General features: G+C 55.9%; 97 protein-coding genes, 1 tRNA gene, 1 other RNA gene and 2 pseudogenes (1 of these 101 running past the window's edge). 52 read left to right on the top strand and 49 right to left on the bottom strand.

What is annotated here, in order from left to right; genetic code table 11:
* From BLR97_RS19775 to BLR97_RS01960, 3 genes and pseudogenes are all read left to right on the top strand, one after another.
* Window positions 1-290 (top strand): annotated as a pseudogene (locus BLR97_RS19775) (IS3 family transposase); the annotation flags it as partial.
* A 78-nt stretch (window positions 291-368) separates the two neighbouring features.
* Window positions 369-743 carry a hypothetical protein gene (locus BLR97_RS01955; protein WP_089701960.1) on the top strand — a complete coding sequence of 125 codons (375 nt, stop codon included), beginning with the start codon at window positions 369-371 and terminating at the stop codon, window positions 741-743.
* 229 nt (window positions 744-972) lie between these two features.
* Complete coding sequence (locus tag BLR97_RS01960; RefSeq protein WP_089701962.1) at window positions 973-1,899, top strand: hypothetical protein; 927 nt, start codon at window positions 973-975, stop codon at window positions 1,897-1,899.
* Between the two features lie 84 nt (window positions 1,900-1,983).
* Here the strand turns inward: BLR97_RS01960 and BLR97_RS19520 are convergent, their stop codons facing one another.
* On the bottom strand, window positions 1,984-2,439 hold the full coding sequence (locus BLR97_RS19520) for a hypothetical protein (RefSeq protein ID WP_139172883.1): 456 nt from the start codon (window positions 2,437-2,439) through the stop codon (window positions 1,984-1,986).
* 907 nt (window positions 2,440-3,346) lie between these two features.
* Between BLR97_RS19520 and BLR97_RS01965 the strand changes: the two genes are divergently transcribed.
* Window positions 3,347-4,099 (top strand): Crp/Fnr family transcriptional regulator, encoded by a 753-nt coding sequence (locus tag BLR97_RS01965; protein ID WP_089701964.1) that lies wholly within the window; start codon window positions 3,347-3,349, stop codon window positions 4,097-4,099.
* A 181-nt stretch (window positions 4,100-4,280) separates the two neighbouring features.
* On the opposite strand, the gene BLR97_RS01970 is transcribed toward BLR97_RS01965, so the two are convergent.
* Window positions 4,281-4,814 carry an invasion associated locus B family protein gene (locus BLR97_RS01970; protein ID WP_244511124.1) on the bottom strand — a complete coding sequence of 178 codons (534 nt, stop codon included), beginning with the start codon at window positions 4,812-4,814 and terminating at the stop codon, window positions 4,281-4,283.
* Window positions 4,815-5,085: 271 nt separating this feature from the next.
* Between BLR97_RS01970 and BLR97_RS20230 the strand changes: the two genes are divergently transcribed.
* Genes BLR97_RS20230 through BLR97_RS01985 form a run of 3 tightly spaced genes read left to right on the top strand, consistent with a single transcriptional unit; the run spans window position 5,086 to window position 6,292 of the window.
* On the top strand, window positions 5,086-5,409 hold the full coding sequence (locus tag BLR97_RS20230; protein WP_479694206.1) for a M48 family metalloprotease: 324 nt from the start codon (window positions 5,086-5,088) through the stop codon (window positions 5,407-5,409).
* The gene (locus BLR97_RS01980; protein WP_089701965.1) at window positions 5,399-6,010 is read left to right on the top strand and encodes a LysE family translocator; all 612 of its coding nucleotides are present in this window, start codon (window positions 5,399-5,401) and stop codon (window positions 6,008-6,010) included. Before BLR97_RS20230 ends, BLR97_RS01980 begins: the two co-directional genes overlap by 11 nt.
* 12 nt (window positions 6,011-6,022) lie before the next feature.
* Entirely contained in the window at window positions 6,023-6,292 is a 270-nt protein-coding gene (locus BLR97_RS01985; protein ID WP_089701967.1) for a DUF2784 domain-containing protein, read from the top strand.
* A gap of 312 nt (window positions 6,293-6,604) precedes the next feature.
* Here the strand turns inward: BLR97_RS01985 and BLR97_RS01990 are convergent, their stop codons facing one another.
* Window positions 6,605-7,516: a sodium:calcium antiporter gene (locus BLR97_RS01990; protein WP_244511126.1), complete on the bottom strand. Its 912-nt coding sequence runs from the start codon at window positions 7,514-7,516 to the stop codon at window positions 6,605-6,607.
* A gap of 271 nt (window positions 7,517-7,787) precedes the next feature.
* A complete protein-coding gene (locus BLR97_RS01995; protein WP_089701969.1) occupies window positions 7,788-7,991 on the bottom strand; it encodes a BBE domain-containing protein in 204 nt (67 codons plus the stop codon).
* Between the two features lie 137 nt (window positions 7,992-8,128).
* On the opposite strand from BLR97_RS01995, the gene BLR97_RS02000 reads away from it, so the two are divergent.
* Window positions 8,129-9,682: an alpha/beta fold hydrolase gene (locus tag BLR97_RS02000; RefSeq protein WP_089701971.1), complete on the top strand. Its 1,554-nt coding sequence runs from the start codon at window positions 8,129-8,131 to the stop codon at window positions 9,680-9,682.
* 88 nt (window positions 9,683-9,770) lie between these two features.
* On the opposite strand, the pseudogene BLR97_RS20135 reads toward BLR97_RS02000, so the two are convergent.
* The 4 genes and pseudogenes from BLR97_RS20135 to BLR97_RS02015 form a co-directional block, all read right to left on the bottom strand.
* Window positions 9,771-10,007: pseudogene (locus BLR97_RS20135) on the bottom strand (IS30 family transposase); the annotation flags it as partial.
* Window positions 10,008-10,056: 49 nt separating this feature from the next.
* On the bottom strand, window positions 10,057-11,214 hold the full coding sequence (locus BLR97_RS02005) for a fumarylacetoacetate hydrolase family protein (protein ID WP_089701973.1): 1,158 nt from the start codon (window positions 11,212-11,214) through the stop codon (window positions 10,057-10,059).
* A 41-nt stretch (window positions 11,215-11,255) separates the two neighbouring features.
* Window positions 11,256-12,833: an aldehyde dehydrogenase (NADP(+)) gene (locus tag BLR97_RS02010; protein ID WP_089701975.1), complete on the bottom strand. Its 1,578-nt coding sequence runs from the start codon at window positions 12,831-12,833 to the stop codon at window positions 11,256-11,258.
* 225 nt (window positions 12,834-13,058) lie between these two features.
* The gene (locus BLR97_RS02015) at window positions 13,059-14,258 is read right to left on the bottom strand and encodes an ROK family protein (protein ID WP_089701976.1); all 1,200 of its coding nucleotides are present in this window, start codon (window positions 14,256-14,258) and stop codon (window positions 13,059-13,061) included.
* 375 nt (window positions 14,259-14,633) lie between these two features.
* Here BLR97_RS02015 and xylB point away from each other — a divergent pair, with 375 nt between their 5' ends.
* From xylB to BLR97_RS02035, 4 genes are all read left to right on the top strand, one after another.
* Window positions 14,634-15,371, top strand: a complete 738-nt coding sequence (gene xylB, locus BLR97_RS02020; protein WP_089701978.1) for a D-xylose 1-dehydrogenase — start codon at window positions 14,634-14,636, stop codon at window positions 15,369-15,371.
* Between the two features lie 58 nt (window positions 15,372-15,429).
* Complete coding sequence (locus tag BLR97_RS02025; RefSeq protein ID WP_170832967.1) at window positions 15,430-16,836, top strand: sugar porter family MFS transporter; 1,407 nt, start codon at window positions 15,430-15,432, stop codon at window positions 16,834-16,836.
* A 160-nt stretch (window positions 16,837-16,996) separates the two neighbouring features.
* Window positions 16,997-18,802: an IlvD/Edd family dehydratase gene (locus BLR97_RS02030; protein WP_089701979.1), complete on the top strand. Its 1,806-nt coding sequence runs from the start codon at window positions 16,997-16,999 to the stop codon at window positions 18,800-18,802.
* Window positions 18,803-18,825: 23 nt separating this feature from the next.
* Window positions 18,826-19,731: an SMP-30/gluconolactonase/LRE family protein gene (locus BLR97_RS02035; protein ID WP_089701981.1), complete on the top strand. Its 906-nt coding sequence runs from the start codon at window positions 18,826-18,828 to the stop codon at window positions 19,729-19,731.
* 334 nt (window positions 19,732-20,065) lie between these two features.
* On the opposite strand, the gene BLR97_RS02040 is transcribed toward BLR97_RS02035, so the two are convergent.
* Window positions 20,066-20,779 carry a Crp/Fnr family transcriptional regulator gene (locus BLR97_RS02040; RefSeq protein ID WP_089701983.1) on the bottom strand — a complete coding sequence of 238 codons (714 nt, stop codon included), beginning with the start codon at window positions 20,777-20,779 and terminating at the stop codon, window positions 20,066-20,068.
* 202 nt (window positions 20,780-20,981) lie between these two features.
* On the bottom strand, window positions 20,982-21,290 hold the full coding sequence (locus BLR97_RS02045) for a Crp/Fnr family transcriptional regulator (protein WP_244511128.1): 309 nt from the start codon (window positions 21,288-21,290) through the stop codon (window positions 20,982-20,984).
* A gap of 275 nt (window positions 21,291-21,565) precedes the next feature.
* Here BLR97_RS02045 and BLR97_RS02050 point away from each other — a divergent pair, with 275 nt between their 5' ends.
* The 3 genes from BLR97_RS02050 to BLR97_RS02060 all read left to right on the top strand — a co-directional run bounded on the left by BLR97_RS02050 (window position 21,566) and on the right by BLR97_RS02060 (window position 25,074).
* Window positions 21,566-22,651 carry a mechanosensitive ion channel family protein gene (locus BLR97_RS02050; protein ID WP_089701985.1) on the top strand — a complete coding sequence of 362 codons (1,086 nt, stop codon included), beginning with the start codon at window positions 21,566-21,568 and terminating at the stop codon, window positions 22,649-22,651.
* 455 nt (window positions 22,652-23,106) lie between these two features.
* Complete coding sequence (locus BLR97_RS02055; RefSeq protein WP_089701987.1) at window positions 23,107-24,327, top strand: GGDEF domain-containing protein; 1,221 nt, start codon at window positions 23,107-23,109, stop codon at window positions 24,325-24,327.
* Between the two features lie 120 nt (window positions 24,328-24,447).
* Complete coding sequence (locus BLR97_RS02060; protein ID WP_089701989.1) at window positions 24,448-25,074, top strand: LysE family translocator; 627 nt, start codon at window positions 24,448-24,450, stop codon at window positions 25,072-25,074.
* A gap of 207 nt (window positions 25,075-25,281) precedes the next feature.
* On the opposite strand, the gene BLR97_RS02065 is transcribed toward BLR97_RS02060, so the two are convergent.
* Window positions 25,282-27,063 (bottom strand): putative bifunctional diguanylate cyclase/phosphodiesterase, encoded by a 1,782-nt coding sequence (locus tag BLR97_RS02065; protein ID WP_244511185.1) that lies wholly within the window; start codon window positions 27,061-27,063, stop codon window positions 25,282-25,284.
* A 351-nt stretch (window positions 27,064-27,414) separates the two neighbouring features.
* Here BLR97_RS02065 and BLR97_RS02070 point away from each other — a divergent pair, with 351 nt between their 5' ends.
* The 11 genes from BLR97_RS02070 (at window position 27,415) to BLR97_RS02120 (ending at window position 36,279) form a co-directional block, all read left to right on the top strand.
* Window positions 27,415-28,209 carry a 2OG-Fe dioxygenase family protein gene (locus tag BLR97_RS02070; protein WP_089701993.1) on the top strand — a complete coding sequence of 265 codons (795 nt, stop codon included), beginning with the start codon at window positions 27,415-27,417 and terminating at the stop codon, window positions 28,207-28,209.
* Between the two features lie 145 nt (window positions 28,210-28,354).
* Window positions 28,355-28,489 carry a group II intron maturase-specific domain-containing protein gene (locus tag BLR97_RS19880; protein ID WP_244511130.1) on the top strand — a complete coding sequence of 45 codons (135 nt, stop codon included), beginning with the start codon at window positions 28,355-28,357 and terminating at the stop codon, window positions 28,487-28,489.
* 216 nt (window positions 28,490-28,705) lie between these two features.
* Window positions 28,706-29,110: a DUF2784 domain-containing protein gene (locus tag BLR97_RS02080; protein WP_089701997.1), complete on the top strand. Its 405-nt coding sequence runs from the start codon at window positions 28,706-28,708 to the stop codon at window positions 29,108-29,110.
* 66 nt (window positions 29,111-29,176) lie between these two features.
* The gene (locus BLR97_RS02085; protein WP_089701999.1) at window positions 29,177-30,547 is read left to right on the top strand and encodes a CHAD domain-containing protein; all 1,371 of its coding nucleotides are present in this window, start codon (window positions 29,177-29,179) and stop codon (window positions 30,545-30,547) included.
* Between the two features lie 434 nt (window positions 30,548-30,981).
* A complete protein-coding gene (locus BLR97_RS02090) occupies window positions 30,982-31,188 on the top strand; it encodes a ParD-like family protein (protein WP_089702001.1) in 207 nt (68 codons plus the stop codon).
* A complete protein-coding gene (gene map / locus BLR97_RS02095) occupies window positions 31,181-31,963 on the top strand; it encodes a type I methionyl aminopeptidase (protein WP_089702003.1) in 783 nt (260 codons plus the stop codon). Before BLR97_RS02090 ends, map begins: the two co-directional genes overlap by 8 nt.
* Before the next feature lie 42 nt (window positions 31,964-32,005).
* Window positions 32,006-32,596 (top strand): O-methyltransferase, encoded by a 591-nt coding sequence (locus BLR97_RS02100; RefSeq protein WP_211605031.1) that lies wholly within the window; start codon window positions 32,006-32,008, stop codon window positions 32,594-32,596.
* A gap of 128 nt (window positions 32,597-32,724) precedes the next feature.
* Window positions 32,725-34,044, top strand: a complete 1,320-nt coding sequence (locus tag BLR97_RS02105; protein WP_089702005.1) for a S8 family serine peptidase — start codon at window positions 32,725-32,727, stop codon at window positions 34,042-34,044.
* Window positions 34,045-34,082: 38 nt separating this feature from the next.
* Window positions 34,083-34,322 carry a hypothetical protein gene (locus tag BLR97_RS02110; RefSeq protein WP_089702007.1) on the top strand — a complete coding sequence of 80 codons (240 nt, stop codon included), beginning with the start codon at window positions 34,083-34,085 and terminating at the stop codon, window positions 34,320-34,322.
* 85 nt (window positions 34,323-34,407) lie between these two features.
* Window positions 34,408-35,694 carry a cation:proton antiporter gene (locus tag BLR97_RS02115; protein WP_089702009.1) on the top strand — a complete coding sequence of 429 codons (1,287 nt, stop codon included), beginning with the start codon at window positions 34,408-34,410 and terminating at the stop codon, window positions 35,692-35,694.
* 69 nt (window positions 35,695-35,763) lie between these two features.
* Entirely contained in the window at window positions 35,764-36,279 is a 516-nt protein-coding gene (locus BLR97_RS02120) for an MgtC/SapB family protein (RefSeq protein WP_089702011.1), read from the top strand.
* 98 nt (window positions 36,280-36,377) lie between these two features.
* Here the strand turns inward: BLR97_RS02120 and BLR97_RS02125 are convergent, their stop codons facing one another.
* From BLR97_RS02125 to BLR97_RS02150, 6 genes are all read right to left on the bottom strand, one after another.
* Window positions 36,378-39,647 carry a type I restriction endonuclease subunit R gene (locus BLR97_RS02125; protein ID WP_089702013.1) on the bottom strand — a complete coding sequence of 1,090 codons (3,270 nt, stop codon included), beginning with the start codon at window positions 39,645-39,647 and terminating at the stop codon, window positions 36,378-36,380.
* Window positions 39,640-40,545 (bottom strand): nucleotidyl transferase AbiEii/AbiGii toxin family protein, encoded by a 906-nt coding sequence (locus BLR97_RS02130; RefSeq protein WP_089702652.1) that lies wholly within the window; start codon window positions 40,543-40,545, stop codon window positions 39,640-39,642. Before BLR97_RS02130 ends, BLR97_RS02125 begins: the two co-directional genes overlap by 8 nt.
* Before the next feature lie 32 nt (window positions 40,546-40,577).
* Window positions 40,578-41,198 (bottom strand): type IV toxin-antitoxin system AbiEi family antitoxin domain-containing protein, encoded by a 621-nt coding sequence (locus BLR97_RS02135; protein ID WP_211605033.1) that lies wholly within the window; start codon window positions 41,196-41,198, stop codon window positions 40,578-40,580.
* Window positions 41,199-41,252: 54 nt separating this feature from the next.
* Complete coding sequence (locus BLR97_RS02140) at window positions 41,253-42,533, bottom strand: restriction endonuclease subunit S (protein WP_244511131.1); 1,281 nt, start codon at window positions 42,531-42,533, stop codon at window positions 41,253-41,255.
* Window positions 42,530-44,638, bottom strand: coding sequence for a type I restriction-modification system subunit M (locus BLR97_RS02145; protein WP_089702015.1), 2,109 nt, complete (start codon window positions 44,636-44,638; stop codon window positions 42,530-42,532). Before BLR97_RS02145 ends, BLR97_RS02140 begins: the two co-directional genes overlap by 4 nt.
* A gap of 160 nt (window positions 44,639-44,798) precedes the next feature.
* Entirely contained in the window at window positions 44,799-46,709 is a 1,911-nt protein-coding gene (locus BLR97_RS02150) for a DNA topoisomerase III (protein ID WP_089702017.1), read from the bottom strand.
* Window positions 46,710-46,882: 173 nt separating this feature from the next.
* Between BLR97_RS02150 and BLR97_RS02155 the strand changes: the two genes are divergently transcribed.
* Window positions 46,883-48,130 carry an ABC1 kinase family protein gene (locus BLR97_RS02155; protein ID WP_089702019.1) on the top strand — a complete coding sequence of 416 codons (1,248 nt, stop codon included), beginning with the start codon at window positions 46,883-46,885 and terminating at the stop codon, window positions 48,128-48,130.
* Here the strand turns inward: BLR97_RS02155 and BLR97_RS02160 are convergent.
* Complete coding sequence (locus tag BLR97_RS02160) at window positions 48,127-48,720, bottom strand: GNAT family N-acetyltransferase (protein ID WP_089702021.1); 594 nt, start codon at window positions 48,718-48,720, stop codon at window positions 48,127-48,129. The two genes, BLR97_RS02155 and BLR97_RS02160, sit on opposite strands and share 4 nt — an antisense overlap.
* A 156-nt stretch (window positions 48,721-48,876) precedes the next feature.
* On the opposite strand from BLR97_RS02160, the gene BLR97_RS02165 reads away from it, so the two are divergent.
* Window positions 48,877-50,694, top strand: coding sequence for an SEC-C domain-containing protein (locus BLR97_RS02165; protein ID WP_089702024.1), 1,818 nt, complete (start codon window positions 48,877-48,879; stop codon window positions 50,692-50,694).
* Between the two features lie 9 nt (window positions 50,695-50,703).
* On the opposite strand, the gene BLR97_RS02170 is transcribed toward BLR97_RS02165, so the two are convergent.
* Window positions 50,704-52,071: an AmpG family muropeptide MFS transporter gene (locus BLR97_RS02170; RefSeq protein WP_089702026.1), complete on the bottom strand. Its 1,368-nt coding sequence runs from the start codon at window positions 52,069-52,071 to the stop codon at window positions 50,704-50,706.
* A gap of 98 nt (window positions 52,072-52,169) precedes the next feature.
* Here BLR97_RS02170 and BLR97_RS02175 point away from each other — a divergent pair, with 98 nt between their 5' ends.
* The 10 genes from BLR97_RS02175 to BLR97_RS02220 all read left to right on the top strand — a co-directional run bounded on the left by BLR97_RS02175 (window position 52,170) and on the right by BLR97_RS02220 (window position 60,339).
* Entirely contained in the window at window positions 52,170-52,688 is a 519-nt protein-coding gene (locus tag BLR97_RS02175; RefSeq protein ID WP_089702028.1) for an FKBP-type peptidyl-prolyl cis-trans isomerase, read from the top strand.
* Between the two features lie 90 nt (window positions 52,689-52,778).
* Window positions 52,779-55,106, top strand: coding sequence for a putative monovalent cation/H+ antiporter subunit A (locus BLR97_RS02180; protein WP_089702029.1), 2,328 nt, complete (start codon window positions 52,779-52,781; stop codon window positions 55,104-55,106).
* Window positions 55,099-55,557, top strand: a complete 459-nt coding sequence (locus BLR97_RS02185) for a Na+/H+ antiporter subunit B (RefSeq protein ID WP_089702031.1) — start codon at window positions 55,099-55,101, stop codon at window positions 55,555-55,557. Before BLR97_RS02180 ends, BLR97_RS02185 begins: the two co-directional genes overlap by 8 nt.
* The gene (locus tag BLR97_RS02190; RefSeq protein ID WP_089702034.1) at window positions 55,545-55,892 is read left to right on the top strand and encodes a Na+/H+ antiporter subunit C; all 348 of its coding nucleotides are present in this window, start codon (window positions 55,545-55,547) and stop codon (window positions 55,890-55,892) included. The genes BLR97_RS02185 and BLR97_RS02190 overlap by 13 nt, the downstream gene beginning before the upstream one ends.
* The gene (locus BLR97_RS02195; RefSeq protein ID WP_089702035.1) at window positions 55,889-57,406 is read left to right on the top strand and encodes a Na+/H+ antiporter subunit D; all 1,518 of its coding nucleotides are present in this window, start codon (window positions 55,889-55,891) and stop codon (window positions 57,404-57,406) included. The genes BLR97_RS02190 and BLR97_RS02195 overlap by 4 nt, the downstream gene beginning before the upstream one ends.
* Window positions 57,403-57,876: a Na+/H+ antiporter subunit E gene (locus BLR97_RS02200; RefSeq protein ID WP_089702038.1), complete on the top strand. Its 474-nt coding sequence runs from the start codon at window positions 57,403-57,405 to the stop codon at window positions 57,874-57,876. Before BLR97_RS02195 ends, BLR97_RS02200 begins: the two co-directional genes overlap by 4 nt.
* A gap of 25 nt (window positions 57,877-57,901) precedes the next feature.
* Window positions 57,902-58,171 carry a monovalent cation/H+ antiporter complex subunit F gene (locus BLR97_RS02205; protein WP_089702040.1) on the top strand — a complete coding sequence of 90 codons (270 nt, stop codon included), beginning with the start codon at window positions 57,902-57,904 and terminating at the stop codon, window positions 58,169-58,171.
* Window positions 58,164-58,568: a monovalent cation/H(+) antiporter subunit G gene (gene mnhG, locus BLR97_RS02210; RefSeq protein ID WP_089702042.1), complete on the top strand. Its 405-nt coding sequence runs from the start codon at window positions 58,164-58,166 to the stop codon at window positions 58,566-58,568. The genes BLR97_RS02205 and mnhG overlap by 8 nt, the downstream gene beginning before the upstream one ends.
* 122 nt (window positions 58,569-58,690) lie before the next feature.
* Window positions 58,691-59,197, top strand: coding sequence for a hypothetical protein (locus BLR97_RS19885; RefSeq protein WP_244511133.1), 507 nt, complete (start codon window positions 58,691-58,693; stop codon window positions 59,195-59,197).
* On the top strand, window positions 59,194-60,339 hold the full coding sequence (locus tag BLR97_RS02220) for a GGDEF domain-containing protein (protein ID WP_244511135.1): 1,146 nt from the start codon (window positions 59,194-59,196) through the stop codon (window positions 60,337-60,339). Before BLR97_RS19885 ends, BLR97_RS02220 begins: the two co-directional genes overlap by 4 nt.
* Here the strand turns inward: BLR97_RS02220 and BLR97_RS02225 are convergent.
* From BLR97_RS02225 to BLR97_RS02250, 6 genes are all read right to left on the bottom strand, one after another.
* A complete protein-coding gene (locus tag BLR97_RS02225) occupies window positions 60,323-60,757 on the bottom strand; it encodes a group 1 truncated hemoglobin (protein ID WP_089702043.1) in 435 nt (144 codons plus the stop codon). The genes BLR97_RS02220 and BLR97_RS02225 overlap by 17 nt on opposite strands.
* A gap of 20 nt (window positions 60,758-60,777) precedes the next feature.
* Window positions 60,778-61,638, bottom strand: coding sequence for a DUF3034 family protein (locus BLR97_RS02230; RefSeq protein ID WP_089702045.1), 861 nt, complete (start codon window positions 61,636-61,638; stop codon window positions 60,778-60,780).
* A gap of 27 nt (window positions 61,639-61,665) precedes the next feature.
* A complete protein-coding gene (locus BLR97_RS02235; RefSeq protein WP_089702047.1) occupies window positions 61,666-63,993 on the bottom strand; it encodes a putative bifunctional diguanylate cyclase/phosphodiesterase in 2,328 nt (775 codons plus the stop codon).
* Window positions 63,994-64,029: 36 nt separating this feature from the next.
* Window positions 64,030-64,701 (bottom strand): carboxypeptidase regulatory-like domain-containing protein, encoded by a 672-nt coding sequence (locus BLR97_RS02240; RefSeq protein ID WP_244511136.1) that lies wholly within the window; start codon window positions 64,699-64,701, stop codon window positions 64,030-64,032.
* Window positions 64,702-64,820: 119 nt separating this feature from the next.
* Window positions 64,821-65,369, bottom strand: coding sequence for a transglycosylase SLT domain-containing protein (locus BLR97_RS02245; protein WP_089702663.1), 549 nt, complete (start codon window positions 65,367-65,369; stop codon window positions 64,821-64,823).
* Between the two features lie 40 nt (window positions 65,370-65,409).
* Window positions 65,410-67,146, bottom strand: a complete 1,737-nt coding sequence (locus tag BLR97_RS02250) for a proline--tRNA ligase (RefSeq protein ID WP_089702049.1) — start codon at window positions 67,144-67,146, stop codon at window positions 65,410-65,412.
* Window positions 67,147-67,328: 182 nt separating this feature from the next.
* On the opposite strand from BLR97_RS02250, the gene BLR97_RS02255 reads away from it, so the two are divergent.
* Window positions 67,329-67,763: a hypothetical protein gene (locus BLR97_RS02255; RefSeq protein WP_089702052.1), complete on the top strand. Its 435-nt coding sequence runs from the start codon at window positions 67,329-67,331 to the stop codon at window positions 67,761-67,763.
* 79 nt (window positions 67,764-67,842) lie between these two features.
* Here BLR97_RS02255 and BLR97_RS02260 read toward each other — a convergent pair whose 3' ends face one another.
* Window positions 67,843-69,258, bottom strand: coding sequence for an amidase (locus BLR97_RS02260; protein WP_089702054.1), 1,416 nt, complete (start codon window positions 69,256-69,258; stop codon window positions 67,843-67,845).
* Window positions 69,259-69,365: 107 nt separating this feature from the next.
* The gene (locus BLR97_RS02265) at window positions 69,366-70,166 is read right to left on the bottom strand and encodes a glycerophosphodiester phosphodiesterase family protein (RefSeq protein WP_089702055.1); all 801 of its coding nucleotides are present in this window, start codon (window positions 70,164-70,166) and stop codon (window positions 69,366-69,368) included.
* A gap of 128 nt (window positions 70,167-70,294) precedes the next feature.
* Here BLR97_RS02265 and BLR97_RS02270 point away from each other — a divergent pair, with 128 nt between their 5' ends.
* Window positions 70,295-71,272, top strand: a complete 978-nt coding sequence (locus BLR97_RS02270) for an NADPH:quinone reductase (RefSeq protein WP_089702058.1) — start codon at window positions 70,295-70,297, stop codon at window positions 71,270-71,272.
* A gap of 71 nt (window positions 71,273-71,343) precedes the next feature.
* Here BLR97_RS02270 and BLR97_RS02275 read toward each other — a convergent pair whose 3' ends face one another.
* From BLR97_RS02275 to BLR97_RS02285, 3 genes are all read right to left on the bottom strand, one after another.
* On the bottom strand, window positions 71,344-73,542 hold the full coding sequence (locus tag BLR97_RS02275) for a TRAP transporter large permease subunit (RefSeq protein WP_089702060.1): 2,199 nt from the start codon (window positions 73,540-73,542) through the stop codon (window positions 71,344-71,346).
* A 157-nt stretch (window positions 73,543-73,699) separates the two neighbouring features.
* On the bottom strand, window positions 73,700-74,875 hold the full coding sequence (gene dctP, locus BLR97_RS02280) for a TRAP transporter substrate-binding protein DctP (RefSeq protein ID WP_089702063.1): 1,176 nt from the start codon (window positions 74,873-74,875) through the stop codon (window positions 73,700-73,702).
* A 245-nt stretch (window positions 74,876-75,120) separates the two neighbouring features.
* The gene (locus tag BLR97_RS02285; protein ID WP_089702064.1) at window positions 75,121-76,017 is read right to left on the bottom strand and encodes a MurR/RpiR family transcriptional regulator; all 897 of its coding nucleotides are present in this window, start codon (window positions 76,015-76,017) and stop codon (window positions 75,121-75,123) included.
* Between the two features lie 240 nt (window positions 76,018-76,257).
* Here BLR97_RS02285 and BLR97_RS02290 point away from each other — a divergent pair, with 240 nt between their 5' ends.
* The 7 genes from BLR97_RS02290 to BLR97_RS02320 all read left to right on the top strand — a co-directional run bounded on the left by BLR97_RS02290 (window position 76,258) and on the right by BLR97_RS02320 (window position 85,387).
* Window positions 76,258-77,064, top strand: a complete 807-nt coding sequence (locus tag BLR97_RS02290) for an enoyl-CoA hydratase/isomerase family protein (protein WP_089702066.1) — start codon at window positions 76,258-76,260, stop codon at window positions 77,062-77,064.
* 58 nt (window positions 77,065-77,122) lie between these two features.
* Window positions 77,123-79,300 carry an acetate--CoA ligase family protein gene (locus tag BLR97_RS02295; RefSeq protein WP_089702068.1) on the top strand — a complete coding sequence of 726 codons (2,178 nt, stop codon included), beginning with the start codon at window positions 77,123-77,125 and terminating at the stop codon, window positions 79,298-79,300.
* Entirely contained in the window at window positions 79,297-80,100 is an 804-nt protein-coding gene (locus BLR97_RS02300; RefSeq protein WP_089702070.1) for an enoyl-CoA hydratase-related protein, read from the top strand. The genes BLR97_RS02295 and BLR97_RS02300 overlap by 4 nt, the downstream gene beginning before the upstream one ends.
* Window positions 80,101-80,259: 159 nt before the next feature.
* A complete protein-coding gene (locus BLR97_RS02305; RefSeq protein WP_089702072.1) occupies window positions 80,260-82,113 on the top strand; it encodes an SLC13 family permease in 1,854 nt (617 codons plus the stop codon).
* A gap of 120 nt (window positions 82,114-82,233) precedes the next feature.
* Window positions 82,234-82,992 carry a DeoR/GlpR family transcriptional regulator gene (locus BLR97_RS02310; protein WP_089702074.1) on the top strand — a complete coding sequence of 253 codons (759 nt, stop codon included), beginning with the start codon at window positions 82,234-82,236 and terminating at the stop codon, window positions 82,990-82,992.
* A gap of 122 nt (window positions 82,993-83,114) precedes the next feature.
* The gene (glpK, locus tag BLR97_RS02315) at window positions 83,115-84,596 is read left to right on the top strand and encodes a glycerol kinase GlpK (protein ID WP_089702076.1); all 1,482 of its coding nucleotides are present in this window, start codon (window positions 83,115-83,117) and stop codon (window positions 84,594-84,596) included.
* A gap of 566 nt (window positions 84,597-85,162) precedes the next feature.
* Entirely contained in the window at window positions 85,163-85,387 is a 225-nt protein-coding gene (locus BLR97_RS02320) for a hypothetical protein (protein WP_089702078.1), read from the top strand.
* Between the two features lie 90 nt (window positions 85,388-85,477).
* Here the strand turns inward: BLR97_RS02320 and BLR97_RS02325 are convergent, their stop codons facing one another.
* The 11 genes from BLR97_RS02325 to betI all read right to left on the bottom strand — a co-directional run bounded on the left by BLR97_RS02325 (window position 85,478) and on the right by betI (window position 100,143).
* On the bottom strand, window positions 85,478-87,127 hold the full coding sequence (locus BLR97_RS02325) for a glycerol-3-phosphate dehydrogenase/oxidase (protein WP_089702080.1): 1,650 nt from the start codon (window positions 87,125-87,127) through the stop codon (window positions 85,478-85,480).
* 208 nt (window positions 87,128-87,335) lie between these two features.
* Window positions 87,336-89,075, bottom strand: coding sequence for an ABC transporter substrate-binding protein (locus tag BLR97_RS02330; RefSeq protein WP_089702082.1), 1,740 nt, complete (start codon window positions 89,073-89,075; stop codon window positions 87,336-87,338).
* A 73-nt stretch (window positions 89,076-89,148) separates the two neighbouring features.
* Entirely contained in the window at window positions 89,149-89,421 is a 273-nt protein-coding gene (locus tag BLR97_RS02335; protein ID WP_089702083.1) for a DUF2160 domain-containing protein, read from the bottom strand.
* Between the two features lie 11 nt (window positions 89,422-89,432).
* Window positions 89,433-90,329 (bottom strand): carbohydrate ABC transporter permease, encoded by an 897-nt coding sequence (locus BLR97_RS02340; protein WP_089702086.1) that lies wholly within the window; start codon window positions 90,327-90,329, stop codon window positions 89,433-89,435.
* A 1-nt stretch (window position 90,330) separates the two neighbouring features.
* A complete protein-coding gene (locus tag BLR97_RS02345) occupies window positions 90,331-91,215 on the bottom strand; it encodes a carbohydrate ABC transporter permease (protein ID WP_089702088.1) in 885 nt (294 codons plus the stop codon).
* Window positions 91,208-92,308, bottom strand: coding sequence for an ABC transporter ATP-binding protein (locus tag BLR97_RS02350; RefSeq protein ID WP_089702090.1), 1,101 nt, complete (start codon window positions 92,306-92,308; stop codon window positions 91,208-91,210). Before BLR97_RS02350 ends, BLR97_RS02345 begins: the two co-directional genes overlap by 8 nt.
* Complete coding sequence (locus BLR97_RS02355; RefSeq protein WP_089702093.1) at window positions 92,301-93,401, bottom strand: ABC transporter ATP-binding protein; 1,101 nt, start codon at window positions 93,399-93,401, stop codon at window positions 92,301-92,303. Before BLR97_RS02355 ends, BLR97_RS02350 begins: the two co-directional genes overlap by 8 nt.
* Window positions 93,402-93,601: 200 nt before the next feature.
* Window positions 93,602-96,100, bottom strand: coding sequence for an acyl-CoA dehydrogenase (locus BLR97_RS02360; RefSeq protein WP_089702096.1), 2,499 nt, complete (start codon window positions 96,098-96,100; stop codon window positions 93,602-93,604).
* A gap of 177 nt (window positions 96,101-96,277) precedes the next feature.
* A complete protein-coding gene (gene betA / locus BLR97_RS02365) occupies window positions 96,278-97,951 on the bottom strand; it encodes a choline dehydrogenase (RefSeq protein WP_089702098.1) in 1,674 nt (557 codons plus the stop codon).
* Between the two features lie 103 nt (window positions 97,952-98,054).
* Window positions 98,055-99,524 (bottom strand): betaine-aldehyde dehydrogenase, encoded by a 1,470-nt coding sequence (gene betB / locus BLR97_RS02370; protein ID WP_089702101.1) that lies wholly within the window; start codon window positions 99,522-99,524, stop codon window positions 98,055-98,057.
* A 10-nt stretch (window positions 99,525-99,534) separates the two neighbouring features.
* The gene (gene betI / locus BLR97_RS02375) at window positions 99,535-100,143 is read right to left on the bottom strand and encodes a transcriptional regulator BetI (RefSeq protein ID WP_089702102.1); all 609 of its coding nucleotides are present in this window, start codon (window positions 100,141-100,143) and stop codon (window positions 99,535-99,537) included.
* A 201-nt stretch (window positions 100,144-100,344) separates the two neighbouring features.
* Between betI and BLR97_RS02380 the strand changes: the two genes are divergently transcribed.
* From BLR97_RS02380 to ffs, 3 genes are all read left to right on the top strand, one after another.
* The gene (locus BLR97_RS02380) at window positions 100,345-101,280 is read left to right on the top strand and encodes a choline ABC transporter substrate-binding protein (RefSeq protein ID WP_089702104.1); all 936 of its coding nucleotides are present in this window, start codon (window positions 100,345-100,347) and stop codon (window positions 101,278-101,280) included.
* Window positions 101,281-101,366: 86 nt separating this feature from the next.
* Window positions 101,367-101,443, top strand: a tRNA-Met gene (locus tag BLR97_RS02385).
* A 45-nt stretch (window positions 101,444-101,488) separates the two neighbouring features.
* Window positions 101,489-101,585: signal recognition particle sRNA small type (gene ffs, locus BLR97_RS02390), an RNA gene on the top strand.
* A 329-nt stretch (window positions 101,586-101,914) separates the two neighbouring features.
* Here ffs and BLR97_RS02395 read toward each other — a convergent pair.
* Window positions 101,915-103,084 (bottom strand): mandelate racemase/muconate lactonizing enzyme family protein, encoded by a 1,170-nt coding sequence (locus BLR97_RS02395; RefSeq protein WP_089702106.1) that lies wholly within the window; start codon window positions 103,082-103,084, stop codon window positions 101,915-101,917.
* 100 nt (window positions 103,085-103,184) lie between these two features.
* Between BLR97_RS02395 and BLR97_RS02400 the strand changes: the two genes are divergently transcribed.
* Window positions 103,185-104,018: a LysR family transcriptional regulator gene (locus tag BLR97_RS02400; protein WP_211605037.1), complete on the top strand. Its 834-nt coding sequence runs from the start codon at window positions 103,185-103,187 to the stop codon at window positions 104,016-104,018.
* 226 nt (window positions 104,019-104,244) lie between these two features.
* Here BLR97_RS02400 and BLR97_RS02405 read toward each other — a convergent pair whose 3' ends face one another.
* From BLR97_RS02405 to BLR97_RS02435, 7 genes are all read right to left on the bottom strand, one after another.
* Window positions 104,245-105,537: an MFS transporter gene (locus BLR97_RS02405; protein ID WP_089702109.1), complete on the bottom strand. Its 1,293-nt coding sequence runs from the start codon at window positions 105,535-105,537 to the stop codon at window positions 104,245-104,247.
* 29 nt (window positions 105,538-105,566) lie between these two features.
* Window positions 105,567-107,159 carry an MFS transporter gene (locus BLR97_RS02410; protein ID WP_089702111.1) on the bottom strand — a complete coding sequence of 531 codons (1,593 nt, stop codon included), beginning with the start codon at window positions 107,157-107,159 and terminating at the stop codon, window positions 105,567-105,569.
* A 235-nt stretch (window positions 107,160-107,394) separates the two neighbouring features.
* Complete coding sequence (gene narL / locus BLR97_RS02415) at window positions 107,395-108,063, bottom strand: two-component system response regulator NarL (protein ID WP_089702114.1); 669 nt, start codon at window positions 108,061-108,063, stop codon at window positions 107,395-107,397.
* Complete coding sequence (locus tag BLR97_RS02420; RefSeq protein ID WP_089702115.1) at window positions 108,060-109,937, bottom strand: histidine kinase; 1,878 nt, start codon at window positions 109,935-109,937, stop codon at window positions 108,060-108,062. Before BLR97_RS02420 ends, narL begins: the two co-directional genes overlap by 4 nt.
* 127 nt (window positions 109,938-110,064) lie before the next feature.
* A complete protein-coding gene (locus tag BLR97_RS02425) occupies window positions 110,065-110,439 on the bottom strand; it encodes a YbaN family protein (protein ID WP_089702117.1) in 375 nt (124 codons plus the stop codon).
* Between the two features lie 29 nt (window positions 110,440-110,468).
* Window positions 110,469-110,864, bottom strand: a complete 396-nt coding sequence (locus BLR97_RS02430; protein WP_089702120.1) for a SirB2 family protein — start codon at window positions 110,862-110,864, stop codon at window positions 110,469-110,471.
* Between the two features lie 46 nt (window positions 110,865-110,910).
* Entirely contained in the window at window positions 110,911-112,104 is a 1,194-nt protein-coding gene (locus BLR97_RS02435; RefSeq protein WP_089702122.1) for an NnrS family protein, read from the bottom strand.
* Between the two features lie 266 nt (window positions 112,105-112,370).
* On the opposite strand from BLR97_RS02435, the gene BLR97_RS02440 reads away from it, so the two are divergent.
* On the top strand, window positions 112,371-115,343 hold the 5' portion of the coding sequence (locus BLR97_RS02440) for a nitrate reductase subunit alpha (protein ID WP_089702124.1). Its footprint extends 798 nt past the window's final position; the window shows 2,973 of its 3,771 coding nt (coding positions 1-2,973); it begins with the start codon at window positions 112,371-112,373; its stop codon lies beyond the right edge, outside the window.

Raw genomic sequence — 115,343 nt, forward strand, 5'->3', positions numbered from 1 at the left:
CCACAAAGGGCTTTGCATCGCTGAGCGCGGTACGGGAATGGATGCTGACGTTCGAACGGGCTTACAACGAGCAGCATCTTCACAGTGGTATCCAGTATGTCACGCCGGCGGATCGGCACCGTGGGATAGACCGAGAACGTCTTGAGCACCGGAAAGCGGTTTATGAAAGGGCGAAGCGCCGACAGCCTCAACGCTGGTCGGGCCGCACTCGGAACTGGGAGGTTCCTGGTTCGGTGTCGCTCAACCCGGGAAAAGAGCAGGAAATCGAGCGTAATAAACAGGCTGCTTAAGCGCAGCCATTTGGACAACTGGGTTGAAAATCACCGTTAAGGGCCGAGGAAAGACTAACTCCATCCCCGGACGTTCAAATGAAAGATCTCCCAACTGGAGAAGACTTGCACAAGAACGAAGAAGAAATACTGGAGAAGGATGGGTATAGCTTTGCGCGGGGTGAAACCATGCCCGGTAGGCACTTAGCCAGCATACGCATACAGGTTTTAATGGATAGACTGTGTGCGCCAGAAACAACTTGGGCAGCTGTCTATTCAAGAGACATCGAGTTTATTGCACCTGACAGCTTCTTCGAGATTGGCATCGTTCCTTTGTCGCCGAGTTGCTGCCTTGTAGCCAATCAAGAAGGAGGAGAAGTCTCATCTAATAATGCAATTACAATTAATCGCAAAGCAATTGAGCAGTCGTCTAAGTATTACTTTGCACGCGACTTTTCGAAGTGTGGCATATAACGATGCAACCTAACTTTGCGCTCAAAGCATACTCCCTATATGCCGCTGCGTGGCATTCTGCTCAATGGTTAGCTCTACGTTATACTAGGGGCCTCTGAACGTCCGCTCTTGGCCGTTACCAGCAGGCATATAAAACGGTGGTTTTTTCGCCTTAAATTAAAGCATCAAGCACCTCTGCCGAAATAGGAGATAGGATAGTACACATTAAAAAAGAAAGTGGTGGTTGCTCATGAACTATTCGTGTTTCACTTCTATTCTGGTCGCATCCATTGGATCAATTGTATTGCAGGGTTGTGCGTCCCTTTCTGCACCTTATCAGCATACGAACGATGATGATCATTCGCTCGCAAGAAACATTGTCGACTCCAACTCCAGCCGGGATATCAACTTTCGTGAAGCTGAGGATGGAACCCAGGCGCCTTACTACCCGGGTGGAGGCCTAGGCACATTGCTGGCGATTGGTATGGCCGCCAATGGCGCGATCGACCCGGTTCAGGGCCTATCTCCGGCATTGAGTGCGGCCGCCAGCTATGCCACGTTCAAGCCGGACGAGAGCTCCATTGAGACAAAACCGCTCGTTTTCGGATTTTTCCCTTGGAATCAGGGGGATGGCGCGCATGCAGGTGGTCGCCAGTTCATGGCCTATCTCGATTACAGCTTGGAAAAGATGGCTGTCGAGCTGGGTGGGCGGGTTGAGCCGGTGTTTTCGACCGTGACAGGTGACCATACGCTGAACACATGGAAGTTTGTGGCACCAGAACATGGTTGCAGCGTTGACAATGCTTGTGTGGTCCGCGCGTATTTCACTGCGAACACTGCTGAGGGGCTTTACCCGGCTGAATGGGTGCTTGATCTAGCCCGGAAGGACTACGAATCTATGGCCCTAGAACTAGGTTCACCGAACTACTTTGAGCCAGAATCACCTGCGACGGCGTGGAAGCTGGTGAATAATGGGGGTAGTAATTACAGCCAGGTTCAGTTCCTTCGGGAGGACATGGAAGATGATCCATCTTTGCTCCCACTTTATAAGTCTCTGAGTAATCATCTTCCGCGCACTTTTGCGTTATATTTACCACCTGATCAGCGCCACGGGATCAACCTAGGATATCCTGTCATGCTCCATGATGGAGAAGAGCTGCTGTTTGAAGAGCCCTAGTGTTTTGGCTGCCAATTATTAATATAATTGGCAGCCGACTTGCATGTCCTGTAAGGATATGACTCCTGTGGAAATGTAGAAGGGTCAAATTTTCCAGCAAGTCCCTATTTCCATAAAGGGGGATGAGCCGCTGTGTCCTGTAACATACCCAACTTTAGAAACATTGGTGTACCGTAAACTTTCCTTGTTAAGCGTGAAGGTTTCATCAAGACTTCTTCCCCCAAATGTAATATATAAAGGGTTTGATCTTTCGGCGTTTTCCATGATGAACGTAGCTGATGGTGTTGTTGTATTATAAAGAACGTAACTTTCAACCCCATTAAACAGACGCTTCCCAATGGTGTAAGTTTTTTTGTTGGAGAAATTGGTTGGAGCCCATGACCCGTTAGAGTTTATAAATCCAGATATAGACTGTGTTTTGCAGGAATATAATGCTCCAGAAATTTCTTGCGCTTGGGAAGGAGATGTAAAATATGCTGAGGCAATAAAAATAGCTAAAACCATCTTGCTCTTTGTAGAGAACGTGTTGAATAAAATCATTTGATCATACCTTTCTTGGAAAGCATGGGGTGCTTATTATCAATTCATCGAGTGTTATTTTATATTTTTTTGTTGGCTTTAATTATCGGCATGTATTTTATTTTCTTTAGCGTTATGGTTTCGGTGGGAATGCTGTGCCGTTTGTCGCCCTGGGCGTGCGACTGCCGGCTCTGCCGGTAGGTGGGAGCGCTGTATCGGTGGCCCCCAGGGAGGGCAGGTTCTGGGAAACGAAACCCCAAGAGGGGGCCCAACCTTTGCCTAAGCCTTACTAGGGGTGTCCTCCGACCACAGCTGATTTTAGAGAGGCGATATCAGAGTTGCTTCTGCAGAGGGAAAATCTTCGATATCAATCGAGGCAAGTGAGCTGCATCGGCTAGTTGGAGGCTACCCAAAACCGTATAATCGCATGCCCATGTGCTGCGCGGCGATGCTCTCCGCGATGGAGGATAATGACCGGTTTATCCTCCAGCCGCCTAAAGGTAATGGGGCGAGTCTCAAGATCGAATACCGATTTCCTCGATCAGGATCGCAGATCCCAAATTTATGATCGTATGAGTATTTTATTAATGGCTGCTCCTGACCGCTAGCTGTCTTTCCCTAGCACCTTGCAAAAAGGCGCTCTACTCAGCGCTAGGTGAGCAATCATGTAGGGGCGATAACGACTGGGTAAATGACCTTCCAAAGGTGATACCCAGTCCGCCGATATTTTCTTTCTGTTGTACCTGTTTGTCGAAAGCCAAGCTGGCCTGGTGTCAAATGCGGCTCGAAAGACCCTTCCTGATGGCGCTCAGTAAGAATTCACGCAACTGCTTGATAATACGCATCAGCCATAACCTATGTTAAGTGGGTGATGTAGGCATATGTTTTAGAATAACGCCAAGAAATCATTTGCCTGAGAGGTAATAGCGTGGCTCTCCTCGATACAGTCGTTATGCGGGGCCTTAGTAGCCAAGGTGCGTTGTCTCCTGAAGACAAGGCGTTGTTGCTGGGACTTGAGCTTAGCCCCCGGCAAATGTCAGCCAGCGAGGTACTATGGCTGGAGAGCGCGGATGCTGATCTGTTCTGCGTGGTCAAGGAGGGCTGGGCATACTCCTATCGCAACTTGAAAAATGGTTCGAAGCAGATCCTCAAGTTCTACCTCCCCGGCGATATCATCGGCATTCGCGATTTTGGCTTCACCCGCCGACTGGCAAGTGCGGTGATGATTAATGAAGGTGTGATCTATCCGTTCTCGTATCAGCAGCTTTTTGAACTCTTTGGGCGTTCGAACCTGGCTGTCGGGATCATGGCCACAGCAATACGTCAGCAAGCGCTACTCTCCGAGCGGTTGATCTACCTCGGCAAGTATGCCGCCCACGAGCAGCTGGCACATTTCCTCTACGAAATCTATCTGCGACTTAAGCGGATTGGGGCCGTGGAAGACAATAGCTTTCTCATGCCGCTCACTCAGGAGCTGATTAGCGACGCGCTGGGGATGAGCCCGGTACACGTGAGCCGGACTTTCTCGATGCTGCGTGAAGAGGGACTCGTAATCCGAGACCGCCAGCACGTGCAGTTGCCAGACCCCGAAGCGTTGGCGCGGCTAGTCGAGTTCAATGACAGCTATATCGATGAATTCCTCCCGCCCACGTTCTCTGAACTGCTAAGAGCTACCCCATAAAGCGCCAATCGGAAAAGCGCGGGTCGCTTCTGTTGATACGGCTTGGAAACAGGAAGTCTCCGCTGCGCAGCTTAGCAAGCTGTATCCAGTCCATAACAGCGATTCGTGTCAGTTACCTGCTGACAGCGGCTGGGTAGGCTTGCCGGCCCTTGTGGGCCGGCTTTGTCGGGGAAGGCTAAGATCAGGGGGCGATGCGGGTACTGGCGTCGGTAAAGCCGATCAGCGAAATATCTAGATCCATGCGTTCACCGCGTGGATCAATCATGCTGAGGGTTGCCGTAGTGCCACTACGGAGTTGCTGCAACATCGACGGCTCAATGGGAGCGTCAGCACGGCACCCTTGCGCCTGGCAGACCTGATAGGGGAACTGAATTGGCTCACCGTCATCCACACTCAACTGCATGCCCGCGGACAGACGTACCCCCAGCGGCACGAAGAAGCTCATCACCGGGCCATCGATCTGGGGCGGGTAGTCGAGAACTACCTGCATCAAGGGCTGGTCGCTGCCAGGTTGAGTGACCAATTGCACCATCGCACAAGGAGTCGGGCTCTCGGCATTACGTTGGCAACGAACCTCCCAGTCCTGGAACGACTCGGTGGTGACATTATCACCGGAAGCTGTCCCCGGTTGTTGTTGGCTGAAGGCGCTGGGTGAAAACACCAAGATCGATAATAGCCCCATCATGCGTAGGGTTTGAGTAAGATAGTGCGGCATTGGCGTAACCTCCCGTTGGTTCGCTAATGGTGAATAATAATACCCACCATGCCTGCTTGCTCGCTTGATATCCAGCATAGAAGCCATATGTAAACCAAACGGGGCGACCCAGGGCAGACGCGGCAGTGTTGAAAGGGCAGGCCACTGTTCGACGCTTGACGCTAAGTTCTAGTAAGCTTCGTTTTACTTAGGCAGTCGTGAGGGTCTACCACCATCACGTTCGCGACTGCAGCTAGGCACGCTCCACGTCTCCTGAGCCGGGTGAAACCCGATTTCTGCTACCTCTTTTCCTTCTGGGGCTGGTGGCTTCTTTGGCGTGCACACTGGCCTGCTGCAAGTGGCGGAAACCCCCGCCCAGCTAGCGGCGGTGATGGGGCACGAGGTGGCCCATGTGCTGGCAGATCATAACAACGAGCGGCTCACTCAACCGCTGGGCATTAAAGCCGCCCTATTGGTGGTAGGCTTGCTGGGCGAAGCCGATTTTATAGGCCTTACGGTGATGGCTTATCCGGTCACACCAAAACACGATGCAGCCATCGCCTGGGCCTTGCGTGCCGTTGATGGCGAGATTCAGGAGGGAATCAATGCCGCTTGATACGTGGGTCATCTATTTCGTTAGCTGTGTGGGCTTGTCATTATCACCCGGCCCCAACGGGCTTCTGGCACTGACCCATGGCGTACTTCATGGAAGCCGTAGGGCGTTGTTTACCATTTCGGGCGGTGCGCTGGGGTTTGTCATCGTCATTGCGCTTTGCATGTTTGGCATCGGGGCGCTCATCAAATCCTCGGTTGTTTGGCTCTCGGTACTCAAGTGGGTGGGGGGTGCGTACCTCGTCTGGCTGGGTATTCAGGTATGGCGCTCCCCGCCAATGGCTACCTCGGCGCATACAGGCGGTGTGGTTGCCAGCAGTTGGTCGCTTTTTCGCCAAGGCACGCTGGCATCAATAACCAACCCCAAAGTCCTGTTGTTTTTCAGCGCCTTTTTGCCGCAATTTCTTGATCCCCAGAATAGCTTGATGCATCAGTTCGTCATCATGGCAGCGACCTTTGTGATCACTGAGTTCTTTGCCGAGTTTATACTGGCAAGCGCGGCTAGCCGTATCCGGCCTTGGCTAGAGCGTGCCGGCCGAGGGTTTAACAGGGCCTGCGGCGGTATTTTCATGGCCATTGGTGTCGCGCTTCCTATACGCGCTTGAAGCGTTGGCTATGTGGTAGGGCAAGTTTGGTTGGGCGTTGCCTGCCGTTTAACCACCTGGGAAATGGCGCTAAGGGCTGGGACGGGCGCTGCGACCTATGTGGAGTCGTTTATTCAGCATTGGCTGCAGAGTTTGCTCTATTACAGCGCCCCTGACTGGTTTTTTATAGTGGTGTATACCGTCTTTGGCGGCTTGGTGTTGGCGAGTTGGTTTGTGTGTGGTGCGGCCCTCGCCAGCACTGAGCATCGTTGGATTGTCTCATGGCAAAATCCTTTATCTTGAAATGAATGGATCTAGTGTTCTAGGACAACAACTATGAATCTTGGTTATCCCGATCCATCATAGGAATTGATAAGTGGCCACAGGTTGCGTTCAGGGCGAAGGCAGGAGCGCTCCTTATCTACAATCTGGGTACCGCCATCTGCCGATCAAATCTGTTTCGGCAATGACTCACCGGTGTGGCTTATCGTTAGCGGATTAGCACCAGTGCAACGCCAAGTGCATAAAGTAGGATAATGGCGGCGCTCTCAGTGCCGATCCGAGCAATACCCTGCTCCTGTCGCCGAATCAGCCCCATCATAAGGGCGCTGGTCATTAACAGTGACAGGCTGATCCAGATAATCGTATCCTCGGATACCGCGTGGTAGATAGAGCCCTCACGGTAGGCAATGTCAGACGTAGCAGTGAAGAGAGTATCAAATGCATTTCCACCAATAATCCCCCAACGGCCAGGGTAAGAGCGCCGCGTCGGACGGCAGCCACGGATGTCACTAGTTCGGGCAGGGAGGTGCTGGTTGCGGTCAGCAATACCCCTACGGCTGTTTGCCCCAAGCCGGTTTGAGCCGCAATGTTGGTCGCTGCAGGCTCTAAGGTCCAACCTGCCAGCCCCATGACAGACATCAACACCACGAACTCAATCACGAGCCTAGATAGGGCAGGGGTATCGGCATCATCCTCAGGAACATCGTTGCGGGTCTCTTTGGTAACAGACGGTTTCCACATCGGTGTTTGACGCGCCCCTTTCACCAGGAATATCCCATAGACATAGAGCCCGAAGAGAACAGGCGTCACCGGACTAATGCCCCAGAAAGTGAAATCGGGGAGAGATGGCGCTAAAAGAATGACGGCAAGGAGCGAAATAAGCAGGGCATTCTGCAACAAGTTCGGGGCGGAGGCGGCGGCATGTTCGAGATTCGCTCTTCTGTAAAACAGATCCGCTACCGCAAGGAAGAGAGTCTGTACCGCTATTCCCCCGAGTGCGTTACTGACGGCCAACTCGGGATGGCCTTTCCACGCTGCGGTGACCGAGAGAACGATACCGGAAAGTGATGTGGCCGCGCCTAACAGAAGAGCACCGGCTATGGCTTCGCCCAGCCCCGTTTTGTCTGCGAGCTGATCCACCACCCGCGTCAGGCGCGTCCCGGCCAGCGCAATCGTGACGGCGCAGGCAGCAAACACACCGACACTTTGCAGGAATGACCACTCATCCGGACTGAAAATAGGCATTTTCCTCCCATTTCACGCCTTTTGCGGGATATGGTGATTGTACAGCCATTGTAGTAGCGCTTCAGTGTCTGCTCCACATCGTCGAAGGCTGCTAGCGCGGCGGGCAGCAACCAGACACATATCTGCTTACATTGTCACAATGTTTGCGGCAACCTAAGCAAGTATGCTCCGGGTTACTCTGGTCAACTGCCGCACGGATTTCATCTGATCGACCTCGACCGAGTGAAAGTACAAGGCGCTGAACACTTTGGCATTATCAGGAAAGCGGCATTCAGGCTGGGAGAATATTCTGGTTGATACAAAAGAAGTTTGTCGGATCGAGCTTCTTCTTGAGCTTCACCAGTTGCTCATAGCTCGCACCATAGGTGAAGGCTACGCGTTCCGTCTCATCCCCGGTCAGGAAATTGACATAGGCGCCACCGCTGGCAAAGGGCTGTGATCGGGTAAAGAATTCACGTGCCCAGCAATGCAGCATTGTCTCTCCATCTGCTCTTGGCCGTTAGGTGTCTCCATGCAGGCTGATGAAGTCCATTTGACGCCCCCTGAACGGGTAACTAGCTTCAGTTGGTACCCCCCAGATAACAGCAAGAACAACCCCGATGGAGGCATGCAATGAATATTTCTCCTTGTCGGTATGACCAGTACCGTGGGCGGTTTCTGACAGGTGCCATTTCCCTTGCCTTGCTCACCGCGCATTCATTCGCTTATGCGCAATCCACAGATTCGGACACGATACCGCGGCTGGAGTCCACGGAGTGCGTGACCGAGGCGCTCACGGAGCTTGGCGCCGACTGCTACACCTTTCATGGTCACGAGAACTGGGATGAACCCGGCGACAACCGGATTCAGATGCCAGTGGCGGTGATCGAGCCGGAAAACGGCGAGGCGGACGATGTGCCGGTCTTCTTCTTCCCGGGCGGGCCGGGCTACTCCTCGCTGGGCTTGCGCGACTACATGGAACAGCTGCGCAAGGATATCGGCAACCGCACGCTTGTTACGATGGATCACCGTGGTTTCATTCATAGCGAGCCGGCGCTTGAGTGTCCCGATTACGCGGCTGTGTCGCCGTACCACAACATCATCCACACCCCGGCGATAGCCTCGTCGCTGGATCCGATGAAGCGCCTGGAGGCGATCACCAGCGAGGTGGAGGCGTGCTACCAGAAGCTCTCCGATGAGGGCATCGACGTCGCCCAATACAATCAATATGCCGTGGCGCGTGATGTCGACGAGATACGCCAGCTGCTGGAATACGACGTCATCGACGCCTTCGGCTCCTCGACAGGGAGCGGCACCGTGCTCTCTTTTATTCAGTACCATCCAGACAGCATTCGCGCCGCCATCCTCGGTTGGCCATGGTTCAACCACCTGCGCAACCGGGCGCCCGTGGATGAGTTCTATACCGCCAAGCAGACCTTCACTGATACGCTGGCGCTGTGTGCCGCCGAGGATGAGGCATGCCGCGAGATGCTGCCCAACTGGATGTTGGCAGTCGATAGGGCACGCCGCACCCTGGACAGCAGGCCCTACATTGTCGATGTCGGCGGCGACGACGGCGATGGCGAAACGCTGTACTTCGACGGGGCTGCCTTCCTCGACACGCTCTACCTGATGCTGCCTGGGGCCTATGCCGAACTGCCCAGCCTGCTCGCCGATATTCAGGCGGGCGACTACACGCGGTTGAGGGAGTTCTTCCTCATCGATGCATACGACCCCGAGCCTGAAGCTCCTAACTATGCACTGGGTTACTTCCTAGCCCATGTCTGCAGCGACATGGGCACGAACCGGCCAACACGGGAAGACTCGATCGCCGCGGTGCAGACCGAGCCGGCGATCCTGGGCTTCGAGCCTCCGTGGGTATGCGGCTGGTGGGGTGAAGACGGCGACTTGCCCGCTGAACACAACGATCCGCCGGTATCGGATACGCCGGCTCTGGCCATCCATGGCCAGATGGATCCCTGCTGTGGGACACGTTGGAGTGAGCATGTCCGCCAGACCATGCCCAACCTGCAGTTCGTCGAGTATCAGGGGTTAGGCCATAACCCTGTCAACGAGTGCCGCTCAACCATGATTAGTGCATTTCTCGATGATCCATACGAGCCCGTGGACGATAGTTGTAAGAATGAAGTGGCGTTGGATCCTTGGGTGATCGAGCCGCCGCAATAGTGGAGTCCGAGAGGCATTTTATTTCACGTAGACCACTGCGTTGTACGCAGAAGCAAGGCCTTCGGTCAGTGTCGCTGGTGCAACCGAAGGCCTTGGCCACTTTCCTGTGCTCGGCGAATTCCGACCCGTTAACCAAGGTGATGGTATGCATGCCCCCTCGGCGTGGTGCCAATAACCGCGTCATCGCCTGAGCCGTTCTAGTGGCGGTGATCGTTGGCAGTCGGAGCCGTTGTTTCTTGTCGCCCCAGATGAGCGCGTAGATCCACTGATGGCTCACGCAAACCCCGTTGGCATTGGCCATGAAACCACTGATTTGCTGAGGACTCTATTCGTCCATCAATTGGCCAGTGACCCAGCGAATTTAGCGACAATGATTAGCTTTTTGTCGTCAAGTGGGCATGCCACTGACGAATACCAAAAGTCCAGGGTGACAGTCGATCCGAGCGATCAACCCGGTTGACTAGCGCCCCTAGCGCTGGTGTGGCGATGGTCACTTTATCACCCAGATGATGAGTAAAGCCTTGGCCATGGCCGTCGCGGTCCAGAATCGGTGAGAACATGGTGCCAAGGAACAGCATGAAGCCATCAGGATATTGATGATGCGGGCCGATCGTCTGATGCACCAGATTTAGCGGATCACGACTGATCTGGCGCATGTCGCTTGTATCATCGAGCATGAAGCCGTCATCGGCCCCTTCGATGCGCAGCGACACCCGCGCTTCGCGTACCGTATCGAGGCTAAAGTGGTCGTCAAAGAGACGAATGAAGGGGCCGATGGAACAAGAGGCGTTGTTGTCCTTGGCCTTGCCCAGCAGCAATGCACTGCGCCCCTCGACGTCGCGCAGGTTGACATCATTACCGAGTGTCGCGCCCTTGGGCTGTCCGGCCGCGTCAACCGCCAGTACGATTTCGGGTTCAGGGTTGTTCCACTGAGAAGATGGGTGCAGTCCTACAGGACTGCCAAAGCCCACCGATGATAACGGCTGTGACTTGGTGAAAACCTCAGCATCGGGGCCAATGCCAACCTCCATGTACTGGGACCAGGCCCCCCGTGCTTGCAGCTCCTTCTTGAGTGCCATCGCTTCGTCGGAACCGGGAACGATCTGCGATAGATCACTACCGATCAATGCTTGAAGTTCCTGTCGCAACTCAGCAGCACGAGTGGCGTCACCGGCAGCCTGCTCCTCGATTACCCGTTCCATTAGGCTGACGGCGAAGGTCACGCCGCAGGCCTTGATCGCCTGGACATCGCAGGGGGCGAGCAGGTAGGGGGCACGCTGGGGATCGGCAAGTGAGTTGTCTATCAGCGTATCGACCGGCCCGAGAGACTCGCCCTCAACTTGTGAGACAAGGGCAATAGCATCATCGCGATCCAGCAGATCGGCCATGCAGGAACAGGTTGCCGTGATATCGATGACTTGCCCCTGGCGAACCACCACCAAGGCAGGGCCAGGGTTGGGTGCATCGCGCCATACCCGTCCCACCAGCAGGGCTCTATCGTGATCGTCGGGAAGAAAAGTTGTGGTGTTCAAGTGACTACCTCGAAAGCTTATCTTGTTTGATGGGTTGGCGTTCACGCCTCACGCTTACCGTCCACCAAGCGGCTTACGCCCTCGGGGTTGGCATCTTTAAGCGCTCCTGGCAACAGTGCTTCCGGTAGTGCCTGGTAGCAAACTGGACGCAGGAAGCGATGGATAGCGGCGCTGCCTACCGAGGTGGTGCGGCTATCCGACGTTGCCGGATAAGGGCCACCGTGAACCATGGCATGGCACACTTCGACACCGGTCGGCCAACCGTTAGCCAGGATACGTCCCGCCTTACGCTCGAGAGTCGGCAGCAGCGCTTTGGCCGCTTCCACGTCTCCATCATCCATTTGCAAGGTGATCGTCAACTGCCCCTCAAGATCGGCGGCGACGCGTTTCACTTCTGCTTGATCGGCGCACTCAACCACCAGTGAGCTGGCACCGAATATTTCGGCCTGAAGCGCCTCATCGGCGAGGAAGTCGGCAGCCGAGGCAACAAACAAGCCCGCACAGCACTGGTTAGCGCCTTCGCCAACCTGACCGCGCGCCACTTCGCGCACCTTAGCGTGGGAGGAGAGTGCCTCTATGCCTTGCTTATAGGCGTGATGAATGCCAGGAGAGAGCATAGTCTGGCTGGCGCTGGCTTTAACACCCTCGCCGGCGGCGTCGATAAAGGCGTTCAGTTCCTGGCCTTTGACAGCGATCACTAGCCCTGGGTTGGTACAGAACTGACCGGCCCCCATATTGAGTGAGCCCACAAAGCCTTCGGCAATCTTATCGCCACGGGCTTTAAGCGCTTCCGGGAGCAGGAATACGGGGTTGATGCTGCTCATTTCGGCGTAAACCGGGATGGGCTGCGGGCGTGCCTGGGCCGTCGCCATCAGCGCCGTGCCGCCACCGCGAGAACCGGTGAAGCCAACGGCCTGAATGCGCGGGTCGTTGACCAGCGCCTGGCCGATCTCATTGCCTGCGCCGAATAGCAGCGAGAAGACACCGTCAGCCAGGTTGCATTTAGTCACTGCGCGTTGCACGGCACGGCCCACCAGCTCAGACGTACCGGGGTGGGCGGAGTGCCCCTTGATCACCACCGGGCAACCGGCGGCGAGTGCCGAGGCGGTATCCCCACCGGCCACGGAGAATGCCAATGGGAAATTCGAAGCGCCGAACACGGCGACTGGGCCAAGGCCGATATGGCGCTGGCGAAGATCGGTGCGCGGCATGGGTGAGCGATCCGGCAGTGCCGGGTCGATGCGCACATCGAGCCACTCACCGGCGCGTACAACGGAAGCGAACAGTCGCAACTGGCCGCAAGTACGACCACGCTCGCCTTCCAGGCGTGGGCGTGGCAGGCCTGTCTCGGCCATGGCGCGCTCGATAAGTTCATCACCGATGCCTTCAATTTCAGAGGCGATGGTGTCGAGGAAGGTGGCGCGCGCTTCAAGACCGGTCTCGCGGTAGCTGGCGAAAGCTTTTTCAGCGAGCTCACAGGCACGCTCGACCTCGGCTTTGCCACCGCCTGCATAGGTCGGCTCCATCGTCTCGCCAGTGGCGGGGTTAACCGCATGAATGTCGTCTTGATTGCCGCTAACGGCTTGCTGACCGATTAATAACTTGCCTTCAAGGGACATAGTGCCTCCTGTGCTTATCAATAGAGAGTCCGGGGGCATGCCCGGGGACATTGGTTATCTATACTGAAAGACCAGGAGAGTATGTTCAAGCTGTTTACTTAGTCGTGTGCGCCAACTTTAGTCGCGCTTGGTATTTTTGTATTCGCAAGCCATTGATGAATGAGCACTGCCGTTTGGGCAATTTTGTCCAAGAGTGTTGGGTATGAAAATGTGCCTTATGGGCCGTCAGGATAGCTCAGGGCCATGTATCGCTCTGGCCAGAACCTGTGCCGCGGCACCGCGCGCCGCCACGAAAGTGCTGTCCTCGACGACGCGCAACGGCACACGTTGCGTTGTGCCTAATAAACGATGCTGGTTGGCTTCAAAATAGGTCAGTGCGGGCTCAAGAAATGTGTTGCCTAGTTGTGTAAGTGAGCCGCCCAATACAATCTCGGCAGGGTTCTGAGTGTGGTGAAGGTTCAGAAGTAGCATGCCCAGCGCTTCACCGGCTCGGCGCAATGTGAGTGTTACCTCTGGCTCCTGTAAACGTGGCTCAAGCGTCTGGATAAGGTCATCTTTCTCATCAATGCCTAAGGTGGCTCGGATGGACCAGCCGCTGACCAAGGTTTCAGCGCATCCACGGTTGCCGCAATGGCAGTAGTGCCCGCCTGGCTGCAAGATGGTATGGCCAATTTCGCCGGCCAAGCCCTGTACGCCACGCGTTAGCAACGGAGAGTGACTACCTTCGGCCAAGCCGCTGCCTATCCCCGTTCCAGCACTAACGTATAAAAGCGATTCGGGAATCTTGCCGGTGCGGAAGTAAAGCTCACCGAAGGCCGCTGATTTGGCCTCATTGTCCATCAGCCAGACACCCTTCAACTCGGGGAGGTGGGGGTGTAGCAAGTCCAAAAAGCGCACATCCTGCCAGCCTAGGTTGGGGGCTCGCCGTAGCACGGCATCGCCAGTGGCGATGGGCCCTGGTAGCGCAACACCAATGCCTAAGTTTTCACGCTGGGCTACTGCTGGGCTTCTCATTAGTTGCTGTAACAACTCGGCTAGCAGTGCAGCTGTGGATTCGGGAGTGGTGGGGACAAAAGGTTCGTGAAGCGCTTCAAGTACCTTGCCGGATGGGGCACAAGCGACAAGCCGTAGCCGATGGACTCCCACTTCAGCACCGAGAAGGTAATGACGGTCGTCGTTGAGATGCAGCGCTCTCCCTGGGCGGCCGCCACTGCTTTTCTGCAGATCACCTTCTTTGAGCCATCCTTGATTCAGCAAGGACTGAACTCCTGAGCCCACGGTGGCCTTAGTCAATTGCGCCTGGGTGGCAATGTCGGCGCGGGTTAATCCAGGAACCCGCCGCACCATTTCTAGGATAGCGCTGCGATTCAAGCGCTTGAGGAAGTTGAGGTCGCCTGCTTTCTGATGCTGGTAACTGGTTGCCATGAATTAAATGAAGCCTCTCCGACCTAGTCTGGTGCTAAACGATAATTTTATCTGGTTTCACTGGGAATTTCTGTGCTTATACCCAGGTCGCGTTGAAGAAAGGTAAACCGGTACTTCACCTTCGCCGATCCGCTGGCCCATGGGCTTCACGAGCTTCAGCCTGGCCAGACCCTAAAGCAATGCTGCCGGTTTCGCGCTCTGTTGAGTTAAACCTATGTCGTATGGATATGCCGTGGCAATGGATTGATAATCGCCACTTAGTAAACAGTACATACTAAGTAGTCCGTACTAAGTGCTGGGTTTCGATGGCCTCTCCTCGAAAGGAAGGCTCTTGCAGGACAGCGTTTTATTTTTTACAGACCATGGATATTTCTTATGGGTACAGCAATCTATCCCGGCCTTGCAGGTAAGCGTGTCGTGATCACGGGAGGAGGTTCCGGCATCGGTGCCGCCCTGGTCGAGGCGTTTGCCGAGCAAAAGGCCGACGTACATTTTCTGGATATCTGTGCAGAGGAGTCACGAACCCTGGCCGAACGACTGGGGAGTCACGTGACCTTTTATCACTGCGACCTTACCGATCTCGATGCCCTGGAGGCGACGTTCAAACGCATCGGCGCTGTCGATGTACTGGTCAACAACGCGGCTAACGATGATCGCCATACCTTAGGCGATATCACACCGAGCTATTGGGATGAGCGGATCGCCGTCAACCTGCGTCATGTCATGTTCGCCATGCAAGCGGTGGCGCCGGGCATGAAGGCGCTGGGGGGTGGGGCGGTGATTAATCTCGGGTCGATCAGCTGGCATCTCGGCCAAGAACACCTGGCGATCTATGAGACGGCTAAGGCCGGTATTGAGGGCATGACCCGGGCCATGGCTCAGGAGCTGGGTAAAGACAACATTCGCGTGAATTGTGTCATTCCTGGCAACGTCAAGACGCCTCGCCAGTCTCGATGGTACAGCCCCGCCGACGAGCAGAAGATCGTCGATGAACAGAAACTCAAAGTCCGCATTCATCCACATCACGTTGCCAGCATGGTGACGTTCCTGGCTTCCGACGCAGCTGCCGCTTGCACCGCTCACAACTACTGGGTCGATGCAGGCTGGCTGTAAATCGTCATCTTGAGATGACAATTCCACAAGATAAATACAACTTCATTGGGATTTAACCATGACGAATGATATGACTCGCAGGCGAAGCCTGTATGTGTTTGCCATTTCCTGTGTAGCCGCCATTGGTGGTTTTTTGTTCGGTTTCGACAGTGGGGTAATCAACGGCACTGTCGATGGGCTCCAGCGTGCCTTCAACTCCGAGAGTGTGGGCACCGGCTTTAATGTGGCCTCGATGTTGCTGGGTTGCGCCGTGGGTGCATTTTTTGCCGGTCGACTGGCGGATCACTTTGGTCGCCGTACGCTCTTGATTGTCGCCGCTGTCTTCTTTTTGGTCAGTGCTTGGGGATCCGGTATTGCCGGGAGCTCCCTGGAGTTTGTGATTTATCGTATTTTGGGCGGGATGGCCGTCGGTGCCGCCAGCGTGATGGCACCTGCCTACATCAGTGAGGTGGCGCCCTCAGCCTATCGCGGGCGCCTGGCGACTATTCAGCAGGTGGCCATCATCTTGGGGTTATTCGTGGCTTTCCTGAGCAACTATCTGCTGGCCAATATGGCCGGTTCATCGGTTGCGGAACTGTGGTTGGGTTTTGCTACATGGCGTTGGATGTTCTGGGTCGAACTGTTTCCAGCCGCTATCTTTCTGATTGCACTTATGTTTATTCCGGAAAGTCCTCGCTTCCTGATGACGGCAGGCAAGGAAGACAAAGCTCGGCGTGTATTAAGCAAGCTACTGTCAGATGACGAAGTTAAGACCAAGATATCCGAGATTAAGGAATCCTTGGCAGACGATCATCAACCTAGCCTGCGTGATGTCATCAATAAGCAGACAGGCAAGGTTCATGGCATCGTCTGGGTCGGCATCGGACTGGCGGTATTCCAACAGCTTGTTGGGATTAATGTGGTCTTCTACTACGGGGCTGTCTTGTGGCAATCCGTCGGGTTTTCCGAAAACGATGCACTGCTGATCAACGTCATTTCGGGCGCAGTAAGTCTTGGCGCCTTGGTGATTGCTATCTCGTTGGTTGATCGTATTGGACGCAAGCCGTTGCTATGGGTTGGGTCAACAGGTATGGCCGTGACGCTGATTGCCATGGCCTATGCCTTTTCGACCGCCAGTATGGTCGATGGATCATTGAGTTTATCTGACAACATGGGGGTGATCGCACTACTGGCGGCTAATGCCTATGTTCTATTCTTTAATGTGTCCTGGGGGCCGATCATGTGGGTCATGCTTGGAGAGATGTTCCCGAACCAGATGCGTGGTTCAGGGCTTGCCATCTCGGGTCTATTCCAGTGGGTCTCCAACTTTGCCATTACCATGAGCTTCCCGATCATGCTCGCCGCCATTGGTTTGGCGGGCGCCTACAGCATCTACGCCTTCTTTGCGGTGATATCGATCTTCTTCGTGTTGAAGGTTGTCAAGGAAACCAAAGGCAAGGAACTGGAAGAAATGTCTTACGAGTGAGACCGATGTTGAAGCACCAGTCTAAATGGCTGGTGCTTTTTGCTTTCTGATTTTCAACTAGCGGCATTGGCCGCGGCAGGTGACGCTTTTCTTGGTGGTGACTGCCAAACGTATCCCACCTGTCATCATTTTCTTGCTTCTGCTTTGGTAGGTTTCACATATGCCCGATTCATCACACACGATCACCCCCGATCAACTTCGCTCGCGGTGGTGGTTCGATAACCCTGAGAACCCTGGGACGACGGCACTGTGCATTGAGCGCTACATGAATTACGGCATCACGCTCGATGAACTCACCAGTGGCAAGCCGATCATCGGCATCTGCCAGTCGGGTTCCGACCTGACGCCTTGCAATCGTCATCACATCGAATTGGTTAAGCGAGTGAAGGATGGTATTCGCGCTGCCGGTGGGGTGCCCTTCGAGTTTCCGCTGCACCCGATTCACGAGAATGCGCGCCGACCAACGGCGGCACTCGATCGCAACCTGGCTTACCTGGGGCTGGTTGAGGTGCTTCACGGTTACCCATTGGACGGGGTGGTGCTCACGACGGGCTGCGACAAGACCACCCCGGCAAGCCTGATGGCTGCCGCGACGGTGAATATTCCAGCGATTGTGCTCTCCGGCGGCCCTATGCTTAACGGCTGGCACGGCGCCGAACGGGTGGGCTCGGGCACCGTCGTTTGGGAAATGCGCAAGCGCCTCGCCGCGGGTGACATCGACTACCCGGAATTTTTAGCGAGAATTACCGAATCGGCTCCCTCGGTGGGTCATTGCAACACCATGGGTACTGCCTCCACCATGAACTCCATGGCGGAGGCGCTGGGTATGAGTCTGCCCGGCTCGGCAATGATTCCCGCACCTTATAAGGAACGCGCGATGGTTGCCTACGATACGGGGGAGCGTATCGTCGACATGGTTTGGGAAGACCTGCGACCCAGCAGAATCCTTACTCGTGAGGCCTTCGAGAATGCCATCCGGGTGTGTTCGGCGATTGGCGGGTCGAGCAATGCGCCGATCCATATCAACGCCATCGCCCGTCATAGCGGCATTGAGCTCACCAATGATGATTGGCAAGCGTTTGGCTACGAAATCCCGTTACTTGCCAACGTGATGCCGGCAGGGGCTTATCTCAGCGAAGAGTTTCACCGTGCTGGCGGCGTGCCTGCCATCCTTCACGAGCTGCTCAACGCCGGCAAGCTCCACGGCGAGGTACTCACCGTCAATGGAAAAACGCTGGCGACTAATACACAGGGCCGCGAAACCCTCGATCCGGAAGTGATAAGGCGCTACGACAATCCTTTGGTCGAGCACGCAGGCTTTTTGAATCTCAAGGGCAACCTGTTCGACTCGGCGTTGATGAAAACGAGTGTTATCTCACAAGGCTTCCGTCAGCGCTTTCTGAGTGATCCTGATGACCTGAACGCCTTCGAAGGTTCGGTGGTGGTTTTTGACGGCTCCGAGGATTACCACGCGCGTATTGATGATCCACAGCTCGGCATTGACGAACGCACCATCCTTGTGATGCGTGGTGCGGGCCCAGTGGGTCATCCGGGCGGTGCCGAGGTGGTTAACATGCAGCCGCCTGAGGTACTGATCAAGCGTGGCATCGAGTCGCTCCCATGTCTGGGTGACGGTCGTCAGTCGGGCACGTCGGGTTCGCCCTCGATCCTTAACGCCTCACCAGAGGCCGCTACCGGTGGTGGACTGGCGTTGCTTGAGAATGGTGATTGGCTACGTGTCGATCTTGCCAAGGGTGAGGTAAGGCTTCTTATCGATGGGGCTGAGTTGGATACGCGGCGAACCCAATTGGAGCAGCAGGGTGGCTACCGCTATCCGGCTCACCAGACACCCTGGCAGGAAATCCAGCGTACCTTGGTCGAGCCTCTTGACCAGGGAATGACCTTGAAAGGGGCGGCCCGCTATCGTGACGTCGCAAGGCTAAACCCGCCCCGGGACAATCATTGATGGCCGGTAAAGGGAGTGGAGAGATGGAGAATTGCACAGTCGAAGTGGCGCTCGAACTGGACATGAGCCTGGGGGAGAGCCCTTTGTGGTCGGTGGAGCGTCAGATGCTCTACTGGGTGGATATCAACAACGGCTGCCTCTACAGCTGGCGGCCGACCAGTGACGAGAAGCCATCTGTCATCGAACTCGATGAAAAGGTGGGCTGCATCGCTCTGTGCGAGAACGGACTATTGGCGGCAACCGCTTCGGGTATTGAGCGGCTCGAATTTCCGTTGGGCAACCAGCGCGAGCGCGTTGCTGACAATCTTGAATGGCATCAGTCAGGTAATCGCTTCAACGATGGTCGTTGCGATGCGGCTGGCCGATTCTGGGTGGGCACCATAGCCGCCGATGAAGCGAGCCCCACCGCTGGGCTTTATTGCCTCGACCAGGGTGACTTTGTGTGTCGGCAATCGAGTCTCAGTATTTCAAACGGCCTAGCCTTCAGCCCGGATAAGCGCTGGCTTTATCATACGGATTCATTGACACGACAAATCCTGCGCTACCCCTTCGACGTGGAAACCGGCGCCACTGGTGAACCCGAGAACTGGGTCGATTTAGAGGCGCTGGGGCTTCCCGGCGTGCCAGACGGAGCCGCCATTGACAGTGAAGGCCACTATTGGAGTGCTCTCTATGGAGGTGGTCGTATTGTGCGCTTTTCGCCTCAAGGAGAGTTAATGGCGAATATAGAACTGCCGTGTCCTCATCCCACCATGGTGGCCTTCGGTGGCCCCGACCTTCAGTCTCTTTATATCACGACTGCCACGCAGCACCTTGATGCCGAAGGCAAGGAACGTTGGCCGGCAGCCGGCAGTCTACTGCGTACTCAGGTGCCCATTGCTGGTCTGAGAGAGCCCACAGCCATAACCGTTTTAAAGTGTTCGAGGTGACGGGAGTAAGCCGCCACGTTGGCTAAGAGTCTATCGAGTCGCTATCCGAGATAAACTCAATTTTGCATTGCTTTATTGGTCTTTTAAGTATGATGAGATATTTGGAATGAAGGACGAGGTGACCATAGACTGAGCAGGAAAAGCTATTGCCACATATACGATTAGTACAAATAAGGATGCCGATTATTTGTTGAAAATACTGGTGAATAACAATTTTTCGACTTGCTGTGACTGAAGGCGTTGCGGTCAAGGGGAGAAAATTTCTGAGTTCGAAATCAATGCTCGTGGCCTAACAAAGCCAGTCACGGCTAGAGTTGGGGCTATGATTTCTGTTTCATAATGCCGTTAACACCCTGGCATAAAGCGCGCAATCTTCCGTATAGCATTCGCAAGACGCTTCGATCAGGCCCGGCCGGTTAAGCACATCGATTTCGCCACGATGATAAACAATCAAACCACGGGTTTGCAGGGCTATTGCGGCAAGCGTAACGCCTGCCCGGCGAACGCCTAACATCATGGCGAGAAACTCATGGGTTAGGTACAGTTGATCAGAGCCAGCGCGATCTTGTGTCATCAGTAGCCAGCGGGCGAGACGCGCCTCAATCGCGTGAAAGTGATTACAAGCAGCCGTTTTCGCCATTTGGTTCATCACGACATAGACATATCCCTTCATCCGCTGATTCAGTACAGGGCACTGCTCCAGTAGCCGCTTGAAGCGGGCTGCATTGATGCGCAGAGCAGACCCTGCACCTTGAACGAGCGATAGCAGTGGGGTGTCTTCAATACCGAGCACTAATGAGGTGCCCAGCATGCCTTCTCGGCCCGCCATGGAGACTTCCAGGCGGTCATCAGTGTCGACGACGGTAATGAGTGAAATAAAGCAATCGATAGGGAAATAAACGTAGGTAATCGTATCGTCGGGCTGGAGTAGCACCTCGTTAAAAGCAAGCTCCACGGTTTCGCAGTCAGCCATCACCGCATTACGCTCAATGTCTGGTAGCGCAGCAAGTAGCTGATTGGTAGTGGGGACGTGCAATGTAGACGTCATTTGCCCTCCGGTTATAAAAACCTGGCAAACGGCACAATGAGGTAATCATCATTTCGGTGTCGGTTGCAGGCTACCGTCAGAAAACTAGCAAACGGTCGTTCTGCATGTTGCTACTGGGGTCAATCACGCGTCGGTACGATAGCGCACATAAATGGCTAATACGTTTTGCGGCTATGTTTGACACCTTGGTTTGTTGTCCATATTACGCTGCTGCCACGTGGTCATGACTGAGCAATCGGTCGTACTCTTCCTTGACGACTGCATAGCACTCACAGACACGCTCCTCAAGCCCCGCCCTGTCTGTCACCGTGATACGTCCACGTTTGTAGGATATCAAGCCGGCTTTCTGAAGCTTTCCCGCTGATGCGGTCACCCCCTCACGTCGAACGCCGAGCATATTGGCGATCAATTCCTGGGTCATGTTTACTTTATCGCCCGGTAACCGGTCCAGGCTGAGCAGCAGCCAGCGACATAGCTGCTGATCGACGCAGTGATGACGGTTACATACCACCCTGAACCCCTTCATGGCTTACTACGGCAATCTCCGTTGCCACCCTGTCAGCGCTGCGAAAGTGTGTTTGATCCAGAAACTTGTTTTGGTGGCGAGAGTAAACGAGCTGGGCGAAGCGCTAAAGCAATATCAGCCAAGGCTCTTTGGGAGACGCTAATGTCATAAGTGCGGACAGTTACAGAGATTTATCAAAGGCGCTGGGTGACTGTATGGCCTTTCCAAGCCGTATATTTTAGGTTGTTCGGGGTGGAGCCACCATCGATAAGGAAAGTGCAATGCTGAAAACTTTGGAAGCGGGTTTACAGGCTTGGATGTTGCCGGGCATTTCGGCGTTGCTTGCCGTGATAGCCAGTTACATCCTCTACCGGCTGACGCTAGCAGTGTTCCGGCATTTTTCGAAGCGGCGAACCGTCCTTCGGCTGTTTCTGGACGCGGCTGCCAAGGCGCTGGGCTTGGTCACCAGCCTGCTGGTACTCAGGGCTATGCTCAATGGCGCTCCGGATGACCTGCTGCTCTTGGACCCGGTGAAACAGGTGGTCACATTGCTACTGATTCTGTCCCTGACGTGGGCAGCGGTTCGCCTGACTTCCGTCATTGGCGACGTTATCGTGTTGCTGAATCCGGTATTGGAAGGACAGTGGAAACGGGCCCGAAAAGTAGAGACACAGACACGCTTCCTGGTTCGTTGTCTGAATGTCCTCGTTATCATCGTGGGCAGTGGTTCCGCGCTGATGACCTTCGAGTCGGTACAGAAAGTGGGCGCCAGTCTGCTGGCGTCCGCAGGTATTGGCGGCATTGTTCTGGGTTTTGCTGCACGGCCGGTACTCAGTAACCTGTTGGCGGGCATTCAGATTGCGCTCACCCAGCCGTTCCGCATTGATGATGTGCTGAACGTACAGGGCGAGTGGTGCTGGGTCGAGGAAGTGACCGCCACCTATGTTGTCCTCCGGGTGTGGGATCAGCGCCGGCTTATAGTGCCCTTGCAGTGGTTTATCGAGAGCCCTTTTCAGAACTGGTCGCGGAATACGGCGGATTTGCTGGGCACGGTCTTTATCTGGGTTGATTACACCATGCCCATCGAGCCACTGCGCCAGGAGTTCGCGCGCTTGCTGGATACGATGAAGCAGTGGGATGGCAAGGTGGCGACTGTTCAGGTTACCGACTCCAATGATCAGGCGCTACAGATTCGCTTCCTTATGAGTGCACCTAACTCTAGCCAGAACTGGGATCTGCGATGCGCTATCCGTGAGGGGCTGGTGACGTTTATACAGCAGCATTACCCCTCGCAACTGCCACGCCTTCGTGCGCGATTGGTGGATACTTCTCCGGAGTTTGAGGGCAACGCCAATCAAACTGGCTGACTTCCAAAGAGAATCGCCTGAGGTATCTGGGCTTGGACGCCGATTGCCAATCTGGCAACCGAAAAAAGCCGTAGGGCTGTCGCCGGACTTTTCCAATTCTGGCTAGATCTAAAACGGGATCAGAGTCACGAATCTCATAGGCAGGTGACTCATTGCCTCGTATATGGCCGCAGCATTGACCCGATCATTCTTGTTGCTCTTCACATAAGGCTTAACAAACAATGATGGTCGATAGTGGGGCAGGAAACGATGGCAGTGGCTAACTATCTTGACCGATTGGTAAGATATGTAATCAAGCCTCAAGCGCATTCGGCTTTTGCAATGTATTGTATGCAGAAATGAGGGGGCGTGACATGGTCACCAGCGCCGTTACCTCGGCGAACGATTCAGGTTAGCGGCGCACTCTGCTTGCAGAACAATAAAAAATTGCCGCGTTACTCAGGGAGTTTGTGGCTTTGTCATCAAAAAAAGAGCAGTACCAAGTGCATTGGTTAACGGGCCAATTTTGCGACGCTAGCCACGAGTTGATGTACCGCCGGTCTATCCAGGAAAGCATGAGGTTGGAGTACAGCTTTGCCTTGAGCGTTGCGGCGTTAGTCTTTGGCATGTTTGCGATTTCAGATTATTACTTGCTGGGCCTCACCAGTCAGTTTTATCTGCTGCTAATCATGCGCATTGTGGTGGTAAGCATTTGCCTGCTGGTGGCCTTTGGGGTTAGGCGCTGGGGAGGGCATGGTTACAGAGTCTGGTTGCACGCCTTACCGCTATGGATTTTGGCAACCGGCATTATCTTGATTGTTCCCTTGCGCCCTGACAGCCTCTCTACGCAAATCACCGCGGTGGTGGTCGCCACCATGGCATTTTACCTTCTGATCCCCAATCTGCTCACCGTGGTGACGGTTGCGAGCCTCTATTTGAATATTGGCTTTTTAGCCGTTGCCTTGCAGTTTACGGATATTGCCCCGATGGCGGCGCTGCGCATCGCACTTTTGTTGATTATGGCTAATGTAGTGGGGTTCTTCGCCTTACTGCGTTTGGAGAGTCTACAGCGCAAGCAGTTTGCGTTGCTTCATGAAGAGCGGGATCAAAATCACCAGTTGCACAAGGAAATCGCGCACCGGAAATCGCTGGAAGAGCAGCTTCGGGTGGTCGCCGAGCGGGATGCGCTGACGAATCTCAATAATCGCGGCCATTTTATGAAACTGGCCCAAGGGCTGTTGCAGCGTTCCCAATCCGACAGGGCACCGTTTAGCTTGTTTATGATCGATGTGGATCATTTCAAGCACATTAATGACACCTGGGGGCATAGCCACGGGGATAGAGTGCTGATGAGGATTGCCGAGGTCTGCGCAGCGTCGCTGCGCCCAACGGATGTCATTGGGCGTTTTGGGGGGGAAGAGTTTGTGGCGGCCCTACCAAACACCAGCCCAAGCGATGCGCAAATGGTTGCAGAACGGCTGAAAAAGAAGGTTGCTGAGCTGTCGTTAACAGAAGAGATGAGCAAGCATTGCCCTAGTGTCACCATCGGTGTGGCTGCTGTGAACACTGAAGAAGATAATCTTGAGTCCTTGATTAAGCGAGCGGATCAGATGCTTTACGTTGGCAAGCGCGGTGGCAGGAACCAAGTCGTGGTATGCCACGATGATGTGGAAGAGGGCAGATGTACAGGCTCTTAACCATTCTCGCTAGGTGATGCGCGTGTACTTAACGTCGTTCAAGAAACGTTGCTTGGGAGCACTCCAACCGTCGTGAAGCTTATGCTAACTTAGCATTAACGACTTTTGAGGGGTTGCCCTATGTCTATCGAAATTTGGTTTGCCTTTGCTCTCGCATCCGTGGCGTTGTTGGCCATCCCTGGCCCGACGATCTTGACCGTTGTCAGTTACTCCATTGCCCAGGGCAAGCGTGCCAATATCCCGCTTGTCGCTGCCGTTGCCCTGGGTGATTCAACGGCGCTGGTCTTTTCACTACTTGGCCTGGGGGCCGTTTTAGCAGCCTCGGCCTTTTGGTTCACCGTCATCAAGTGGATAGGCGGCTTGTACCTACTGTATATGGGCATAAAGCTTTTACGTGCCGGTATATCATCGGCACAGCCTGTGACGCCGACCGTTTCAGGTTCGCGCTGGAAGCTCTTCACCAATACCTACCTCGTGACGGCACTCAACCCGAAGGGCATCATCTTTTTTGTCGCCTTCTTACCGCAATTCGTCAGCCCGAATGCCGACGCCGGGCAGCAGCTCTGGATTCTTGCGGTCACGTTCGTGGTGTTGGCAACGCTCAATGCCACGCTCTATGCGGTGTTTGCCACATCAGTGCGCAAGATGCTTGCATCGCGTCGCGCGCAGCGCCGCTTTAACGTATTGGGTGGAACCTTACTCTCTTCGGCGGGTGTATGGGCGTTGCTTGCCAAGCGGCCCGCTTAATAGGCGTCCGGTGACGTTAAACCATCAGAAATTACCTGGATTGAGTATGATCAGAGATGCCGTTAAGGGGGACTTGGAAGCAATAGCGCACATTTATAAGTGCTACATTGAAAACCTGAATTCAAACATTAAGCGCATCACCTGCGGTTTTTAGCGCCCCTGAATACTCTCCCAGGAACACTTATGCCGGTGCCCGATACCCCAAGCTCAGCTCGACAGCCCTTCGTGACCAGGCACGAAACCGCCCAGCAGGCGGTCGATTTCCTTGGCAGGCATCGGACGGTAGAAGAAGAACCCCTGGATAAGGTCGCAATGCATTTCGCGAAGCAATGACAACTGTTCTGCGTTCTCGACGCCCTCGGCCACCACCTCCAATCCCAACCGATGACCGATGAAGATGGCACCCTCCATGATGGCCCTATCCTTCGGCTGTATGGGAGCGTCGTGGATGAAGGAGCGATCGATCTTCAGGGCGGTGACTGGAAAGTGCTTGAGATAGCTCAGGGAGGAATAACCGGTCCCGAAGTCGTCGATAGCAATGCGAATACCGCGATGATAGAGGCGCCACAGATCCTCGAGGACGGTCTCGTCGGCTTCGATCAGGACATTTTCGGTCAATTCGATGCCGATATCCCGCGGACCTAAGCCGTGACGTTGCAGCGTGTCCTCGAAGCTCTTGAGGGCATCGGGACGCACCAGTTGACGACCCGAGACATTGATGTCGATGCGGTGCTGATGAAATCCCTTGGCACGCCATTCCACCTGCTGGCGGCAAGCCTCTTCGATGACCCAGTCGCCCAGACGATGGATCACACCGGAACGCTCGGCCAGCGGGATAAACTCGGCAGGCGAGATCGGCGGGCCCTCGGCAGGCTCCCAGCGTATCAAGGCCTCGAGATTCTCTATTCGCCCACTGGCCGCCGAGACCTGGGGCTGGTAGTGGAGGGAGAATTCACCGTTATCCAGGGCTTCCTCGAGTCGCGCCGAGAGATAGTGTTGGCGAACCAGCTCATCATGGAGCTTCTGTTGGAAGAAACGTACAACACCCTGACCATCCAGTTTGGCACGATTCTTGGCAACATCGGCATTACGGATCAATTCGCGTGACGATTCACCATTCTCGGGAAAGAGCGCCACACCCAGGCAGGCCGTGACCTGACACTCCCGACCATCCAGGACGAAAGGTTCCCGAAAGACATTCTGGACATGACGAACGACCCGTCTGACATCGGGGGCCAAGTGGACGCCGGGGAAGGCCAGCACGAATTCATCGCTAGAGACACGGGACACCAGGTCAGTGACTCGCTGGCACTCTCTCAGTCGCCGAGTCAGCTCAATGAGCAGGCGATCGCCCTGATCATAGCCAAGGGCATCATTGATCTCGACGAAGTGATCGATGTCCAGGTAGATGGTTGCCAGGCCATTGCCCTGGCGTCGACAGGAATCCAACAGACTGTCCAGGTCGACCTCAAAGGTCTGGCGATTAGGGAGATGGGTGAGCCTGTCGAAATGGGTGGCGAATTCCAGGTCACGGTGGGCGCGCTTTTGGTCGGAAAGATCGACATCTACGCAGAACATCAAGGGTGAGTCGGTATGCTCATTGAGCATCAGATGCTGCGAAAAGACCGATACCAGCTCACCGGTTTTGTGCTTGAGCTCGAGTTCCTCGGCGGGTATCTCGACCCCTTCTTTGATCCAGGCACCATGCGCCTGGATCACCTCGTCACGCATGAAGGCAGGAATGATCAGATCTTCCAGTAACTGTCCCTGGGCTTCCTCAGCGGTATAGCCATAGAGACGAGTGCTACCCTCATTCCAGTAAATCACCCGCCGATCGCGATCATAACCCTGAACCGCCACCTTCGGCAGACTCTCCAGCAGGGCGCGGAATCGCTGCTCACTCTCCAGATATTGTCGGCGTACTAACTCGACTTCTTCCCTGCCGGCATCATGCGAATCGATGCCATCAGTTGAAGGTGTCTTTGACATCTTCAACACGAGCGCACCGGAAAACTCCCTGCGGTTCTCCTTCAGGCGTTCCGGATCTCTGTGATGGCGGGAATCGCTGGCAGTCATGGGATCCACTTAAAAAAACACTGTCAAGAGCCATCAAAATGGTAACAAAATGGGCACTTTGTTGTGATTATCCTACACCTATTTGTAGGAGATAACCTACACATACGTCATCAACGGTCTGATCCTGTTTTCAAAAAAATCACTCTTTTTTTAGTACATTTCTTTGACATATCGTTGCAAATCTTTTCATTTTCCTCCTGTTGACCGTTGTGTTTACACCGGCAACACCGGGCAATTCCGCCCAGTTAACAGGAGAATACCAACATGAAACTCGATACTCTGAAACACGGTTTCGACCCCACCTCCATGCCTGCCGATTCACTCGCCGATTATTGGAATCCGGGAGTGACCGAGGCGCTGAGGCATCAGGATTGGGCGAAAACCGATATTCGGGAGCGAATCGATCTGAGCGCCTGGCAGGGGTTTACCGCTGACCTGCCGCGCGATCCCTACGTTAACCAGCGATGGAAGCGGATGTCATGGCTCGCCCTGAATGATCAGGGAGATGTCGAGGATATGGGCCAGTGCCCCATGGCCCAGGGGGGTGCCTTCAACGACGCGGATAGCATGGCCGACCGCCTGCGTTACTATGATCCGCTGACAAGTGAATTCATGGCACGCCCGGATGTGAAGGCCTTCGTTCGCGCCTGGGCAAGGCTGTGGAATATCGGTGCGCGTGAACCCATCCTGATGCAGATCACCGGGGTTCGCGGGGAAGGCAGCATCGACCCCCTTCAGGGGCAGGGGATTCATGCCGATGGCTGCAAGGCCCTAAGCATTCTGGTCGTCAATCGGGAAAACGTGGCGGGTGCCGAAAACCACCTCTACGCAGACAAGGCTGGCACGCAACCCTTGGTCGATATCACCCTGGATCCCGGTGATATCCTTCATCTGAATGATGATCGGATATTCCACAGTGTCGACGGGATCGAACAGCTCGACAGCGAGGCACCCTTCGAGCGGTTCATCATTATCATCAATAGCCGCTTCGTGGACGACTTTCAGAACCGGATGTTGCGTCGCCACTTCCCTGAAGCGGTACTCAATGAGAGCCACTGACACTCTCGGTAAACTGAGAACCTAGCAACACCCACGCCCCCGGAACTCCGGGGGCGTCTTGGTTGTGGGGCAGGCATGGCGCGCAGCGCCTGATGCAGCGTATCTGCGAGTCCTCAAGCGTGGCAGAGGGCGCCACATCCGACGAGTGCTCGAAGAACTGGTTCAGATCCTGCGTGGCTGGGCCAGCTACTTCAGCCTCGTGGATGTGAAACATCCCTTGGAAGCACTGGACGGCTGGTCTGGCCAACGCAGCGCTCCGCATTATATCAGGATCGCCTAAAAGACCGCTCTTGGCTGCAAGTTGCCAACGGCTAATAAATTAAATCCCTGTATATAATTTCTCTTTAAACGTTCAGAAATGCGCTGGTGCTTTAGGGTTGTCGCTGCCAGCTTTCTTTTTTTCAGCAGTCGCCGGGAGCGCTACTCTCTGAACGCCCCACCAACCCTTGCTGTCGAATCCCAAGTCCACGCTCCAACTGTAGGGAGCCATTTCCCTATGCCTCCATCACTGCTGCTCCTGCTAGCCGACGCCCTCCTAATTATCCACGTGCTGTTTGTGGCCTTTGTGGTTCTTGGCCTTTTCGCCGTGTACGCAGGCTATTTTCTTGAATGGCACTGGGTGCGCAATAGAGTGTTCCGCATCGTGCATCTATGCGCCATCGGCTATGTGGTGGGGCAATCCTGGTTGGGGGCGGTCTGCCCGTTAACGACCTGGGAAATGGCATTAAGGGCTGAGGCGGGCGCCGCTACCTATGCGGGGTCGTTTATTCAGCATTGGCTGCAGAGCTTGCTCTATTACAACGCCCCTGACTGGGTCTTCATGGTGGTGTACAGCGTGTTTGGCGGCTTGGTGCTGGCGAGCTGGTTTGTGGTGCGGCCTCGTCAGCGTCAGCGCTTTTGATAATAAACCTCTGATTATGCGTGTGTACTAAACTTTGCCTAGCATAGCGTGATTAGGAGTTAACCCATGCGGCATCTTTACCTAATGCGCCACGCTAAGGCCAAACAGCCCCGTGGCGATATGACCGATCACCAACGACCGCTACGCAAGCGGGGCAAACGTCAGGCAGCGGCAATGGCGCCTGTGCTGCGGCGCTGGCAAGCGTTGGAAGGGAAGACTTACGTCAGTACGGCGGCGCGCACGCGGGAGACATTCGACGAGATCGCGGCGCAACTGCCTGACCGTACTTTGGCGAATCCGGTTCACTTCGATGAAGCCCTTTACACGTTCGATGTTGAAGCGCTATTGGCATGGCTGACAGCGTTGCCTGACGGGGCCGAGAGGGTGCTGGTTATCGGCCATAATCCGGCCCTGATTGAGTTCGCTTGCTGGCTCAATGACGAAGTGCCGCCTTCGCTGCCCACCGCTAGCGTGCTGCACTTCACTCTGCCAGATACGCCCTGGTCATCCATGAACCAGGGCTGTGCCGAGTTAGTGGGGCACCTGAGCCCGGAAGAGGCCAGCTATGCGCTTTTCAAGCGCCGGGCACCCAAGCCACCCGCCCATAAAGACGACACGGCTAGCCGTATCCATGCCATGCTCGAGCACCAGTATCGGATGATCAGGGCGTTAGAACCGGGTGTGATCGCGGGCGTAGATCCTGAGTTTCTGCATCAGTATCGGGTTAACCTGCGTCGCAGTCGGGCTGTCGGCGAATCCTTGCGTTCTGTTGTTAAGGTGCCTGGCCTGAAGAAGCAACTTAAGTGGCTCAAACATTGTGCCAGAGCCACCAGCGATCTTCGCGACCTTGACGTCTTTGTGGAGGATCTGAGCAATACCTCACCGCCACTTTCCCCTGGCACTCGCGAGGGCTTAAAACAATGGCTGCAGGGTTGCCAGCGGGAGCACCATCAAGCCCTATGCCAACAACTAAGCACGTCGGAGTATGTCGAGCAACTCCAGGGTTGGCAGCGCTTTATCGTTTCCGATGAGGTGGTAAAGGCGCTCTCCAAGTTCACGCCAAAGCGCAGCAAGGCAGTACTGGACGAGCGTATCGCCCGCCATGACGAGGATTTGGCAGCACTTGCGTTAGACGCCCCTGATACCACCTTGCATGAACTTCGCAAGGGCTTGAAGCGCATCCGCTACCTGGCCGACCTGATGCCAGAGACCCCCAAACCGTTTGTATCTGAATTGAAGCACCGCCAGCGTCTGCTCGGTGACTTTCAAGATTTGTGCACTCGCCAAGTTTGGCTGGATGCCTTCTGTGCTAGTGCCGATAACGACACACGGCAGAAGCAGGAGTGCAGTCAATGGCGCGCTGCTCTGGAAAAACCAAAACGCAACCTGCGCAAAGACGTGTTAGCGTTAGCGCCATTGGCCGAGGTTCAGACGTAGCCTTGCCGTTCCACCTGGCAGGAACACACCGCCGGCGGTTGTGACGTTCTGACACTGCGAGCTGAAGTGATCTGCACCACCAATAGTGGACACTGAGTTAAGCACTGATTGCCTGCTCATAATCTATGGCTTGCTGTCTAAGCCCCAAGTCCCCGCTCCGGCAGTAGGGAGCCATTTCCCTATGCCTCCATCACAGATGCTCCTGTTAGCCGTTTATACTCTGTTCGGCGGCTTGGTGTTGGCCAGCTGGTTCGTGGTACGGCCTAACAAGCGCGCTCGCTAATACGCCCTCCAATGCCTTGTCACTTCTCCGAGCTCAGCTCGCCGGTCGCGCTCTGCCGTGGCTGGCTTCCTCCAGCGCCTAGACAGCAATCTTGTCGCCTTATGAGATGTGATATATGGTTTATCTACGTTTCGTATACCATAGGTGATTTATGGGCATCGTTAAGATAGATGATGAGCTACACGAAGAAATTCGCAAAGCTAGCTCGGTGATGGTGCGCTCTATCAATGCGCAGGCTGAATATTGGATAAAAATAGGCATGCTCGCTGAGGCCAATCCGAGCATGACCTTCTCTGAGATTATGCGTGAGCAAATGAAGCAAGCCGAGGTCGATCTAGGGAAGGTGATCGGTGGCTGAGGTAACGCTGAAAAGTGAAGAGGAGCTGCGCGTACTGCGTGAGGCCGGACGGCTACTCGCATTGGTGTATAGCCATCTTGATAAGCTAATTGTGCCGGGTATATCCACCATGGATATCAATAATTGGGCCGAGCGCTATATCGTTGATGATTTGCAGGCTCGCCCCGCCAGCAAGGGGCAATACGATTATCCATATGTGCTGAATGCGTCAGTTAACCATGTGGTTTGTCATGGTATTCCATCGGAAAAGCAAAAGCTCAAGTCAGGCGATATCGTTAATGTCGATATTACCCTTGAGAAGGGCGGATTTATCGCCGATTCAAGCAAAATGTACCTTCTTGGCGATGTAAAACCCTATGCCAAGCGGCTGGTCGATAAAACCTACGAGGCCATGTGGCAAGGGATACAAGCGGTTAAGCCCGGCGCAACATTAGGTGATGTCGGCCACGCGATTCAGCTACATGCCGAAAAGAACGGCTACTCTGTTGTTCGTGAGTATTGCGGCCATGGGATTGGTCGAGACATGCACGAAGAGCCGCAGGTGCTGCACTATGGCAAGAAGGGCGCAGGGCTGGTATTGAAAGAAGGCATGGTGTTTACCATCGAGCCCATGATTAATCAGGGAAAGGCCAAGACTAAAACGAAGAAAGATGGATGGACGGTGGTGACCAGCGATAAGCAACTGTCCGCCCAGTGGGAGCACACCGTGGCGGTCACTTCCAGCGGTTTCGATGTGCTGACGCTTCGGGATGAAGAGCGTATCGCCGGCAGTTAACCACGATGCTTTGAAAACCGATTTGGATACCTGGGGATTAACGTGAGCGAATCATTACAGGCGTTGCTAAGTGAGTTAGAGCAATTTGGTCAGGAAAACGATGCCGCCATTACTGACCGCCCGCGCCGTATGCTGAATATCACCCGGGACACCGGGGAATTTCTGTCGGTGCTTATTAAGGCGACCAATGCGCGGCGTGTGCTTGAGATTGGCACCTCAAACGGCTATTCGACGCTGTGGCTTGCTCAGGCGGAAAGCAAGATTGGCGGGCATGTTACTACGATTGAGCAATCTGAGTTCAAGCTTGAACTAGCCGCCAACAATTTTGAACGCTCAGGTCTCGCTGAATGTATCACCCAGCTTCAAGGGGAGGCGGGTGCTCACCTGGACGGTATGCCGGATGCCAGTTTTGACCTTATCTTTCTTGATTCGAAACGCTCTGAATACGAGCAGTGGTGGCCGCGTATCCAGCGCGTTTTGAGCATGGGTGGGCTTGTCGTCGTCGATAACGCCATTTCCCACGCCGACGAAATGGCGCCTTTTATGGCGCTGGTGTCGGCAGACCCTGGTTTCAGCACCTGCACCGTACCCGTTGGAAACGGCGAGTTCTTAGCCACTCGATCTTCCCGCTAGCAGCACGCCAGGCATTTCCCGACTAGAGTGAACATGAGGTGTCACCCTGGGCTTCAGGGAAATGCTTACGCACGAAGTTCCCTGACCCTCGCTAAGCCTTTCAAGCGCCACACGCAAAGGGATCTACGATGGCTAAAAAACCTAAAGGTAATGGCAGCGACGGTCAGTTTTCTGATGCGAGCGAGTCACTCACCTCGGTTTCGTGCGGGGCCGAAAAACTCCTGCTGGCAGCACTGGAGCGTGGTGGTAGCTGCCTTGAAACAGGCCGCTTTCTCATCAGTTATCGTGATGGCATGCTTGAAGAGGGCATCAAAGCTCTGAAGGCACAGAACTTTCGGGTGGCCGATGCGCGTGACTTTGCGGATCAGGCGGTCAGCCTGGAAGACGCCGGGGATGCCGAGGCGATGGTGTTCCCTGAGCTGGGTGTCGCGCTGGTGGGGGGTGATGCGCTCACCCTGCATGGAATGAGCGTTAACGACACCATCCCCGCTGAGAGTCCGATAGAAATCATTGAGCCGGAGTATTTTGCGTTCTCGGAAAGCTCGGAGTACCTGCGCGGCTTTTTGAGGGCGGCGAGCGCCATCGCTCAGGATCTTGGTGCTGTCGGCGATATTGATGAAGAAGAAGAGGATCTTGAGGCTGACTTTCTAGGCGCTACCTGGGGATTGAGGCGATGCAAGGTGCCGCAAAGCACTGCAAGTGGGGCTGGTATCAAAGTGGCCGTGCTGGATACGGGGATGGATCTGGGGCACCCTGATTTCGAAGACCGGCCGTTCGAGACGCGGTCCTTCGTCGGGGAGCCGGTTCAGGATATCAACGGCCACGGAACACATTGTATTGGTACGGCTTGCGGGCCAAAGGTGCCTGCTGGGAGTGCCTCGCGTTACGGCATCGCTTTTGAGTCTCAGGTGTTTGCTGGAAAGGTGCTCACCAACGCAGGGAACAGCACGGGGGCGGGTGTACTCGCCGGAATGAACTGTGCCATCGCTAACCGATGCGAGATTATCTCCATGTCTCTGGGCAGTCAGAGCCCGATCCAGGCCGCCTACACCCACGCGGGTTCTGCGGCCCTGGGCAAGGGTTGCCTGATCATTGCCGCGGCGGGAAATGCGTCGCTGAGCACCGGTGCCCCGGCCAACTCGCCCACCATCATGTCTGTGGCGTCGCTGGATGCCAACCTGAAGCCTTCCCGGTTTTCAAACGTTGGCAAGATCGATATTGCAGCGCCCGGTCGCGACGTTTTTTCGTCGTGGCCTCGGCCGATTCACTACAAAACGATCAGTGGCACGAGCATGGCGGCACCCCACGTGGCGGGTTGCGCGGCGTTGTGGGCTCAGACGGACGCCTCGCTGCGAGGAATGAAACTCTGGCGACAGCTGCTGGCGTCAGCCCAGCGCCTGCCGTCTGCCGAATCCCGCGTTGGGGCGGGGCTGGTACAGGCGCCTTGAGTGAAGCGCTCATCGCCGGGTATAGAGGACTAGATTCGATGGCAACGACAGCACTATGGATCATCACGGTTTCAAGCGACCAATCGATCAATGACATCGCCACATGCCTGAGTGACGAAGGGTTGACGATCAGAGAGGTGCTTGAAGATATCGGCTGCATTACCGGGTCGGCCGATAACGTCACGGCGGAACGGCTGAAAAAGGTCGAGGGCGTCGTGGATATCGCCCCGGACATGCCGGTCGATGTGGGGCCGCCAGGCGTCGACCAGACCTGGTGAGAGCCACACCCGGCCACCATCATCTTCGTGACCGGGCGGCCCCTATGCATCACACTGCCATTCTATTCCCTTCGGATGCACACCCTTGACCACCGCCGCCTGGTTTGTATTGATCGGAATCCTGTTGATCATGATGGGATTGCGTTCCTCCTTTCTTCAACGTATGCGGCTCACACCGTCGATTGTCTATTTGGCCATTGGCGTCATCCTGGGGCCGTCGGTGTTGGGCGCCTTTCATTTCAATCCGCTCGAGCAGGCACACCTGCTGGAAGTGCTCGCCGAGATTGCGGTGTTGGTGTCGTTGTTTATCGCGGGCATGAAAATGCCGTTGCCCTTCAGATGGCGCGAATGGCGTGTTCCGGTGCGGCTTGCGTTTGTCTCCATGTCGATCAGCGTCGCCCTGACCGCCGCCTTCGGTTACTACGTGCTGGCGCTTCCGCTGGGGGCGGCGGTTGTGCTGGGCGCCATACTGGCGCCTACCGATCCGGTGCTGGCCACCGAAGTGCAGGTTCGCCACATGGGTGATAAAGACCCGCTGCGCTTCACATTGACCAGTGAAGCGGGCATGAATGATGGCAGTGCCTTTCCGTTTGTGATGCTCGGGCTTGCCATGCTCAGTGAGCCGTTCAGCGTTGAGCTGATAGAGGGCTGGCTGCTGAAGGATGTTCTGTGGTCCACGCTGGTGGCGTTGGTGGTGGGCGTGCTCATGGCGCGTTTATTGGCCCAGCTGGTGTGGAAGCAACGTTTCTTGATCAGCGAGGGCCCTTTGCTGGATGACTTCCTCGGCCTGGGCTTGATCGGTGTGGTCTATGGCATCTGCCTGCTGCTGGATGCCTGGGGCTTTCTGGCGGTGTTTGCCGCGGCCATTTCACTGCGCCAGTCGGAGCGCAAGCTGGCGAATGTTCATGCACCCGCCAAAGATGAACAGGCCACGCCTGTTGTGGCGGCCCACGACGAAAAGGCGACGTTTCAACACAGCACGCAGGTGGCAGAAGGCTCGCTGGCGTTCAAGGAGTCCCTCGAGCGGCTGTCCGAGCTGGTGCTTGTCATGCTGCTGGGAGGGATGCTGTTCCTTGATTCGTGGAGTGTGCGGGCGGTTGGCCTGGCGCTATTTCTGTTTGTTATCGTGCGCCCTATCAGCGTATTTATCGGCCTGCTTGGCTCGGGTACGCCGGTGCGGCTGCAAATGCTGGTGGGCTGGTTCGGCGTGCGTGGTATCGGCTCGATCTATTACCTGATGTTCGCAATTGTGTTCGGTCTGCCGGAAGCGCTGGCGGTGGAGTTCATCCATATTACGCTGGTGGTGATCGTGCTTTCGATCATCATCCACGGACTCTCCGTCAAGCCGATGATGTCAAAGTGGTGGCCTTAGATCGAGAAGGCCGCCTGACCATTATTGCCAGTGACCCCCTTTGGTTAGTACAGCGACAGGAACAACACAATGGAAGTGATTGGCGATATCGTTGTCTCCGAGTTTTCGGATTTTAACGATCTAAGTGAATTTGTCGTGGTGGTGCTGCGGCTGTTGATGGCGGCGCTCTTGGGTGGCCTGCTGGGGCTGGAACGCGAACAGAGCGGTAAGCCAGCGGGCATACGTACCCATATGCTGGTATGCATGGGGGCTGCGCTATTTATCTTGATTCCTGCGCAGGCGGGCATCTCCGATTCAGAGATGAGCCGCGTCATTCAGGGGGTCATTTCCGGGATCGGTTTTCTTTGTGCCGGTACCATCATCACCCGTAAAGATGAACAAGGCACATCAGGGCTGACCACGGCGGCGGGCATTTGGTTTACGGCCGCCATCGGCATCGCCGTGGGCCTGGGGCGCGAGCAGACGGCCGTCCTGTGTACGCTACTGGCCTGGGTGGTGCTTTACGTAGTGCCATTCTTCTCGCGTTCCATCAGCAGGAAAAGAGCGGAGCGTGGCGAGGACACTGACGATGATCCCGAGACTTGATGATACTTAAACGACTGCTGATAAAATTAAGACGCTCAGTTTCGGCACGAGTACTCTTTGGGTCGCTAGAGATTACTGACCTTATTGTTTCGAGAGCTTTAAGCGACCCATTTTCGTCCACTCGCCGCGAATTCAACGACCAGTTCGAACACGTTATCGCACTTCTCTTTAAACGCCACCCGGTCATAGCTCTCCGGTAAATCTTTATCGAGAACTTCTTCAATTGCTGCTTTTACTGCTCGTTGTGTTTGGCCGTCCTTCCACCAATCCTGAACCAAGACTTTGGGGTAGCCTTCAAGCAGCCGGATGATCAAATCTTTGGCTGCCAACTTGACTTTCTGCTCCTCGGCTTTGGTCAGTTTGTCTTTCTTCAAAAGATCGTAGAGTTCTAATTCTTCTTCCGTCAGCCCTTCACGAGTGTGGCGCTCTGATTCATCTGTCAAGTTACTGACGTACTTCACTAAGTCTTCATAATATGCATCTGCTGAAGAGCTACCGGCGTTGTATTGGTCGATGATTTCCTGAAGACGCTGTGCGAAATCCGTACGTGTGTGATTTTGCTCAAGCAACTGCTGCAACTTGTCTTCAATGAAGGCACGGAGCTCTGCAATCTCAATGTGCTTGTATTCTGCCTTTTTGAAATCTTCCCGGAGCTTGTCGTAGTTAATCTTGCTCAGATCCCAACCTTGGCCCTTCTGGACAATTTCGTACTCAGCCCGGTGCTCCTTGATGTTGAACGCTTCTGCGTTATCAACTACCACACTCTCATCTAACAACTCGGAAATCTTCTGGCTGATCTCGTCAATATCCGCCTTTTCCACCAAGGCATCAACCACACCACGAAGATATTGGATAGCCGCAATCCGCTGGTTATCGTGCTGTTGGAAAATCTCCGGTTTGCACGCCTCATAAAGGGCGGTCACCGTGTTCTCATAGACATTGAACTGCTTGCGCCATTCTTCATTGCTCAGCAACGTATCTGCCGCTTGATAGAAGAAGTTTATATTTTTAAAGGTATCCTGTTTCTCAAATACTGAGGTCAGCTCAATATCTCGCTCCCTGCAGAATTCCAGCGTTTGGGCAACGGCTTCATCCAGCAATTCAAAGAGCTCTGACTTTTCCTGAACCGGCTGCTCGTCGCCATCCGCTCCCTGCGCATAGTCTTTCAGTGCTTTGCGCATGTTCCGGAAAACATTGTAGTAATCGACGATTTCGCCACTTTTCTTTTCTACTAAATCACCGCTGTGGCCTTTAATTCGGTAGGATGCCACTCGGTTGGCCCGGGCAATCGTCTGCATCAGACTATGACCCTTCATGGGTTTGTCCAGATAGAGGGTTGAGACGGTAGGTGCGTCGAACCCGGTTAGCCACATGGCACACACAAACGCCAGTTGAAGGGGATGTTCCGGATCTTTAAAGTTATACTCCACATCGTGCATATGTGCATCAAGCTGATCTAGCCGCTTGATGTGAGGCTTGATATTTAGTCCCTGTTTCTCGAATTTTTCTTCGTCTGCTTTTGGGTCACTGATCACCACGGCCATTTCGACAGTTTTCATGTAATCCCGGATCTTTTTGAAGCGGGCTTTCTCCACTTCGTTGGTCGATTCTTTGATCAGTTTCAGCAGGCGCTTTTGTTCATCCTTCCAGTGCTGCTGCACTTTGTCGTACATACGCACGGCGGTGAATTTGTCCAGAGTGACCACCATACCTTTGCCGAGATAACCCCGGCGGGGGAAGTGATAAACGATATCCTTGGCGATGGTATCTAGACGATCGTTCCGTTTGATGACTTCCAGTTCGCGGGCATACTTTTTCTCCAGCTTTTCCTGCTGGGCTTCGTCCAGGTTCTCGTCTTCCAGCAATTCATAGAACTCGTCGCCCAGATCGTCGTTCTGGATGAGCACCTTCGGTACGCGTTTTTCGTAGAACAACGGCACCGTGGCGTTATCCTCCATAGCCTGCTGGAAGTTATACTCGGATACATAATCGCCGAACCAGCTATTAGTCTTGCGATCACGCCCCAGCAACGGTGTACCGGTAAAGGCCAGGAAGTGGGCACCTCTCAGGCCCGCACGCATATTCTCCGCCAAGTTCTTGTATTGGGTACGGTGGGCTTCATCCACCATCACGATGATTTCCCGATTCTCCTTTTCCGGATCGAACAGCCGAGGGTATTTGCGCCCCTTGTCGTACCTGAACTTCTGAATCAGGGTGAAAACCACCTTCTTGTTCTGCCCCAGGAACTTACGCATTTCCTCGGCATTGGCCGGTTGCGCGGCATCCTCTTTGCGAACCGTTTCAGTATTGAGAAAATTCCGATAGATCTGTCCATCCAGGTCTTGTCGATCGGTAACCACCACAAAGCTGAAGTTGCCTGTGGCCTTGCGGAAAATCTTGCGGGCATAGAAGATCATTGAAAAGCTCTTGCCTGAGCCCTGGGTATGCCAGAAGACGCCCAGTTTGCCGTCATGCTCCCGGCGGTTTTGGAACCGCTCAAAGGCGTTATTGACGCCCAAAAACTGATGGTTTTGGGCGATAATCTTGGTTTCGCCCTTATGAAACAAGATGAAGTTCTCGATATAGTCCAGCATCCGAGACGGCTCGCAAAGACCATTCACCGCTTGCTCCAGGCTGGTGGCCTGCTCGGTAATTTTCTTGCGATCTATTGCTTCATTCTCGCTTTTAACCCGGAACCAGTTGAAAAAGTGCTCCCAGCCGGCCGTGAAGCTACCCATCCGGGTTTCCAGTGCATTGGAAAGAATACAAAAAGCGTTGCAGTGAAAGAGCTGGGGGATATCGTGGCGATAGCTGCGAAGGTTATCTTCGAAAGCATTGCGGAGCTTTACGTTAGAGTTTTTCAGCTCCACAAACACCAACGGCAAGCCATTGATATAAAGAATTACGTCCGGGCGCCGGTATGCAGATTTTGGTGCTTGACCTACCGATTTAACCCATAGCTGGGAGACCGCCAACCAATGGTTCTGCTTTGGGTCATCAAAGTGAACAAGGCGAACCTTTTCGTACTGCTTAATACCTTGCTCATTATCAAACTGTACGGGGACGCCATCACGAATCAGGTCGTATAACTCACGGTTTGCAGCAATCGGCGACATGGCCGTGCGTCGATTCATCACCCGTTCAATGGCGTCATCAATGTTGCGTTCTGGAATAGTTGGGTTCAGTGCCACGCAGGCTTCTTTCAGTTGCACTGGGAGTATCACATCCCGTTTATCAGTGCGCTGGGAGCCATCGTTCAGGTTTTCCGGCTTTGCGGTATAGCAATCCAGTACATCAAAACCGTGGATATGCTGAAGGCGCTGTAATAATGCCTGTTCAAGATTATCTTCTGATATAAAGCTAGCCATCGACCTGCCGACTCCATGGTCCGGGTGGGTGCCAGAATTTCTGCACGGGGTCGGCGGCTGTTTTCTCTATCACGGGAGCAAGAAATTCCAACACCGCTGCTACAACCTCCGAAAACGCCTCCGGCACATGGGGTTGGCCAAGACGCTTACGGAAAGCCTGCCATTGTGGCTGCTTGCTGTCCACAAAAGCGGTAGAAAAAGGATTGGTTTCAGGGAGTTCCGTATGCCGGTTGGTAAAGGTTCTTGTTATTGCGCCAGCTAGGTTTGAGAGTGTGAAAGAGTGCTGCCGCGAGAGTGACCAAATATCGTAAAAGTCTTTCATGCGGCTGTTTAGTTCGCCCAACTTAATCATCGCCTGAAATTTCTCAGCAATGGATGATTCTGGTGAGTAACAAAGAATTCTGTCGGTGGGGAAGTCCAGCAAGGCAGGAAACGTCTGCCAGGAAGGCAGCGGGAAAATAATGTCGCCAAAGCCAATATCCAATTGCATGGGAATTGTGGCGTTTCCGAGCAACCCTGTAAACGTCACCCTAATCCCTTGATAGTCAGCGTCTTCGGTAATGGCTTCGGCTTTTAAAGTGTTTGAATCAAAAGATAAACCATCATCCACAACGCCCGTGGCTATCACATCGCTCACTTGGGCCAGAATAGCCTCTGGGCGATTGCTTGTTTGGCCCAGCATATCGATATCACGCGTCGGTCGAATATCCGGCCCCTGCATAACCCATAGCAGCAGGGCGCCCTTAAGGGTAAAACTGCGTTTATGAGTCGATTGGCTAAGCCGGTAAAGAAAACGCTCCATGGCGTAGTACTGCAGTAACTCCTGAAAGGGGCGTTTTTCTTCTCGGGATTTGTTCAGCAATTTCTGACGAACAGAGGCGGTGATGTTTTGGGCCACGATCATCTCCTTTCACTTTGCGTGGGCTTTCTTCACAGCTTGGCTTCCACATAAGGCGCCATGACCTTAGCGACGCGACAGATATTGGCGTATTTCATCAGCTTTCCAGGCAGGAAGGTTTTGCGGGTGCGGTAAAGCTCCAGAGCCTCCAGCACGACATCCATGCCGATGCGATTACGGAACTTGAAGCAGTCCGCCAGGGTTTTTTCCGGGTTGTAGACCAGTAGCGTGATGCCATCCACCTCGACCTGTTCAATGCCTTCGCTAAAGGCTTGCCCGGAGAATCGGTACCCGGCCACTGGTGGATAATCCAAAACCGGCAGGCGCGCATCCCGCTCCACCGCCAGATGCACCTGGTGGGGAATCTGAGTGGTAATGCCGTGCCAATCCAGCGCTGAAATGAGGCATAGCACGGCATGGGGAAAGCGGGTGGCGGCAGCCACTAGATCCGGGTTTTCAATCAGCGGCAGGTCCACTAGCCTGTACAGGCCACGGCTGAGCGGCTCGATAAGTCCTTCATCGCGGAGCTGATAGAACTGGTACCGGCTAATGCCCCGGGCTAGCGCCTCGCTCAGGCGAAGCTGTCCGCCGTGCTGACGAAACAGGGTTTGGAGTTGCGCCCGGGAGGATCGGGAGGAGCCAGAGTCAGACAAACCGTCACCACTTATTGATATCTGGTGACAGTTTGTCTGATTGCCATTGAAGGTTCAAGCCGCGGCTTCGTCCGCGCGGTCCGACTGATCGTTATGCATGGAGGGCGGGAATTCGATATCCAGGTTTTCCACGGAAAGTTTGCCGGAGATCAGGCGGGGGAGGAGCTGGTTTTTAGTTTTCTCCAAAACCTCATTTTGCCGAATAAGACCGGCTATCTGTTCGTCTATGGACTTCACCAGTTTTTCAAACGCATCAACCAGCTCATCGGGTGGCGAAAGCACCTTAAAACTCCGAAGCTCATTTTTACCAACTGCATTAAAAATCGCACCGTTCCCGATGATATCTTCATTAGTGAATGCCGTTGATAAGAGGTAGTAAAGATATGATTGACAACCACGATGGTGACGTACTGCAGCCAAGCCTCGGCCAATCACCATAGGCTCCAAAGCGAGATTCAACCGTCCAACAGGCGCTCGCACACTGAACAGCACATCGCCAGCTTTGGCCTCCCTTCCCGTGACCGAGCAATAAACCTCATGTGCAGGGAAACGCTTACCAAAAGTCCCCACACCCTGATGGAATGGCAAACCATCTCTATTCCGATTATAAAACTCAGATTTCGGTGACTGGCCCATCACGAATGTAGCGATTTGGCCCAAGCCAGATGTTTGCCAGTTAACCGGAAGCCCCTTCTCAAACTCCGCCTCCTGCCATCCCGGAAACCGGAAGCGCACAAACCACTCGCGATAGATTTCCTCGGCCATGTTTTCCAGCAGGGTGATGCGGCGTTTGTTGTTTTCGATCAGGTCGTCGTAGGCAGAGAGCAATCCCACGATCTTATTTTGAATATCCAGTGGCGGAACCGGGACGTTTATTAGTTTCACAATGTCCTGATTCAAGGAGGCCATGGTCGCCCCGAATGCACACACGGCCATCATCCAATCCTGATGAGCTTGCGTTCGGAAAAAATAAGAAATAAATTTAGGATTTATCCTGGATGAGTTGAATCTCAACCTCAGACAGTCAGAGCCCTGATACCAGCCTTCCTGTGCTTCAGTGATTAACCCATGCCTTTCTACAGCCCCTTTCCGACCGAACACAATGTCGTTATGTAGCAACCTATGGGAAGCCAACTTCTCCGCAATCCTGTCGTCAATGAACTCCAGGTTTTCTGAGCGGATATCGCCAAAGCCTACATTTCTAACATTGATTACCGGGTACCCGTGAGCAGAGTAATCACTGGCTTTTAACTGGGTGCCAAAAGGGCCGGTTTGAATTTTAGCTTCACCGGAATTGATCAATTCACCTATTTTGACTATGGGAAAATCAATCATTTGCTCTCAACCAATGTCGACAAATTTTTACTGATTAAAGAGGCGAGAGCCTCTGCATAGGAATTTAATGACGTAAGTTCATCATTCAAGTCTTCTATTCCTGTCAGAAACTCTTCCTCAGTCTTCCCATCCTCCTCAATCACAACCCCCACATACCGCCCCGGATTCAGCGAATAATCCTGTTCTTTCACTTCCTTTGGGGTCGCCAGCTTGCACAGCCCCGTCACATCTTCGTACTCGGCCTTCGGGAAGCGCTCTTGTAGCCAGTGGATATGCTGGTAGTAAGCCTCCGCACTGCGAACTTCCTTATGTAGCTCTTCCAGCGCTTCTTTCAAGCGGCGGGCGTTGCGGTCGGTGGTGGTTCGCTTACCAGCTTGTCTGGCTTCTTCGACTCTGGACTTTTCATGCTGGCGCACCACTTTGTCGAGCTGCTTGAGACCGGTATGCAGTTGCTGAAAGAAGGGGGCAAACGTTGCTCTCAGCGCATGTTGGGCGCGGTTGGCGGCTTCAATATCTCGCGCCGAATTCAATTGCAGGTTGGTCGATTGGATGTACGCCTCGCTGGCCTGCTGCAGGGGTTTTAGGCCCTGCCACTGGCTGATCAGTTCACCCACGGCCTGTTTGCCCTGAGTGTCATCCAGCACATCGAGCAGTTGCCCGCAAACAGGCTCAACCTTTTCTTGGTTGGTTTTAAGCTGTTTCATGCCGTCGAGGAAATAGCTATGCACTAGCCGGATAAACTCGGCCCGTTTGCCCTTGTGCAGTTTGCTGATAATGGCGATGTTCTGAACCTGCTCCTCACTGAATGCACGGTGGGCACGGTCGATTTGGGTGAAGATATTGCGGGCGTCAATAAACAAGATGCGGTCATCCTGCTTGTTCTTATCGAAGAACCAGAGGGTGGCAGGCAGGGTGACCGTGTAGAACATATTGGACGGTAGGGTAAGCATACCGTAGATAAGGTTGTTTTCGATCAGAGTCCGGCGAATGTCTGCCTCGCTGTGGCGGGCATCGGAGGCGGAATTAGCCATGACTAGCGCCGCCCGGCCGCTATCCGTGGTGTTCATCTTCAGGGAAGTGACGAACAGGTTGATCCACAAGTAGTTGGCGTTAGGGACAGTTTCCTTACCCTTTTCACTGGCTTTGATCTTGGTTTTCTTGCGCGGCAGGCCGTAGATGTTGAAGCGTGAATCATCTTCTACCGTGGCAAGAGGCACGTCGTCCACATTGAATGGCGGATTGGCCATCACAAAATCAAACTTGCTGAAGCCACCAAAGGGGTCTTCCGAATAACTGTTAGCTTGGCGGATCTCGCCTCGCAGGCCGTTGACTGCCAGGTTCATCTTGGCCAGCTTGACGGTATCCAAGGTCTTTTCCTGGCCGTACACATAGAGCTGGTCGTCATCGTGGGCTTCGCCTCGTTCCTCCAGATCTTTACGGCGGCGCTCTACAAACTGCTGGGACTGCACAAACATCCCGGCGGATCCGCAGGCTGGATCGTATACCGTGCCATGGTGGGGCTCGATGATTTCCACCATCAGCTTGACCACCGAGGTGGGCGTGAAAAACTCACCGCCTTTCTGGCCTTCGCTCAAGGCGAATCTACCCAGGAAAAACTCGTAGATTTTGCCGAAGATATCGCCGCTGGCATCCTGCGGTATATCTGAAAAACTCTTCAGTAGCTCACCCAGCAAACTATTGCTGGTACGGGTAAGAGCAACGTACTCGTCCTTCGGGAGAATGCCATCCAACTCGGGCTTATACTCTTCGATCGCCTCCATTGCCTGTTTGATCTTTTTGGCAATATCTTCGCTCTCCGGGAGACCAAGCAAATAGCTGTACCGCGCATGGTCCGGTAGGTAAAAACCGCATTTTTGAATCGCTATATCGGAAATCGATTTCTCACGACGGGTACCCAGGAGCGCCGCATGCTCTTTGGCAATGGCCTTTACCGCCTGTTCGTATTTGTTATCGGCAAATTTCAGAAAGATCAACCCGAGCACCGGCGTGGCGTATTCGCTCGACTTGAGATCCGAGTTGGCGCGCAAATTGTCGGCGGCGGACCAGAGGTCATCTTCAAGTTGTTTGAGTTGATCAGCATTCATGGCGTGCGTGAACTTCCTATACGGGCGATGGCAAAAGTGGGGCCTGACTCTAATAAAAAAAACAGAGGGATGACAGGCTTTATTGAAAGAAGGTCTCTTGTAAATATGTTGCGGGCGATGCTTGGCTTACGTCCTGTAGTTGCAGTAGCTACAAGCACCATCAGCGTTGTTTGGCCGGTTTGCGTTTCACATAGCGCCCGCGTTTGGTTTTAGTACTTTTGCGCTTGGCGGTTCCGCTGGCTTCTCCCTGTGCGGTCTGCAAGCTCTGCCTTAGCTTGGCCGCGTCGCTATGAGTAAGCAGGCCGCGTAAATCATCCAGTAACGCCTGCTGAAAGGCGTTCGCATTATCCTGCTGTTCGGCAATCGCGCGCAAGCGCTGCTCCCATAGCGCGGTGCGCTCCGGCGTGCTGACGGCGCTGGGCAGGGCGGCAATGAGTGCACTGCCGAGTTGCGTGGCGCGCAGGGCTTTTTGCTTGCGTACCAGGTAGCCGCGCTGTACCAGGGTTTCGATAATGCCGGCGCGGGTGGCTTCAGTGCCCAGGCCGTCGGTGTCGCGCAGGGTGCGGCGTACTTCTGGGTCATCCACGTAGCGGCCGATGTTCATCATCGCCTTGATCAGGCTGGCGTCGGTGAAGGGCTCAGGCGGGCGGGTTTCTTTCTCCTCGACGCCTGCGCCGAGCGCCTGGCAGGCTTCTCCTTGCGTCAACGGCGGCAGGGGTGGCGTCTCTTCGCGGGTGGTGAACAGCGGCTTCCAGCCGGGGTCGAGAATGCTCTGACCGCGGGCGCGGAAGGCCTCGTCCATCAGGGTGAATTCTGCCTTCACTTCAAAGGTGCGCAGCGGGCGGTAAAACTGTGCCATCACGTTGCGCACGATCAGTCGAAACACATGCCCTTCGGTGGTGGACAGCTGGCCGAAATCCGCAGGTTTGCCGCTGGGGGCAATGGCGTGGTGCGCGCCCACCTGCTTGTCGTTCCACGCCTTGGAGCGCAGGGAGAAGTCTGCCCCGTTGAGCCACTGGCGCAGGGTGTCGTCGTTCTGGCAGGCGCCGGTCAAGCTGCGCTGTGCAAGCGGGAGGTGTTCCTCGGGCAGGTAGCGGCAGTCGGAGCGCGGATAGGTAATCAGCTTGTGTTGCTCGTAAAGGCGCTGGCAAATATCCAGCACTATCTGCGCGGAAAGCCCATGGCGGCGGGCGGCGTCTACCTGCAGGGCAGAAAGCGAGTAGGGCAGCGGCGGTGCCTGGCGCTTCTCTTGTTGATCAAGCTTGGTCAACTGACCTGAAGCGCCGGGTAGCTGAGACGCCAATTCGTCCGCAGGGGTACGGTCGATCAAACGGCCTTGATCATCCAGCGGCTGATGTTCCTTGGGTGCCCACCAGGCGCGCAATTGGCCTTGGGCAACCTTTAGATCTACCCACAGCGGGTAAAACGGATGGGGCACAAAGTCGCGGATGGCGTTGTCGCGGCGCACGATCAGACCCAGCACCGGGGTTTGCACGCGGCCAACGGAAAGCACGCCATCGTGGCCTGCCTGGCGGCCGGTGAGTGTCCAGGCGCGGGTCAGGTTAATACCGTAAAGCCAATCGGCGCGGGCGCGGGCCTGAGCTGCTTGGTACAGCGGCTGAAAATCCGCGTTGGAGCGTAGGGCGGCAAGTGCTCGGCTTACCGCCGGGCGGTTAAGGTCGCTAATTAATAGCCGCTGCACCGGGCCACGGTATTTGAGGTGCTCAATCACTTCCTGCACCAGCAGTTGGCCTTCTCGATCAGGGTCGCCCGCGTGTACAACGTCCGTGGCTTGTTTGATCAGCTTACGAATCACGGCTAGCTGGCCCCGCGCTTTGGGTCGCGGCATCAGTTTCCACTGTTGGGGCACAATGGGTAGCCGATCCAGCCGCCATTGTTTATCGGCGGGGTCGTAGGCTTCCGGTGCGGCCTGTTCTAATAGGTGGCCCAAACACCAGGTTACTGTGGTGTCGCCGCAGATAATCGCGCCGTCCTGGCGTTTGGCGCTGCCGGGGAGTGCCTCGGCGATCGCCCGGGCAAGACTGGGTTTTTCGGCAATAATCAAGCGCATGCGGGCTTTGCCTGGGTCGTTAAAGGTGGGCGATATAGTACCAGACACGATGTGGGGTTGAGCATCCTGAAAGGCTATCGATTAAGTGACGCTTGAAGGTTGTGCGTATAGCTTTTGTATAAATATGATTGATTGCGTAAGCTGTCTACCAGACGCTTAACGAGGCAGTTTCCATGCGAGATCGCGGTAGAACACGACGTTTAATGGGCTTGGGCGCCCGCACCGGTGGTGCGCTGCTCAAAACGCGCTTGGGCGGGCAAGCCGACTGGCGCTCGCTAGGCGAGGCACTATTTGAAGGGCTTTCCGAGCTTAAAGGCCCAGCGATGAAGCTTGCCCAAATTATGTCCCAGTGGGACGACCTGTTGCCGGCTGATTTGGCCGAAGAGCTGGCTCGCCTGCAACGCCAGGCAGAGCCAATGCCCTGGCCGCGCATTCGCGAAGCCTTGGTGATGCAATACGGTGATGTGGAGGCCTATTTTCGTGAGATTGAAGAGCGGCCCTTTGCCAGCGCCTCGATGGGGCAGGTGCACAAGGCGGTGACCCACGAAGGCGAAACGGTGGTGTTAAAAGTACAGTACCCCGGTTTGGCTGACGTGTTGGAAAGCGACTTAAAGCAGGTGCGGCGCATGATGGGCTTGGGCCGCTGGTTCAAAGTCCCCCAGGCACGGCTGGATGCGCTGTTTGAAGAATTGGCGGCAGGGCTGCGTGACGAGTTGGACTACCGTGCCGAAGCCGAGGCGATGGCGCGCTACCGCGAGCGCTACCAGCACGATACGCGGTTGGTGATTCCCGAACCGCTGTTCGAGCTTTCCGGCCCGCACGTGCTGGCCATGCGCTATGTGGATGGCACGCCGATGCGCGAGTTGGAAAGCGCCGACGATGACACCCGCCAGAAAATCGCCGTGGCGTTGGCGGACTGGATCACCGAGGAGCTGTTTACCTACGGAGAGCTTCACGCCGACCCTCATGCGGGTAATTTCGCGGCGGATGAACAAGGACGGCTGGTGATTTACGATTTCGGCGCGGTGATCCCCGTGCCTGCAGCGCGTTTAAAAGCCATGATGCAATTGCTCAACGCGACCCTTGAACAAGAGCCGATGGCGATGGACGAGGCGCTGATGAAGATGGGCGGTCGCCAGGGGCAGGGCGCGCCGCTATCGCTTTACCGCGAATCCGCCGAGTGCGTCGCCCCGCTGTTTGCCCCCGGCGAGCAGGATTTCAGCGACGTGCGCGTTCACCGCCGCCTGCGTGAATTGACCCCCAAGGTGTGGGCCGCTATGGATCGCCTCCAGCCGCCCGCCGATACGCTGCTGCTTTCCCGCGCCTTGAACGGTCACTACTGGAACCTGGTGCGCCTCAAGGCACGGCTGGACATGCACACGCGTACCCAGCCGTTGTTGGAGTGGGCACGCAAGGTCTAGCCAAGGTTTTTCAGCCAGAACACCATCGTCTTGTGGGTTTCGTCCGCCTCGCCTATGTCTTTCCAGGCGAAGGTAGTGGCTAACTCACCGTGTCGCTGGTAGCCCTGGGCATTCCAGAAGTCATGAAGCGGTCGGTAGCCTGTTGGCTCCAGCGGGTGGCCGCTTGGCCGTTCGACGGCGCAGAAGGCGGCTATATCAAACCCTTGGTGAAGGGTGTGAGCTTCCCGCGCTGCCATAAAGCGCTTGCCAACGCCACGGCCGCGGTAGTCGTGAAGCAGTACCGATTCGCCATAATAAAACACGCGCTTGGGCGAGATGCCGTTAGCCTCAAACGGTCGGCGAAATTCGTCGACTTCATCTGCCAACGGCTGACCGGTGGCGGCCCCTACCAGCGTGTCACCATCGAATGCCAGTACGAAAAGGCTAGCGGGGTTATCCGCATAGCGACCTAAATACTCCGCTTCGTAGCTTAGATCGCCGTCGTAAAGGTAGGGGAAATCACGAAACACCCTAATGCGTAGCCGGGCGAGTGCCTGCAAATGAGGCGCTATCGCTTGTCCTTGGCAGGTGGTAATTGTCAGTTCGTTCATCGCCTCGCTCTAGCTGATTGAAACACTGCGCGGTTTGTTAACACGCTGAACCCTAGCAGTCTGTGACGATGTCGCCAATCCTCTCTGCGTACACCCTGTTGATCATGCTAAACTATGGCGCTTTTGAATACGGTCATTAATACAGTGGAGACGGCAATGCTGGCGGTATGGGTCGATCAGCTGCTGGGATTTGCCTCCGGGGCACTCTCGGCAATTAGGCAACAAGAACACTATCCCGATTTTATGACCTGGGTGCGTGCCGAGGGCGCTAGTTTTTTTAACGACGACCTCGCAACGGCTCAGGCGCTCGCTCCCATTTTGTGGTCGCAAACGCCGTTAGAACGGCTGGATTTCGACTGCGAACCGCTCGCCACACCAGGGCGCAACGAACCTTGCTGGTGCGATTCCGGTCGCAAGTTCAAGCAGTGTTGCGCGCGGGTCGAGTTTCCGACGGAAATTCCCGAGCAGATGATGTGGATGCTCTCGTTACGCGAGTGGAAGGGCGCAACGCTGAAAGCCGCACTGGATAGCCAGCGAGCACTTCCCCAGGCGTTGTTGGAAGCCGGGCTAATCGCCGCTGAAAGCGGTCAAAGTGGCCGCGCCATGCAAATTCTGGAATCGCTGTTCGACGGCAGCGATTGGACAAGGCTACCGGAGCAGGCCGAACCTGCCTTTGAAATTCTGCTGGATATTTACCAGGAGCGGGGGTTTACCCGCAAACGCGCCGACTTGCTGGATGAGGTGTTGGATCGCGGGCCGCTGTTTTTACGCGGTGTGGCGCTTGAACGACTATGTCTGATGCACCTGGATAATGACGACCTGGACAGCGCTCGGGCGGCGTTCGTTAAAGCCCAGCAGGCGCTGCCGGATTCGCCGACGCTTGCGTATATCGAAGCCATGCTGCTGCTGCACGAAGGCCACGAGCGGGAAGCCAAAGAGCGCGCTAATTTTTGGTATCGCCGCCTGGTGCGCCAGGGCGATCTTGACGACGAACAGCTAGATTTTCTCGCCGCGTTGGCCGATAACCCTGGGGCTACGTTGGCCGATCAGCTACTCAGCGCCGAGGAGGATTTGGCAACGCCGTTAATTTCGTTACAGGCGTTGCTTGCCGCGCTGCCCACTGCACCCAAGATTGATATCCATAAAGACCCAGAGACGGGCCATTTGACGTATCACACCAGTGCTCGCGAAGCGACGCTATTTGCCGCTTGGCACGAGCAGTTCCAAGTGATGGTCGATGACGATGTAGCGCTCGGCTTTCGCGGTGACCCCTGGGGCAATGCCGTCGAGTGGATGTCGGCACTTTGCTCCCACCCCGAATGGTTGGATTCGCCTCAGGTGGTTCAGGATTTAACCTTAGCCTTAACCAGCCGGTTTGGCAGCCTGCCGTGGATGGCACCCAGTCTACTGGCGCCGCTGGCCAAGCGTCTCTCGCGCTGGCTGTCTCAAGCACGGGCCGAAGGCGATGGAAGCCTGCGCTGGGATGATGCCGATAACGCCATGCTGCTGCGCATCGGATTGGCTCTGGTAGTAGGTATGGAGCGTGGGTCTCGCCAGCACTCACGGGAACTCGCCGAAGAACTCTTGGCGATTGATCAGGAAGACAGTCTGGGTCTCAAAGAGCTGGTGTTGGATCAGTTGCTTCGCGATGATCGCAACGAGGAAGCGCTGGCGCTTACCGAGCACGCCAACGACGACGGCTCATTGGAGCTGGGGCTGTTAATGGGCCGCACCTTAGCGTTCTATCGCTTGGCGCAACACGAGGCGGCAGAGCGCTCCCTCGACGAGGTCATCGCCCACAATCGGTATATTCTGGAGATGATTTGCGCCGAGAATCCGCGCCCGGTAATGCCCTACGCCGATGGGCAAGTCGACCCCGGCACGCGGGCAGAGGCCTGGCAGTACCGCACGCTAATGCGCGATCAATGGCGTACGACGCCGGGGGCGCTAGACTGGCTAGAAGCCCATCGCTAGGCCCCTAGTCTAATGGGTGTTAAATGCAGGCTTAGGAACCAGCTGGCGGTCGCGGTTGATCCATACCGCCAGCGCAATGGCCGGCAAGCCGAGCAGCGTAGCCAGGACAAAAAAGCTAGCGTAACCCTGACTGGTGACGACTAATCCGCCAAAGCCGCTCAGAAACTTACCCGGCAGTGTCATAAGCGAAGAAAACAGTGCGTACTGGGTGGCGGTGTAGGCCCGCGAGGTCAGGCTGGATAAGAAGGCGATAAACACCGCGCTGGCCAGGCCATTGGCCAAATTATCGCCGACAATGGTCACCACCAACATGGGTAATTGGTTGCCTATCAACGCCAAAACCGCGAACAGTAAATTGGTGACCATCACAATGCCGGCCCCGAAGATCAGCAGCGGCCCGATGCCGTAGCGGGCCACCAGTAAGCCGCCCAGAATCCCCCCTGTAATGCTCATCGCGATGCCAAACACATTGGTCACGTTGGCGATGGTTTCCAGCGAAAATCCCAAATCGATGTACAGCGGGTTGGCCATCGACGCCATCGCCAAATCGCTGATGCGAAACACGCCGATAAACACCAACAGCCAAAGCGCCTTGACCCCGTAGCGGGTAAAGAAGTCGGTGAATGGGCACACAATGGCGCCAATCACCCAGGCGCCTATCCGGCGGAGGGGTTTAGGTCTGCCGCGGCTGGCGCGGATAAACGCGCGGACTTTGGGCTCGTGAATTAACTGTACTGTTAACGAGGCTCGTTTGGGTTCTGGGCGGGCCAGTACCGTGAGCACGCCGACCCCAACCAATGCCGCCATGGTCAGGTAGGCTACCTGCCACGACACGGCTGAGGCGACATAAAGCGCCAATGCCCCAGCGGCAATCAGTCCTCCTCGATAACCAATAATGTACGTAGAGGCCATGGCCGCTTGTACGTCGTCCTCGGCGGACTCAATGCGAAAGGCGTCAATGGCAATGTCCTGAGTGGCTGAGCCGAAGGCGACCAGTAGTGCAAAGGCGGCTACCCAGCCTAGATTACCCACCGGGCTTAACCCCGCCAAGCCTACTAACCCGCCGGCAATCATCGCTTGGGCGAGCAGCATCCAGCCGCGCCGCTGGCCGAAATGGCGGGTGAGTACCGGCAGTGCCAGGCGGTCAACCACCGGTGCCCAGAAGAACTTGATCGAGTAGAGCATGCCGATCCAGGCGAAAAAACCAATCGCCGCGACTTCGACGCCGTCGCTACGCAGCCAGGCGGAGAGCGTCGAGAACACCAGCAAAAAGGGCAGCCCGGCAGAAAACCCTAAAAACAGCATGGTAATGACCGGGGCACGCAGGTAAATCGCCAGTGCAGCGCGCCAGCTGCGCTGGGGAGTGGGGGTGGGCATTCAGTGTGCCTCCTGGGTAAGACGGTGACAATGACCTAATGATAAGCTATGCCCACGCTTGGACACACAGGCGACAGCTTACCGGAGAGGAGTTTTATATGTCGATTTCAGCGCATCGCGTGGTGACCCTGCACTATGTCTTGAAAGACGTGTTGAGCGACGGCGGCGAGCAGGTGCTCGATGACTCCCAGGCGCGGGATAAACCGCTCGAGTATCTGCATGGCCACGACAATATCTTGCCGGGGCTTGAAAACGCCCTTGAAGGCCAGGAGGAGGGCGCTGAACTTAGCGTGACCCTCGCCCCGGCCGAGGCCTATGGCCTGTACAACGATGCGCTGGTACAAACGGTCACTCGCGCATCGTTTGGCAACGCCGAGCTTACCATCGGCAGCCGTTTTCAGACCGAAGGTGAGGCCGGGCCTCAGATTGTCACTGTACTCGACATAGACGGAGACCAGGTAACGGTGGATACCAACCATCCCCTGGCGGGGCATACGCTGCGCTATCAGGTCAGCGTGCTGACCATCCGCGAGGCGACGCGAGCGGAATTGGCCAAGGGCCATCCATTGCCCCCAGGGACTGAGCACACCAAGGTGGAAGATCGTAAGGTGCTGTAACTCCGTTGATCCGTTGACTAGCAAGCCAGCGCGGACTGGTTTACAGTTTTTATCGTGAACCTGGGTCGATAACACAGGAGATACCGCTGGATGCAACTTGCCGTATTGATGGGATTTTTGCTAGCGGCGGTAGCCCCGCTGTTGCATCACTGGTTCGGTGGGCACACGGCACGCGTCATTGCAGCGTATCCCGCCCTGGTGGCCGTCTGGTTGCTGGGCCTGGCGCCGGAGATACTGGCCGGCGAGACGCTGCTGCTGGAGTGGGCATGGGTGCCGGGGCTCGATATCAGTTTGACCTTCTTTATAGACGGGCTGTCTTGGCTGTTCGCGATGCTGATCACGGTGATCGGCGCTATGGTGCTGGTCTACGCGGGCGAGTACCTGCGCGGCCATCGCGATCTGGCACGTTTCCTGGTGATTATCACCGCCTTTATGATGTCGATGCTGGGATTGGTGCTGGCCGATAACCTGGTGACGCTGTTCGTCTTCTGGGAGCTCACCAGCATTACCTCTTACCTGCTGATCGGGTTCAACCACACCGACCCGGAAGCCAGAAAGTCGGCGTTGCAGGGGCTTTTCGTCACCGCGGGCGGGGGCCTGGCGCTGCTCGCTGGTTTCGCCATGCTGGGGGTGGCCGGCGATAGCTGGTCGCTCGTCGAGCTCAATGCTCAGGGGGAGGCACTGCGCGAGCATGCCCTCTACGCGCCGCTGCTGGTTTGTGTATTGCTCGGTGCTTTCACCAAGTCGGCCCAGTTTCCTTTCCATTTCTGGTTGCCCAACGCCATGGCGGCGCCCACGCCGGTCTCCGCCTATCTGCACTCGGCGACCATGGTCAAGGCGGGCGTTTACCTGCTGGCGCGCCTGCATCCATCGCTGGGCGGAACCGAACTTTGGGTGATCACCCTGTCGCTGGTGGGCGCTCTGACCATGGCCACTGGGGCCTTCCTGGCCATCCAGCACACCAACATCAAGAAGCTGTTGGCCTATTCTACGGTGATGGCGCTGGGCACCCTGACCATGCTGCTGGGCATCGGCACCGACGGGGCATTGACCGCCTTTGTGGTATTCCTGCTTGCCCACTCGCTCTATAAGGGCGCGCTGTTCATGGTCGCCGGCATTCTTGACCACGAGACCGGCACCAAGGATGTCACCGCCATGGGTGGCTTGCGATCACTAATGCCGCGCACTGCCGTCGTCGCCGCGGTGGCCGCGGTGTCCCTGGCCGGTCTGCCGCCGTTGCTGGGCTTCCTGGGCAAGGAGTTGATGTTCAAGGCGGTGCTTGAGGCCGAGGCCTGGCGTTGGTTGATTCTGCTGTTGGCCTTCACGGCGGCCTTCCTGACGCTGGCGGTAGCGGCCGTCGTGGTGCTGCGGCCCTTCGCCGGGAAGCGTCGCGAGACGCCCAACACACCTCACGACCCGCCCGGGGACATGCTTGTCGGGCCGGCGCTGCTGGCCGGGTTGTCGCTGATCTTCGGCCTGGCGCCGGGCTTGCTGGACGGCCTGGTATCGGTTACCGCGTCGGGCATCGGCGCCAGTGAGGTGTCGGCGCACCTGACGTTGTGGCACGGGGTTAATCTTCCGCTGATACTGTCGCTAGCGAGCCTCGCCCTAGGCATCCTGGTATTCCGCCACTGGGATGGGGTGCGCTCCGCTCTGGGGCGGCTGGAACCGCTCATGGCCCGGGGCCCGGAGGCTTGCTACGAGGGAATGATGCGCGGCCTGGTGACGGTCGCAGAGTGGCAGACGCGGATGCTGCAGAACGGCTACATCCGCAACTACCTGGTGATGACCCTGCTGGTACTGTTGGGCTTGGTGGGCCATGCGTTGTTCTTCCGGCACTCGCCGAGCTTTCCCTTCTCGCTGGATGCCTATTTCCATGAAGTGGTGACGGCGGGTCTGATGGTGGCCGGGGCGGTGACGGCCTGCGTGATGCGCTCACGTCTGGCCGCGGTGGCCGCGGTGGGCATCATGGGCTTCTCCATTGCCCTGACCTTCGTGCTGTTCAGCGCGCCTGACCTGGCCATCACTCAACTGCTGGTGGAGACCCTGACGGTGATCCTGCTGGTGCTGGTGCTATTTCGCCTGCCGCGCTTCGCCACCCTTTCCACCACAATGGAGCGCCTGCGTGACCTGGTGGTGGCCTGCCTGGTGGGCACCATGGTCACGCTACTGATGCTCTCGGTGCTGGGTGGCGAGCGGCTGCCAAGAATCTCCGACTACATGGTCGAGAACAGCCAGCCGCTGGGTCATGGCCACAATATCGTCAACGTCATCCTGGTCGACTTCCGGGCGCTGGACACCCTGGGGGAGATGTTCGTGTTGGCCCTGGCGGCCATCGGGGTTCATGCCATGATGCGCTTCCACGCCGAGGAGTACGACGCCAAGCCCTCGGCCCCGTCGGAGAGATACGATGGTTAAACCGGGCACCCTGATTCTCACCGTCGCCGCGCGGCTTCTGCTGCCGTTGCAGTTGCTGTTCTCGCTGTTTTTGTTGCTGCGCGGCCATGACGAGCCGGGCGGCGGGTTCATCGCGGGCCTGGTGGCGGCGGGGGCCTTCGCGCTTTACCTCTTCGCCTTCGGGCTGCGGGCCATGCAAGCCATGCTCAAGGTCTCGCCGCGAGACTTGATTGGCATGGGCCTGCTGCTGGGGGTGCTCTCGACGGTGCCTGCCTGGTGGGTCGGCGACCCCTTCTTCACCGCCCAGTGGTGGACTATCCCGATCATCGACTTCAAGGCCTCGACGCCGCTGATCTTCGACATCGGCGTCTACCTGGTGGTGCTGGGCTCTGTGCTCACCGCCATCAGCGCCCTGATCAAGACCGACCACGAGAACCAACCCGACCCCGAGGAGGCCACATGGAACCCTTGATGGCTGTGACCATCGGCATCCTGTTCGCCACCGCCATCTACATGATGCTGCGCCGCTCCATCGTCAAGTTGGTGATCGGCCTGATGCTGCTTTCCAACGCCGCCAACCTGTTGATCTTCGTCACCGCAGGGTTGACTCGCGGGGCGCCGCCACTGGTGCCACCCGGCATGAGTGCCCCCGAGGGGGCCGTCGCCGACCCGCTGCCTCAGGCCTTGGTGCTCACCGCCATCGTCATCGCGTTTGGCGTGCTGTCTTTCGCGGTGGTACTGGTGCGGCGTGCCTGGGAGATCGTTCGCGCCGATGACCTCGACAAGATGAAGGATACCGACACGTGATGCCCCAGATCGCGCTGCCCATCCTGATCCCGCTGTTCGCCGGGGCCGTGTCTCTGGTGTTCTGGCGTTCCAGGGGCATGCAACGCTTCGTCGCCGTGGCCGGCACCGGTAGCCTGCTGATGACGGCCTTCTGGTTGCTCGCCACAGTGAATCGCGAAGGCATCCTGGTGATGCACATGGGCGACTGGCAGGCGCCCTTCGGTATCAGCCTGGTGGCCGACCTGTTGGGTGCCATCATGGTGGTGCTCACCGGCATCATCGGTTTTGCCGTGGCGCTTTACTCCCTGGCCACCACCAGCCGAGGCCACGAGGCTTTCGGTTACTTTCCGCTGATGCATCTACTGCTGGCCGGGGTGGCCGGCGCCTTCCTCACTGGCGACATCTTCAACCTCTACGTCTGGTTCGAGGTGATGCTGGTGGCTTCCTTCGCGTTGCTGATCCTCGGCAGCGAGAAGGCGCAGATGGAAGGCGCAATCAAGTACGTGACCCTGAACCTGGTGTCTTCGGTGATTTTTCTGGTGGCCGTGGGCCTGCTTTACGGCATGGTCGGCACCCTCAATATGGCCGACATCGCCCAGCGTATCGCCACTTTGGAAGACACCGGTATGGTCGATGTCCTGGCGATGATGTTCATGGTCGCCTTCGGCATCAAGGCGGCGGCCTTCCCGCTGTTCTTCTGGCTGCCGGCCTCCTACCACACGCCGCCGGTGGCGGTGTCGGCGCTGTTCGCCGGGCTACTCACCAAGGTGGGGGTCTACGCGCTGTACCGGGTGTTCACGCTGATCTTCAACCAGAGCCCCGGCTATACCCATGAGATCCTGCTGTGGGGGGCTGGGCTGACCATGCTTTCCGGGGTGCTGGGCGCGGCGGCTCAGTACGAGTTCCGGCGCATTCTGTCATTCCACATCGTCAGCCAGATCGGCTACATGATCCTGGGCCTTGCGCTGTTCACGCCCTTGGCGATCATCGGCGGGATCTTCTACATCATGCACCACATCATCGTGAAGACGAACCTCTTCCTGGTCAGCGGCATCGTGCGTCGCCTGCGGGGAACCTACCAGCTCAAGCAGTTGGGCGGGCTGTATCGCAGCCATCCCTGGCTGGCTGTGCTGTTTCTGATCCCGGCGCTATCGCTGGCAGGGGTGCCGCCGTTGTCCGGCTTCTTCGCCAAGTTCATTGTGATCCGTGCAGGCGTTGAGGCCGAGGCCTGGGGCGTGACCTTTATCGCCTTGCTGGTCGGCTTGCTGACCCTCTATTCGATGATCAAGATTTGGGCCGAGGTGTTTTGGAAGGCCGCCCCGGAGGAAGGCGACGTTGATCCCTATCCGGCAGTGGGTCAGCGTGAGATGTGGCTGATGACCACGCCCGTGGTGGGGCTGGCGCTGTGTACCCTGTTCATTGGTCTCAACGCCGAGCCCATCTACGCCCTGGCGGAGGCCTCGGCGACCGAGCTGCTCGATCCGTCTCGCTATATCGAGGCAGTGCTGGGCGAAGGCGAGGAGGTGATGCCATGATCGGTGCCGCCTGGAACCTGTTGCTGGGGTTCGCCTGGGTGGTGCTCACCGGCGACTTCAGCGGACGCAACCTGCTCGCCGGCCTGCTGTTCGGCTACTTGGTGCTGGCGTTGATGCAGCCCCAGGTGCCGGCCCTGGCCGGCCATGCCCAGCGCCTGCCGCGGCTGATCCTGTTCATTGGTTTCTTCCTCAAGGAACTGGTGCTGGCCAACCTCAAGGTGGCGTTCGACATCATCACGCCGCCCTGGTATATGAAACCGGGTGTGATTGCGATGCCGCTCAAGGCGAGCAACGAGTTCGAGATCGCCTTCGTCGCCAACCTCATCTCGTTGACGCCGGGCACCTTGACGCTGGACGTCTCCGACGACCGCCGGGTGCTTTACATCCACGCCATGTTTCTCGATGACGAGGACGAGCTGCGCCGGGGGCTGGCCGAGCTCGAGCGCCGTGCCTTGGAGCTGTTCCATTGAGAATGTCATTGAGAGGAGGGGAGCTATGTCGACTGTCATTCTGTTGAGTCTGGCGCTCATGTGCCTGGCCTTGTGTCTATCCTTCGTACGCCTTTTCAAGGGCCCCAGCCTGCCCGACCGGGTGGTGGCCCTGGAGCTCTTTTCGTCGATCCTGGTCGGCACCATTGGCCTGATAGCCATCGCCACCGACGTAGCCAGCCTGCTGGATGTGGCCATCGTCATGGCGCTGATGGCCTTCATGGCGGCCATCGGCTTCGCGCGCTTCCTGGAACGAGGAGGGGCCCGGGATGATTGAGCTGATCAAGGGGGGGCTGATCCTGGTCGGCGCCATCTTCATGTTCCTGGCCGCCCTGGGGCTGGTGCGCATGCCCGACCTGCTGACGCGTATGCATGCCACCACCAAGGCAGCGACCCTCGGCGCTACCCTGATCATGCTGGCGGTGGCCCTGCACTTTGGCGAGGTGGCGGTGGTCGCGCGGGCTTTCGGGGTGATCCTCTTCATCATGATGACCGCGCCGGTAGCGGCCCACGTGATTGGCCGGGCAGGCTACTTTGTGGGGTCGCGGCTGTGGAGTGGCACGGTCAAGGATGAGTTAAGACCCAATTACGATCCTTTGACTCATGAGCTTAAAAGCGGTCTCGAAACCCAGGAGAACGCCAAGCGCCACCCGCGGGACACAGATCCTGACTGATCTCTATTACTACGCCTCTCTTTAATTATCCCCATTGATAAAGAGTTAGTAGGTGTTGAAAGGAAAAGTAACTTAGGGAATGGTACAGTCGGCCTATCGTCAACTATTGGGATGTTATTGCCATGGCTGCAGCCACTTCCAAGCGTTGCTTGCGCCGCTATCCCACTGCTCGCTGGGCACTAGGGGCGTTTGTATGCGCGCTGCTCCTTCCGATGGTTAGCGAGGCGCAAACACTGCGTCTTATTGATGGCGATGAGGTGCACGAAGTTGACGTTGAACAACTGCGTCAGCATTCAACCAGTCGATTCCAACTGTTTGATCCTTACCAGGGCGAAACGGTCGAAATGCAGGGCATGCCGTTTGCGGATTTTCTTGTCCGTCAGTTTGGCCGCGTTCCTCCAACGCTGCGTTTTACGGCGTGGGACGGCTACGAGGTGACGCTAGGCGGCTGGGGAAACCCCAACTGGTATTTGGTCACCAGCGAAAACGGTCAGCCGCTTAGCCTTCGCTCAAGGGGCCCGGTGCGTCTGGTCGAGCGCGATTACGGCAATCGAGATGTAACGGCTTTACGCGAGTTTAATGACTGGATATGGATGATTCGTAGTATCGAAGCCGTTGATAAGCTATGAAGCAGCCGTTTGTATCATCAAGCGATAGCTGCGCTTCATCAGCGAAGCGCAAGCGACCTGGCCGCTATGTGACATGGCTATCGCTTAGCCTGATGAGCTTTATGGCGCTGATGATTTTGATCATCTATGAAGCCCGCTGGGTGTTTCCCGAGATTCAAGCCTACTTTAGCCAGTCGGGCAATTTGACCGGCCAGCAACTGGCTACACGCTCGCGGTTGTATTTGCAGGATGCCCAGGTCCGACTTTTGGAAATGCCTAATCAGGACGCCAGTAGTGACGCGATAGTCGACATTGAGTTGGCTTACGGGCTATTCGACGTTGATATTTACCATCAGCATTACGACTGCACGTCGGCAAGTTTAAGCGTGCTGGACGAGACCGTCACCGCCCTTGAAAGCAACAGCGTGCCGCCGGTGGTGCTTGCCCGGGAATTGCTCGACCCAATTAATTGTTTAACGCGTATTGAGATGGGCCAGTTGGATCGACGCGGGGAAGCCATCAATACTTTCGCCGAGAGAACCCGCTGGCACCATCAGGTGCTGATCTACACTGGCGTGTTGATTTTCTTGCTGGGGCTGCTGTTTTGGTGGTTGCATGAGCGTCAGCTGCGCCGAGCAGAGAAGGCAACCCAGGATACGTTGCGGTGGATGAAACGCGCCATGCGGGATCCGTTAACCGACATTGGTAATCGCAGCGCCTTGCAGCAGGACGTCATGCGTCAACAGCAGCAATCACTGGGTTTAGTGATAGTGGATATCGATTTTTTTAAACAGTATAACGATGCCCTGGGGCATCCAGCGGGAGATACTTTGTTATGTCGTCTGGCGCGGGTCATTGCGGATGCCTTACCCGAAGAGGCAACGCTATACCGTTTGGGGGGCGACGAATTTGCCGCGCTAATGCCCTGTGAGAACCACGCTACGCTGCAATACTATTGCCAACAGCTTCGCAAGCGAGTGCAAGAGGCACAATTTCCTCACCTGACCCATCCGAATAACGATCAGGTGACGCTGAGTATTGGCGCTACCTGGTTCATGCCTAAACAAGCGGGTTTCCCCCAAGCCTATGAAGCCGCTGATAAAGCGCTTTATCAGGTGAAAACAGCCGGCCGGGATGACTGGCGGATTATTGCCGTCGCATAACGTCGGCATGTAACGGAGCCAGGCGTCCCAACAGCTCGTTTTGTGCCGCCAAAGGTACCCCTTCTTCCCCTAGGGCGTCGGTTAAGTATTCAACCACTCGATTGAAATGCGCATCATTGATGCCCATGTGCTGGTGGGCACGATCCATGGGCGGCCCTTTATATTGGCAAGGACCGTCGCTGATATCGCATAGCTGGGTGGCAAAGGCATCGGCGAAGTGATCGATATTGGTGTTGGCAAAAAATACGACCACGTTAGGGTCGTCAGCCACGCGGTACAGCATGTTTTCGACCACGGCTTCAATGGTGTCCATGCCGCCGAGGCGTGAGTAAAGCGATGGCTGGGTCGTATCCTGGGCCGCACAGCCCGTCAGCCAGAGTGCCATCAGCAGCGCGGCAGGGTAGCGGGGAAAGCGCATGGTGGAATCTCCTTGACCGGTCAAAAAGCCGCCTGAAGCGACACGTAAGCGCCGTCCTGCGAGGCAAGTCCGGCGATATTGCCAAGTGACAGCCAGGCGGTGGTGAGCGAAACGTGCTTGTTGAAGAAATAAGCGCTGTAAACGCTTTGCCAGTCGTCTTCTTCGGCAGCACCGAGCAGGTCGGGTTTTTGTCGGTACTCCATGCCCACCACCCATTGCGGCGTCACAAACACGCCGAGGCTACCTTCGGCAACCCATTGGCGCCCGTCGTTATCGCCGCCAAACCCCAGCAGCCCGCCCTGGTTGGCCTCGGTGTTACGCAGGGTGGCGTTAAGCAGCAGGTTGCGCCCGGCAACGGCGCCGAATACCAGCTTGCTGGCGCTCAGGTACACATCGTTACCCTGACCGTCCTGGGCGCCCAGTGCTTTGGGAATACTGTCGTCGGCCACGCGCTTGTGCTGAAAACCTGCGCTCCAGATGCCCCAAGGGTTGTATAGCACATCGCCGAACAAGCGCACCTTGCCGCCTACAATCGTTTGCTCCAGCTCGCCGCCCAGCGTGACGAGGTCAAGGGTTTGGCGCGCCACCGAGACCTCAACGCGGTCATAGAGGTTGGCGCTTGCCGCCTTCACCGTTAAACGGTAGTCGTCCAGCCAGGCGCGCGAAAGAGACGCTGTCGCGCCGAATTCTTGCTCGCTGGCGGTGCTGGTGAGCACGGCCCAGGGGGAGAGACCACCGCCTGCGGCGCCCTCAATCGCGCTGACGCCCCCGGTGCCGATAATCCGACTCCCGGCAAAGGCCGTGCCACTGATTAATAGCGCGTGGGTGATGGCCAGGGCGGCAATACCCTTGCCTAACGCTGGCGGGAAAGGGGCGAGCATACAATGTCCTTTTTATTCGTTGTGCGATTAGCGCGTAAAGGTGAATACCTCGACGGCATCTAGCCAGCTAAGCACGTCGTCGCTTGGCATGGGTTTGGCGAACCAGTAGCCCTGTAAATAGTCACAGCCGAGGCGGTTGAGTAGGGAAGCGCTCGCCGCGTTTTCGACCCCTTCGGCAACGATACTCAAGCCCAGGCTGTGGCCCATCTCGATCGTTGACCGCACGATCGTCAGATCATCTTCTTGGGTGTCGATCTTGAGCACGAAGGATTTATCGATTTTGAGCTCGTTGACCGGGAGCCGCTTGATTTGCGCCAGCGACGAATAGCCGGTGCCGTAGTCGTCAATGGCGATCGACATACCCAGGCGGCTGAGTTCATTCAGCGTTCTGGTGGCAGCCTCGATGTCCTGCATGACCGCGCTTTCGGTAACCTCCAGGCTGACTTGATCTGCTGCGAGATGGTAACGCGCTAATAACTCGGCTAGCTGCCTGGGGAGTTCGGCATCGGTGACGTCGCTGGCGGATAAGTTGACCGCTACGCTGACTCGGTGGCCTTGCTGTTGCCACTCATGGAGTTGGGCTGTGACGTGCTCAAGCATCCACTGGCTGAGCTGGCGAATATTGCCCGAGCGCTCGGCTAGGCTAATAAATTCATCCGGGGGGACAAAACCAAGCGAGGGATGCCGCCAGCGCATCAGTGCTTCGAACTGGCAAACTTGGCCGTTATGCGTGGCTATTTTGGGCTGATAGGCCATCCATAGTTCGTTATTGCTCACGGCATCACGAAGGTCGTGAATCAGCGTCAACTGGCGCAGGTGGCGTTCGTCCTGTCCCTCAACGTAACGCTGGTGGGCATCTTGATGATGACGCGCCGAGTCCAGCGCGATATCGGCGCGCCGCAGCAGTAACTGAGCGCTGTCACCGTGGTCGGGGTAGCTCACTTCTCCAACGGCCAGGGAAAGGCTTATCAATGATTTATCCAGGTCGATGGGCTGAGATAGCGCTTGGCGTGTCCGGGTATGCCAATCGAGGGGCGCATTAGGCATATCCAAGAGCAATAAAAACTCATCACTTGCCAGGCGGTAGGCGGATTGAACGGGCGGTTTAAGCCCCTGCAGGCGCTGGGCCAGCCTCACCAGTACGTGATCGCCCAGCGCATAGCCGAAGGTGTCGTTAATGCTGCGAAAGTCTTTAATTGCCAGGCGCAGCAAGGTAAACGGGTGGCGGGCTTGGATGCGCCGGTTGATGTCTTCCAGTGCGCTGATCCGGTTGGGTAGGTCGGTCAATAGGTCGTGGCGCGACTGATGGCGCAGGGTTGCCTCGCGTTGCGCAATATCGTCTTGCATTGAGCGCAGCGTATTGGCGAGCAGGCCCGTCTCGCTGCGGGGCGACTCTGAGGGTAAGGCTGTGACGTGCTCGCCCTGACCAATCCGTTTAGCGGCGTCGGCCAGCGCGACAAGCGGGCGGCTGATGCTCCGGGCACTCCAGGCGGCCAGGGCAAGCGTAAACAGTAAAATAAGTGCCACGATACCTAGCAGCTGCCATTGTAGATCGTCGTAGGCGGCCAATAATTCGTTGCGCGACAGCTGAATGAGCGCAAAGGTCTGGTTTTGTGAGTCGCGATACAGCGTGCTGGCGTAGGTTAGATAGCGATCGTCAGGGGTCATCTGGCTGGTTTGCGAGTAAGCCCCTCCCATGACGGCGTTGCCAAGCTGGCTAAGCTCCTGGGCTTCGGTTTGCAGGTATGAACTGGTGAGGTAGGTCAGTGTTTGTGGCGTTGCGTAATTGACCACGCTTATTTCAAGGCCGGTAAGCGAATGGATTTCTTCGACCACGGCGTCGTCGATCAAAAAGCCCATGCCCACCCAGCCAATCACGTTAGGTGCATAAACGGGCAACAAGACGAACTCGTAGGGCTGACCATCAGCGATCACCACGCTGACCGCAGAGCCCTGTTGGCGGGCTGTCTCAAACAAAGCGGGGAAGGGCATGGGTGTTTGCGCAGGATGGTGGCTGCTAGCCAGCAGTTGGCCGTCTAGATCACTCAGCAGCACGATATCAGCATCAGCCCGGTCGCCGTGGTTGGCTAATACCGATTGAAGCGTCACGTTATCCTGCGATGACACGGCACTTTTAAAACCAAAATCATCCGCCAGAATCGCCACGTTGTCGCGTAACTGATCGCCGCGGTTTTCGAGCAGTTGGTTGAGCACGCGGGCACCAACCTCAAGACGCTGGTTGCCTTTGGCTAGCGCGTCTTGCTGGGTGGCGTGTAAAAACGCGAGGCCGGTGGCCAGTTGTGAGACCACCACTACGGTTAACAGCACGAGCATCAGGCGGGTACGAAAGCGCATGTTCTTGTTACCGGATCCTTAGCCTGTCGCTAGGCACTAGGTGGCCTCTTGAAAACGTTGTTGTAGCGGAGATGGTTCTTGGGGTGGCTGCGGCGTTGCGTTCAATTCCAAAGGCACCGATAAGTGCTGCGACGACTCTATTTGGCCTTCCCACCAGCGCTGATGACTATCGTGAAGCCCCTTGTGCCATACTTTTACCTGATGTTGGCCGGCAGGCAGCGACGGCAGGGTAACTTGCCCAGTGCTATCGGTCAGGGCAAAGAAGGGCGCGTCGCTGACCACAATAAACGCCTGCATATGGTCGTGGATATTGCACCCCAACACCACGACACCCGCCTGATCAAACATGACCGGGGGAGGGGTTTCCTGCAGATAGAGGTTGAGGTCAAAGGTTTTGGCCGGTGAAAACGAATATACGTGATGGCGGGTAATGTCCTCATTGGGAAAAGCGACCTGGCTATTAACTGGCACCGCTAAGACATTGGGATGAAACGCCGCGTCACGTTGGGAAATACGTTTCACGGTAGTATTCGGTGAATCGGTACGCGGGAAATAGACCTCAACGACGGCATTGGATAGCGGGTGGCCATCGGCGTTAGACACGCTAATACGGGTATTACTGGCTAAAGAGTCAGCGCTGACGCCAAGCAGTGCTAGCGGCATGGCGCAGCACAATACAACCAGTATTCCACGTTTAAAAAACGCCATAGGCCACCTTTATCACTAAAGCCAGATGCTGAGGTCACCATCATGCGAGTTTATGCCAGGAAAGTCATGCGCCTTCATTAACGCTAGACTCACAGATTTGTCTTATGCGGGGATCAGGCTTATCGCCAGTGATCACGCCAAGCGTGCATTACCCGCTCAGGATACCAAGTGTCGCCTAAGCTGCCGTTATAACGCGCCAAGGCACGGGTAAAGTCGCCTTGTTCCATGGCGAGGTAGTGGGCAAGGATAGTGCAGCCGTAGCGCAGATTACGGGTTGGATCGCTTAAGTCGTCCGTCGGCAAGCCCAGTTCTTCCATCCAAAACGGCATGATCTGCATGAGACCCACGGCACCAGCCGATGACACCGCATCGGCATCAAACGCGCTTTCCACATGAATTAATGCCAGCACCACATCCGGCGGAAGACCTGCAAGCTGCGCCTCTTGATGCACCTGGGTTAACAGCGCGCGGCGCTTGTCAGGGTCTGGGATAAAGGCAGCTAACGGCGTATCCATGCGCTGTCGCCACTGGCGGGCGAGCCACTGCTGCTGGGGTGTTTGTTGTTGCTGATAGGTGTCGGCCAAGGTCTGACGCAGCGACGAAGGCAAAGACGCCGCCAACGTCACCGGACTGATGCAAAGTGCACTGACGACCAGGTAGGCCGTCAGCGCCTTGGCGATAGTGCCTTTAGCACGGCACACCCCGCTGTTATACGGCGGTAGAGGAAAGACCGGCTTTCTCACGCAAAAAATTAATAATTTGCTCGGCGGGTACCATGGTGGCGTCGCTGTCACGACGTCCCTTGTATTCCAACTCGCCGTTATCCAAACCGCGGTCGCCAATCACGAGCCGGTGCGGTACGCCCATGAGTTCGAGGTCGGCAAACTTAACGCCGGGGCGGGTGTCTCGGTCATCCAACAGCACATCAAGCCCCGCGTTGCTCAGTGCTTGGTAGAGGCGTTCAGACTCCTCCCGAACGCGCTGGGATTTATGCGCGTTCATAGGCACTAGTGCGACGTGGAAAGGCGCCAGGGCGTTAGGCCAGATAATGCCCGCGTCGTCGTGGTTCTGCTCAATGGCGGCGGCGACCACGCGGGTCACGCCAATACCGTAGCAGCCCATCCACGGGTGGCTGGTTTTGCCGTTATCGCCAAGTACCGTGGCGTTCATCGATTCAGAGTATTTTTGACCCAACTGGAAAACGTGGCCCACTTCAATGCCGCGTTTAATCGCAAGCGTGCCTTTGCCGTCGGGCGAGGGGTCACCTTCGACCACGTTGCGAAGATCCGCCACTTCCGGCAGCGCGGCGTCGCGCTCCCAGTTGATGCCGAAGTAGTGCTTGCCATCGGTATTAGCGCCTGCGCCAAAGTCGCTCATTAGTGCCACGCTGCGATCGACGATAATTGGCATGTCTAGGTTCACTGGGCCTAGCGAACCTGGGCCTGCGCCTACCGCGGCGCGAATTTCTTCTTCGGAGGCCATGGTCAGCGGGGCCGCTACTTGGGCAAGGTTTTCTGCTTTGACGTCGTTAAGCTCGTGATCGCCACGTACCAATAGCGCAATTAAACCGCCTTCCGCGGCGTGAACCATCAGCGTTTTGACGGTTTTTTCAATCGGCAGCTTGAATTGCTCAACCAACGTGGCGATGGTTTTGGCATTCGGTGTATCGACAAGGCGAAGTTCTTCGCTTGGTGCCGCGCGCTCGGTGTTGCTGCCCAGAGGGGCGGCAAGTGCCTCGGCTTTCTCGATGTTAGCGGCGTAGTCTGACTCGGTGGAGAAGACCACCGCGTCCTCGCCTGAATCGGCCAGCACCTGAAACTCATGGGAGCCGGTTCCGCCGATGTCGCCGTTGTCAGCTTCGACGGCGCGAAAGTCGAGCCCCAACCGGGTGAAGATCCGCATGTAGGCGTCATACATCAACTGGTACGAACGCTTAAGCCCAGCCTGGTCGACATCGAATGAGTAGGCGTCCTTCATGATGAATTCACGCGAGCGCATCACGCCGAAACGTGGACGGGTCTCATCGCGGAACTTGGTCTGGATCTGGTAGAAGTTGGCCGGCAACTGCTTGTAGCTGGCGATCTCCTTACGCACCAGGTCGGTGATCACTTCCTCGTGGGTGGGGCCGACGCAGTAGTCGCGGTCATGACGATCCTTGAGGCGCAGCAGCAGGTCGCCGTACTTGTCCCAGCGGCCGGACTCCTGCCACAGCTCGGCGGGTTGCACTGCCGGCATCAGTACCTCCTGGGCACCGGCGCGATCCATCTCCTCGCGTACGATGCGCTCCACCTTGCGCAGGGTCTTCAGGCCTATCGGTAGCCAGGTATAGAGCCCGGAGGTGAGGCGGCGAATCATCCCGGCGCGCAGCATCAGCTGGTGGCTGATGATCTCGGCGTCGGCCGGGGTTTCTTTTAAAGTGGCAATGAGTAGTTGGCTGGCGCGCATGGGCGATAGCATTCCTTGGTGAAGGGGACGGACCCGTTATCGTTCGTTTGGGCATTGTAAGGCCAAGCGGGTAAGGCGGCAAAATTGCGCCTTGAATAGCCGCGCTGACTTGATCGTGCGGTGTGCTAGAATCATCGCGTTTTGACCCTAGATAACATAGATTAATAACGGGGAGACCCTGCATGCAACGGACAGTCAAACGGTGGTTGAAAGGCGTTGTCATCGGCGTCACGGTTATTGCCATTAGCGGCTGCGGGACGATTTTTCATCCAGAACGCAAAGGCCAGATGAGCGGTGATATTGATCCTGCTGTCGCGGCCGCTAATGGCGTTGGATTGCTGTTCTTTATTGTGCCGGGGGTGATTGCCTACGCGGTGGATTTTTCTAATGGCACGATCTACCTGCCCAGCCGCACCAGCAGTGAGATCGAGACAAAGCCATGGGACGACAACATGGACGTTGCTGCGTTGGAAAAGCTATTGTCTGAGCAGGCAGGACAGCCGGTAACCGTGGAAAGTGAGCTATTGATGGTTGAGGAGGTCGATAGTCTAGACGAGGCGCTGGCCATGGTGCGTATGTCAGGGGTTAGGGATGTCGACCGTTTAGCGACCATGTAAGCATTGCACAATATTCAATTAAACCCGCCGTCATTGTGCGCATATCACGCAGTGACGGCGCCCCCTTTTAGCCAGATTGTTATGTGTATTGTGAGGGATTAGGTTCCGTGGGGAAGCGTGGCGGATGGGCTTCCATAAAGGCGTGGCAGGCACGTAGCACCCTAACGTCGTCGTACTTACCGCCCGCCAGCTGAAAACCTACCGGTAATCCGTTATCGGTAAATCCGCAGGGTACCGAGGCAGCGGGTTGCTGGCTTAGATTAAAAGGGTATGAGAAAGGTGCCCATTCCTCCCAATCGCGCATGCCGCTACCCGGCGGGACTTCTTGGTTCACCTCGAAGGGTAAAACGCTTACTGCAGGCGTCATGATCAGATGATACTGCTGATTGAAATGCTCAAGCTGTCTGGTGAGCAAGGCCCTTTCCGATAGCGCACGGAATAGGTCAAGTGCGCTCCATGCTTCGGCCTTTCGGGCATTGGTGGCCATTCCGGGATCCAGTTGCTCGCGCTGGGATTGATCCAATTGCTGCCATTGGTAGAGCGAGGCGGTAAACCAGATTTTACGAAAGATATCTAGCGGCGATGAGAATCCTGGGTCTATCTCGACAATCTCGGCACCCAAGGCTTCCATTTTAAGAGCCGCTTCTTTGACCCGTCTGGCGATTTGCGGGTCAACACTGGCGTAGCCTAAGTCTTTTGAGTAGGCGATGCGCAGCCCTTTGATACCTTTGTCTAAGTCGACCCCCCAGCAATCGGGCTGACCGCGAGTGGCGTAGGGGTCGCGGTAGTTATATCGCCCCATGACATTGAGCATGCTTACCGCGTCACGGACCGAGCGTGTTAACGGGCCAAGGTGCGAAAGGGTAGGCTCTTGGGCTGGCGGCCACTGGGGAGTCCAGCCAAAGGTCGGTTTGAAGCCAAATACCCCGGTAAAAGCAGCGGGGATGCGGATCGAGCCCCCCGAATCGCCGCCTTGGTGGAGCACCCCCATGTTAAGCGCGGCTGCCACCGCTGCGCCGCCGGATGAGCCCCCAGGGGTAAGTTGCGTATTCCAAGGGTTGTAGGTGGCCCCGAAAACGCGATTGTCGGTGACAGCCTTCCAGCCAAACTCAGGTGTGTTGGTTTTGCCTAGAAAAATCGCGCCTGCATCGCGAAGCATTTGGGCAGGCGGCGCGTCCGTGTCACAGGACGCTATTGGGGACGTTAATGAACCCGAGTGGCAGGGCATGCCGGCTACCTGGGTCAGATCCTTCATCGACACCGGGATGCCGTCGATAGCGCTGAGCGGTTTGCCTTGCTCCCAACGCTTTGCCGATGCTTTCGCCGCTTCTTCAGCGCCTTCCGCATCAACGTAAACATAGGCGTTGACTGCTTCGTTAAAACGGTCGATGCGAGCCAAAGCAGCACGGGTGGCGTCCAGGGGGGACGCTTGGCGCGATTCGAAAAGCCGTCTCAGGGTTTGCGCATCCATGATCCCCAGATCCGTATCGCTCATTCCACTCCCCTTGTTGATGATCGCCCTTGTTGATAATCGCATTTATCTAGCGAGATAACCCGCTGAGAGTTAATAGCTCAAGCGATCACTCTCTAAGCGTAGGCAAGCTAGCCAGGCTTGCCAAATGGATGCGATGGAAGGGACGCCGTGACAGTGGATGTCGCTAAATAACGCCGAAATAGTTCCGGTTCATCGGTGATGGCGCTGGCAGCCCCCCACGACCAAAGCGGATGGAAGGCGTTGGGATCGTTGGGCGTATAGCACAGTAGTGCATAGCCCGCCTGCCGAATGGCCGCCGCTTGGGCAGGCTTTAAACGTCCCCAATGGGCATGAATGCTGAAAGCATCGATTTCACGACCTTGGGCTTGCCAGTCTTTGGGCAGCCGGTTGAACAGCATGCCCAGCGCTAGGCGCTCCGGCTTGGCAAACGTGCGGCTATGGCGCAGCGCCAATCTATCAAAAGATGACAGCACAAGCCGTTCGGTGGGCAGTGCTTCCAGCACGATTGGCACGACACGTTCCACCAGTGCGATGGGATCATGGCCGCGACTGACTTTAAGTTCAAGGTTGACGCCCATCTCCAGTTCGTTAAGCAGCGCAAGCATGGCGTCCAGGCTGGGCATCTTTTCGCCTGCGAATGCACTACCAAACCAGCGGCCAACGTCCAACGTTTGTGACTGGGGCCAGTCCATGCGCCGCAGTTTTCCACGTCCGTCAGAGCAGCGGGCTACATCCGCGTCGTGCCAAATAACGGGGGTGCCGTCTCCCAATAGTTGCACATCGAGCTCGACCCACCGAGCGCCCGCGCGATGGGCGGCGCGCACGGCCGAAAGCGTGTTTTCCGGAGCCGCGGACGAATAACCGCGATGGGCAATTAAGGTGGGCAGCAAGATTTGTGGGTGCATCATGAACGTTCCGTTAGCCGTCGGCGATCAATATTGCCTGAGTTTATCATGCGCGTTGTGACAGCCGCGTTGCGCAGCCGTCCCGATAGCGTTAGCGTGCTAGATTCCCCTATAAAAAGGAGCTCCCCCGCATGTCTCAACGGATTCAGTTTTCTCAAACCGGTGGTTCAGAAGTGCTTGAGCTAGAGGATGTGACCCTGGATGCGCCAGCGGCTGGCGAAGTCCGCATTGCCAACCAGGCGATTGGCCTTAATTTTATCGATATCTATTTTCGTACCGGGCTTTATCCGGCTCCCTCATTGCCCTCTGGTTTGGGCACCGAAGGCGCGGGCATTGTCGATGCAGTTGGGGAGGGCGTCACCCACCTGAAAGAAGGTGACCGGGTGGCTTACGCCCAAGGCCCGCTAGGGGCTTACGCCGAGCACCATACGCTCCCCGCTGCTAAAGTCGTTAAGCTGCCGGACTTTATCGATTTTGAAACTGCCGCGGCCAGTATGCTTAAAGGGCTTACGGTGCAGTATTTGCTGCGCCAAACCTACGAGCTGAAGGGCGGTGAAACGATTTTATTCCACGCGGCAGCCGGTGGTGTCGGCTCGATTGCCTGTCAGTGGGCCAAGGCGTTAGGCGTAAAGCTGATTGGCACTGTCAGTTCACAAGAAAAAGCCGATTTAGCCATGGCCAACGGTGCCTGGGCGACCATCAACTACACCGAAGAAAATGTGGTGGAGCGCGTACGTGAGCTAACCAACGGTGAGATGTGCGATGTAGTTTACGACTCGGTGGGTAAAGATACCTGGGAGATGTCGCTGGACTGCCTGAAGCCGCGTTCCTTGATGGTCAGCTTCGGTAACGCATCCGGCCCGGTCGATGGCGTGAATATCGGCATTCTCAATAAGAAAGGTTCGCTGTTTGTTACCCGCCCAAGTTTGAATGGCTACGCGGATACCCGTGAGCGCCTCGAAATGATGTGCGAGGACTTCTTTGCCATGCTGGAAAGCGGCAAGATCCATATCGATGTGGCCAACCGCTACCCGCTTAAAGAGGTAGGCAAAGCCCAGGACGCGCTGCAACGTCGTCAGACGACCGGCTCCACAGTGTTATTGCCCTAATAGAGTACGTCCTAAACGAAAACCGCCCTCGCAAGACGAGGGCGGTAAAGGGTGCAAACAGTACTCAGTGGCTAGCCGTAGGCCAGGTTAGGCAGCCAAGTGACCAACGCCGGGAAGAGTATCACCAGCAGCAGCCCCAGCGCCTGAATGCCCAGGAAGGGGAAGGATGAGCGGAAAATCTGCGCCATGGTGATATGCGGCGGACAAACCCCCTTGATATAGAACAGCGCATAGCCAAACGGCGGACTGAGAAACGACATTTGCATATTGACCAGATAGATAACGCCGAACCACAGCGATACATCAGTCGGGTCTACGCCGGGTAACCCAAGCACGCCGTCAAAGGTCATTCCCTTGATCAGCGGAACAAAGATAGGCACCGCCAGCAGTAGGATACCCACCCAGTCGAGGAACATCCCCAACGCCACCAGTAGTACCATCATCAGCAACAGCACCGCGTAGGGGCCAAGGCCCGCGCCGGAGATTAGCTCCTGCACGAAGGTCTGACCGCCCTGCAGGATATAGAAGCCGACGAAGATGCTGGCGCCGAAGATAATCCACATCACCATCGCCGAGGCGACCAGCGTGGTCATGCAGGCCGCGTGCAGGTTGGGCCAGGTCAGACGCTTGTGCATGGCCGCGACCACCAAGGCACCAAAGGTACCGATACCCGCCGCTTCCACCGGGGTGGCGATGCCGGTGAAGATGATGCCGAGTACCAGTATTACCAGCACGATGGGCGCCAGCATGTTACGCAGTAAGCGCAGCTTTTCCTTAGTACTAACGCGGTCTTCGACCGGCATTGGCGGCGCCATTTTGATGTTTAAGGTGCCTCGCATCCAGCAGTAAAAGCCGTACATGAAGGCCAACATCAAACCGGGGATCAACGACCCGAGGTACAATTCGCCCACCGATTGCTGAGCGATGACGCCGTAGATGATCGCCAGGATGGAGGGGGGGATGAGAATGCCCAAGGTGCCGCCGGCCATGATCGAGCCGATAGCAATTTCCGGGTCATAGTTGCGCTTAAGCATTGCCGGCAGGGCGATCAGGCCCATGGTCACCACCGCCGCGCCAATCACACCAACCATGGCGGCGAGTAGCGTTGAGGCTATAATCGTGGCAATGGCCAAACCTGCTTTAAGACCGCCCATCCACTTGTAGACGACGTCGAACAGCTCTTCGATGATCCCGGCTTTTTCCAGCACCGAGGCCATGAAAATGAACAGCGGTATGGCCGAGAGTTGATAGTTGGTCATCATCGGGAAGATGCGCGACGGCATCAGGTTGAGCATGGCCTGGTCGCCGACCGTATAGAGGAATACCACCCCCAGGCCGCCGGTGACGAAAGCTAGCGGTAGGCCCGCCACCAGCACTACCATCAGCGAGCCGAACATCACCAGCGTCAGGGCTCCGATGCCGAATGAGCCAAGGCTGCCCGAGATGCTACCCGCCAGGCTCTCGTAGTCGGTGACCGCGATATTGACCATCTCGAACAATAGCCAGGCTGCGAGGAAGGCGGCGATAACCAGCATCACGCGGGCGAAGGTTCTACTACCCTCATGTAAGCGCCAATGGTAACGATATGCCTGAATATCCCGAATCAGTTGGCCGAACCCCTGCAGCAGCAATAGCAGCGCGCCAAAGAAGAGCATGAACTTCACCGGATAGAACTGGATGGCCCATTCGGTGAAGGAGGTCTCGTTGGAATAGCTGGAGCCAAAGAAGTACGCGTCGCTCACCGACTGTGAGAAGAACTTCCAGCCGGTTGCTAGTAGAGCGAGGGTGAAGATGAAGAAGAATATTGAGGTGACAATGTCCAGAGCCGCTCTGTTAAGTGGCTTGGCCCGACTGTACAGAATATCGACGCGGACATGTCCCCCTTCGCGAAGCGCATAAGCACCGGCAATCAGATACTGCATGCCGAACATCAACGTCATCGACTCATGTGCCCAGTTAGTCGGCGAGTTGAAGGCATAGCGTACAAGCACTTCGTAGGCGAAGATGAAAGGAGCAATTAGCGCCCAGTAGGCCACGTAGCGGCCGGAAAAGCCGGAAAGGCGGTCGACAATGGTTGTAAATAAATTGCCAGGTGGCTGGTAAGCGGCCTCGACCTCTTCGCCGGGGGGCACTTCGGCAATTTCCCCGCCGTCGACGGTAGCGCCACGTCGGAAGCTACGATCGACGAAAAACATTACCACCAGTGGCAAAAGCAACAACACCGACCAGTAAAGCCAATGCGGGAGAACGAATTCGATATCAAGATTCATGGACACTCCTCCGTGACACCATCGCCTCCTGGCGATGGTTCCGGATCATCAAGCCGACGGGATGCGGAACAAAAAGTGGTTACTCTAGCCAAATCGGATGTTGCGATGTCGATCGCAACATCCGCTGTTGTCGAGCAAATAAGTCAGACATTGAACATCAGGCGTTAAGCTCGTAGCCCTGAATGTCTTCGTCGGTGATCAGTCCCACTGCAGGATCCATCATGGTGTTGAGGTGCGCTCTAAACAGGCGAGCAGCGTCGGGATCCTTGTTGGCCCACTTGAACCACAGCGGGATGGCGGCATCACGGAAGCGGCTGGCATCGTTTTCGGAGAGGTGGATGATTTCTACACCTTTCTCACGGTACTTGGGCCACGCTTCGGCGTTGGCTTTTTGGATCGCCGCATAATGCTCGCGGGAATAGGCTGCTACCAGGTCGTGCATTAGATCCTGAGTCTGGGGCGACATGCGCTCAAAGACCCGGCGGTTGACAGAAATGTCCATTAAGTCAACAGCTTGGTGGAGGCAGGGCGTTGAGGGCGGCCCCATGATGATGTAGTCGGCGACCTGCCAGAAGCCTAACTCGAAGTTGACCGCGGCGCCGGTGTAATCGGCAGCATCAATGGTGCCTTTCTCGAGCGCGGGATAGACTTCGGAGCCCGGTAGCAGAGTCGTCTGCGCACCGATAGAGGCGAAGGTTTCCGCCACAATGCCCCCGGGCATGCGGATTTTAACGCCTTTAAAGTCGTCGAAACTGCGTAGCGGAATCTTAGAGTGGATCAGGTTGAGGTCGTGGTGTACGTAGCCAAGCAGCTCCTGGCCCTGCTTACGGTACAAATCCTTGGCAATGCCGAAGCCGCCATAGGCGCCAAACATCATGTCCCACTGGTGAGGGACGGAAAGGCCCATTGGATACGCGGTAAGGAACACACCGGCGGGCATTTTACCTGGCCAGTAGACGGTGAACCAGTTCTGCCCGTCGAGTACGCCGTTGCGCACCGCATCGGCAACCTCGAAAGCACCCGCTACGGCACCGGCGGGGAAGGGCTCAATGCGTACTTCGCCACCTGTCGCCTCGGCGACACCGGCAGCCCACTCCTCGAAAATACGGTAGCCCGTCGTACCCGGCTGCCAGGAAGACTGCATGCGAATACGAATGCCTTCCTGAGCCTGGACGTTGCCGATCCAAGGCGCGGCAACGGCAGCAGCAGAGCCTACCGCGGCGGTTTTAAGGAAGTTGCGTCGCGTTGACGAGGCATTCGTAATAGAGGAAGGCAGTTCAGTTGATGTAGAAATTGAAGGTTCTGCATTCACGTTTTGCTTGTTATTTGGCATGTTGGAAGCTCCAGCAGTGGTCAGTACCACAGATTATTGTTTTGTCGTCCCGTACATAAAAATTGCACCACCTTGGGTTTCCCTGTGGCACAAGTAAGGCAATGCTTAACGTAAAAGCATCACTTCACGTAAACAGAATTTAGCGAGTCCTGAGCTAAGCGCCAATTAATATTTTCAACGTTTTCCATAGTACAGCGAATGTCTAAGACCAAAATGCCTGGATTAGCGGTGGCGTACATACTTCATTAGTCGACATCGACATAAGCCCCCATCTGGCGCATGCGTTGCTCAAACTGGGACACGTTATCGACCAAAGCGTTGGGGCCGAAGGCGACACACTCCGCCAAAATTGCTTCGCTTAACGTGATGGCAGAAAGGATCGAGGGGAAAAAGTGAGGCGTCGCGTTGGCGACGGTAAAAGACAGCCTCGCGCCCGGCACTAGCGGCGAGCGCATCGTGTCGGTCACCACAATGGCGTTAACCCCGTTCGCACGGGTGACATCCAGTGCTTTAACGGTTTCGGCGCAGTAAGGCTCAAAGCCGAAGGCGACCACTAAATCGTTTTCATCGAAGCGGTCCAGCTCGGTTAAAAGTCCGCCCTCCAACCCTCTAATAAGCGTGATATTGGGCATTGCTATGCGCCCCACATAGGCAAAGTGGTAGGCGCAGGCAAACGTATCCCGAAACCCCACCACCGCGATATTGCGCGCAGCGAGTATCTGCTGGGCCGCATCGCGCACGCGTGCCTGATTATCAGCGGTAAACAGGCGACCGATATTATCGAATGCCGCATCGCCTACATCCACAAACAGTGGGTCATCGGGCTGGCTCGCCTGATGACGAAGCTGATTGGCGCGTCCAGAGAGCCGCACCGGCGGCGTCTGTACCGCCGATTGAAACACCTCGCGAAATAGTTCATAGCTTTCAAAGTCTAGCCGTTTGGCCAAGCGCACCAGGGTTGAGGGGGTAACATGTGCTGCCCCTGCTGTTTTGCGGATTGACTGAAACGCGATGTCCAAGGGGTGTTCCATGACGTAGCCCGCCGCCTGTTTTAGCTGCGGGCTTAATTCTGGGTAAAGTGCCGCAAGTCGTTGATTAACGGTGTCTAGCGGCGAGTCTGATTCATTGCTGTGACGCGTCATGCAAGGCTCCAATGCATTGAAGCGGGCAGTGTAACCTAAGTATCTAATGTCGGTACATTTGTACCTTTATATTTTAATAAAGAAACAAACGTGTTGACGGTAATATGGCGATGCCCTTAGCATTTGATTGGTACATTTGTTTCTATATAGGTTTTTTAATAAAACGAATGTGTTGAATTCGACCGATAAAGCGTAACGTTTTCAATCCTTTTTTACCCACGCGCCAGGTAGTTGATTGTTATGAGCTCGCCCATTGATTTGCCTAACTACGAAACCCTGTTAGTTACTCACCAAGAGCATGTACTGACGGTTCGCTTGAATCGTCCCGAACGGCTTAATGCCGTGGTCGAGACGCTGTATCACGAGCTTCTCGGGGTATTGGCGCTTGCCAAGCGTGAGCGGGACATTCGTGTTGTCGTGTTAACCGGGGAAGGCCGCGCTTTCTGCGTGGGTGCCGATATGAAAGCCCATGGTGGTGCTGCGCGCACGCTGTATCAGCGACGCGAATATCTGCAGTTAGGTAACGATGTAGGCGAAGCTATCACCCAGCTCAATAAACCGGTGATTGCCGCTTTGAACGGCTACGCCCTAGGCGCGGGCGCCGAGATGGCCGTGGCCTGCGATTTTATCGTAATGGCCGATGATGCTCAGATTGGCTTCCCCGAAACCAGTATTGGCACCTGCGTGGGTGGCGGCGTCTCGAAGTGGTTGCCCCAGCTTGTCGGCCTGGGGCAAGCCCGGCGTTTGCTGTACACCGGCGACAAAATAAAAGGTGCTGAAGCAACGCGGTTGGGTTTGGCGTTGGCACATTACCCGCTAGAACAACTAATGCCCGAAGCCTTAGCGCTGGCGTCGCAGTTGGCCAGCCAAGCGCCGGTATCATTGGCGATGCTCAAGCCGCTGGTCAATCGCGGTTCGCAGACCGACATGCCGAGTCAACTTCAACAAGAGCTGGATGCCGTCTTTACCTGTTCGACCACCGACGATTGGCAGGAAGGGGTCAATGCCTTTGCTGAAAAGCGCCTACCTGAGTTCAAGGGACAATAGGCTAATAGATTTTTAGCGAGATGAATTCGGCACGTTAGTCAATTTGATAGGTAAGCCCATGCAATCAATCGAAGGCCATCTTCCTTTACTCAGCCCGCTGCATGCGGTGCTTGCCCCCACCGGCATTGCGGTGGTGGGGGCCTCGGCTGACCCGACGAAGCGGGGCTACAAAGCCATGCTGGGGCTCATCAAAGGCGGCTATCGTGGTGATATTTACCCGGTTAACCCGAAAGCAGCGTCAATACTAGGCGTTAACGCTTGGCCGTCCATTACCGACATACCGGGAACTCCGGCGCTGGCGCTGATATGCACGCCAGCGGCCACGGTGCCTGGCTTAATAGCCGAATGTGGCCGCCGTGGTATTAAGGGGGCCGTTGTGTTGGCCAGCGGTTTTGCTGAAACCGGCGAGGCGGGGGCAGCGTTGGAAGCACAAATGATGAAAAACGCTCGCGCCCATGGCGTACGTATTATCGGCCCCAATACCTCTGGGGTGTTCAACCTGCATCACCACGTTAACCTGCTAGCGCTGGAAAACCTCAAACCCGGCGACATTGGCATCGTGTCTCAATCCGGCAATATGCTGCTTTCTTTGGCATTGGAGGCCCAGTATAACGGCCAGGTCGGCTTCAGCACCTACATTGGTCCCGGCAACCAGGCCGATATTGGTTTTAACGACTATCTTCGCTACCTGGGCGAGGATGAGCAAACGCGGGTTGCGACGCTCTACGTTGAAGGCTTCCGGGATGGGCGCAAGTTTCTTGACGTGGCGCGAGAGGTTACTGCCATGAAGCCCGTAGTGGTGTACAAATCAGGCTCTACCGAGCAAGGGCAGAAGGCGGCCAGTTCGCACACCGGCGCATTGGCCGGTAGCTATCAGATGACGGTCGATTTGCTACGCCAAGCCGGGGTGAGCGTGGTGCAATACTCTGATGAAATACTCCCAGTGGCAGAAGGGCTTGGCCGCTTGCAGAAGGCAGCGGGCAAACGCGTCGCGGTGATTGCGGATGGCGGCGGGCAGGCGACCATCGCCGCTGATCGGTTGGCCGAGGCGGGTTTAACGCTGGCCACGCTTGCCAGTGACACCCAGGCTAAACTTGATGCGCTGTTGCTGCCTCAAGCCTCTACTCTCAACCCGGTGGATGTGGCAGGTTCGTCGGATGCCAATCCGTCTCTCTTGGCGCAGTGCATGGCGGTAGTCGCCGATGATGCGAATGTCGATAGCGTGTTTCTGGTCGGTATGTTTGGCGGCTATAGCCTGCGCTTTGCTGAATCGCTGCTGGGCGATGAAATGCGCGGGGCTGAAGCCATGGTGGAGTTAGCCCACGCAACCCGCAAACCCCTGGTGATATACAGTCTTTACGCGCCGATTAAACCCCCGCCGCTGCGCCGCTTACACGAGGCAGGCTTACCCGTTTATGCGTCAATTGAACACGCTGTCAGAGTGCTGGCGGCACTCGGTGAACGCGGTGAATACCTGGCCAACCAGGCGGCCCAAAGAACGAAAACGCCCATGCAGCCTTCCGTAAACGGCAAAGCATTGTTCGTCAACGCCAAGGCCGAAGGGCGCGATTTGCTGGAGTTTGAAGCCAAAGCGCTGCTGGCCGAGCACGGCATTCATGTGCCCGACGAACGATTGGTGAGAAACATTGACGAGCTAGGGGCGGTGGCGGCTGAATTTGCTGATCGCCCTTTAGCCATGAAAGTGGTCTCCCAGGCGATTCTGCATAAGTCGGATGCCGGTGGGGTAAAGCTGAATCTCGTCGGCGAGGCCGCGTTACGTGAGGCCTATCAGTCGATTGTCGCCAGTTCACACGCTTATGATCCCACAGCAACGCTTGAGGGCGTTCTGGTGACCCCCATGGCGGAAAAAGGGGTTGAAGTGATCATCGGCATGCTACGCGACCCAATGTTTGGCCCGGTACTCATGTTTGGCCTAGGCGGCGTGTTTGTCGAAGTGCTGGAGGATGTGGCGTTTCGCTCGCTGCCGATCACTCGTGCCGATGCTGAGTCCATGGTGAAACAAATCAAGGCACAAAAAGTGTTGGAAGGTGTGCGTGGAGGGCAGGGGGTTGATAGGCAGGCGTTGGTATCATTGTTAATGGGGATTTCCCAGTTAGTGGACGCCTACCCAAGTATTCGCGAGCTAGACTTAAACCCGGTAATTGCCTACCCGGAAAACCATTCCCTGGGTTATGCGATTGTCGATGCCCGAATCATTGTGGAGCGTGACCAATGAGCCAAGCAGTACCAACGCTAACGGACGCCACCCTAACCCTGGAAAATCGGGTGGCCACCCTGACCCTGAACCGCCACGATGTGCGTAATGCGCTCACCGGCACGGCGCTGGTAGATGATATTGTCGCCACGGCAACCTGGATTAACCACACCAGCGACGTCTCGGTGCTGGTGATCACCGGCGCGGGCTCGGCGTTTTGTGCTGGCGGCAATGTTAAAGATATGGCCGAGCGTAGCGGTGACTTTGCCGGCGATGTAGCCGACGTGGCCGAGCGCTACCGGCGCGGGATTCAGCGCATGCCATTGGCGCTTAGCGAGCTTGAAGTGCCGATTATTGCCGCCATTAACGGCCCCGCTATCGGAGCGGGGTTTGACCTAGCCAACATGGCAGATATTCGCATCGCATCGGATCAGGCCAAGTTTGGTGAAACTTTTCTTAATCTGGGGATTATTCCCGGGGATGGCGGTGCGTGGTTTATGCAACGCCAGATAGGCTACCAGCGCGCCTTTGAACTGACGTTATCCGGCCGGGTGATTAGCGCCCAGGAAGCGCTGGCGTATGGCGTGGTGTTAGAGGTAGTGGAGCCAGACGTATTGATGGCCACGGCGATGGAACATGCCGCGCGGATCGCCGCCCAACCGCCCAAAGCCACGCGATTAACCAAACGGTTGATGAAAATGGCCCCCGATATGGAGCTAAAGGCGTTTTTGGACGTTTGCGCCGTATTTCAAGGTATGTGCCATAACGAACCCGAGCATCTTGAAGCCGTTCAACAAATGCTGGCGCGCATGAAAAAGTAACGCCACGACGTTACTGCCCCCTCACTTGGCTGCTTTCTATCGCCTGGCGCTGCCAGGCTTTTTTACGGTTATCGAGCTTCGGCACAAACGATACGCGTGTATAGTCGACGCCTAATGTTGCTTTATCGAGTCGGCGGTTCATAGGGAGGTGACGCAATAATGGCAATTGAGGGCTTGAGTCTTGCACCGAGTACCCTGGTGTTTATTGTGCTAGGGCTAACGCTAGCGGCCTTTATGTGGGGACGGTTTCGCTACGATTTGGTCGCCCTTGCGGCGCTGCTAGGCTCGGTGATGCTCGGGTTGGTGCCCGCCGATGAAGCTTTTTTAGGCTATGGGCACCCTGCGGTCATTACCGTTGCCGCGGTACTCGTGTTAAGCCGTGGTTTCGAACGCTCAGGCTTAGTCGATATCATTGCCAATCAAGTGCTTAAGGTCGGCGAGCGCTTGGTACTCCAGTTATTGGCCCTGGTGGGCACTGTCGTTGTGCTTTCCGGGGTGATGAATAACGTCGGTGCGCTGGCGCTATTGCTGCCGGTGGCCATGCGGTTAGCGCGGGAACATAATACCTCTCCCTCGCTGTTGCTAATGCCGTTAGCGTTTGGCTCGCTGCTGGGCGGTCTCACGACGTTGATTGGTACCCCGCCAAATATCATTATCTCAAGTTACCGGTCCGATGTTTCCGATGCCACGTTTAGCATGTTCAGCTTTACCCCGGTGGGGATTGTCGTGGCGCTCACCGGGTTGGCGTTTATTGTACTGGTCGGTTGGCGGTTAACACCCAAGCGCAGTGGGCAAGCGTCCGCGGCGGACATGTTTGATACGGCCAACTACTTAGTTGAGCTTAAAGTTCACGATGAGTCCAAAGCGAAAGGCTTAACGCTCCAACAGCTACGCGATGAACTGGATGAGACCATTCCCGTGTTGGCCGTGGTGCGGGATGACAACCGCCAAGCCGGCTATGCCTTCCACGGTATGCTTCAGGCGGGGGATATCCTGCTGCTGGAAGCAGGGCCTGATGAGCTCAAGTTATTGGAAGATAAAGCCGGTCTAAGCGCCGTTGCCGAGTTTGAGTCAGATGATGAAGAAGCCGAATCAGAAGCGCCACCGGAAGATGACAGCGAACACGATGCGCATCCACCGGTTGATACCGAGGGGCTGCAGTTGGTGGAAGTGGTGGTACGCAGTGACTCCATGATGATTAATCGCAGCGTTCGGCAATTGCGCCTGAACCATCAATTTGGTTTGCACTTGGTCGCGGTTGCTCGGGACGGCACCCGGCTTAAGCAGCGGTTGCGGGATATTCGCTTTCAGACCGGCGATGTACTGCTGCTACAAGGCGAGGAAGGTGAAATTGCCGAAAGCCTAGCACCCTTGGGCTGCCTACCCCTGGCAAGCCGCGATTTAAACCTCGGGCAGCCTCGCAAGCTGCTGCTTTCACTGCTGATTTTTGCGGCCGCGATTGTGGCTATGCTGCTGGATCTGCTGCCCGCGGCGGTGGCGTTAAGTACCGCTGCCTTGGTGTCGCTACTGATTGGCGTACTGCCGCTGCGTGAGGGCTATCAGGCCATTGATGGGCCGGTGATTGTGCTGCTAGGGGCGATGATTCCGGTGGGGGAAGCGTTGGAAACCAGCGGCGGGGCGGATTTGATTGCCGAGGCACTATTGTATTGGGGCGATGACTGGCCGGTGGTGTTGACGATGACTGGCCTGTTTATTCTCTCCATGCTGCTTTCCAACGTGGTGAACAATGCGGCGGCGGCGCTACTGATGGCCCCCATTGCCGTTAGCTTGGCGAACGGCTTTGATGTATCACTCGATCCCTTTTTGATGGTCGTCGCGGTGAGTGCTTCCTGCGCTTTTTTAACGCCGATAGGCCACCAATCCAATACCCTGGTATTGGGGCCGGGGGGTTACCGGTTCGGCGACTACTGGAAACTTGGGTTGCCGCTTTCGATTGTCGTGCTGGTGGTATCGATGCCGATGATTCTCTGGGTATGGCCGCTTTCGGGATAATGCTCTCGCTCAGGGTGTTAACGAATGGCGATAGGAGAGGACGGCGCTAGACGTTATCTCTTGAAAATTTTGCTATTCTATTATGTTCTAAAGTGAACAAATTACGTAACGGGCTAGCGTATGAATCAACAGTTTCGTCAAGATTCGATCATTGAGCTGGTCCGCCAGCATGGCTACATGAGCATTGAGCAGCTCACTGACCATTTCGCGGTCACGCCGCAAACCATTCGCCGCGACCTCAATACTTTGGCCGATGAAGGGCGCGTCAGGCGAGTTCATGGTGGAGTGGGGATCGAGTCGAGTACCGTCAACACCGCTTATAGCACGCGCAAAACCCTGCATTTGGAAGAAAAAGAGCGCATAGCCCGCTGCTTGGCTGAGCACATACCCAATGATGCCTCGTTGTTTATTAACATCGGCACCAGTAACGAGGTGATTGCCCAGGCACTGCTCGACCACCAAGGGCTAGAGATCATCACCAACAACCTGAACGTTGCGGCTATTCTTCAGCACAAAGAAGATTTTACGGTGATCATCGCCGGCGGCCAGGTACGTTCGCGGGACGGTGGGATTATTGGTGAAGCGACCATCGACTTTATCAATCAGTTCAAGGTTGACTACGGCATTATCGGGATTAGCGGCATCGACGAAGATGGCTCTCTTTTGGAGTTTGACTACCAGGAAGTACGCGTTGCTAAAGCCATTATCGCCAATTCGCGCCGAGTATATTTAGCCGCCGATTACTCGAAGTTTCACCGTAATCCTGTTGTACGCCAGGGCAATATTGCCCAGTTAGACGCGCTGTTTACCGACCGCAAGCCGCCTGAGCCTATCCAACGCTTACTGACCCAGCATGATGTGGCATTGCACTTAGCCTAAGCACGATTGAAGAAGGTGTTTTCATACTTGAGCATTGGCAGTCGCTGGCGTAGCCTGCAATCATAATAAAGCGAAAGCAATCATACAAAATCGAAAGATCCCAACAACAAAGCGAACTTGTTATGACCTCATTTATACTTGCCATTGATCAAGGCACGACCAGCTCCCGCGCGATTCTGTTTGACCGTGAGGGTCAGGTCGTAGCTGTCGCCCAACAAGAGTTTACCCAGCACTATCCCCACGATGGCTGGATTGAGCATGATCCCGAAGATATATGGGACACCGTGGTCGCTACCTGCCGAGAGGTGTTAAAAAAGGCCAAGATTACGGCCGAGGAAGTGGCCGGGGTGGGCATCACCAATCAGCGCGAGACCACGATCGTGTGGGATCGGATCACCGGGAAGCCGGTCTACAACGCAATTGTTTGGCAAGACCGGCGTACGTCCGCGTTGTGTGAAAAATTACGCGACGAAGGCCATAACCAAAGTGTACAGGCTAAGACCGGCTTGCTCATCGACCCGTATTTTTCCGCCACTAAGCTAGCGTGGATATTAGACAACGTGGAAGGCACTCGCGCTCGTGCGGATAAAGGCGAGTTGTTGTTCGGCACGGTCGATAGTTTCCTAATCTGGCGATTAACCGGCGGTCGTCATCACGTTACCGACGCCACCAATGCCTCGCGTACGGCACTGTTCAATATCCATGAGCAATGCTGGGATGACGACCTGCTTAGCCTATTTGATATTCCAGCCTCGCTACTGCCGGAGGTGAAAGACTCTAGCGATGATTTTGGCACGACGGAAGCCCGTTGGCTGGGGGCCGAACTACCCATTGCTGGTGTGGCCGGCGATCAGCAGGCGGCACTGGTCGGCCAGGCATGCTTTCAGCCTGGGATGGGCAAAAGCACCTACGGCACCGGGTGTTTTATGATCGTCAACACAGGGGAAACGCCGTCGCTCTCGCGTAACCGGCTACTGACCACCATTGGTTACCGCTTAAATGGCAAGCCAACTTACGCGATGGAGGGCAGTATTTTCGTCGCCGGCGCTACTGTGCAGTGGTTGCGCGACGGTTTGAACCTGTTTGCCGATGCCTCAGAAACTGAAGCCTTGGCTCGGCAGACCCGCAGCGGGCATAGCGTTTATTTAGTTCCGGCCTTTACCGGATTAGGCGCCCCGCATTGGGATCCCAAAGCCCGCGGGGCGATTTTTGGCCTGACCCGCGATACGGGCATTGCGGAAATTGTCGCCGCTGGCCTGCAGGCGGTGTGTTACCAAACCCGCGATCTGCAGCACTGCATGAACGACGATATGGAAGCACCACCCGGCAATTTGCGCGTGGATGGTGGTATGGTGAAGAACAATTGGGTCATGCAATTTTTGGCCGATATGCTGAACGTGCAGGTGGATCGCCCAACGATTCTGGAAACCACCGCGTTAGGCGCCGCTTACCTTGCCGGGCTGCGGTTAGGCTGGTATCAAACGTTAGACGAGATCGAACAGCTGTGGCGCTGCGAAACTAGCTTTACACCTAGCATGGAAGAAACGACCCGCGAGCAGCTCTACCAAGGCTGGCTGGACGCGGTTTCCCGCGTTCGCACTTAGCCAGTCATCCACTGCCAAGACTGCCCTACAGGCCGCTATTGCCCTTAAGCGATAGCGGCGCTGGGTTATTAACCCCTGAGAGTATTAGCCCTTGGTCGACTAGCGTCGTCGAATTGATGGCGTATACTGCTTTTCGCTTGCCCAGACCATCACGGGTAAGTTTCCCGCCTTTATCAACGCGTTCCCCACGTAATGTATATATTCCGTGAAATTATATAACAGCCTTTGCCCCTATTGACCGTGTATGTAGTCAAGCTACAACGCCGCCTGCGGCCAATGATGCATTGTGGCCTTTACGGCAGTGCACCATAGTGAAGTCATGGATCAGGGCGGTATTTTGTTATCCCAACTTACTTACCTGACCACTGCTACAACTGAGGCGCTTCTGTACTACCCGGGCGCTTGAAGCGAAGGTCTTGTAACGCTTGTGACTCTATCGCAGTTGCCAACTGGGCACTTATCCGGCCCAGCATGTGTAGCAACGTCACCATTCGTCATTAACAAGATGGCTGCTTAACGATCAACACAACGCGAGCAGCGGATGACATTACCATGAGGGTTAAACTATGAACTGCACCGAATTAAGCCAACAAGCCGACCGTATCGCGAATAGCTTTAGCAAGCTGGATCTTGCCAAGCTGGTCTTAGCATTAAAGGGCAATCGGGAGTCGCTTCAGTACGCGGTTGAAGTGATCGACACCATCGACCACCGTGCGGGCTACACGCTCGAAGAGGCATGGGATGAGGTATTGGCAGGCGATTCCCAACTGCTGGTAGAAAATGAAGAGTAATCTCTAATTCACTGAACACAATATTTTCCCCCTTACGGCCGCCGTGAGGGGGTTTTTGTTGGTCAGCAATGTCGATGATTGGGCGCTTGTTTACAATGGCGCCTCTTGCACAGGCGTATAGGGCTGAGCCGTATCGCGGTGTTGGGCGAAATAGGCGTCAAAGCGCTCTTCTGCTTGATCACCGAACAGCACACGACAGGCTTCTTTGAGCCCCTTGGAATGGCGTAGCTGCTCATGGTGTACCACCAAGGAGACCTTCGCGCGGCGGCGCAGGAAATCTTCCAGCTCAGTAATCATTTCATGGTCGCGAGCATGTTCAAGCTCGCAGCGAATGTACTCGGTGCCCTCAATAAGAATGTCGGCCTCAGACGGGTCTTGGCGGATTTTTTCCAACATGACGATGGCCTGTTCGGCATAACGACGCCAAAGACGCGATGAGAGCAACTCAGAAGACGTGGCGGCGGTCATTGCATCCAGGTTCATACGTTTCGCTTGATCCATGAACTGCTTTTTAACCGCGTTAGGCGGTTCGCCATACCAACGGAAGTCTGGATCGGATAACGCGACGCCGAGTTGGGCCACTGCGTCAGCGATTTCGTCCCCTACGTTCAAACAGTCGGTCAACTTGCCGCCGAAAATACTGATGTGAGCGCTATCGCTATTGGTGTCAATGACGTGCTTGCGGGACAGCTGTTGGAAGTCGCGGTCGCTTCCCTGATCGGATTTGATCGCCAGTGGCCGTACGCCGCAGCGGGTCGAGATGATATCGGCTTGGCCCAGCGGTTTGTCGAGCGTCAGACGTTTATTAATGTTTTCCAGCACAAAGGCAATATCGTCGGCGGTGACGTCAACCTCGGGATGCTCCATGTGCGTGTCGGTGGTGCCGATGCAGGTGCGGTTACCCATGGGGATGACGAAAAACAGTCGGCCATCGTCGGCAAAAAACGCTAGCACACGTTTTTTATCTGTCAGTTGGGGCACAATTAAGTGAATGCCTTTGGAGTATAGGTGCTGATGGGTGGTTTTTTGCCCGGTTAAGGCATTGTGTTGGTCGACCCAGGGCCCCGCTGCATTGATAAGCACTTTGGCCCGAATATCAAACGACTGGCCGTCCATCACATTACGCGCTTTGGTAACCCAAACATCGCCGTCACGCTCGGCACCGATTGATTCCACATAGTTGGCGGCAATGGCACCGTAATTAAGCGCGTGGCGTACAAAGTTAAATACAAACCGCGCGTCGTTGTCGTGCAGGTAGGCGTCGGAATACTCAAAGCCGCCGACGGATCCATCAATATCGATAATCGGCTCTTCTTGCTGGATATTTTTGGGTGACAGCAATCGTGGCCGTTTGGTAAAGGCGTTACCCATCAACCAGTAAAGCCAGGTGCCCGCCCATAAATAGCGTGGCGAATGGCGAAAGCCTTTGGAAATAGTGGTTAGAAAGCGAATTTCTTGTACCGTGGAAGGATAACTTTTAATTAAATGGTTGCGGCTTTTGCAAAGCTTGCGCACCAGGGCAAAGTCTTTGCTTTCCATATATTTAATGCCGCCCCAAACAAGGTTGGAGGAGTGCATGCTGGTACTACCAGCGAAATCGCCGCGATCAATCAGCGCGACTTTTGCCCCTTTGCCGGATAGCGCAGCGGCGGTGGCAGCGCCATTAATGCCGCCACCAATAATCAGTGCATCGAATTCATCGGTGTGTAGTTTCTCAATATTTCGGTTACGCAGTTTCATAGCGGATCCAAATTAACAAAGTAAAAGCCCCGTTCACGGAACCGAGAGGCCGTTCACCCGCTCAGGCAGCCACAACGTCAATGTTCTGTGGCCTTGAAACACGCTGAGTGCCGTGGATGCTTCGGGCGTAAGTGATACCTTGGCGTTGATGAAGAGTGCCGCCGATGAAGCCGTTAAAGGGTGGGCCCATAGGCCCACCCAACCGGTATTAGCGCGTACCGGCCGACATCCATTCCTCCATCATTTCGTCGTAAGGTACCGTGGTACCTTGCGGCATCTCGTTATCCAGCTTGGCTTTCGGTGCGCCGTCCTGGTCTAGCCAGTATTGCGGGTCGCGCTCTTCATTCAGTACGGGGGCGTAGCTGTCGAAGACATTGGCGCGGGCCAAACGGTGCATGGTGCTATCCATGTCGGCAGCGAGCTTATCCAGTCCTTCCTGCGCTGTTGCTTCACCGCTCATGACCGGTGCCAGGTTTTGCCACCACAGCGGTGCCATACGCGGATAGTCCGGCACGTTGGTACCCGTCGGCGTCCAGTTAGACTCGTTGGGGCTGCGGTAGAATTCGACCAGGCCGCCCAGTTTGGGTGCCATCTCGGTCATCTGGTCTGAGAAGATGTCCGATTCGCGGATCGGCGTCAGACCGTGCATCAGCTTTTCAAGCGAAGCGGTCTTGGACACGGTGAACTGAGCAAACAGCCAGGCGGCGGTGCGGCGGTCTTCAGGTGTGGAGTCGAAGAACGTCCAGGCCCCCACGTCTTGGTAGCCGACTTTCATGCCTTCTTCCCAATACGGGCCGGTGGGCGAGGGCGCCATGCGCCACAGCGGATTGCCTTCGTCATCGGTCACGGCGACGTCGGGGTCAGTCATATCGGCAGTGAACGCGGTGTACCAGAAAATCTGCTGGGCGATGTGGCCTTGGGCAGGCACTGGGCCGGCTTCGCCAAAGGTCATGCCTTGCGCTTCAGGCGGGGCAAAGTCGCGTAGCCAGTCCACGGCTTTTTGCATGGCAAATACTGAGGCAGGTGAGTTGGTTGCGCCGCCGCGGCTGACGCTTGCGCCAACTGGCTGGCTATCTTCGTTGACGCGGATACCCCAGTCATCCACCGGGTTACCAGACGGCACACCGGGGCTACCCATGCCGGCCATGGATAGCCAGGAGTCATGGAAACGCCAGCCTAACGAGGGGTCTCGACGGCCATAATCCATGTGGCCGTAGATTTCTTTACCGTCGAGCTCACCGACATGTTCGGTAAAGAATTCGGCAATGTCTTCGTAGGCGGTCCAGTTAGTGGGTACGCCTAGGTCATAGCCGTAAATTTCCCGGAACTGCTCCTGTAGGTCTTCGCGCTGGAACCAGTCGTAGCGGAACCAATACAGGTTGGCAAACTGCTGAGTAGGCAGCTGGTAAATGCTGCCATCCGGACCGGTGCCATACTGCAAGCCGATAAAGTCGTCCAGGTCGAGGGTCGGCAAGGTGTAGTCAGCCCACTCGTTTTCCATTGCCTCAGACAGGTTGATGGTGGTGCCGTAGCGGATGTGGGTACCGATGGCGTCGGTATCGTTGACGAAGCCATCGTAAATGCTGTTCCCCGACTGCATCTGGTTTTGCATGGTATCGACAACATCGCCTTCACCGATGATGTTGTGCGTAATGTTGATGCCGGTGAGTTCGCTGAACGCTTCGGCGAGAACTTCGCTTTCGTAGACATGAGTGGTTAAGCCTTCGGCGACGGTTTGAATATCCATATCGCGAAATGGCTCAGCCGCTTTGGCAAACCACATCAGCTCTTCGATTTGCTCCTCGCGGCTTAGGGTCGAGTTTTGGAAATGCTCGTCGACCAGACGCTCGGCAACGGCGCGCGCATCGTGGTCGTCGGCGGCAAGCGTGCCGGATGCCAGCAGTAAGCTGGCGGCGAGGGTAGTGAGTTTGAAATTGTTATGTCGCATATTGACCTCGTTGTGTTGTGATCTTCCCTAATGTTGGAACCGTCCATGAGACTGCTTTTGGTTATTGCGCCGATCATCCCCAGCGCATCAGCACCAACAGCCATACCAGCGAAGCTGCCAGTGCTAACCAAATTGATAATGAGGTGTAGCCAATCACGCCAAGATGAATAAACGCGGCTGACAGAAGGCCAACAAACAGCCGATCGCCACGTGTGGTCGAGATAGGCAGAAAGCCCTTACGTTCTATAGTGGGCGAGACAATCTCCCATACCGTCATACCGGCCAGCATGGCCGCAATGGCGGAAAAGAAAATCGCTGTGGGCATCGTCCATACCATCCAAGACATACATCACCTCCTTAGGTACGACCCAGGGCAAAGCCCTTGGCGATATGGTTGCGAACGAAGTAGACCACCAGAATGCCGGGCAAAATGGTTAGCACGCCGGCCGCGGCAAGTGTCCCCCAGTCGATTCCCGATGCGGTGGACGTGCGCGTCATGATCATGCCGATAGGCTGAGCCTCGGTAGCGGTCAGTGTGCGCGCGAGGAGCAACTCAACCCACGAGAACATGAACAGGAAAAACAGCGTGACGCCAATGCCGGAGCGAATCATCGGAATAAAGATTTTGACGAAGAATTTGGGAAAGCTGTAACCGTCGATGTAGGCCGTTTCGTCGATCTCTTTGGGGACGCTGCTCATGAAACCTTCGAGAATCCAGATGGCCAGCGGGATATTGAATAGGCAATGCGCCAGTGCCACGGCAATGTGTGTGTCGAACAGCCCCACCGAGTAATACAGCTGAAAGTAGGGCAGCAAGAACACCGCCGGTGGTGCCATCAGGTTGGTTAGCAGCCAGAAGAACAGGTGCTTGTCGCCAATGAAGCTGTAGCGGCTGAAGGCATAGGCGGCGGGAAGCGCCACGCAAATGGTGATCAGCATGTTCATCAGTACATAGGCGATCGAGTTGACGTAACCCATGTACCAGCTTGAGTCGGTAAAGATACCGATATAGTTGTCAAAGGTGAGGTTCTCCGGCCACATGGTCATGGAGCCCAGTATCTCGCTGTTGGTCTGCAGCGACATGTTCAGCAGCCAGTAGATCGGTAGGATCATCAACAGCAAATAGATCCCCAGCAGTACCCGCGAACGCAGCCGGCTTCGCGCGTTGCGCTTGCGGCGTTTTGCTGGTGTGGTGCGGCTAAAAATGGTGTTGTATTTTTCACCCTGTTGGGTGTTTTCCAGTTGATAGCTCATGTCACGCGCCTCCCTGGGAATTCTTGTCTTTCTGCATATTCATGATGGTGGTGTAGAACACCCAACTCACCAGCAGAATGACCAGGAAGTAGATAAGCGAAAAGGCAGCGGAAGGGCCCAAGTCTTGCTGACCCACGGCCATAGTGGTCAGTGACTGGCTTAAAAAGGTGGTTGAGCTGCCCGGCCCGCCACCGGTCAGTACGAAGGGCTCGGCGTAGATCATGAACGAGTGCATAAAGCGCAGCAGCACGGCAATAACCAGCACATTGGTTAGCTTCGGGAGTTGAATGTAGCGAAACACCGCCCATTTAGAGGCGCGATCGATGCGCGCGGCCTGGTAATAGGCGTCGGGTATAGAGCGTAAGCCGCTGTAGCAAAGCATGGCGACGAGCGGTGTCCAGTGCCATACGTCCATCAATATGATGGTTAGCCAGGCGTCGGTACCATCACGGGTGATGTTGTAGTCCACACCCATCTGGCGTAGCCCCCAGCCCATCAGGCCGATATCGCCCCGGGTAAAGATTTGCCAGATGCTGCCGACCACGTTCCAGGGAATCAGCAAGGGCAGGGTGATCAGGATGAGTACGGCCGACGCCTGCCAGCCACTTTTGGGCATAATCAGCGCGATACCAATGCCCAGCGGAATTTGAATCGCCAGGATGGTGAAAGAGAACAGTATCTGACGAAGAAACGCCGCCTGTAGCTCAGGGTCGTTAAGCATGGTTTTAAACCATTCAGTGCCGGTAAAAAAGCTCGCATTGGGGCCGAGCACGTCCTGAACCGAATAGTTAACCACGGTCATCAACGGCACAATCGCCGAAAACGACACCAGAATGAGCATTGGCAACACAAGTAGCCAGGCGCGGTTGTTATATACTTTATTCATGGTCTACCTCGACTCGGTACTCATCGACGTACAAGCTCAGTTTGTCGTCCGGAAAACGGATGTAAACGGTCTCTCCTAATGGGGGATGATCTTCCGGAAGCCTGGCTTTAAAGGTTTGTTGATTGAGCGAGAAAGTGAGAATCGCATAGGTGCCGAGATCCTGTAGGTGCTTATTTTGCACGGCGACCGTGCCGGGTTCGTCGGTTGTGGAAACCTCGACAAATTCCGGGCGAATGCCGAGCTTAACGTTACGGCTCTCGGCCTGGCGGAGTGCCGCTAAATAGGCGTTGTTTAGCGGTAACGGGTGTTCGCCGAAGTAGGCGGTATTGTGGTCGTAGTGAAGCTCGAAAAAGTTCATACCGGGGCTACCGATGAAATAGCCAACGAAGGTGTGGGCGGGTGTCTCGAATAGCTCCCGCGGGGTGCCGAACTGAACCACCTGGCCTTCGTACATCACGGCGATTTTATCGGCGAAGGTCGACGCTTCTAACTGATCATGGGTGACATAGATCATGGTGATGTTAAAGCGCTCGTGGATTTCCTTTAGCTTGCGGCGCAATTTCCATTTCAGTTGTGGGTCGATCACCGTGAGCGGTTCGTCAAACAAAATCGCGGTGACGTCGTCGCGAACCAATCCCCGCCCCATCGAGACCTTCTGCTTTTCGTCGGCGGTCAGGTTTTTGGCTTTGCGCGACAATAGCGGCGTCAACTCGAGAATGTCGGCAACCTCAAGTACCTTGGGCTTAACCCGGTACTCGGGGGTGTTCATGTTGCGTAGTGGGAAGGCGAGGTTATCGAACACAGTCATGGTGTCGTAGATCACCGGGAACTGGAACACCTGGGCGATATTGCGCTCTTCCGGCGGCAATTCGTTGACTCGGTGACCATCGAATAACACGTCGCCTTCGGTGGGCGCCAGCAATCCTGAAATGATATTCAAAAGGGTAGACTTGCCGCACCCTGACGGCCCCAATAAGGCGTAAGCGCCACCTTGATCCCACACATGCTCCATGTGGCGTATAGCGTAATCCTCAGCCGATTGAGGATTAGTGCTGTACGTGTGCGCGAGTGATTTAAGTACGATTTCAGCCATGCGCGACGCCCTCCTTTTGGAGCAGTGGGGTGTGCACGGTGCCGCCCTGCTGATCGAATACGAACAGTTTGTGGGTGGGGAAATAAATATTAATGGGCTGATCTACGCGCAATTCGTGGATGCCTGCGAGGTGCAATACAAGCGGAAAGTGCGGATGGCGGACGTGCAAAAATGTTTCTGAGCCGCTGATTTCGGCAACATCGACGGTCACCTGCAATTCGAGATCATCGGCGGCTTGCGGCGTTAGGCTTAGATGCGAGGCACGAACGCCAAAGCGGTAGTCTCCGGGGGGAAGCTGTCGGAGAGCATCGTCGCAGGCGAAGTGGGTATCGTTATCGAACGTAATGTCGTTGTCGGTAAGACGCCCCGGCACGATATTGATCGGCGGCTCGGAAAACATCTCGGCGCTTAAGATGCCGTTCGGTTCCCGGTAGATTTGATCGGTGGGGCCATATTGCAACAACCTACCTTCGTGAAGAATGGCCGTGTTACCTCCCAGCGCCAGGGCTTCGTTAGGCTCGGTGGTGGCATAAACGGCAATACAGTTACGCACTTTAAACAAATCCCGCAGCTCGTCGCGTAGCTCTTCACGGAGTTTATAATCCAGATTGACCAGCGGCTCATCGAACAAAATGACGTCAGCGTCCTTCACCAAGGCACGGCCCATCGCGGTGCGCTGCTGTTGGCCGCCGGAAAGCTCTTGAGGATAGCGCGCAAGCAAATGTTCGATATGCAGCATTTCGGCTATTTCACCGACCCGCTTTTCGATCTCGCGTTGCGGATGTTTAGCCAACTTGAGGGGGGAGGCGATGTTGTCGAAGACCGTTAAGCTGGGATAGTTAATAAATTGCTGGTACACCATGGAAACGTTGCGGTGACGAACCGATACCCCGGTGACGTCTTTGCCGTCCATAAGAATCCGCCCTTTGGTAGGCGGTTCTAATCCGGCCATCAAGCGCATCAAGGTGGTTTTGCCCGCAAGTGTTCTACCCAACAGCACATTGAAAGAGCCTGGTTCGAGTGCTAAATCAACGTCGCTAATATAGGGAACACCGCTCACAGTATGGGCGATATTTTGCAAATGTAATGACATGCGAATCTCGCTAGCGTCGTTGTTATTGGAGAGTATCTAGCTTTCGTTTACGAAATCCTAGTTGATCGATTCCGAACCTGCAATGCCTTTGTTGTCTGTGATAACGGCATTGTTGCATGAAAAAGCGAAAATTAAACGAAAGTATAGGGCCAAAAAAACCGGCCTCTCAGGGCCGGTTGTAGGTCGATACGTTTACGAGGTTATTTAACGCTGTTTGCCGTCTCAGAAGCCTCGGTATTGGTCTGAGCCTCGGTCTTCGCATTGTGGTCAATCAGCGTCGACTTGTCGGTGGCAAAGGTGTCGTAGGCAAAATCATCGACGGTGAGCATTTCCAGCACTTCCGCTTCAAATTCACGCATAAACTGCGCGTCTTCTTCGCTAATCAGCTGAATTTCCAGGGCGGCTTCTACCCGCGCTTCGGGGTGTAGAGCAGTCTGCGGCAGTTTACCCTTGGCATAGGCTTTGTTCACCGTACGGTAGAGCGCTTCAGCGCGGTCGTAATCCACCAGCAGGGCATTGTAGCGAGCCAGGGGATTGCGCTGCTCGCCGTCGTCGGCGTCCCAGGTGTTCTGCAGCAGTTTGCTACGCAATGCGCTGTGGGTGGACACTCGCGTGGCGATATCCCGGGCGAAGTCATCGTGGGGCTTATCCCAGCGGCGACCGGTCGGCATAACGATCACTTTCAGCGTTTTGCCCAGCGCCCGGTTGGGCAGGTTATCGAAAATCTCGACAAAGGCCTGTTCGGCGCGCTGAAGCAGGAAGCGGCAGCTGTAATGCAGCAGAGCCTCTTCACCTTCCACTTTGTCACCGGCTTGCCACTGCTTGAGCACCATGGAAGCGAGGTACAGATTGGAGAGCACATCGCCGAGGCGAGCGGAGAGCATTTCGCGCTTCTTCAGGGCCGAGCCCAGGCTTGCCATGGCGGCATCGGCGCACAGGCCAAAGCCTGCCGAAAGACGCGCGATGTCTTGGGCGTAGGCCGTCGCCGGGCCGTCGAACGGCACATTGGGTTTGCCGATGCCGAAACCCAGCGTAAAGGCGCGTGCCGCGTTGCCAAAGATCAGGCCGGCGTGGCTGAAGAACGCCTTGTCGAACGCCTTGATATCGTTGGCGTCTTTAGCGGCCAGCTCTTCGAGCACGTAGGGGTGGCAGCGGATCGCCCCCTGACCAAAGATCATCAGGTTGCGGGTCATGATGTTAGCGCCTTCCACGGTGATTGCCACCGGGTTGGCGCTGTAGCCGATACCCAGGTAGTTGCGCGGGCCAAGCGTTACCGCCTTGCCGCCGTGTACGTCCATCGCATCGGCCAGAATGTCACGCTGGAATTCGGTCAGCTGGCTTTTCAGGATCGCCGAGGGAACCGCAGGCTTCTCGCCGTGGTCGATCAGGTTGGCGGTTTGATAGACCGTGGCCTGTGCGATGTAACCCAGCGATGCCATGCGCGCTAAGGGTTCCTGCACGCCTTCCATTTCGGCGACGGGGACGTTGAACTGGCGACGCACGCGGGTAAAGCCACCGCTCCAACCCAACGCGTAACGCGCGGTGCCGGTGGCGCCGGAGGGCAGGGTGATACAGCGGCCGATCGACAGACACTCAACCAGCATGCGCCAACCCTGGCCGATCATGTCCGGCCCACCGATAATGGTATCCAGCGGTACAAAGACGTCCTTGCCCTTGATCGGGCCGTTCATAAACGGGCTGCCGATGGGGTGGTGACGGCGGCCGATTTCCATGCCGTCGGTATCACGGGGAATCAGCGCCAGGGTAATACCGCGGTCTTCTTCGTCGCCGAGCAGGTTGTCGGGGTCAAATAGACGAAACGCAAGGCCAACAACGGTGGCGATCGGCGCCAGGGTAATCCAACGCTTTTCAAAGTTGAGGCGCAAGCCGAGGACTTCTTTGCCGTCGACCATTTGCTTGCATACCACACCAGTGTCCGGCAGCGAGGTGGCGTCTGAACCGGCACGCGGGCCCGTCAGACCAAAGCAGGGAATTTCACGGCCGTCGGACAAGCGCGGCAGGTAGTGGTCTTTCTGTTCCTGAGTACCGTATTTGAGCAGCAGCTCACCTGGGCCCAGCGAGTTGGGAACGCCGACGGTGACCATCAGCGTTTCGTTGGCAGAGAGCTTTTGCAGCACCATGGACTGGGCTTTGGCAGTGAAGCCCAAGCCGCCGTACTCCTTCGGAATGATCATGCCGAAGAAGCCTTCTTTTTTCAGATAATCCCATAGCTGCTGGGGCAGGTCCGCGCGCTCAATGGCGATATCCCAGGCGTTACACATGCCGGCGGCTTTCGCACACTGGTTGTCGAGGAAGGCTTGCTCGTCTTCGCGCAGGCCATCGTCTTTGAAGTTGAGCAGCTTGTTCCATTGGGGGTTGCCGGAAAATAGTTCACCATCCCACGAGACAGTGCCCGCTTCCAGAGCGGTACGCTCGGTGTCGGAAACCTTAGGCGCCACCTTCTTGAACATGGCAAACAGGCGGGGCGTCAGCCACTTGCTGCGCAGTGCAGGGAGGCCGGCCACGGCTACTGCGCCAGCGCCCAACAGGAAGAGTACGCCAATAACGGCGGCATCAGTTAGCAGGCCAACCAGGCCTAGCACGCCAAGTACCGCCAGGGCAGCTGTTGCGCCTGCTTCGCGGCGCATCACCACGAGCAGGCCAACAACCGCCAGCACAATCAGTAATAGGGTGAGCATAGAGACTCTCCATGGGTTGTGACGAGAATCGTGTGGTTCGCACACGTATTTAAACAGATGTTTGAATATTGGCAGACCGGCGCCCACCAGTGCAAGCGTTTAAGTACCTTTTGCCGACATAAAAAAACGCCGCGGGATGGGCCGCGACGTTTTAGAGTTAAGTCTGAAAGGCTTGGTTCAATGCTGCTTCGCAGGCGTACCTTTGGCAACGAAGTAATCGACATTGGCGCGGGGTAGCGGTTGGCGCTCTCGAACCCGGTCGGCAATTTTTTCGGCCAACATAATAGTCGGCGCGTTGAGGTTGCCGGTAGGAATGACCGGGAATAGCGAGGCATCCACCACGCGCAGCCCTTCTACGCCATGTACACGTCCTTGGCCGTCGGTGACCGACATCGCATCATCGCCCATTCGGCAACTACCGCAGGGGTGGTAAGCGGTTTCGGCGTGCTGTTTGACGAAGGCGTCGAGTTCGGCATCCGATTGTACGTCTGGGCCGGGCGCGATCTCGCGACCACGGTATGGCTCAAACGCTGGCTGGGCGATGATCTCACGCGTTAGGCGAATGGCGTCGCGGAACTCTTCCCAATCTTTGTCTTTGGACATGTAGTTAAACAAAATGCTGGGGGCAGCGTGAGGGTCTTTCGAGGTTAGCTGGATACGCCCGCGGCTTTCTGAACGCATAGAACCAACGTGGGCCTGGAAGCCGTGGGCCTGCACCGCACTCTTGCCGTTGTAGCTGATGGCGATGGGCAGGAAGTGGTACTGCAGGTTTGGCCACGCTTCTTCATCGCGGCTGCGAATAAAGCCACAGGATTCAAACTGGTTGCTAGCACCCACGCCGGTGCCTTTGAACAGCCATTCGGCGCCAATTTTCGGCTGGTTGTACCACTTGAGCGCTGGGTAGAGCGAAATCGGCTCTTTGCACTCGTACTGGATATACATTTCCAGGTGGTCTTGTAGGTTTTCACCCACGCCGGGCAGTTCGTGAACGACGGGAATATCCAGCGAATTGAGCAGCTCGGGGTTGCCGATGCCCGAGCGCTGCAGAATCTGCGGCGAGGCAATGGCGCCACCGCAAAGCAGCACTTCGCGACGCGCACGGGCCTGTTGCGGCTGGCCTTTACGCTCATAGCGAACGCCAACGGCGCGCTTGCCGTCAAACTCGATCACATCGGTCACCGCGTGGGTTTCGATGGTCAGGTTATCGCGCTGCTTTGCGGTATCCAAGTAGCCACGCGCAGTAGACGCGCGACGACCGTTGGGCGTCACAAAGCGGTCCATGGGGCCAAAGCCCTCTTGCTGGTAGCCGTTGACGTCCTCGGTTTCCGGGTAGCCCGCCTGCTTGCCAGCTTCAATGAAGGTGCGGTAAAGCGGGTTGTTATCCGCTTTGGGCGTGGTCACGCTCACCGGGCCTTCACCGCCGTGATAGTCGTTCGAGCCGATATCGCGGGTTTCGCTTTTCTTGAAGTAGGGCAGGCAGCTTAAGTAATCCCAGTCTTCAAGGCCGGGCTGGCTGGCCCAGTTGTCGTAATCCAGCGCGTTACCGCGGATGTAGCACATGCCGTTGATCAGCGATGAGCCGCCAAGGCCCTTACCGCGGCCGCACTCCATGCGGCGGCCATCCATGTAGGGCTCGGGGTCGGTTTCAAACGCCCAGTTATAGCGCTTGCCTTGTAGTGGGAAGGCCAGGGCAGCGGGCATCTGGGTGCGAAAATCAAAGCGATAATCGGGGCCACCGGCTTCCAGCAGCAGTACGCTAACGTTGCTGTCTTCGGTTAGGCGCGTGGCTAGCACGTTACCCGCTGAGCCCGCGCCAATAATGATGTAATCAAATTCGCGTGGTTGAGACATCGAGTCTCCTTAAGAAATCTGGCTTAATAGAGGAGGTGAGCCGGTAGGCAAAAAAGCGGAGCGTCTTCGCGTTATGCCTACCGGCAGAGCTTAGTGCTTAGAGTTAAAACACTGACTCAAATGGCCCCATCTCGATCTGCACGGATTTGGTCTGGGTATAGTGATTGAGGGTCTCAACACCGTTTTCGCGCCCAATCCCCGACTCTTTGTAACCGCCTACAGGCATTTCGGAAGGTGACTCGCCCCAGGTATTGACCCAGCAGATGCCCGCTTCCAACTGATGAATCACACGGTGCGCGCGGTTCAGGCTTTCGCTGAAGACGCCGGCGGCCAGGCCATAGGGGGTGTCATTGGCGCGACGAATCACTTCGTCTTCGTCGTCAAACGCCAGCAGCGACATGACCGGGCCAAAAATTTCCTCGCGCACAATGCGCATGTCGTCGGTGCAGTCGGAAAATACAGTAGGTGCAGCCCATGCGCCGTTGGCTCGCTTACCAGTGCTCCAGTCGTCGCCGCCTACCAGTACGCGCGCGCCTTGCTCTTTGCCCAGCGCTATGTAGGAAAGTACTTTTTCCTGGTGCTCAAAGCTGACCAATGGGCCGAAATTAACGTTCGGATCCATCGGGTCGCCGTCGTTAATGCGCTTAACACGCTCGACCAGCTTGGCTTCAAAGGCATCTTTGACGCTGCGCTCAACAAATACCCGGGTGCCGTTGGTGCAAATTTGGCCGCTGGAATAGAAGTTGGCCATCATGGCGGCATCAGCAGCCCGATCCAGATCGGCGTCGGCAAACACGATCAGCGGTGATTTGCCGCCAAGCTCCATGGTGACGTCTTTAAGCGTCGATTCCGCCGCCGCCGACATGACCTTCTTACCGGTGCCGGCTTCACCAGTGAATGACACTTTGTCGATGCCTTTATGCCCGGTGAGCATTGCGCCAACGCGGCCATCGCCCTGTACCACGTTGAACACGCCGTCGGGGAGACCCGCTTCGGTGAAGATTTCGGCAAGCTTCATGGTGGTGAGCGGCGTGACTTCGCTGGGCTTGAAAACAATCGCGTTACCCGCGGCCAGGGCCGGGGCGGCTTTCCAGCAGGCGATTTGAATGGGGTAGTTCCACGCGCCGATAGCGCCAATCACGCCCAGCGGCTCGCGGCGCGTGTAAACGAATGAGCTTTCACGCAAGGGAATTTGGCTGCCTTCAATGGCCGGCGCTAAGCCCGCGTAGTACTCCAACGCGTCTGCGCCGGTGACGATATCCACGCTTGCGGTTTCGCTAATCGGCTTGCCGGTGTTGCGGGTTTCCAGCTCAGCTAGCTCGTCGTTGCGTTCGCGTAGCAGGGCGACGGCACGTAGCAGAATACGTGCGCGCTCCATGCCGGTCATGCCGGCCCATTTGCGCTGGCCATGCCGGGCGGCATCCACCGCGCTGTCGACGTCGGCCTGGCTCGCTTGGCCAACTGTAGCCAGCAAGCTGCCATCAAAAGGGTTGGTAATGCTAAACGTCTCGCCGGAAGTGGCAGCGACCGGGCGACCATTGATGTAAAGGGGCTGTATGTCTTGAGCGGCCATGGTGGTCTCCTTAATGTGATTCGGTAATGGATGCATGCTGCTGGCAACCATGGTGAGCAAATAATTGATCCAAATACGTGTGGGCGAGGTGACGCGCCTCTTCAGCGTCTAAGCCTTCGGGAGTAAGCGCGCCACGCAGCCATAGGCCGTCGATCATCGCGGCCAAGCCACGCGCTGCATTGCGGGCGTCGGCCCGCGGCATAACGCGGCGAAACTGGTGACATAAATTGGCATAAAGACGGCGGTCATTGACGTTTTGCAAACGCAGCAACATGGGTTTATGCATGCTGCTTGCCCAAAAGGCGAGCCAGGTTTTGGCTGCGGGACCAGTGACCTGCGTGCGGTCAAAGTTTCCCTCAATAATGGCGCCAATGTGTGCGCGGGGAGAATTATCTTCCAACGCATGGCGACGCACCGAAACGGCGCGGCTTAAATCGGTCAGGATTTGTCGCATGGTGGCTTCCAGTAGGCCATCCTTGCCACCGAAATAATGGCTAATGATGCCTGCTGAAACCCCTGCATGGCGGGCTATCCGCATCACAGTGGCTTCTGCTAAACCGACTTCATCAATGGCCGCCATCGTGGCGTTGATTAACTGTTGGCGGCGTATTGGTTCCATTCCCACCTTAGGCACAGCTTTCTCCCCTCACGTTGAATGCCTATTCACCCCTAACCTTGAAAAACGGGTGTAGGCATGATTACCTAGACATAATCGCATCTTTTTATTGAACGTTCAATCAATAAAAAGATGCTACTGGATACCCGCCCAGGCGACAACATCGAGCGGGTATTGGACAATGTGATGAAAAGGGGATAGTGAATGAATAAAACACGTTTAAGCATGATGGGAGCGGCGGTCGTCACGGCAGGGCTTCCTACCTTAGCGATGGCCAATGAGTGTAGTACGGTTCGCTTTGCCGAAGTAGGCTGGACCGATATTACCGTCACTACCGCTCTGGCCAGTGAAGTGCTGGAAGGCATGGGCTACGAAGCGCGCGTGGATACGGTGTCTGTACCGATTGCCTATTCGGGCATGCAAAATGATGATTTCGATGTTTTTTTAGGTAACTGGATGCCTTCCATGGCGTCTATCAGCGACCCTTACGTTGAGAAAGGCACCGTTGACCGGTTAACGGCCAACCTAGAGGGCGCAAAATACACCCTGGCGGTGCCACAGTACGTTTATGACGCTGGCGTCACCTCGGTTGAAGATTTGGCCGACCATGCGGACAAATTCGACAACGATCTGCATGGTATTGAAGCCGGTAACGACGGCAATGAATTGATCCAGCAAATGATCGAAGACGATGCCTACGGCCTGGGTGATTGGGAAGTAGTCGATTCCAGTGAAGCCGGCATGTTGGCTGAGCTGCGGGCGCGTGTACCTAACGAAGACTGGATGGTGTTTTTGGGCTGGGAACCACACCCCATGAACACAAACTTCGATATGGCTTACCTGGAAGGGGCTGACGATTACTTTGGGCCTAATTTAGGTGGTGCCACGGTCTACACCAATACCCGTGGTGGCTACGCTGAAGAGTGCCCGAACGTTGCTGCGCTGCTCAACAACATGACGTTCACGCTTGAGATGGAAAATCAGCTGATGGGCGAGATCATGGACGATGGGGCAAATCCGCGTGATGCAGCCCGCACTTACCTGCAGGAAAATGACGAACTGCTAGGCGAGTGGCTGGCCGGCGTTGAAACCATCGACGGCGAGCCTGCCGAAGAAGCTGTGCGTAACGCACTGCAATAAGCCGTAGCGATGCTGAAGGGCAAGCCGATTGCGGCTTGCCTTTTGCCATTAAGGTAGGCACAATGTGCCTCCGCTGATGTCGGAAAGGCTACGTAGCTCAGTTGGTTAGAGCACATCACTCATAATGATGGGGTCCCCTGTTCAAATCAGGGCGTAGCCACCAATCAGCGTAGGTAGGCTCATTAATGAGTCGCCGTTATGGTGGCCCCTTAGGTTCTCTCGCAACGCTAAACTGCAAACCCCGCCAGGCCCGGAAGGGAGCAACGGTAGTGGTGGATGCGTGTGCCGGGATGTGGCTTTTGGGGCCGCCTCCATTTCTGGCCATCCAATTGCTTTAGAAGAGTTTTTCACCTTTTGATCTTAAACGTGATCCAAAATGGTGATACATAATGCCTTCTAACCCTCCCTATTTATGTCGTTCTGCCACGGCCTTTGGTACTTCCGCTTGGTAGTTTCTCCTTCCAAACGTGCATCAATAGGCAAGACAGAAATTAGACGTCGGCTGACCAGCGTGATTTGGACGTTTCCACGAGCGCACTTCAGTTATTCTTGTGTTGGGCGTTGTGGCTGGCATCAGGGGCTGACGCCAAAAGCACGAATGCCCCGGAAGTGGCGGGGCATTCGTAGACGGGACTTAGCCTTCTCCGAGTTCACGCATGACGGCGTACAGGGCAGACTTGGCTTCAAAGCCCACACCCGGTACATCAGGCAGACCGACATAGCCGTTCTCTACCTTGGTGCCATCAGCAAAACCGCCGAATGGCTGGAACACATCTGGATAGGACTCGTTGCCGCCCAGGTGCAAACCAGCAGCGATGTTCAGCGACATCTGGTGACCACCGTGCGGCACCACGCGGCGTGAGGACCAGCCCATTTCTTTCATTACGTCCAGAGTGCGCATGTATTCCACCAGGCCGTAGGACAGTGCGCAGTCGAACTGCAAGAAGTCGCGATCAGGGCGCATGCCGCCGTAACGCAGCAGGTTGCGGGCATCTTGGTGGGAAAACAGGTTTTCACCGGTAGCCATCGGCAGCTCATAGTGATTCGCCATCTCGGCTTGCAAGGCATAATCGAGTGGGTCACCGATCTCTTCGTACCAGAACAGGTTGTACTTCTTAATGGCCTCGGCGTAAGCAATGGCCGTTTTTAGATCAAAGCGACCGTTGGCATCCACGGCCAGGCGACGGCCGTCACCAACAACATCGAGCACGGCCTCGATGCGACGGATGTCCTCATCCAGAGGCGCGGCACCGATCTTCATTTTTACAACGTCATAGCCGCGATCCAGATAGCTCTGCATCTCAGCCTTTAGTTTGGAATGGTCATTGTCGGGATAGTAATAACCGCCCGCCGCATAAACCCAAACCTTGTCATCGGCCACACCGTCGCGATAACGATCAGCCAGCAGGCGATACAAAGGCTTACCTTCGATCTTGGCAACAGCATCCCAGACAGCCATATCGATGGTGCCAACAGCGACCGAACGCTCACCATGGCCACCCGGCTTCTCGTTTGTCATCAGGGTCTTCCAGATGGCGAACGGGTCGAGGTTATCGTTCTCTTCGTCGATCAGCGATTCCGGATCCGCTTCGCTGATACGATCCAGGAAGCGATCCCGCATCAACGCGCCTTGACCGTAACGGCCGTTGGAATTGAAGCCATAGCCGATGACTGGCTTGCCATCACGAATGACATCGGTAATGACCGCTACGACCGAACAGGTCATTTTGGAGAAATCGATGTAGGCGTTAGCGATGGGCGACGCAATGGAAACGGTTTTCTCTCGGATCTCTACGATACGCATGACGTGTTCCTCTTGTAGTTGACGTGGCCATGGTAAACTTGGCGAGAAAGCGCGCCCAATGCTATAAATGCCGCGCCCTATACCGAGACGGCATTGCCCTATGGAACTCGTTTGGTTGGAAGATTTTGAAGCGTTGGCCGAGTACGGCAGCTTCGTTCGTGCCGCAGATGCTCGGCACATCACCCAGCCGGCATTCAGCCGGCGAATACGCGCATTGGAGAATTGGATCGGGGCCGATCTGTTTATCCGCACCCCCCAAGGCGCCACGTTGACCGAAGCGGGCAGGCATATTCTTGCGAGTGCGCAAGATGCGGCTAGCAGGCTCTATCGGATCAGAGCCGAGGCGCAAGAAGTCGCAGGAACGGCCGCTAAAACACTTCACTTTGCGGCAACCCATTCACTGTCGTTCACGTTCTTTCCACGCTGGATCAGAAGCGCAGAAAAGGGTGCTCCCATCGAATCCGTTCGGTTGCACTCCGACAGTATGGCCACTTGCGAGCAAATGCTGGTGCATGGCCAAGTACAGTTTTTACTCTGCCACCGTCACCCGGATGTTCCCCCGCGTTTACCTGCTAATCAGTTCGTCAGTAAAGAAATTGGTCGCGACACTCTACTTGCCTTAGCTGGAGGATCAGCGCAATTCAACGCCTCGTCTGAGTCATTGCCTTACCTTGCCTACACCGAAGAATCTGGGCTTGGGCGTATCGTTTCGCATAGGCTTCAAGGAAAAGAAGAGCTCTTGCACCTGAAACCACGCTTTAGCAGTCATTTAGCGGCGGTTCTAATGTCGATGGCGTTGGAGAACAAAGGGGTCGCTTGGCTGCCCAAAAGTCTCACCGAGCAGGAGATCTCGGATGCGAGGCTGCATCGTGTTTTGGATCAGCGCTGGATATCCCGCTGGAGACTCACCTCACCAGACCTGTCGCTCCGCTGAGCCCCTATGCAGAGGCGTTCTGGGCTGGGCTGCAATAAGCGATTCGGTACAGGGGGTTGGAGCCGAATTGCAAAGCCACGCCATTTAGAAACACTGGCATACGGTTGTTTGACTTTATGCCAAGATGAAGTGATAACGACATCATTCCCCCTTATATACTATTCTTCTTATTAGTCTTTAGTATTTTAGTCTCCAGTATGGCTACATCCAGCCCCAGCCTTTTCCACTACGTTCTATAAGCGCTTTCCTCACTAGACTCCATCTGCAGGGCCTGTGCTGACGAACCGCGCGTAATCACTGGCGAGCGACGCTCTGTCCACCACATCCAAATGATCGACACCAGTGTGATGCCGAAGCACAACATCCACACTGTGGTGGCGATTCCGGTGATGTCCACCAGCGCACCAAACATGATGGGCAGGAGAAATCCGCCTAAGCCTCCAGCCAGCCCGACAATGCCGGAAACAAGTCCCAGGTTTTCGTGGTACTCGTTGGAGAGGTATTTAAATACCGAGGCTTTGCCAATACCCCAGGCAATACCGACTACGAACAATGCAGCGGTAAACAGCCATACCGGTATTCCAAAACCGAACTCAACACGACCTGCGCCGCCTGCCGCTTCAACGCTGTAGTGTGTTTCCGGGTACGACATAATAAATAGCGCGATCAAGCTGGCCCATAGGCATGTCCAGGTAACGTTGTGGGCACCAAAGCGGTCGGATAGCCAGCCGCCAAACGCCCGAATTACTCCTGAGGGAAGAACAAAAATGGTGGCGACCACCGCGGCCAACTGAATCCCAAAGCCATATTCGGTCATGTAATAGCGTGTCAGCCAAAGCGAAACCCCCACATAGCCGCCGAACACGAGGGAATAGTACTGACAGTACTTCCACACTTTGGGGTCGTTGAGGATTTTTACCTGCTCGCGCAGGGAGACCTTACGGGTACTGCGATGCGCCGGATTGGTATAGGTGAAAAACCAGAACAGGATGGCGGTAATCAACATAATAACCGCATAGATATTGGGCACCGCCTGCCAGCCCAGCATGACAATCACCGTCGGGGCGATAAACTTGGTTACGGCGGCCCCGGCATTGCCAGCACCAAAGATGCCCATGGCAAGCCCCTGGCGGTCGCTTTCAAACCATTTAGCGGTATACGTAATGCCCACTGAAAAGGCCCCGCCGGCAAGCCCGATAAATGCCCCTAATGTAAGAAGTTGCCAATACTGGGTGGCGAATTGAACAAGCCATACGGCGGGAATAATCAGCAGCAGGATAATAAAAAACACCGGGCGGCCGCCGTACTGGTCGGTCATGGCGCCCAGGGGCAGGCGTGATAGGGCGCCGGTCAAGATGGGAACGGCGGTCAAAATACCAAACTGGGTACCGTTTAAACCGAGCTCTTCAGCAATCGGCACACCTATTTCACCAAACATCGTCCACACCATAAAACACATGGTAAAGGCGAAGGTATTGGCAATCAGTACCGAGGTTTGTTGAAAACGTTGGGAAGCCATGGTGATCCCTCTTGGCGGTAAATGACAGATTATGGGTTTTTCACGTAGGCGTTTTTGCGCAGGTAAAACCACCAGTTAACGACCAGGCATACGGTGTAGAAAACGGCAAACCCATACATGGCGAGCTCAGGTGTACCCACCTTGATTTGGTCGCCAATCACCCGTGGCGCAATGAACGCGCCGTAAGCCGCAATTGCTGAGGTCCAGCCCAGCACCGGTCCTTTTTGCTGGTTATCGAAAATCACCCCAATACTGCGAAAGGTTGACCCATTGCCGATGCCGCTGGCGGCGAAGAGCACGATGAACAGCGCCAGAAACAGCCAGAAATATTGGTTGGGATCAGTGGAGTTGTAGGCCAGCATCATTACGTAGCCGCTAGCGATGGAGGCCACCACCATGATGGCCGAAATCACCTGCGTGACAATCGAACCGCCGACTTTGTCGGATATCCAGCCACCCAGCGGGCGAATCAAAGCACCGACAAAGGCTCCCATCCATGACCAGGTCAGCGCGCTGGGGGCATCGGGGTTGGTCACCCTCGCCAAGCTGCCGTCAGTGGCGATTTCCATCATGTTGCCGAAAATGATGTTGATCGAGAGGGGCAGCGCGGCGGAAAAGCCAATAAAGGAGCCAAAGGTGAGGATGTAAAGCACCGTCATCGCCCAGGTGTGTTTGTTGGAAAAAATGCCAAACTGCTTTTTTATCGCGGGCTTGATATCGCCCGGTAGCAACCGCAAAAGCGCGAGGGTCAGCACAATGGTCAACGGCAGGGCAAACCACATATTGATAAACCCGAGCGCCAGCACGCCAACGACTGACGCAAAAAGTCCCACCGCGTAAAGCCCCAGAATCTTACCGAACGCCTGTAACGGGCTGCCGGGATTCGGGGTGATGGGGCGTAGGTTATTCATGCCGAACCAGCCAGCCACTGCCAGCGGTACAAGAAACAGCAGCCAAACGAACCCCGCATTCTGAATCCAGGTGTCGGTGCCTGCGTCAATGCGACCAATGAGCGTGCCGCTAGCGCTTTCCAATGCCATGGGCTCACCCGCGAGTGCGCCGAACAGGCCGACGGTCATGACCAGTGGCACGAGAATTTGCATGGTGGTCACGCCAAAGTTACCCAACCCCGCGTTCATGCCCAGTGCGTAGCCTTGCTGCTGTTTGGGGAAAAAGTTGGAAATATTGCTCATTGAGCAAGCGAAGTTCCCCCCACCAATGCCGGAAAGCAGGGCGAGTGCCTGAAACACCCAGAAAGGTGTTTGCGGATTCATGAGCGCAAAGCCAGTGCCAGCCGCCGGTATTATCAACAGCGCGGTGGTCAAAAAGACGGTATTGCGGCCGCCGGCAATGCGGATCATGAACGAGGCAGGGATGCGCAGCGTGGCACCCGCTAACCCGGCAATGGCGGTCAAAGTGAAAAGTTGGTCGTTTGAAAAGGGGAAACCCAGGTTTAGCATCTGGGTCGTAATCATTCCCCACATCATCCAGACGGCAAAGCCAAGCAGGAGACTGGGAATGGAAATCCACAAGTTTCGGGTGGCGGTTCGCTTGCCCTGCTGATCCCAGAATTGCGGATTCTCAACGTCCCATTGTTCTATGTCGGCATTATGTTTGGCCATTCGCTACCCCCTTGGACGCAAGTGCTGCAAAGCGCAGTGCTTTGCAAGATACGCCTTGGCTTGATCCGGGAAAACGGGGGGTATAGAGGGGTGTTATCGGCCAACTACCTCTAAGGAGGTAGCAAGTTATTTAAGTTAAAGCATTGTTTTTATGAGTTATTTTTATGTGTAGGCGGTGTGGGTACAGGATCAAAATTTGCCGCTAGGTATTTAGGGGTAACCACATAGAACCGGTTTAGCTTATCCCTTCCTGCACGGCCCAAACGGCGGCCTCCACTCGCGAGCGAAGGTGGAGTTTTTTTAGCAGGTGCTTAACGTGGACTTTAACAGTGCCTTCAGTAATATCCAGCTTGCGGGCGATCAGCTTGTTGGACATTCCGGCGGAAAGCTCACGTAGTATTTCCTTCTCGCGCTGGGTGAGCGATGCCGATGATGGCGCTGGTGAGTCGCCGCGTTGGTTGCGCAGCGCATGGGCTAGCATGGCGGTTAAGTTTTCGCTTATGGCCATGCGTCCCTTTGCTGCCTGGCGCAATTGGTGGACCATGTCCTCGGGTTCCATGTCCTTGAGCAGATAGCCGTCAGCTCCTCCGCGGAGCGCATCCACCACGTCATCTTCCTGATCCGAAACGGTATACATGATAATACGGCCGGTATAGCCCGCCTCCCGAAGCTGCTTGAGCGTTTCCAGACCGTTCATGTCGGGCATGTTCATATCGAGCAGCAGCATGTCGGGTTCCAGAGAGACGGCCTGCTGGATACCGTCCTGGGGCGAGCCTGTTTCATAGACCAGCTGTAGATCCTCCTCCATTTCAAGCAGTTGACGGACGCCGCGACGCAACAGTGGGTGATCATCAATGACCATGATGGTTGCAATCTGATCAACAGTGGAATTGGGAATGCTCATAAGCGCGCTTCCTTAATGAGTCGATTGGTTTGCGGCGTAAAGCACAGATAAACGCCGGCACCGCCATTTGGTCGGTTATTAAAAGTCAATGTGCCGTTAATATGGCTTGCCCGATCACGCATGATAATCAGCCCGAAGTGCATGGGTGGCGACGCTGATGTTTTGAGCCCAATACCGTCATCCTCGATCGCCAGATGTAGTTCGGCCTGTTGAAAGCTTAGGCTAACGCCCGCCCATTGGGCATTGGCGTGTTTTAGCGTATTGGTCAGCGCTTCGCGGGTGATTTGCAGGATATGCACGTCTTCATTGGCGCTGAGTAAGTGCGGGGGGACGGCGTAACTAAAGGTGATTGGGAAGCCCAGCCGCTCGCTGAATTCATCGACGGTTTGTTGCAATGCCGCCTGCAACCCTGGTTTGTCCAGCGACAGTCTGAAAGTGCTCAATAGCTCACGCAGCTGTCGGTAGGCGCTGTTCAAGCCATCGCGCAAATCGCCCATAACGCCGTTTTGCTGCTCAACAGGTACCGCCTTGGCTTGCATGCGCTCAAGTCGTGCCACCTGCATTTTAAGATACGAAAGCGATTGAGCCAGTGAATCATGCAGTTCGCGGGCGATAATCGTACGCTCCTTGATCAACGACAACTGCTGCTGTTCTTCGATGCGTTGCTGTAGATAAATGGCGGTGGCCAATTGGCCCGATAACGTGTTGAGCAGTTGGCGTGTGGAATCGCTAATGGGGCTGGAATAGCCAATCGTCAAATAGCCAAGCGTTAAACGCCCCACGGTGATGGGGAGCTCCAGCAACTGCGGGTGGTTATCGATGCGTGATGCAGGGCTTTGCAGTTTGTCTCGGCTGTCACGCTGCGTGGGTTCCAGGCAGGCAACGCAGTCCAGGTCGCGGCAGTACTGCGGGCGCTCGAGCGAATGGGTGGCAAGTATCTCCATGTCACTGTTGTCGTGTAGGTTATGAAGCGACAGGGTAATGGGGCCGATATCCAAGAGCGCTTCGAGCTCCCTTAGCATCGGGGCGGCGCTGGAACAAAGGTCGTTACCGCCCCCGTAAAGCACTCGGCTGCCGTCATGAATGATCTGTAGCGCCCGGTTATGGCGCTCTAGCTCCGCCTGTTTGTGTAAAATTCGTGACTCGAGTTCCTGATAGCTAGTGGCCAGTTCGGCGGCCATCTGGTTGAACGTTTGACCAAGCTGACCCAACTCATCATGCGAATTAACCGACGCGCGATAAGCAAAATTGCGTTTGCCTATCTCTTGGCTGAGCTGAATCAAATGCCTTAGCGGCATGATCAAATGCGTGCGGAGGTCGTAGAGTGCGACAGCCAGTAGCAGGCCAATCAACACCAGGCACCAAATCTGCAACTGGGTTAAAAAGCTGATCTTGTCCTGATTATGATCTTCCAGCAGGGTCACAAAATCGTCGATAGCGTCGATGAAGCCGTCAAGCCCGGTGATCGCTCGCTGAATATCGCGGCTATCGCCCTCTTTCGCACGCTCGATGAGCGGGGTGATGTCCCGCTGCCACTGCTCGTTTAGCGACGTTAATGTCGCGTCTGCTTGTCCATTTGACGAGAGTCGTGGTCTGTCCGTTAAAGCAGGGCTGGCCAGCCGTTCGGAAAAGCGGGTGGTGACTCTGTTAATCGCGTCTATTCGTTCGTCAGAATTTGTCGGTGCCTGCTGAAGCGCTTGACTAATTTGCGCGCTGTATAGCCGCAGCGAGCCTGCCACGTTAATTGCTTCCGCGTCGCCTTGGCTGCGATGGGCGATAAAAATAGTCGCGCTAATGCTGGCAATGGCCATACTGCCGATAATCAGCAACAACGCCACGATTCTGACGACGAGTGAATGGTGTAAGGGTCTCATGTCACTCCCGGTGCGCAGAGAAGGCAACAAGGGTGCGGTGGCAAGCCGTGCCCAATTCAACTAATGAAGTAAGTGTATTACTTCTTATGGGGGATAAGAAGGGTATTTGGGATTGAGTGTCTTTGACTTATTGGCGGCCGTAGGCGTTGGGCCGGGTCACAATAAAACTGGCAACGCCGATAAAAAACACCGCCATCCCGGCAAGCAACAAGTGACTAGCGCCACTGGCCCATAGCGTCAGCCAACTGGTGGCCAGCAATAGGAGTCCTATAATTTTGGCGCGTTTAGGGATCGCCCGCTGCTCGTGCCACGCGTGAAGGTATGAACTCAAACGAGGATGTTGATCCAACCATTGCGCCAAACGAGGGGAGCCTTGGGTGGCGGCCCATAGCGCGAGTAGCAAAAATGGAGTCGTGGGCAGCAATGGCAGCACAATGCCCGCCACGCCCAAGCCAATACATAGGTAAGCAAGTGCGCACCAGGCTAACTGTGTCAGTCGCATCGGGTCTCCATTTCGTTATGGTCCACGTGTTAGCCAAGCCCCGCAAGCCATGATAGCGGCGAGCGCTGTAGAGCGGCTCCCAGCATATAGACAAATACGCTAACTGCGGCCAGTGCGGCCCAAGCACGAATCGCGGGCGTTTTGCCGCGCTTGATGGCGACCGTGCCCAGCAGGATATAAATCACCAGTGCGGTAATTTTAGCGCTTAGCCAGGGTGGAAGTGGCCAGAAGTTGAGTATAACCGCCAGCGATACACCGAGAGCCAGCAGCGCCGTATCAATAATGTGCGGTACTACCTTCACCCAGCGTGCCTGGAGAATGGGAGCGTCCTTCACCGACCAGCAGGCACGCAGGATAAAAAAAGCCAAACTCGCATAGGCCGCGGTGATATGTAGGTGCTTTAGCAAGAAATAGTGTTCCGCCACGTTGCTCTCCCTGCAGGTGTAGACGAGCGCAAGAGTCGTTTTGCTGTTAACCGCTTTTGCCGTCAACACGCGCGCTAAATAGCGGTACTGTGTAATGCAGTAAAAAAATCAAATAGCTAATGCACCAAGCAATAATCACGGCGCTATACACCCAATGGCTTGACTGCTGAAATACGGTCAACCAGACCGAGCGCAGCAGCCCTGCCAATAGAAGTACGGCCAACGCCAGGCCAATACCCGGTAGCGTACGTATGGCTCGACCGGTATGGCCCAGCGATACTCGGGCCATCATGGCGAGCATCATTGTTCCCATGCCGCCAATCGCCAGAGCGTGTAAGGCGGTTTCGATGCGCTGGCCGCTGAAAAGCTGCCATGCCCAGAGCAAAAGCCCAAGGGGAATAAAGGCATAGCTTAAATGCAATCCCCATAAAAGTGGTTCTCGCCAACCCAACCAGCCTTTCCATCGAGTTAATCGCCAGGCGTTACTTAAAGCGGCGATGCCCATTAATGCGGCCATTAACAGGCTGGCGCGCAGATCGCTCAGCGTTATTGTCAGTTGGAGCAGGACGATGGCTGCCATGCTGCCAAGGCTCAGCGCCTCCAGCGGCGGGTAGGGCGCCGGTTGGGTAATAGCCAATTTACGCGAGGTAAAAAACGCAATAACGCGCCCGCCCAATAGCACCATCAGCAGGGTAATGACCAATACGGCCAGGTGGCTCGCATCGCGAATCAATAGGGCATCCCCGCTCATCACCCCGACGTGCATGGCGGCATTAGCGATGCCCAATAGCAAAAGCACGGGTACAAACAAGAGATTCCGCCATAAGCGTACTGCCACAACGCTGCGCGCCATGGCGACCGCCACCAGTGGCAGAAAGCTGACATCCACCACTAGCAATAGCCAACCGGGCAAGGAGGCCGCGTAGGCAAACAATAGTCGAGCGACAAGCCAGAGCGCCACTAACCCCAATAGCGGCCAGCCCGACACGCTGGGCCGCCCCGTCCAGTTTTGCACCGCTGTGAGCAAAAAACCGGTGATAATAGCGCTACCGAACCCAAACAGCATTTCATGCTGATGCCACCACAGCATGCCGCCATAAGGGGAAAGCCATACGTTGCCGTGCCAAAACGCCAGCCATACCAGCATGGCAAGCAGGCTAAACAGCGCGCCGAGATAAAAGAAGGGACGAAAGGCCAAGCGCAGCAGCGGTAGGCCATCAGCAAGTGAGCGCGGAATCATAGGCGAGCCTGTTAGTGCAAAACCTGAGTTTATTAGTGGGCTTTATTATCGTGCTTGATGCCCTCTACCATCGATGACTTAGGTCAATCTCAGCAAGCGTTTTCCGGCCTCTATCCCCAGTGGATTTGGTCTTCTATCACCTAAGAGGTAGGGGCGGGGTATATGGAGGTAAGCGGGCAGAAATCACCTTTTTAATCACTCACAATCGGTCCCAAGACGTCTGCTATCAGGCGATTGCTTTCCTTTGAGAAGCCTGGAGATCGACCATGAGTCATTTCATTGACCGGCTAAATTTTTTCCGCAAAGCCCGCGAGCCTTTTGCGAGTGACCACGGTGAAGTTCGCCAAGAAGACCGCCAGTGGGAAGATAGTTACCGCCGCCGCTGGCAGCACGACAAAGTCGTGCGCTCTACCCACGGCGTCAACTGCACCGGCTCGTGCAGCTGGAAAATCTACGTCAAAAATGGCCTGGTGACCTGGGAGACTCAGCAGACCGACTACCCACGCACGCGGCCCGACCTTCCCAATCATGAACCGCGGGGCTGCCCTCGGGGCGCCAGCTACTCCTGGTACATGTATAGTGCCAACCGCTTAAAGTACCCGTTGATCCGCAAAGCCCTGTTGAGCCTGTGGCGCGAAGCGCTAGCCGAAAAAACGGACCCGGTGGATGCCTGGGAATACCTCGTTAGCGACCCAGCGAAAACCCAGCAGTATAAGCGTGCCCGGGGCATGGGCGGGTTTGTGCGCGCTGAGTGGGACGAACTCAACCAACTGATCGCCGCCTCCAACGTTTACACCGCCAAGCAATATGGGCCGGATCGCATCCTCGGGTTTTCGCCGATCCCGGCGATGTCGATGGTCAGCTACGCCGCCGGCAGTCGCTATTTGTCATTGATCGGCGGCGTATGTATGAGCTTTTACGACTGGTATTGCGATTTGCCCCCCGCCTCGCCGATGACCTGGGGCGAGCAGACCGACGTGCCCGAGTCCGCCGACTGGTACAACTCAGGCTATATCATCGCCTGGGGCTCCAACGTGCCCCAGACCCGCACGCCGGATGCCCACTTCTTTACCGAGGTGCGTTACAAGGGCACCAAGACGGTCTCGATCACGCCGGATTACGCCGAGGTCTCCAAGCTCACCGACGAATGGATGAGCGCCAAGCAGGGCACCGACGCTGCGCTTGCCATGGCAATGGGGCACGTGATTCTCAAGGAATTCCACCTCAACAACCCAAGCGTCTACTTCACCGATTACGTGCGTCGCTACACCGATATGCCGTGCCTGGTCGAGTTGGAAACCCGCGAGGACGGCACCCTAGTGCCAGGGCGTCAATTACGCGCGTCCGATTTCGCTGACAATCTAGGCCAGCACAACAATCCCGAGTGGAAAACGCTGGCCTGGGACGACGCCCGCGATCAGCTTGTGGTGCCGCGGGGCTCGATTGGGTTTCGCTGGGGTGAAGACGAGGCCAATCAGGGCAAGTGGAATCTTGAGCCACGGGATGCCGAGGGCGGCGAGATCAAGCCGCTGTTGACCTTTGTGGGTCATCACGACGACGTCGCGCGGGTGGCGTTTCCCTACTTTGGCGGCATCGAACACGAGCACTTCAATCACGTTGCAGGCGAGAGCGGCGACCGTCTGTATCACTGCCTGCCCGTCAAGCGGCTGACCAAAGCCGATGGCAGCAGCGTAATGGCGGTGACGGTTTTCGACCTGATGTGCGCCAATTACGGCATCGACCGTGGCCTGGGCAACGAGGGCGAAGACGACGGCGCGACGGCTTACGATCAGATTAAGCCCTATACCCCCGCCTGGCAGGAAAAGATCACCGGCGTACCCGCCGAGCAGGCGACCCGGATCGCCCGGGAATTCGCCGATAACGCAGACAAAACTCAAGGTCGATCCATGATCATCGTCGGTGCCGGGATGAACCACTGGTACCACATGGACATGAACTACCGTGGCCTGATCAACATGCTGATCATGTGTGGCTGTATCGGCCAGAGCGGTGGCGGCTGGGCGCACTATGTCGGCCAGGAGAAGCTGCGCCCGCAGACCGGCTGGCTGCCGCTCGCCTTTGGCCTTGACTGGACGCGCCCGCCACGGCATATGAACTCCACCTCGTTCTTCTATAACCACTCGTCGCAGTGGCGCTACGAGAAGCTGGAAATTAAAGAAATTCTCTCGCCGCTCGCGGATACCTCGCGGCACACCGGCAGCCTGATCGATTACAACGTCCGTGCCGAGCGCATGGGCTGGCTACCCTCGGCACCGCAGCTGGGCACCAACCCGCTGCGTATTGCGGAAGCGGCAAAAGCCGCGGACATGACCAGTAAAGACTACGTCGTCGATCAGTTGAAGAAAGGCGAGCTTTCCTTTGCCGCCGAAGACCCCGACAACCCGCAGAACTTCCCGCGCAATATGTTTATCTGGCGCTCCAATCTGCTCGGCAGCTCCGGCAAGGGGCATGAATACATGCTCAAGTACCTGCTGGGGACGCGCCACGGTATTCAAGGCAAGGATCTGGGCGATTTTGGCGGCCAGAAGCCCGAAGAAGTGAAATGGCACGACGAAGCGCCGGAAGGCAAACTCGACCTGCTGGTGACGCTGGACTTCCGCATGTCGACCACCTGCCTGTATTCCGACATCGTGCTGCCCACGGCCACGTGGTACGAAAAAAACGACCTGAATACCTCGGATATGCATCCGTTTATTCACCCGCTGACGGCGGCCACCGACCCGGCGTGGGAGTCGCGCAGCGACTGGGACATCTACAAGGGCATCGCCAAGGCGTTTTCAAAAGCCTGCGTCGGTCACCTCGGTGAAGAAACCGATCTGGTCACGCTGCCGCTGCAGCACGACTCACCGGGGGAGCTTTCCCAGGTGGATGTCAAAGACTGGAAAAAAGGCGAGTGCGACCCGATCCCCGGCAAAACCATGCCTGCCTTGATGGAAGTGCAGCGTAACTACCCGGAGACCTATGAGCGCTTCACGTCGCTTGGTCCGGCGCTTGAGAAGCTCGGCAACGGCGGTAAAGGCATCAACTGGAATACCGATTCCGAAGTTGAACTGCTCGGCAAGCTGAATAAACGCAAGCTCGAGGGTTCGGCGAAAGGCCGCCCGTGCATCGAGTCAGCGATCGACGCCGCCGAGACCGTCTTGACGCTCGCCCCGGAAACCAACGGTCAGGTGGCGGTGAAAGCCTGGGGTGCGCTTGGCAAGATTACTGGTCTGGAT

The organism is Vreelandella arcis (assembly GCF_900103865.1).
GTDB lineage: Bacteria > Pseudomonadota > Gammaproteobacteria > Pseudomonadales > Halomonadaceae > Vreelandella > Vreelandella arcis.

Bases quoted from the DNA above. Each gene is read 5' to 3' on its own strand.
- BLR97_RS19885 (WP_244511133.1), top strand. From the start codon at position 58,691: ATGGCTGCAGCCACTTCCAAGCGTTGCTTGCGCCGCTATCCCACTGCT.
- BLR97_RS01970 (WP_244511124.1), bottom strand. From the start codon at position 4,814: ATGCCGCACTATCTTACTCAAACCCTACGCATGATGGGGCTATTATCG.
- BLR97_RS02015 (WP_089701976.1), bottom strand. From the start codon at position 14,258: ATGGCAACCAGTTACCAGCATCAGAAAGCAGGCGACCTCAACTTCCTC.
- BLR97_RS02275 (WP_089702060.1), bottom strand. From the start codon at position 73,542: ATGAATCTTGATATCGAATTCGTTCTCCCGCATTGGCTTTACTGGTCG.
- BLR97_RS02225 (WP_089702043.1), bottom strand. From the start codon at position 60,757: ATGCGCTTTCCCCGCTACCCTGCCGCGCTGCTGATGGCACTCTGGCTG.
- BLR97_RS02025 (WP_170832967.1), top strand. From the start codon at position 15,430: ATGACGAATGATATGACTCGCAGGCGAAGCCTGTATGTGTTTGCCATT.
- BLR97_RS02155 (WP_089702019.1), top strand. From the start codon at position 46,883: ATGCGAGATCGCGGTAGAACACGACGTTTAATGGGCTTGGGCGCCCGC.
- BLR97_RS02240 (WP_244511136.1), bottom strand. From the start codon at position 64,701: ATGGCGTTTTTTAAACGTGGAATACTGGTTGTATTGTGCTGCGCCATG.
- BLR97_RS02260 (WP_089702054.1), bottom strand. From the start codon at position 69,258: ATGAGCGATACGGATCTGGGGATCATGGATGCGCAAACCCTGAGACGG.
- BLR97_RS02165 (WP_089702024.1), top strand. From the start codon at position 48,877: ATGCTGGCGGTATGGGTCGATCAGCTGCTGGGATTTGCCTCCGGGGCA.
- BLR97_RS02350 (WP_089702090.1), bottom strand. From the start codon at position 92,308: ATGGCTGAAATCGTACTTAAATCACTCGCGCACACGTACAGCACTAAT.
- BLR97_RS01960 (WP_089701962.1), top strand. From the start codon at position 973: ATGAACTATTCGTGTTTCACTTCTATTCTGGTCGCATCCATTGGATCA.
- xylB (WP_089701978.1), top strand. From the start codon at position 14,634: ATGGGTACAGCAATCTATCCCGGCCTTGCAGGTAAGCGTGTCGTGATC.
- BLR97_RS01980 (WP_089701965.1), top strand. From the start codon at position 5,399: ATGCCGCTTGATACGTGGGTCATCTATTTCGTTAGCTGTGTGGGCTTG.
- BLR97_RS02435 (WP_089702122.1), bottom strand. From the start codon at position 112,104: ATGATTCCGCGCTCACTTGCTGATGGCCTACCGCTGCTGCGCTTGGCC.
- BLR97_RS02380 (WP_089702104.1), top strand. From the start codon at position 100,345: ATGAATAAAACACGTTTAAGCATGATGGGAGCGGCGGTCGTCACGGCA.
- BLR97_RS02070 (WP_089701993.1), top strand. From the start codon at position 27,415: ATGAAACTCGATACTCTGAAACACGGTTTCGACCCCACCTCCATGCCT.
- BLR97_RS02180 (WP_089702029.1), top strand. From the start codon at position 52,779: ATGCAACTTGCCGTATTGATGGGATTTTTGCTAGCGGCGGTAGCCCCG.
- BLR97_RS02200 (WP_089702038.1), top strand. From the start codon at position 57,403: ATGATCGGTGCCGCCTGGAACCTGTTGCTGGGGTTCGCCTGGGTGGTG.
- BLR97_RS02175 (WP_089702028.1), top strand. From the start codon at position 52,170: ATGTCGATTTCAGCGCATCGCGTGGTGACCCTGCACTATGTCTTGAAA.
- mnhG (WP_089702042.1), top strand. From the start codon at position 58,164: ATGATTGAGCTGATCAAGGGGGGGCTGATCCTGGTCGGCGCCATCTTC.
- BLR97_RS02160 (WP_089702021.1), bottom strand. From the start codon at position 48,720: ATGAACGAACTGACAATTACCACCTGCCAAGGACAAGCGATAGCGCCT.
- BLR97_RS02050 (WP_089701985.1), top strand. From the start codon at position 21,566: ATGCTGAAAACTTTGGAAGCGGGTTTACAGGCTTGGATGTTGCCGGGC.
- BLR97_RS02105 (WP_089702005.1), top strand. From the start codon at position 32,725: ATGGCTAAAAAACCTAAAGGTAATGGCAGCGACGGTCAGTTTTCTGAT.
- BLR97_RS02320 (WP_089702078.1), top strand. From the start codon at position 85,163: ATGAACTGCACCGAATTAAGCCAACAAGCCGACCGTATCGCGAATAGC.
- BLR97_RS02285 (WP_089702064.1), bottom strand. From the start codon at position 76,017: ATGACGCGTCACAGCAATGAATCAGACTCGCCGCTAGACACCGTTAAT.
- BLR97_RS02190 (WP_089702034.1), top strand. From the start codon at position 55,545: ATGGAACCCTTGATGGCTGTGACCATCGGCATCCTGTTCGCCACCGCC.
- BLR97_RS02395 (WP_089702106.1), bottom strand. From the start codon at position 103,084: ATGCGTATCGTAGAGATCCGAGAGAAAACCGTTTCCATTGCGTCGCCC.
- BLR97_RS02040 (WP_089701983.1), bottom strand. From the start codon at position 20,779: ATGACGTCTACATTGCACGTCCCCACTACCAATCAGCTACTTGCTGCG.
- betA (WP_089702098.1), bottom strand. From the start codon at position 97,951: ATGTCTCAACCACGCGAATTTGATTACATCATTATTGGCGCGGGCTCA.
- BLR97_RS02035 (WP_089701981.1), top strand. From the start codon at position 18,826: ATGGAGAATTGCACAGTCGAAGTGGCGCTCGAACTGGACATGAGCCTG.
- BLR97_RS02360 (WP_089702096.1), bottom strand. From the start codon at position 96,100: ATGCTCACCCTATTACTGATTGTGCTGGCGGTTGTTGGCCTGCTCGTG.
- BLR97_RS02080 (WP_089701997.1), top strand. From the start codon at position 28,706: ATGCCTCCATCACTGCTGCTCCTGCTAGCCGACGCCCTCCTAATTATC.
- glpK (WP_089702076.1), top strand. From the start codon at position 83,115: ATGACCTCATTTATACTTGCCATTGATCAAGGCACGACCAGCTCCCGC.
- BLR97_RS02010 (WP_089701975.1), bottom strand. From the start codon at position 12,833: ATGTCCCTTGAAGGCAAGTTATTAATCGGTCAGCAAGCCGTTAGCGGC.
- BLR97_RS02425 (WP_089702117.1), bottom strand. From the start codon at position 110,439: ATGCGACTGACACAGTTAGCCTGGTGCGCACTTGCTTACCTATGTATT.
- BLR97_RS02205 (WP_089702040.1), top strand. From the start codon at position 57,902: ATGTCGACTGTCATTCTGTTGAGTCTGGCGCTCATGTGCCTGGCCTTG.
- BLR97_RS02145 (WP_089702015.1), bottom strand. From the start codon at position 44,638: ATGAATGCTGATCAACTCAAACAACTTGAAGATGACCTCTGGTCCGCC.
- BLR97_RS02405 (WP_089702109.1), bottom strand. From the start codon at position 105,537: ATGGCTTCCCAACGTTTTCAACAAACCTCGGTACTGATTGCCAATACC.
- BLR97_RS02090 (WP_089702001.1), top strand. From the start codon at position 30,982: ATGGGCATCGTTAAGATAGATGATGAGCTACACGAAGAAATTCGCAAA.
- betB (WP_089702101.1), bottom strand. From the start codon at position 99,524: ATGGCCGCTCAAGACATACAGCCCCTTTACATCAATGGTCGCCCGGTC.
- BLR97_RS02300 (WP_089702070.1), top strand. From the start codon at position 79,297: ATGAGCCAAGCAGTACCAACGCTAACGGACGCCACCCTAACCCTGGAA.
- BLR97_RS02220 (WP_244511135.1), top strand. From the start codon at position 59,194: ATGAAGCAGCCGTTTGTATCATCAAGCGATAGCTGCGCTTCATCAGCG.
- BLR97_RS01990 (WP_244511126.1), bottom strand. From the start codon at position 7,516: ATGCCTATTTTCAGTCCGGATGAGTGGTCATTCCTGCAAAGTGTCGGT.
- BLR97_RS19520 (WP_139172883.1), bottom strand. From the start codon at position 2,439: ATGATTTTATTCAACACGTTCTCTACAAAGAGCAAGATGGTTTTAGCT.
- BLR97_RS02030 (WP_089701979.1), top strand. From the start codon at position 16,997: ATGCCCGATTCATCACACACGATCACCCCCGATCAACTTCGCTCGCGG.
- BLR97_RS02235 (WP_089702047.1), bottom strand. From the start codon at position 63,993: ATGCGCTTTCGTACCCGCCTGATGCTCGTGCTGTTAACCGTAGTGGTG.
- BLR97_RS02125 (WP_089702013.1), bottom strand. From the start codon at position 39,647: ATGGCTAGCTTTATATCAGAAGATAATCTTGAACAGGCATTATTACAG.
- BLR97_RS02170 (WP_089702026.1), bottom strand. From the start codon at position 52,071: ATGCCCACCCCCACTCCCCAGCGCAGCTGGCGCGCTGCACTGGCGATT.
- BLR97_RS02185 (WP_089702031.1), top strand. From the start codon at position 55,099: ATGGTTAAACCGGGCACCCTGATTCTCACCGTCGCCGCGCGGCTTCTG.
- BLR97_RS02265 (WP_089702055.1), bottom strand. From the start codon at position 70,166: ATGATGCACCCACAAATCTTGCTGCCCACCTTAATTGCCCATCGCGGT.
- BLR97_RS02270 (WP_089702058.1), top strand. From the start codon at position 70,295: ATGTCTCAACGGATTCAGTTTTCTCAAACCGGTGGTTCAGAAGTGCTT.
- BLR97_RS02310 (WP_089702074.1), top strand. From the start codon at position 82,234: ATGAATCAACAGTTTCGTCAAGATTCGATCATTGAGCTGGTCCGCCAG.
- BLR97_RS02335 (WP_089702083.1), bottom strand. From the start codon at position 89,421: ATGTCTTGGATGGTATGGACGATGCCCACAGCGATTTTCTTTTCCGCC.
- BLR97_RS02420 (WP_089702115.1), bottom strand. From the start codon at position 109,937: ATGAGACCCTTACACCATTCACTCGTCGTCAGAATCGTGGCGTTGTTG.
- BLR97_RS02000 (WP_089701971.1), top strand. From the start codon at position 8,129: ATGAATATTTCTCCTTGTCGGTATGACCAGTACCGTGGGCGGTTTCTG.
- BLR97_RS02085 (WP_089701999.1), top strand. From the start codon at position 29,177: ATGCGGCATCTTTACCTAATGCGCCACGCTAAGGCCAAACAGCCCCGT.
- BLR97_RS02290 (WP_089702066.1), top strand. From the start codon at position 76,258: ATGAGCTCGCCCATTGATTTGCCTAACTACGAAACCCTGTTAGTTACT.
- BLR97_RS02345 (WP_089702088.1), bottom strand. From the start codon at position 91,215: ATGAATAAAGTATATAACAACCGCGCCTGGCTACTTGTGTTGCCAATG.
- BLR97_RS02355 (WP_089702093.1), bottom strand. From the start codon at position 93,401: ATGTCATTACATTTGCAAAATATCGCCCATACTGTGAGCGGTGTTCCC.
- BLR97_RS02150 (WP_089702017.1), bottom strand. From the start codon at position 46,709: ATGCGCTTGATTATTGCCGAAAAACCCAGTCTTGCCCGGGCGATCGCC.
- BLR97_RS02230 (WP_089702045.1), bottom strand. From the start codon at position 61,638: ATGCTCGCCCCTTTCCCGCCAGCGTTAGGCAAGGGTATTGCCGCCCTG.
- BLR97_RS02305 (WP_089702072.1), top strand. From the start codon at position 80,260: ATGGCAATTGAGGGCTTGAGTCTTGCACCGAGTACCCTGGTGTTTATT.
- BLR97_RS02140 (WP_244511131.1), bottom strand. From the start codon at position 42,533: ATGATTGATTTTCCCATAGTCAAAATAGGTGAATTGATCAATTCCGGT.
- BLR97_RS02295 (WP_089702068.1), top strand. From the start codon at position 77,123: ATGCAATCAATCGAAGGCCATCTTCCTTTACTCAGCCCGCTGCATGCG.
- BLR97_RS02110 (WP_089702007.1), top strand. From the start codon at position 34,083: ATGGCAACGACAGCACTATGGATCATCACGGTTTCAAGCGACCAATCG.
- BLR97_RS02255 (WP_089702052.1), top strand. From the start codon at position 67,329: ATGCAACGGACAGTCAAACGGTGGTTGAAAGGCGTTGTCATCGGCGTC.
- BLR97_RS02250 (WP_089702049.1), bottom strand. From the start codon at position 67,146: ATGCGCGCCAGCCAACTACTCATTGCCACTTTAAAAGAAACCCCGGCC.
- BLR97_RS01955 (WP_089701960.1), top strand. From the start codon at position 369: ATGAAAGATCTCCCAACTGGAGAAGACTTGCACAAGAACGAAGAAGAA.
- BLR97_RS02065 (WP_244511185.1), bottom strand. From the start codon at position 27,063: ATGTCAAAGACACCTTCAACTGATGGCATCGATTCGCATGATGCCGGC.
- dctP (WP_089702063.1), bottom strand. From the start codon at position 74,875: ATGCCAAATAACAAGCAAAACGTGAATGCAGAACCTTCAATTTCTACA.
- betI (WP_089702102.1), bottom strand. From the start codon at position 100,143: ATGGAACCAATACGCCGCCAACAGTTAATCAACGCCACGATGGCGGCC.
- BLR97_RS02060 (WP_089701989.1), top strand. From the start codon at position 24,448: ATGTCTATCGAAATTTGGTTTGCCTTTGCTCTCGCATCCGTGGCGTTG.
- BLR97_RS02410 (WP_089702111.1), bottom strand. From the start codon at position 107,159: ATGGCCAAACATAATGCCGACATAGAACAATGGGACGTTGAGAATCCG.
- BLR97_RS02120 (WP_089702011.1), top strand. From the start codon at position 35,764: ATGGAAGTGATTGGCGATATCGTTGTCTCCGAGTTTTCGGATTTTAAC.
- BLR97_RS01995 (WP_089701969.1), bottom strand. From the start codon at position 7,991: ATGCTGCATTGCTGGGCACGTGAATTCTTTACCCGATCACAGCCCTTT.
- narL (WP_089702114.1), bottom strand. From the start codon at position 108,063: ATGAGCATTCCCAATTCCACTGTTGATCAGATTGCAACCATCATGGTC.
- BLR97_RS02325 (WP_089702080.1), bottom strand. From the start codon at position 87,127: ATGAAACTGCGTAACCGAAATATTGAGAAACTACACACCGATGAATTC.
- BLR97_RS02400 (WP_211605037.1), top strand. From the start codon at position 103,185: ATGGAACTCGTTTGGTTGGAAGATTTTGAAGCGTTGGCCGAGTACGGC.
- BLR97_RS02330 (WP_089702082.1), bottom strand. From the start codon at position 89,075: ATGCGACATAACAATTTCAAACTCACTACCCTCGCCGCCAGCTTACTG.
- BLR97_RS02340 (WP_089702086.1), bottom strand. From the start codon at position 90,329: ATGAGCTATCAACTGGAAAACACCCAACAGGGTGAAAAATACAACACC.